Source organism: Burkholderia aenigmatica, assembly GCF_048627025.1.
In the GTDB taxonomy this organism is placed as follows: Bacteria; Pseudomonadota; Gammaproteobacteria; order Burkholderiales; family Burkholderiaceae; genus Burkholderia; species Burkholderia aenigmatica.
The window spans coordinates 1766712-1882054 of sequence record NZ_CP184469.1 but is presented as its reverse complement, the minus strand read 5'-3'; the positions used below and the strand labels follow the sequence as shown (position 1 = coordinate 1882054).

The following is a 115343-nucleotide window of genomic DNA, read 5'->3' as shown; positions in this document are numbered from 1 at the left end:
GTCGAGCTGACCGCCGGCACCGGCGACGGCTATGCGCGCTACGCGGGGCGCGGGATGGACGGCGCGCATTTCCGCCGCGAGACGTTCGGGCTGTCGTTCGACAAGAAGCATCTCGGCGACGTGCTCGACCGGATCGAGGCGCGCGTGTATTACAACGAAGCCGATCACGTGATGGACAACTACACGTTGCGGCAACCGGACCCGACCAGCAGCATGCCGATGCGGATGGCGTCGGAAGTGCGGCGTCGCACGTTCGGCGCGCGCGCGGCCGCGACGTTCCGTTTCGCCGACGACTTCAAGCTCGTGACGGGCGTCGATGCGCAATCGAACCGGCTCGACTCGCGCTCGGCGATGGGGCGGCAGAACTACGGCGACAAGCCGTGGGATGCGCAGGCGACGATGTGGAACGCGGGCGTGTTCGGCGAACTGACGTGGTACGCGAGCGACGTGTCGCGCGTGATCGGCGGCGCGCGCGTCGACTATGCGAGCGCACGCGACAAGCGCGCGACGACGAGCGGCATGATGATGAGCAAGCCGAACCCGACCTTCGACGACGATCGCTCGCGCGTGCTGCCGAGCGGCTTCGTGCGCTACGAGCGCGATCTCGCGTCGCTGCCCGTCACGTGGTACGCCGGGATCGGCCATACGGAGCGCTATCCCGACTACTGGGAGTTGTTCTCCGCGAAGCGCGGGCCGGCCGGTTCGATCAACGCGTTTTCGGCGGTGCAGCCGGAAAAGACCACGCAGCTCGACATCGGGGCGCAATACAAGAGTGACCGGCTCGATGCATGGGTGTCGGCCTACGCCGGCTACGTGCAGGACTTCATCCTGTTCAACTACGCGGCCGGCATGATGGGCCCGACCACGCAGGCGACCAACGTCAATGCGCAGATCATGGGCGGCGAAGCAGGCGTGTCGTGGAAACCGGTTGCGCCGTTGCGCGTCGACACGTCGCTCGCGTATGCGTGGGGGCGTAACGTGGCAACGGGCGATCCGCTGCCGCAGATGCCGCCGCTCGAGGCGCGCATCGGGCTCGAATACACGCGTGGCGCGTGGTCGGCGGGTGGCTTGTGGCGCATCGTTGCGCCGCAGCATCGCTATGCACTGAATGAGGGCAACGTGGTCGGCAAGGACTTCGGCCCGAGCGCCGGATTCGGTGTGCTCTCGCTGCATACGCAGTACAACGTCAGCAAGACCGTGCAGATCTCGGTCGGCGTCGACAACGTGCTGAACAAGGCCTACACCGAGCATCTGAACCTCGCCGGCAACGCGGGCTTCGGCTATCCGGCGAACGCGCCGGTGATGGAGCCGGGCCGGACCGCATGGCTGCGTGTGAGCGCGAAGCTGTGACGCATTGCGCGTGTGCGCCGCAGCATGCGCGCGCAGGAACGCGGCCCCGCCTGAACGGGCGGGGCGCGTCAACCGATTAGAGAACCGTATCTAGTCGGGGCGCAAACGTTCGCGACTCGTGATTCACTCCCGCATTCGACGCACACGGTACGCGCGACGTTCGCGACGCATCGTGCGCGTCGATCCGGCTTCATTCGCACCGGCAGCACAATAATCAGGAGAACATGCATGGCCAGAACGATGCGTTCCAGGGTGGTGGCAGGGGCAGTGGCATGCGCGATGAGCATCGCGCCGTTCGCGGGGACGACGGCAGTGATGACGCTCGCGACGACGCACGCGGCGATGGCGGCGACCGCGCCCGCCGACGGCTACGCGGCGACGCGTTATCCGATCGTCCTCGTGCACGGGCTCTCGGGTACCGACAAGTACGCCGGCGTGCTCGAGTATTGGTACGGCATTCAGGAAGACCTGCAACAGAACGGTGCGACCGTCTACGTCGCGAACCTGTCGGGTTTCCAGAGCGACGACGGCCCGAACGGGCGCGGCGAACAGTTGCTCGCTTACGTGAAGACGGTGCTCGCCGCGACGGGTGCGACCAAGGTCAATCTCGTCGGCCACAGCCAGGGCGGCCTTACGTCGCGCTATGTCGCGGCCGTCGCCCCCGATCTCGTCGCGTCGGTGACGACGATCGGCACGCCGCATCGCGGCTCCGAGTTCGCGGACTTCGTGCAGAACGTGCTCGCATACGATCCGACCGGGCTGTCGTCATCGGTGATCGCGGCATTCGTCAATGTATTCGGGATCCTGACGAGCAGCAGCCACAACACGAACCAGGACGCGCTCGCCGCCCTGCAGACGCTGACGACCGCACGCGCGGCCACGTACAACCAGAACTATCCGAGTGCGGGCCTGGGGGCGCCGGGCAGTTGCCAGACCGGCGCATCGACGGAAACCGTCGGCGGCAACACGCACCTGCTGTATTCGTGGGCCGGCACGGCGATCCAGCCGACGCTCTCCGTGTTCGGCGTCACGGGTGCCGCGGACACGAGCACCGTCCCGCTCGTCGATCCGGCGAACGCGCTCGATCCGTCGACGCTCGCACTGTTCGGCACGGGCACGGTGATGATCAACCGCGGTTCCGGGCAGAACGACGGGCTCGTGTCGAAGTGCAGTGCGCTGTACGGCAAGGTGCTGAGCACGAGCTACAAGTGGAACCACCTCGACGAGATCAACCAGCTGCTCGGCGTGCGCGGCGCGTATGCGGAAGATCCGGTCGCGGTGATCCGCACGCATGCGAACCGGCTGAAGCTGGCGGGCGTGTAATCGATGACGGTACGTGAAGGACGCGCGCCGCTGGCGCGGCGCGCCATGATCTATGGTGTCGTGGGGCTGGCGGCGATCGCCGGCGTCGCGATGTGGAGCGGCGCGGGCTGGCACCGCGGAGCGGGCACGGCTGGCGAATCGCCGGATGCGCAGGCGGCAGGCGGATTGACTGCCGCACCGCCGCAGGCCGCCGTGCCGACAAGCGCGGGCCTGCCGCCGTCACTCGCCGGCTCCAGCGCGCCCCGGTTGCCGCTCGATGCCGGCGGCCATCTCGCGAAGTCGCGTGCGGTGCGCGATTTCTTCGACTACTGCCTGACCGCGCAGAGCGACCTGAGCGCGGCCGCGCTCGATGCGTTCGTCGCGCGCGAGATTGCCGCGCAGCTCGACGGCACCGCTGCGCAGGCCGAGGCGCTCGACGTGTGGCACCGGTATCGCGCGTATCTCGACGCACTCGCGAAACTGCGCGATGCCGGCGCGGTCGAGAAGTCCGACCTGGGGGCGCTGCAGCTCGCGCTCGACCAGCGTGCGTCCATTGCGTATCGCACGCTCGGCGACTGGAGCCAGCCGTTCTTCGGTGCGGAGCAGTGGCGGCAGCGCTACGACCTCGCGCGGCTGAAGATCGCACAGGATCCCACGCTGACGGAGGCGCAGAAGGCCGAACGACTTGCTGCGCTCGAACAGCAGATGCCGGCCGACGAACGCGCTGCGCAACACCGCATCGACCAGCAGCGCGCGGCGATCGACCAGATCGCGCAATTGCAGAAGAGCGGGGCGACACCCGATGCGATGCGCGCGCAACTGACGCAGACGCTCGGCCCCGAGGCGGCCGCGCGCGTCGCGCAGATGCAGCAGGACGACGCATCGTGGCAGAGCCGCTACGCGGACTATGCGGCGCAGCGTGCGCAGATCGAGTCGGCGGGCCTGTCGCCGCAGGATCGCGACGCGCAGATCGCTGCACTGCGGCAGCGCGTGTTCACGAAGCCCGGCGAAGCGGTGCGTGCGGCCTCGCTCGATCGCGGGGCGGGCAGCGCGCGGTAATGTGGGTAACGCGGGCGGCGCGGCGCAGGGTCGCCGCTATGCCGCGCGCGTGAGGTCCCGCGGCAGGTGTTGCTCGAGGGTATTCGCGAGCGTGTCGAATGCGGGCCCGATGCCTTCGTGCGCAACGCACGCATAGCCGAGCAGCAGGCCGCGCCGCGCGGTGTCGAGGCTGCTGTAGTAGCTGGTGAGCGGGCGCACGATCACGCCCGCATCGAACGCGCTCTGCGTGACCGCGCGATCGTCGCAGGCGTCGGGCAGGCCGAGCACGAGATGCAGGCCGGCCTCGTCGCCCATCACGGGCAGCGCGTCGCCGAAGCGCGCGCGGATCGCGTCGATCATCAGTTGCCGGCGTTCGCCGTACAGCGTGCGCATCCGCCTGACGTGCGAAGTCAGGTGGCCGTCCATGATGAATTCGGCGAGCACGGCCTGCTGCATCAGCTGGCCTTCGCGATACAGCTCCGACAACCCCGTGCGGAACGTGTCGACCAGATGCTCGGGGACGACCATGTAGCCCATCCGCAGCCCCGGGAACAGCATCTTGCCGAGGCTGCCGACGTAGATCACGCGGCCGCCGTCGTCGAGCCCCTGCAGCGACGCGAGCGGGCGGCTGCCATAGCGGAATTCGCTGTCGTAGTCGTCCTCGATGATCCAGCAGCGGTGCTGGCGCGCGTACTCGAGCAGCATCCGGCGCCGCGCGAGGCTCATCACCATCCCGAGCGGGTACTGATGCGACGGCGTGACCAGCACGAGTCGTGGCGGATGCTGCATGTCGCGCGCGCGCGGGTCGAGCCCTTCCTGGTCGACCGGCACCGGCGTCAGGGTGAGGCCGGCTGCCTGCAGGACGCTGCGCACGCCCCAGTAGCACGGCTCCTCGACCCATGCGCGATCGCCGATGTCGGACAGCAGCCGCACCGCGAGATCGATCGACTGGTGGATGCCCGTCGTGATGATCACCTGGTCCGGCGAGCATTTGACCGAGCGCGCGACGCGCAGGTAATCGGCGAGCGCGCGCCGCAACGGCCGGTAGCCGCCGCCCGGCGCATAGGTCAGCAGCTCGGGGTTCGCTTCCTTCCACAGCCGCGCCTGCAGGCGGCTCCATGTCCGGCTCGGGAATTCCGACACGTCCGGCACGCCCGGCATGAACGCGCCCCATTGGCGTCGCGACACCCCCGCGTGCTCGATCAGTTGCCGGCCGCGCGCCGACAGGCTGCCCTGCGCGTCGGGCTGCGGCGGTTCGTCGGCGGCTGACGGCGGCGGTGCGGCGCCCGGCACGTGGATCGCGGCGGCGTCCGGTCGCGTGTCGGCCACATAGGTGCCGCTGCCGGTCGTCGTCAGCACGTAGCCTTCGGCCGTCAGCTGGTCGTACACGTGCAGCACGGTATTGCGCGCGATCGACAGGTCGGCCGCGAGCGTGCGCGAACTCGGCAGTTTGGTGCCTGGCCCCAATTCACCGGTCAGGATGGCCTGCTGCATCAACTGCAGCAACTGGCGGTACATCGGCTCGGGCGAACTACGGTCGAGGCGGGCGGAGAGCCAGTCGGCGACGATCACTGTGTCCAAAGTGGTCCCACGCGGAATATTGAAATGGTTCCCTATTGTAGAACCGTGCGCGCCGTATAGTGGTTCGCATCTCAAAATCAATTGTCGCGAAGCAAGGGGACAGCCACGATGAAGTCCGATGATGTGATCGTCAGCTTTCGCGGCGTGCGGAAGACCTACGACGGCGAGACGCTGGTCGTCAAATCGCTCGACCTCGATATCCACCGCGGGGAATTCCTGACGCTGCTCGGGCCGTCGGGCTCGGGCAAGACGACCTGCCTGATGATGCTCGCCGGCTTCGAATTTCCGACCGGCGGCGAGATCCGTCTCGACGGCGAGCTGCTGAACAACGTGCCGCCGCACAAGCGCAACATCGGCATGGTGTTCCAGAACTACGCGCTGTTTCCACACCTGACGGTCGAGCAGAACGTCGCGTATCCGCTGACCGTGCGCAAGCTGCCGGCGGCCGAGCGCGCGGAACGCGTCGCGCATGCGCTGAAGATGGTGCAGATGGAGCGCTTCGCGAAACGCTACCCGGCGCAGCTGTCGGGCGGCCAGCAGCAGCGCATCGCGCTGGCGCGTGCGCTCGTGTTCGAACCGAAGCTGGTGCTGATGGACGAGCCGCTCGGCGCGCTCGACAAGCAGCTGCGCGAACACATGCAGTACGAACTGAAGGCGCTGCACGAAAAGCTCGGCGTGACCTTCGTGTACGTGACGCATGACCAGGGCGAGGCGCTGACGATGTCCGATCGGGTCGCCGTGTTCGACAAGGGCATCGTGCAGCAGCTCGACACCGTCGACCGCCTGTACGAATCGCCGTGCAACGAGTTCGTCGCGAACTTCATCGGCGACAGCAACCGGCTGCGCGGCACCATCGCGCGCGTCGACGGCGAATTCTGCGAATTCCGGCTCGACGACGGCACGAAGCTCGTCGGCCGCCGCATCGGCGACGCGGCCGAGGGCGCGCCGGCCGTCGCGTGCATTCGCCCCGAACGCATGAGCCTCGCCGCGCACGGCGCGAACGGGCAGGCGAACGGTTCGGCCGCCAACCGGCTGAGCGGCGAGGCGCGCAGCCTCATCTATTTCGGCGATCACGTGCGCATGCGCTGCGCGCTGCCGGGCCAGGACGAATGCTTCGTGAAGGTACCGCTCGGCACCGGCGCGCTCGACGCGTTCTCGCCCGGCGTACCGGTCGCGCTCGCGTTCGCACCCGAACACCTGCGCGTGTTCGCGTGAGCAGGGTTTCCCCGATTTTCCGTAGCACGTCGTCAACAACAACTGCCCACTTCCACCACGAGAGGAGAGGAACCACCATGAACCGAGCAAGCTTTACCGCGCGTCGTACCGCGCTGGCACTGGCGCTCGCCGTCGTCGGCGCATCGGCAACGGCCGCCGAACTCACGGTCGTCAACTTCGGCGGCGCGAACGGCGACGCGCAGAAGGCCGCGTTCAACCAGCCGTTCGAGAAGGCGACCGGCAACAAGGTCACGGCCGTCGAATACAACGGCGAGCAGGCGAAAGTGAAGGCGATGGTCGAGGCGAAGCACGTCAACTGGGACGTGGTCGAAGTCGAATCGGGCGACCTGAATCGCGGCTGCGACGAAGGGCTGTACGAGAAGCTCGACTGGTCGAAGATCGCGAAGAAGTCCGACCTGATTCCGGAATCGCCGCAGGTATGCGGCGTCGGCTTCTTCGTGTGGTCGACGGCGCTGTCGTACAACGCGGACAAGCTGAAGTCGGCGCCGACCGGCTGGGCCGATTTCTGGAACGTGAAGAAATTCCCCGGCAAGCGCGGCATGCGCAAGGGCGCACGCTATAACCTCGAATTCGCGCTGATGGCCGACGGCGTCGCGCCGAAGGACGTCTACAAGGTGCTGGGCACGAAGGCCGGCCAGGACCGCGCGTTCAAGAAGCTCGACGAGCTGAAGCCGAACATCCAGTGGTGGGAAGCGGGCGCGCAGCCGCCGCAGTTCCTCGTCGCCGGCGACGTCGTGATGTCGACCGCGTACAACGGCCGCATCGACGCCGCGCAGAAGGAAGGCAAGAACCTGAAGGTCGTGTGGAACGGCAGCATCTACGACCTCGACTACTGGGCGATTCCGAAGGGCTCGCCGAACAAGGCGCTGGCCGAGCAGTACATCGCGTACACGCTGACGCCGAAGCCGCAGCAGGGCTATGCGCAGCACATCGCGTACGGCCCGGCGAACATCGCGGCGATCAAGTCGCTCGACGCGAAGACGCTCGCGAACCTGCCGAACTCGCCGGCCAACGGCAAGAGCGCGGTGCTGGAAGACATCGGCTTCTGGACCGATCACAGCGACGAGCTCGAGCAGCGTTTCGCCGCATGGGCGACCAAGTAACCGGTCAGGTGTCCTGATGCAACCGGCCGCGCGGCACGTCGATCGTGTCGCGCGGCCTTCCGCTGGATCATGCCCGGCCGGAGAGAACCGTTGAATACGATGACGATCGCGCCTTCCTCGCCGTCGGCGGCCGCGCTCAAGCGCGAGCTGAAGGCCGCCGAAGCCCGCAAGCGCACGATGGCGCTGCTGCTGGTCGCGCCGCTCGCGATTTTCCTGCTGCTGATTTTCGTCGTGCCGATCGGCACGCTGCTCACGCGCGCGGTGCAGAACCCGGAGATCGCGACCGCGTTGCCGAACACGGTCGCCGCGCTGTCGGGCTGGGACCGCAAGGCGCCGCCGGCCGACGCCGCGTATGTCGCGCTTGCGGCCGACATGACGAAGGTGGCCGACAGCGAGGCGATGGGTGCGCTCGCACGACGCCTGAACACCGAGATTCCCGGCTATCGCTCGCTCGTCGCGAAGACGGCGCGCGCGATGCCGCTGAAGGGCGACAATGACGCGGCGCTGACGCCCGCACAGACGCGCGAGAAAATCGTCGAGCTCGACGCGCGTTGGGGCGACGTCGCGTACTGGCAGTCGATCGCGAAGAACGGCAGCCAGGTGTCGCCGTTCTACCTGCTCGCCGCGCTCGACCACAAGCAGGACGGCTTCGGCCACGTCGTGCAGGCCGATCCCGATCAGTCGATCTATCTCGCGATCTTCGGCCGCACGTTCGTGATCGGCGTTGCCGTCACGCTGTTCGCGCTGCTGCTCGGCTATCCGCTCGCGTACTGGATCTCGACGCTGTCGGAGCGTCGCGCGAACCTCGTGATGATCCTCGTGCTGATTCCGTTCTGGACGTCGGTGCTCGTGCGGGTCGCCGCGTGGATCGTGCTGCTGCAGAGCGAAGGGCTCATCAACACCGCGCTCATTGGCAGCGGGCTGATCTCGCATCCGCTGACGCTGCTGTTCAACCGCGTCGGCGTGTATATCTCGATGACGCACATCCTGCTGCCGTTCATGATCCTGCCGCTGTACAGCGTGATGAAGTCGATCCCGCCGACCTACCAGCGCGCGGCCGTGTCGCTCGGCAGCCACCCGTTCGCCGCGTTCTGGCGCGTGTACGTGCCGCAGACTTATCCGGGCGTCGGCGCGGGCGCGCTGCTCGTGTTCATCCTCGCGATCGGCTACTACATCACGCCGGCGCTGCTCGGCGGGCCGAACGACCAGATGGTCAGCTACTACGTCGCGTACTTCACGAACGTGACGATCAACTGGGGCATGGCGTGCGCGCTCGGCGGGCTGCTGCTCGCGGCGACGCTCGTGCTGTACGCGGTGTACGGGCGCTTCACGCGCACCAACGTGAGCCTCGGCTGAGCGCCGCGCACAACGAAACGGGAAGGGGAATCCGACCATGAAACTCGCCAGGCCGCTGTTCGCGCCGCACATGTCGTTCGTCGAGCGCGCGTGGTACGTCGCGCTGCGCGTGCTCGTCGTGCTGACGCTGCTGTACCTGATCCTGCCGGTGCTCGCGATCGTGCCGCTGTCGTTCTCGTCGAGCACGTTCCTCGTCTATCCGATCCCGGGATTCTCGATGCGCTGGTACGAGAACCTGATCGCGTCGGACGAGTGGCGGATGGCCGCGAAGAACAGCTTCATCGTTGCGCCGTCGGCGACCGTCGTCGCGACCGTGCTCGGCACGCTCGCCGCGATCGGTCTCACGAAGGCCGACTTCCGCGGCAAGGGGCTGCTGATGGCCGTGCTGCTGTCGCCGATGATCGTGCCGGTCGTCGTGGTCGGCGTGGGCATGTACCTGTTCTTCGCGCCGCTCGGGCTCGCGAACACCTACACGGGGCTGATCGCCGCGCACGCGGCGCTCGGCGTGCCGTTCGTCGTGACGACGGTTGCCGCGACGCTGCAGGGCTTCAACCAGAACCTCGTGCGCGCCAGCCTGTCGCTGGGTGCGAATCCGGTGTCGACGTTCTTCCGCGTGACGCTGCCGGTCATTGCGCCGGGCGTGATGTCGGGCGCATTGTTTGCGTTCGCGACGTCGTTCGACGAAGTCGTCGTCACGCTGTTCCTCGCGGGCGCGGACCAGACGACGTTGCCGCGCCAGATGTTCACGGGGATCCGCGAGAACATCAGCCCGACGATCGCTGCGCTCGCAACGATCCTGATCATCTTCTCGACGAGCCTGTTGCTGGCGCTCGAATGGCTGCGCGGACGCAATGCGCGGCGCGCGGTGAGCTGACCCGGCGCCGTCGGGTCTGCGTGCTGCGCCTGCGTTGCCGCGCGTCCTGCGCGGCAACGTGCTTTCTTTCATTTCGCTGACTGACGAGGCGGTCGCCTGCACGTTCGATGCGGCTCTGCAACAATACGGGGCGCGGCGGCGCGCGTTCCGTGCGGTGCGACCGGAACGCCGCCGCGAGTCCAATCCGCGACGCGGCGCAACGCGTCGCTCGTCAGTCGAGCCTCATCTTGTCCGAATTCGCTTCCCCCGCCGGCGCGCATGAGCCGGCCGTCAACTGGCGTGCGATGTCCGCGGTGCTGCTGGCCGTCGCGCTCGCGACGCTCGACACCGCGATCGCGAACACCGCGCTGCCCGCGATCGCCACCGACCTGCATGCGTCGCCGGCCGCGTCCGTGTGGATCATCAACGCCTACCAGCTCGCGATGGTTGCGACGCTGCTGCCGTTCGCGTCGCTCGGCGACATCGTCGGCCACAAGCGCGTGTATATCGCCGGGCTCGCGGTGTTCACGCTTGCGTCGCTCGGCTGTTCGCTCGCGTCGACGCTGCCGATGCTGACGGCCGCGCGGATCGTGCAAGGCTTCGGCGCGAGCGCGATCATGAGCGTCAACGTCGCGCTGATCCGCGGGCTGTTCCCCGCGCACCGGCTCGGGCGCGGCGTCGGCTTCAACGCGCTCGTGGTCGGCGTGTCGTTCGCGGTGGGGCCGACCATCGCATCGCTGATCCTGTCGGTCGCCGCGTGGCCGTGGCTGTTCGCGGTGAACGTGCCGCTCGGCGTGTTCGCGCTTGCGGTGGCGATTCCGTCGCTGCCGCAGACGGCGCGCGGCAAGCATGCGTTCGATCCGGTCGCTGCGTTGTTCAACGTGATCACGTTCGCGTCGCTGATCTTCGCGCTCGGCGAATTCGCGCAGCGCGGGCCGCTTGCCGTCGTGTTCGGGATGGCCGCGGTCGCGCTCGTATTCGGCTGGCTGCTGATCCGCCGCCAGGCCGGGCATCCGGCGCCGATGCTGCCGGTCGACCTGTTTCGCCGGCCGGTGTTCACGCTGTCCGCGCTGACCGCCGTGTGCGCGTTCGCCGCGCAGGGGCTCGCGTTCGTGTCGCTGCCGTTCTATTTCGAAACCGTCCTGCATCGCAACGCGGTCGAGACAGGGTTCCTGATGACGCCGTGGTCGGTGATCGTCGCGCTCGCCGCGCCGATCGCGGGCCGGTTATCGGATCGCTATCCGCCGGGCCTGCTCGGCGCGATCGGTCTTGCGTTGCTGAGCGCGGGCATGGTGTCGCTCGCCGCGTTGCCGGCGGCGCCGGGCGTCATCGACATCGGCTGGCGGATGATGCTGTGCGGCGCGGGCTTCGGCTTCTTCCAGTCGCCCAACCTGAAGGCGCTGATGTCGAGCGCACCGCCCGAGCGCAGCGGTGGCGCGAGCGGGATCATCGCGACCGCGCGGCTGATCGGGCAGGCGACGGGCGCCGCGCTCGTCGCGCTGTCGTTCGGCATCGCGGGGCGCCACGGGCCGACGCTCGCGCTGATGCTCGGCGCCGGCTTCGCCGGGGCCGCGAGCGTCGCGAGCGGGTTGCGGCTCTTTGCGCCGTCGCATCGGGCCGGCGTGCCGGCCGCGTCGGCGCGCGTGAGCGAGCGTGCGACGGAGTAGCGGGTGGCGCGCGGCAGGCCGGCGTGATTGACCGAACGCACGGCCGGGTGCAACGTAGCATTTCATGTCGAAATCGCGAGCACCCATGAATTTGCGCAGCGTTGATCTGAATCTGTTGGTCGCACTCGATGCGTTGCTGACCGAGAAGCATGTGACGCGTGCCGCGACGAAGGTGGGGTTGAGCCAGTCGGCGATGAGCAGCGCGCTGGGGCGTTTGCGAATCCTGATGCACGACGAGTTGCTGATACGCAATGCAACGGGTATGGAGCCGACGCCGCGTGCGCTGGAACTGGAAGCGCCGCTGCGGCAACTGCTTCGCCAGGCAGAGCGGCTCCTCGTGTCGGATGACGCGTTCGATCCGGCCACGACGACCCGACACTTCCGGCTGAGGATGTCCGACGTGCTCGAATATCTGCTGATGCCGTCGTTGCTCGCGCAGCTCGAACAGGAGGCGCCGGGCGTGACGCTCGATGTGGTGCACCTGTCGCCGGGGCAGACCGTGACCGCGCTCGATGCCGACGATATCGACGTCGCGGTGAGCATGGATCTGGAGCATGCGGGCGCGGTGCAGGCGACGCCGCTGTTCGACGACCGCATGGTCTGCGTGATGGCGCGGGATCATCCGTGTGCCGCTGAAGCGTTGACGCTCGACCGGTTCCTTGCTCTGCCGCATCTCAAGGTGTCCATCAGCGCGACCGACGGGCGCTATGTCGATGCCACGCTCGCCGGGATGGGCCGCGCCCGGAACGTGGTGCTCAATGTCCCGCACTGGCTGGTCGTGCCGCATCTGTTGCGCCATTCGTCGATGGTCGCGGTGATGTCCGCGCGCCTGGCCGAACGTTTTGAGGAAGACGGGCTGGTGCTCAAGGCGTTGCCGTTCGAGTCAGCGGGTTTCCAGTGGTCGATGTACTGGCATCGGCGCCACGACGGCGTCCCCGCACAAATCTGGCTGAGGGAGAAGATTCGCGAGGCGGCGAAGCCGATGCGGTTGCCCGGTGCGCAGCGTGCGGCGGGCTGAACGCAGCCGATGCGTCACGAGCGTGCCCAGCGCGGCAATTGCCGGAGGCAGCTGATGACCGTGCCCGCCAGTGCGAAGGCGCTGCCGGCCCACAACGCGACGATCGGGCCACCTGCCCCGGAGACGTGAAAACACAGGGCGACCAGCGCCGCACCGAGCGTCTGTCCGAGCAGGCGGGCCGTTGCGACGATGCCGCTGGCGCCGCCGCTGCGCTCGGCCGGCGCGCTGCCCATCAGCGCCTTGAGGTTCGGTGCCTGGAAGAAGCCGAATCCGGCGCCGCACATCATCATGCGCCACACGATATCGAGCGTCGACGGCGCGGGCGGCAGCATGGCCAGCGACGCCATGCCGATGCACAGGATGAAGAGGCCGATGGTGCCGAGAATGCCGGCCGGGTATCGGTCGGCCAGGCGTCCGGCAACGGGCGCCATGATGGCCACCACGACGGGCCACGGCGTCATGAGGAAGCCGGTGTCGACCTGACTGTGGCCGAGGCCGGCTTGCAGGAAGAATGGCAGCGACACGAATGCGAGGCCTTGCGTCGCAAACGAGCAAACCGACGTGGCGGCAGATAGGGAGAAGACCGGCCGCCGAAACAGGTCGGCGGCGAGCAGTGGAGCGGGGTGATGTGCCTGGCGCTTCAGCAGCGCGTAGCCGAATACTGCCGCGACGATCCATTCAACGATGACCGTCGGCGACAAGCCATCATGCGCAACCGTCCCTAATCCGAGTATCAGCAGTGCGAAGCAACCGGCGCATAACAGCGCAGCGACGACGTCGAAGTCATGCCGGGCGCGATCGGTGATCGGCAGCGTGCGAACCGCCAATGCGACGGAAAGCAGGCCGATGGGGACGTTGATCAGAAACAGCCAGTGCCACGACGTGACCGACAGGATGGCCGACGCCACGGTCGGCCCTACGGTGAACGACACGGCGACGACGAGCGCATTCAACCCGACGCCGCGGCCGAGCAGCCTGGCCGGGTACGCAAAACGAATCAGCGCGGTGTTGACGCTCATGATCGCGGCCGCGCCGATGCCCTGCAACGCACGCGCGGCGGCGAGCGCGGGAAGCGACCCTGCGATGCCGCATGCAAGCGAGCTTGCGGTGAACAGGATCAGCCCGGCGATGTAAATGCGCCGATGGCCGAGTATCTCGCCGAGCGATGCAAACGGCAGCAAGGTCGCGACCATCGCAAGCTGATACGCATTGACGACCCAGATCACCGAGGCCGGATCGGCGCCGATGCTGCTGCCGATGGTCGGCAGCGCGGTATTGGTAATCGCCGTATCGAGGTTTGCCATCGCGACCGCGAGCGAGAGGGCGATCAATGCCGCGATTCGCTGTCGCGTCGGCAGGCCATCGTGACGGGGCGGGCTGAGGGGAGGCAGGTGGGTTGTCGACATCGCGGGCAGCGCAGGTTGGGTAAATGCCCACTGTCGCATCGGCCTGGCAATTGATCCAACGGATGTTTGTGATGTCGATATTGATGCGGTGGATAGTGGTGTCGCCGTGAATCGATCCGTGTTCACGCGGTCTTCCGCCGGCCGGCGCGCGACCCACCATCGCCGCGCGCCGGCCTTCACGCTTCGCTCAGAACCCGCCCGACTTGATCAACTGGTTGAGGTTCGCGATGTTCAGGCTGCCGAAGCCGGTCGTGTAATCCCAGCCGGTGCCTGCGTTATAGCCATACCCCTGATAGCCGTTGTTCCCCGATACCACGTCGTAGCGCACGAGCGACGGGTTCGACGGAATGTCGGCGTAGAACTTGCCGGCCGGGAAACCGAGGCCCGTGCCGTTCGCTGCGAGCAGGCGCGCCCAGAGGCCCGTGAAGATCGGCGCGGCGAGGCTCGTGCCGCCGATCTGCTGCAACTGGCCGTAGTTGTAGATGTACGCGCCGGTGCTTTGCGCGGCGTCGAACGCGACGTCCGGCAACTGGCGGTTGCTGCCCGACTGCCACGACGGCGCGGGCAGGATCGTGCTGACACCGCCGCCCGTCGCCCACAGCTTGCCGTTCGCATCGAGCCCCTCGTTCCACACCGTCTCGCTCGAGAACGCGCCCGCCGACGTCGAATAGAGCGTCGTGCCGCCGATCGCGAGCACGTGCGGCGACGAAGCCGGCCACGACACCGTGTAGTTCGCGCCGTCCGGATAGCCGCGGTTGTTGCACTCGTACACGCCTTCGTCGCCCGACGAAACCGAGAACGTCTGGCCTTGCGCCGCGGCGGTCGTGAAGATCTGTTCCTCGGCGTCGATCGTGCCGTCCGCGTTCGCGTCGGTCTCGCACCAGCCGAGCGACACGTTGATCACCTTCGCGGTGTTGTCCGACACCGCCTGGTTGAACGCCTGCGTGAGCCCCGTGTTGCCGGTGGCGTTGAGGTCCGCCATGTAGAACACGAGCTTGCCGACCTGGCCGCCGGCCGAGCCGACGATCGACTGGCTGTCGAGATCCCATTCGCCCTGGCCGTCCTGGTCGTCGGTGTAGCTGCCGCCCGAGCCGTTGGTCTGGACGGTCTGCGTCGACACCGTGCCGTAGCCGTTGCTCGACGTGAACTGCTTCAGGTCCTGCAGCGTCTGCGACACGCCGCCGATCGTGATGATGCCGACGGTCACGCCGGCCGCGGTCGGCACGCCGGTTGCGTTGTAGAGGCCCGGGAATTCCTTCGGATAGTGGCCGGTTGCGGTGCCGGCCGCGAGCGCCTGCGGCTTCGACACGTTGCCGATGCGCAGCAGCGGCCGCGCGTGTGCGACGCTCTGCAGTCCGAGCACCGAGCCGACGACGTCGCCCAGCGCGCGCGGCACCTGCGCGGTCGACGTGTTGGCGAAGCCCGAGCGGCCCGCGTAGTCGAAGTGTACGAGCGACGTGTTGAAGGCGGTCTTCACCGTGCCGGCCGTCCCGCGTGCGGATACCAGCAACCGGTTCGGTGCGACCTCGACGTTCACGAAGCCGCTCTTGTGCAGATAGTCGACGACCGACTTCACCTGGGCTTCGGTCGGCGCGTAGCTGGCGAGGAACTGCGCATGCGTGAGGTACTGGTGGTAATGCGCGCTGCCCGGCCGGTTCACGTCGCGCGCCAGTTGCTTGAGCTGCGCGGCATTGCGCAGCTTCAGGCTGACGACGACGTTGGTCGTTTCACCGGACGCGAGTTCGAGCGACGGCGCCGCGCTGCGCGCCATCAACTGCGGGCCGGTCGGAAAGGCCTTCGTATGGGTGTCGACCCAGTCCGTCGCCGCATGCGCCGCAGCGGCGGCGAACACGAGCGGTGCCACGCACGCAAGGCGGCGGGGCGACGGCAGGGGCAGGGCAAACCAGGCGTTCCTTTTCATCGGGAGTCCTTTTTAGGAGAGACGACGTTGCTGGAGCCCCCGACCCTTGTGGGGTCGCGAGCGGTGACGAGCGTAGGGCGTCGCTGCGGTTCGGGTAGCTGCCAGTTTCCATAGCTGTCAGTTCTGACATCGGCGCGGATGCGGGCATGCACTGCACCGGATGTGCCAGCGATCGTGGCCGCGGCGAACGGAACCGGTTCGCGACACGAGGGCGCGGCAAGGGGCGACGTTCGCACGCACGAGTCGTTCGTCGTGGCACCGGAACGTGCGCGATCGCGGAGCGGATCGCCCCGTGAACGCATGGCGCGCGACCGGTCGTTGCCGTGTGCCGCGTCGCACTATGTGGTCAAACGAAGCGACACGGCAGGAACGGATTCGCGCGTGCACAAAAAAGGGGCCGGTCCAGCGCAAACGTTTCCCGAATTGTGGAACGGTGCTTCCGGCAGTCTTGCAGGCGACTTTCGGATCGCATGCGGCGATGGCGAATTAGAGGAAATGCTCGAATTCGGAGGCGGGTACGCGCCGGAGCGGCGGACAGCAGACCCGAGCAAGATCGCGCGGCATCGTTCGTGAAATTCCGCCTTGACGCGCGTCGATCAGCGGATATGCTTCGATTCATAACCATCGGGTTATGGATTTGGACATGCAGAACGCACACGACATGCTTTTCCGGACGCTAGCCGATCCCACCCGCCGCGCGCTCTTCGAGCGGCTATGCGCGGACGGCGAGTTGACGGTTGCCGCGCTGACGGCCCATGCGGGCGTCTCGCAGCCCGCCGTCTCGAAGCATCTCGGCGTCCTGAAGCAGGCCGGGCTCGTGATCGACCGTCACGAAGGCCGGCAGACGCACTACAGCGCGCAGCCTCAAGCGCTGGCCCCGTTGATCGACTGGACGAGCCAGATGGCGGGCTTCTGGCAGAGCCGGTTCGATGCCCTCGAAGATCTTCTGAAAAGGATGGATCAGTAATGAACCAGGCCACCACCGAAACGCGCTCCGTCGTCGTCGACCGGGAGCTGCCTCATCCGCCGGAGAAGATCTGGCGCGCGCTCACGCAACCGCACCTGATCGAGGCGTGGCTGATGAAGAGCGACTTCGAGCCCGTCGCGGGCCGGGCCTTCAGCTTCCGCGCAGACTGGGGATCGGTCGATTGCAAGGTCCTGACGATCGAGCCGCCGCACGCGTTGTCCTATACGTGGGCCGCTTACGGTCTCGAAAGCGTCGTCACGTGGACGCTTACGCCGACGCCGGGCGGCACGCACCTGAGGATGGAGCAGGTCGGCTTCCGCACGGACCAGGAGCAGGCGTACCGCGGGGCGCAGCACGGCTGGGTCCGGTTCTTCGACGCGCTCGAACAGGTGCTGGCCCGCCCCGACGAACGCACGGAGGCGCGCGCATGAGCACCACGGACCTCACACCGTCGGCGCGCATCGACGCGCTGATCGCCGGCATCGCCGACTGGCGCGGCAAGACGTTCGCCGATCTCCGCCAGACGATCCTCGCGTCCGAGGCGGGCATCGTCGAGGAATGGAAATGGATGGGCAGCCCCGTGTGGGAGTGCGACGGGATGATCGCGGTCGCGAACGCGCACAAGGGCAAGGTGAAGCTGACCTTCATGCACGGCGCGAAGCTGCCCGATCCCGACCAGCTGTTCAACGACGGTCTCGACGGCAACGCGCGGCGCGCGATCGATTTTTTCGAAGGCGACCGGATCGACAAGCGGGCGTTGAAGAACCTCGTACGCGCGGCGATCGACTACAACCGCACGCATCTGAAGAAAAACGCGCGGGCGGGTGCGGGTGCGGGTGCGGCCGCGAAGCCGCGCAGCAGCAAGGCGGCATGACGCCCGCCTGAACCGCAGGCAAAAAAAAGCCCGACACGAGGTCGGGCTTCCAAATCGGCCGCAACCACCGCGAGGCGGCTGCGGCACCTGCAAAAGCAGGGCGCTTACGCTGCGAGCAGCGAGCGCAGCACGAACGGCAGGATACCGCCGTGCTTGTAGTAGTCGACTTCGATCGGCGTATCGATGCGCAGCAGTACCTGCACGCGCTGCGATTCGCCGTTCTTGCGGTTGATCACGAGCGTAACATCCTGCTGCGGCTTGAAGTCGTCGCCGAGGCCTTCGATGTCGTACGTTTCGTCGCCGGTGATGCCGAGCGACTGGATGCTGTCCGCGCCCTTGAACTGCAGCGGCAGCACGCCCATGCCGACCAGGTTCGAGCGGTGGATGCGCTCGAAGCTGCGTGCGATCACGGCCTTCACGCCGAGCAGTTGCGTGCCCTTCGCTGCCCAGTCGCGCGACGAGCCCGTGCCGTACTCTTCGCCCGCGAACACGACCGTCGGCGTATCCGCACCGACGTACTGCATCGCCGCGTCGTAGATCGACTGCTGTTCGCCGCTCGGCTGGTGGATCGTCAGGCCGCCTTCGACGCGCGTGCCGTCTGCCTTCGCCGGGATCATCAGGTTCTTGATCCGGACGTTCGCGAACGTGCCGCGCATCATCACGTCGTGGTTGCCGCGGCGCGAGCCGTAGCTGTTGAAGTCGGCCTTCTGCACGCCGTTTTCCTTCAGCCACTTGCCTGCCGGCGAGTCTTCCTTGATCGAGCCTGCCGGGCTGATGTGGTCGGTCGTGACCGAGTCACCGAAGATACCCAGTGCGCGCGCGCCCTTGACCGTCGGGATCGATGCAGCCGGTTCCATCGAGAAGTCGTTGCCGAAGAACGGCGGCTCCGCGATGTAGGTCGACTTCGGCCAGTCGTAGACCTGGCCCGTTTCGCCCTCGATCTTGCTCCAGAGGTCGCCCTTCTTGGTCAGGTGCGCGTAGTTCTTCTCGAATTTTTCCGGATCGAGCGCGTACTTGAGCAGCGCATGGATTTCCTCGCTCGACGGCCAGATGTCGCCGAGGTAGATGTCGCGGCCACCCTTGCCCTTGCCGACCGGCTCGGTCATCAGGTCGCGCGTGATGTTGCCGGCGATCGCGTACGCGACGACCAGCGGCGGCGACGCGAGGAAGTTCGCGCGGATGTTCGGGTGGATACGCGCCTCGAAGTTACGGTTGCCCGACAGCACGGCTGCCGCGACGATGTCGTTCTTCGTGATCGCTTCGTTCAGCTCCGGCGTCAGGTCGCCCGCGTTGCCGATACAGGTCGTGCAGCCGTAGGCGGCGAGTTCGAAGCCGAGCTTCGACAGGTAGGGCAGCAGGCCCGTCTTCGTCAGGTACTCGGTGACGATGCGCGATCCCGGTGCGAGCGAGGTCTTGATCTTCGGATCGACCGTGAGGCCGGCCTCGACCGCCTTCTTCGCGAGCAGGCCGGCGGCCAGCAGCACGCTCGGGTTCGACGTGTTCGTGCACGACGTGATCGCGGCGATCAGCACGTCGCCGTTCTTCACGTCGACGCCGTTGCTCGTCGTGTATTGCGTGGCGAGATCGTCCGCCTTCTTCGCGAAGCCGTTGTCCGCCACCGGCTTCGAGAACAGGTCGGTGAACGTCGACTTGACGTTGCCGATCTCGATGCGGTCCTGCGGGCGCTTCGGGCCGGCCAGCGACGGGGCGACCGTTGCGAGATCCAGCGTCACGACCTTCGTGTAGTCGATGTCGCCGGCCTTCGGGATGCCGAACAGCTTCTGCGCCTTGAAGTAGTTCTCGAACGCGGCGATTTCCGCCTTCGTGCGGCCCGTGCCTTCGAAGTAGTCGATCGTCTTTTCGTCGACCGGGAAGAAGCCCATCGTCGCGCCGTATTCCGGCGCCATGTTGCCGATCGTCGCGCGGTCCGGCAGCGACAGCGACTTCGTGCCTTCGCCGAAGAATTCGACGAACTTGCCGACGACCTTCTCCTTGCGCAGCATTTCGGTGATGGTCAGCACCAGGTCGGTGGCCGTCACGCCTTCGATCAGCTTGCCCTTCAGCTCGACGCCGACGACGTCCGGCGTTAGGAAGTACACCGGCTGGCCGAGCATGCCGGCTTCAGCCTCGATGCCGCCCACGCCCCAGCCGACCACGCCGATGCCGTTGATCATCGTCGTGTGGCTGTCCGTGCCGACGAGGGTATCCGGGTAGTACACGGTGTCGCCGCCGTCCGCCTTCTTGTGGACGCCGCGCGCGAGGTATTCGAGGTTCACCTGGTGGACGATGCCGACGCCCGGCGGCACGACCTTGAACGTGTCGAATGCCTGCATGCCCCACTTCATGAACTGGTAGCGCTCGTTGTTGCGCTGGAATTCCAGTTTCATGTTCAGGTCGAGCGCATCCTTCTGGCGGAAGTAGTCGATCTGGACCGAGTGGTCGACGACGAGATCGACCGGGACCAGCGGCTCGATCTTCTTCGGGTTCTTGCCCGTGCGCTCCGCGACGCCGCGCATGGCCGCGATGTCGGCGAGCAGCGGCACGCCCGTGAAGTCCTGCAGCACGACGCGCGACACCACGAACGGGATCTCGTCGACGCGCTTGGCCGTCGGCTTCCAGTTCGCCAGCTGCTCGATGTGCTCTTCGGTGATCTTCTTGCCGTCGTAGTTGCGCAGCACGGACTCGAGCACGATACGGATCGACACCGGCAGGCGTTCGATCTTCGTCTTCAGTTCCTTGCCGAGCTGCGGCAGCGAGTAGAACTTGCCTTTGCCGGAACCGCTGTCGAATTCCTTGAGGGTCTTGTGGAGATTGTGGGCCATGGTGATTTTCCTGGGTTTAAGGCTAGGAAACAACGTGTCCTGTAGATGACGGCTATATCACATACAAGTCGACGTACTGATCGACCGGCATCGCTTCGAGCTTTGCCTGGTCCAGCGACACGTCGAGAATCGCTTGTTGCTGCTTTGCCGGGAAGCGGCGGGCGAGGTTGGTCCGGAATTTCTCGACCAGGAGCGGGATGCCTTCGGTGCGGCGTCGCTGATGACCGAGCGGGTATTCGACCGCCACTTCGGCAAGCTTCGATCCGTCCGCGAACTCGATCGTCAGTGCATTCGCGATCGAGCGCTTGTCCGGGTCGTGGTAATCCTTCGTGAACTGCGGATCCTCGACGCACACCGTCTTCGCGCGCAGCGCGTCGATGCGGGGATCGGCGGCGGCCGAATCTTCATAGTCGGCCGCGGTCAGCCGGCCGAACAGCAGCGGCACGGCGACCATGTACTGGATGCAGTGGTCGCGGTCGGCCGGATTGGCGAGCGGGCCCTGCTTGTCGATGATGCGGATCGCGGCCGCGTGCGTGCGAATCGTGATCCGGCTGATCTCGTCGGTCGTGCGGCCCGCGGCGGCGAGCTGCGCGTGCAGCTGCAGCGCGGCCTCGGCGGCCGTTTGCGCGTGGAATTCGGCGGGGAACGCGATCTTGAACAGCACGTTTTCCATCACGTACGTGCCGTACGGGCGCTGGAAGCGGAACGGCTTGCCGTCGAACAGCACGTCGTAGAAGCCCCAGGTCTTGGCGGTGAGCGCCGACGGGTAGCCCATTTCACCCGTTTTCGCGATCAGGGCGAGGCGCACCGCGCGGGACGTGGCGTCGCCGGCCGCCCATGATTTGCGCGAGCCGGTGTTCGGTGCGTGGCGGTAAGTGCGCAGCGCCTGGCCGTCGACGAACGCGTTGGATACCGCGTTGATCAGCTCGTCGCGCGTGAGCCCGAGCAGCCGGCCGACGACGGCGGTCGACGCGACCTTCACGAGCAGCACGTGGTCGAGCCCGACCGCGTTGAACGAATTCTCGAGGGCGAGGCAGCCCTGGATCTCGTGGGCCTGGATCATCGCGACCAGTACGTCGCGCATCAGGAGCGGCTTCCGGCCGGCCGCGACGGCCGTGCGGGAGAGCCAGTCGGCCGTCGCCAGGATCCCGCCGAGGTTGTCGGACGGATGACCCCATTCGGCGGCGAGCCAGGTGTCGTTGAAGTCCAGCCAGCGGATCATCGCGCCGATGCCGAACGCGGCCTGGACGGGATCGAGCTGGAAGGACGTGCCGGGCACCTTCGCGCCGTTCGGCACGATCGTGCCGGGCACGACGGGGCCGAGCAGCTTGGTGCAGGCAGGGTAGGACAGCGCCTCGAGCCCGCATCCGAGCGTGTCGATCAGGCAATGACGCGCCGTCTCCAGCGCGAGCGCGCTGTCGAGACCGGTGTTCAGCACGTAGTCGACGATATCGACGAGTACCGTATCCGGAGCAGGGCGGACGTTGGAGACCGGGGCGGACATCGAGGGGCCGATGGGAACGCGCTTAGTTCGTTGCCGGCTTCAGCTCGTTCGATTGCGTCGGCGCAGCCGTGCCTTGTGCCATTTCCGGCGTCACGCATTCGTCCGCGAGGCGCTCGCCGCCGTTTGCGTCCGAGAACAGCATTGCCTTGGTCGGGATCACGATCAGCTTGAAGCCTGCTGCCGGATCGTAGAACGTGTCGGCGCCCGTCGTCGTGGCTTGACGCGGCAGCTTGTAGTTCTTCTTCGCCCAGTGAACCGTGACGACCTGGTCGCGCTTCATGTCGCCGGCGAGGTCGAACGACAGGCCTTCCTTACAGGACCACTTGACCGCGCCGTCCGGTACCGGATCGACCTTGGCGGCTGCGCGTGCCTGCGCCTTCTTGCTGCGCGGGATGATGCGCTTGGCCGGCGCCGGGCGCTTGGCCGTAGCCTTCTTCGCGGTCGTCGTGGCCGTACCCTGGGCAAACGCGCTCGGAGCCGACACCAGCATCGTGGCGGACAAGGCGCCGATGGCGGTAGCGATCAGGAGTTTCTTCATGGAGTCAGAACCTTTCGATAATCAGTTGACAAGGGCCGGCAATCGAAGCGGCCGGCCGGTTTGAAACTGCACGCGCCCCGAAAGCGCGCAGCGGCCGCTATTTTCACCTATTTGGCCGCGTATATATCAGGTTTTCGGGCTCCGTTACGTTTTTTGTCGTTTCGCAAAACTCTATCCGGTTCGCGCGTCGTCGAATGTATGAATCTCGTGTCTCGGCTGGCGGCGCGCGCTTACGGCGCGCTGCCAGCGGCGGCCGGCCCGAACAGCGGCGCGGCCTCGGCCGGTACGGGCTGGCCGGTGGCCCGCGCGCGGCGCAGCACCGACCAGTAATACCGGTAGCTCGCGCGATCGTGCAGCGTATCACCGTGACGCGTCGGCCCCCAGTCGGCGGCCTGCGCGGCCAGCAGGATCTCGGCGGCCAGCGCGACTTCGTCGGTGCGCGGCGCGAATGCGTCGACGATCGGGCGGATCTGCGCGGGGTGGATGCTCCACATCCGCGTGAATGCAAATTCGTCGCGCGCGCGGCGTGCATCGCCGGCGACGATGCCCATGTCGCGTACCTCGGTCGTCACGTTGTGCGACGGCGTCTTGCCGTGCGCGTGGCAGGCCGCGGCGATTTCCAGCTTCGCGCGGCGCACGAGCGGACGCTCGAACTGGCCCGGCGAGCGCATCGCGGAATCGGGAATCGCGCCATGGTGCGCGGAGACGAAATCCATCAGCCCGAAGCTCAGCGTGCCGACCGTCGGCAGCGCGGCGAGGGCGGCCGCTTGCGCGAGCGCGCCGTGCGTCTCGACCAGCACGTCGACCGGGATCGGCTGCGCGATGCCGAGCTCGCGGCGCGTGCCTTCGATGAACGCGGTCATTTCGGCTGCGTCGGCGGCACTCGCGATCTTCGGGAGCGTGATGTAGGCGGGGGCGCGCGCCGCACGCAGCACGATGCGCACGTCGTCGCGCCAGTGCGGGTGGGAAAAGTCGTGGATACGGACGCCGACGCGGCCGAAGCGGTTCTCGGCGCTGCCGAGCAGTTCGGCGACGAGTGCCGCGTGCGCGGCTTCCTGGCCGACGGCCGCGCCGTCTTCGCAGTCGAGCGTGATGTCGAAAACGGGGCCCGTTTCGGCCTGCAGCGCGAGCGACTTGCGCATCAGCTTTTCGCTGCCCGCGTAGTGATCGCAGCAGGGCAGGATCGCGGGCGGGGACGCCCCGTCGTACAGCACTTGTGCAGGAGTGAGCGCGGCCATCTCGTCTACGTCAGGGAAGCGGGTCAACGTGGAGAAAATCGGATTCGGGCGCGTTCTGGGCCAGGGCGCGGCGGGCGCGGGCGGCAAAACGTGCGCGGATCGGATCGGTCGGCCCGCGCCGGCGGCATGCCGGCCCGGGCCGAGGCCGGGCTGCCCGAGGGCGGCCCGGCAAGATGCGTGATGCTTAGTTCTTCAGCAGGTGGGCGACGCCATCGCGCTCTTCGAGCAGCTCGGCCAGCGTGCCGTCCATCTTCTCGCGCGAGAACGCGTCGATTTCCAGGCCTTCGATGCGCTTGTACTCGCCGTTTTCGCAAACGACCGGCACGCCGTAGATGATGTCTTCGGGGATGCCGTACGAGCCGTCCGACGGGATGCCCATCGTGACCCACTTGCCGTTCGTGCCGAGGACCCAGTCACGCACGTGGTCGATCGCTGCGTTCGCTGCCGACGCTGCCGACGACAGGCCGCGCGCTTCGATGATCGCCGCGCCGCGCTTGCCGACGGTCGGGATGAACGTGTCGCGGTTCCACACGTCGTCGTTGATCAGCTTCAGCATCGACTCGCCTTCGGCGGTCGCGAAGCGGAAGTCGGGGTACATCGTGGGCGAGTGGTTGCCCCACACGGCGAGCTTCTCGATCGATGCGACCGGCTTGCCCGACTTCGCGGCGAGCTGCGACAGCGCGCGGTTGTGGTCGAGGCGCAGCATGGCCGTGAAGTTCTTCTTCGGCAGATCCGGTGCCGACTTCATCGCGATGTACGCGTTGGTGTTCGCCGGGTTGCCGACGACCAGCACCTTCACGTCGCGGCTCGCGACTTCGTTCAGCGCAGCGCCCTGAACCGTGAAGATTTCGGCGTTTGCCGACAGCAGGTCCTTGCGCTCCATGCCCTTCGAGCGCGGACGTGCGCCGACCAGCAGTGCGACGTCGGCATCCTTGAATGCGACCTTCGGATCATCGGTGATCACGACGCCCGACAGCAGCGGGAACGCGCAATCGTCGAGTTCCATCACGACGCCTTTGACGGCGCCTTGGGCTTGCGGGAGGTCGAGCAGTTGCAGGATGACCGGCTGGTCCTTGCCGAGCAGATCGCCGTTCGCGATGCGGAACAGCAGGGAGTAAGCGATTTGACCTGCGGCGCCGGTGACGGCAACACGCTTTGCGGGCTTAGCCATTGAAAATCTCCAGGACGGGTGAAGCGTTGGACACTCGCGAAAACGCCATTCTATGCGCGTTGTGCTGAGTGTTGCATTGAAGCAGGGCGGAGGACTCGCGATGGCAGACGCGGTGAACCTGGAGACGGCCGTGGCACGTAGCCGGGGACGCGCTTTTGCACCCGCGAACCCTTGCTCGACCCGGAGTGTAGGAGCCGTCCGGCTCAAAGTCAAACGGTATCATATGTCTTATATAAGACAGATGTTTTGCGGAAATTGAGTGGACTTAAAAGTGCGGTTTGTGATGAAATGCGCGCCATGACATCGAACCAGGCGAATACCGCGAATCAGACTGGCGCAGGCGGCCCAGGGCAGCCGGGCGCGAGCGATCCCGCACCTTCGCCTGCGGCGCCGCCGTCGCCGACGTTCAGCCCGTTATACCAGCAGATTAAGTCATTGATCACGCAAAGTCTCGAATCCGGTGAATGGAAGCCGGGCGAGATCATCCCGAGCGAGGTGGAGCTCGCGGCCCGCTACAAGGTCAGCCAGGGCACCGTCCGCAAGGCGATCGACGAGCTGGCCGCCGAAAACCTCGTGGTCCGGCGGCAGGGCAAGGGTACTTTTGTTGCAACGCACAATGAGGATCGCGCGCAGTTCCGCTTCCTCCGCCTGCTGGCCGACGACGGTGCCGAGCATCCGCACGTGAGCCGCCTGCTCGAATGCCGGCGCCTGCGCGCGCCGGCCGAGATCGCGCGGCAGCTCGACCTGAAGCCGGCCGATCCCGTCGTGCAGGTGCGCCGTCTGCTGGAGTTCGAGAAGGAAGTGACGGTGCTCGACGAGATCTGGCTGCCGGGCGCGATGTTCCGCGGCCTGACGTTCGAGCGGCTGAGCGAGTACAAGGGGCCGCTCTACGCGATGTTCGAGACGGAGTTCGGCACGCGGATGATCCGCGCGACGGAAAAGATCCGCGCGGTCGCGGCGGAGCCGGCGGTGGCCGACCTGCTGCACGTGCCGGCGGGTTTTCCTTTGCTGTCGGTCGAGCGCGTGTCCTATACATACGGAGACCGGCCAGTGGAAGTGCGTCGCGGCTGGTATGTCACAACCGGGTACTACTATCAGAATGACTTGAGTTGACGGTGTATCGGCTCAAGCCGAGTGCGTTCGCGTTCCCCACGTTCGCGAAGCACGTTTCGGGCCGCCTTTTGTTCTTGTTCGCGCAACTATCCAGAGCAGACTTTCGCTGCAGCGCGATATAAAAAGGCGCTAAAATCGCGGATTAGTGTGACAACATAGTAGGGGTCTAGCATGACTGATGCAGTAAGAAAGCCGAGGCCGGAATACCGGAACATCGGATTTGGCGATATCACGATGAAATATCGCATGCCGCTGGCAGCGATATTGTCGATTCTCCATCGAGTCAGCGGCGCGCTGCTGTTCTTGTTCCTGCCGTTCCTGCTGTTCCTCTTCGACCAGAGCCTCACGTCCGAGCTCAGCTTCGAAGTCTTCAAGGCTTTCCTCTCCAACATCATCGTCAAGCTGATCGTCCTCGCACTGTCGTGGGCCTTCTTCCACCATTTCTGCGCCGGCATTCGCCACCTGCTGATGGACGTCAATCACGACGCCGTCACGAAGGAAGGCGGCAAGCGGACGGCAGTCGTCGTCTTTGTCGTCTCGATCGCCCTGACGATCGCCATGGCACTCAAACTGTTCGGAGCATTCTAAGAAAATGGCAGCCAATAACCGAATCGGCTCGAAGCGCCTCGTCGTCGGCGCGCACTACGGCCTGCGCGACTGGCTCGCGCAACGCATCACCGCCACGATCATGGCGGTCTACACGGTCATCCTGCTCGTCCTGTTCTTCGGCGCGCACGATTTCTCGTACGAAGGCTGGGCCTCGATCTTCGCCGCGCAATGGATGAAGCTCGCGACCTTCGTGATGCTGCTTTCCCTCTTCTACCACGCATGGGTCGGCGTGCGCGACATCTGGATGGACTACGTGAAGCCCGTCGGTGTGCGCCTGCTGCTGCAATCGCTGACCATCGTCTGGCTGCTCGCATGTGCGGGCTACGCCGCGCAGATTCTCTGGAGAGTGTAAAGAATGGCTGCAATCAAATCTAACCTCCCGCGTCGCAAGTTCGACGTGGTGATCGTCGGCGCGGGCGGCTCCGGCTTGCGCGCAGCGCTGCAACTGTCGCGCGCGGGCCTGTCGGTCGGCGTGCTGTCGAAGGTGTTCCCGACCCGTTCGCACACGGTGGCCGCGCAGGGCGGTATCGGCGCGTCGCTCGGCAACATGAGCGAAGACAACTGGCACTTCCACTTCTACGACACGATCAAGGGCTCCGACTGGCTCGGCGACCAGGACGCGATCGAATTCATGTGCCGTGAAGCGCCGAACGTCGTGTACGAACTCGAGCACTTCGGCATGCCGTTCGACCGTAACGCGGACGGCACGATCTACCAGCGCCCGTTCGGCGGCCACACCGCGAACTACGGCGAGAAGCCGGTCCAGCGCGCATGCGCGGCCGCCGACCGTACCGGTCACGCGCTGCTGCACACGCTGTACCAGCAGAACGTCGAAGCGAAGACGCAGTTCTTCGTCGAATGGATGGCGCTCGACCTGATCCGCGACGCGGAAGGCGACGTGCTCGGCGTGACGGCCCTCGAGATGGAGACGGGTGACGTCTACATCATGGAAGGCAAGACCACGTTGTTCGCGACGGGCGGCGCAGGCCGGATCTTCGCGGCATCGACCAACGCGTTCATCAACACCGGCGACGGCCTCGGCATGGCTGCGCGTTCGGGCATCGCACTGCAGGACATGGAGTTCTGGCAGTTCCACCCGACCGGCGTGGCCGGCGCGGGCGTGCTGATCACCGAAGGCGTGCGCGGCGAAGGCGGTATCCTGCGCAACGCGAACGGCGAGCGTTTCATGGAGCGCTACGCGCCGACGCTGAAGGATCTGGCGCCGCGTGACTTCGTGTCGCGTTCGATGGACCAGGAAATCAAGGAAGGCCGTGGCGTGGGTCCGAACAAGGATCACGTGCTGCTCGACCTGTCGCACATCGGCGCCGAGACGATCATGAAGCGTCTGCCGTCGATCCGCGAAATCGCGCTGAAGTTCGCGAACGTCGACGCGATCAAGGAACCGATCCCGGTCGTCCCGACGATCCACTACCAGATGGGCGGCATCCCGACCAACATCCACGGTCAGGTCGTCGGCACGTCGCGCGGCGGTCACAAGGATCCGGTCAACGGCTTCTACGCAGTGGGCGAATGCTCGTGCGTGTCCGTGCACGGCGCGAACCGCCTCGGCACGAACTCGCTGCTGGACCTCGTGGTGTTCGGCCGTGCGGCCGGCAACCACATCGTCGAGCACGTGAAGAACCAGAAGGAACACAAGCCGCTGCCGGCCGATGCAGGCGAATTCTCGCTGGCGCGTCTGGCGAAGCTCGACAAGTCGACCTCGGGCGAATACACGCAGGACGTCGCGAACGACATCCGCTCGACGATGCAGAAGCACGCAGGCGTGTTCCGCACGTCGAAACTGCTGAAGGAAGGCGTCGACGAGATGGCCGGCCTGAAGGCACGCGTGGAAAACATCCACCTGAAGGACAAGTCGAAGGTGTTCAACACCGCGCGCGTCGAAGCGCTCGAGCTGGAGAACCTGATCGAAGTTGCTCGCGCAACGATGGTGTCGGCGGAAGCACGTAAGGAAAGCCGTGGCGCACACGCCCACAGCGACTACGAACACCGCGACGACGACAACTGGCTGCGCCACACGCTGTGGTACAGCGAAGGCGATCGCCTCGACTACAAGCCGGTTCAAATGAAGCCGCTGACGGTCGAATCCGTGCCGCCGAAGCCGCGCACGTTCTAAGCCGAGTCAAAGGAATCCGAAATGGCAAAACGCATTTTTGAAGTCTACCGCTACGATCCGGACAAGGACGCAGCGCCGCGCATGCAGACGTACGAGCTGGAGCTCGAGCACGAGCGCATGCTGCTCGACGCACTGGTCAAGCTGAAGGCCGTCGACGAGACGCTGTCGTTCCGCCGTTCGTGCCGCGAAGGCGTGTGCGGTTCGGACGCGATGAACATCAACGGCAAGAACGGTCTCGCGTGCCTGACGAACCTGAACGACCTGCCGCAGAAGATCGTGCTGCGTCCGCTGCCGGGCCTGCCCGTCGTGCGCGACCTGATCGTCGACATGACGCACTTCTTCAACCAGTACCACTCGATCAAGCCGTACCTGATCAACGACGCGCCGCCGCCGGAGAAGGAACGCCTCCAGTCGCCGGAAGAGCGCGACGAGCTCGACGGCGTGTACGAGTGCATTCTGTGTGCGAGCTGCTCGACGTCGTGCCCGAGCTTCTGGTGGAACCCGGACAAGTTCGTCGGCCCGGCCGGCCTGCTGCAGGCTTACCGCTTCATCGCGGACAGCCGTGACACGGCCACCGGCGAGCGTCTCGACAACCTGGAAGACCCGTACCGTCTGTTCCGTTGCCACACGATCATGAACTGCGTCGACGTTTGCCCGAAGGGCCTGAACCCGACGAAGGCGATCGGCAAGATCAAGGAACTGATGGTCCGCCGCGCGGTTTAAGGTCGAGATGAGCGACGATTCGCATCAATCCGACCCGCACCGTCGCGCACGCCTCCGCTGGCGTGCGCGGCGGGGTCTGCTGGAAAACGACATCATCTTCGAGCGTTTCTTCAGCAGATACGAGCATGACCTCACCGATGCAGACGTAGGCGCGTTGTCGCGCCTGCTCGATCTGAGCGACAACGACCTGATGGACTTGCTCCTCGCGCGCAAGGAACCAGAAGGCGACCTAGACAGCCCGGACATTCACCGGCTGTTGGAGATGCTGCGCAACGTGTAACGCGTTACGCCCGTTATCGAATCCCGTTTCTATTTTCGATTGAGGATGTGCCATGACTCCGTCTGATGTTAAAGCCACGCTATCGTTCAGCGACAACTCGCCGAGCGTCGAACTGCCGATCTACAAGGGCACGATGGGCCCGGACGTAATCGACATCCGCAAGCTGTACGGCCAGACCGGCAAGTTCACGTACGACCCGGGCTTCATGTCGACGGCAGCTTGTAATTCGGCGATCACGTACATCGACGGCGACAAGGGCGAGCTGCTGTACCGCGGCTACCCGATCGACAACCTCGCGCAAAACGCGGACTTCCTCGAAAGCTGCTACCTGCTGCTGAAGGGCGAGCTGCCGAACGCAGCGCAGAAGAAGGAATTCGTCGACACCGTCACGAAGCACACGATGGTGCACGAGCAGATGCACTTCTTCTTCCGTGGCTTCCGCCGCGACGCGCACCCGATGGCGATCCTGGTCGCCGCAGTCGGCGCGCTGTCCGCGTTCTACCACGACTCGCTCGACATCAACGATCCGCGTCACCGTGAAGTGTCGGCGATCCGCATGATCGCGAAGCTGCCGACGCTCGTCGCGATGGCGTACAAGTACAGCATCGGTCAGCCGTTCGTGTATCCGAAGAACTCGCTGTCGTACAGCGCGAACTTCATGCACATGATGTTCTCGAACCCGTGCGAAGAGTACAAGGTCAACGACGTGCTCGTCCGCGCACTCGACCGTATCCTGATCCTGCACGCCGATCACGAGCAGAACGCATCGACGTCGACCGTCCGCCTGGCCGGTTCGTCGGGCGCGAACCCGTTCGCGTGTATCGCGGCCGGTATCGCATGTCTGTGGGGCCCGGCGCACGGTGGTGCGAACGAAGCCGCGCTGAACATGCTCGAGCAGATCGGTTCGCCGGACAACATCCCCGAATTCATCAAGCAGGTGAAGGACAAGAATTCGGGCGTGAAGCTGATGGGCTTCGGTCACCGCGTGTACAAGAACTACGACCCGCGTGCGAAGCTGATGCGCGAAACGTGCTACGAAGTGCTGAACGAACTGGGCCTGCACGACGACCCGCTGTTCAAGCTCGCGATGCAGCTCGAGAAGATCGCGCTGGAAGACGAATACTTCGTGTCGCGCAAGCTGTACCCGAACGTCGACTTCTACTCGGGCATCGTCCAGCGCGCGCTGGGCATCCCGACGTCGATGTTCACGTGTATCTTCGCGATGGCACGTACGGTCGGCTGGATCGCACAGTGGAACGAAATGATCGGCGATCCGGAGCAGAAGATCGGTCGTCCGCGTCAGCTGTTCATCGGCGATACGCCGCGCGAAGCGAAGCCGCTCAACGCACGTTAAGTCGTGCGCGGCGCGAACGGCCGGCAGGCCGCTCGCGTCGGGCGATCGCAACGCCATGACACCCCGACGGGTCATCCCGTCGGGGTGTTTTCATTTGTGCGGCCGGGGTTCGCCCGGGCCGGCGCGGTGTTCCAGCGACGGCGGGCGCGTGTCGAGCGCGGGGGCATCGTCATCGGGCGCGTGACCGTGCTGCACGAAGAACTGCCGGTATGCGCCGGGCGTCATCCCGCGCGCGGCGAGGAACTGGCGGTTGAAGTTCGCGGCATTCGGAATGCCGCAGCGCGCGGCCACGGTCGCGATCGGCCAGTCGGTGCCGACGAGATGACGGCACGCATGCGCGAGCCGCAGCCGCTGCACGTAGCGGCCGACGCTTTCGCCGAGATGCCGGACGAACAGGCGCTGCAGCGTGCGTTCGGACATGTGCGCGGCGGCGGCGAGCGTGTCGACGCGCAGCGGTTGGTGGAAGTGCCGGTCGATTGCGTCGAGCACGCGATCGAGGCGTTCGGCTTCGGGGGCGGCCGTGTCGGCGTGCGGTGCCGTGCCGTCGGCGCGGTCGTATGCGTGTGCGGTGGCGAGCGGTTCGCCGCCGGCGTCCGCGAGATCGGCGAGCGTGTCGAGCGCGGCCGCGAGCCGCGTGCGCGGCGACGGATCGAGCAGCTGCGGCAGCCGCGCGCGCATCGCGCGGGCCGCGTCCGCATCGAAGCGCAGGCCCGGTGCGGCACGCCGCAGCAGCGAGCGCAGCGGCGCGTATTCGGGACAACAGTCGGCCAGCCGCCGCACCCAGTCGCCGTCGAACCAGATGACGAGCGCGACTTCGGGCGCATCGCGATCGATGCGTGCGTTCGACGACCAGGTATGTGGCAGGTTGGGCGGCACGAGCACCAGGTCGTCGTCCGCGTAGCGCGCGACGTGATCGCCGATGAAGCGCTGGCCGCGGCTGTTGAGCGTCAGCGTCAGTTCGTATTCGGGATGGCGATGCCATTCGAACGGAATGCGGGCGAGCTGGCGGTGATACACGCGGATCGAACAGCCGGGGGCGAACGTCACGTGCTCGTACTGCGGTTTCATCAGCGGCCTCCGGGCGAGGGCGGGCATCGCGCCGTGGCATGATCGTGAGCATTCGTCACGACGGAGCGATGCGATGTTTTCACATGTTTGCGTGGGTGTGACCGACACCGCGCGCGCCTACGATTTCTACGCGCCGCTGTTCGCGGAACTCGGGCTGCGCCTGAAATTCCGCGAACCGGACGGCTGGTCGGGCTGGATGCCGGCCGACGCCGACCGGCCGCTGTTCTTCTTCGGCCAGCCGCTCGACGGCCGTGCGCCCGAACCGGGCAATGGCCACACGATCGCTTTCGTTGCACCGACGCGTGCGCACGTCGATCGCTGCCACGCGCTCGCGCTGCGCCACGGCGGCACCTGCGAAGGGCCGCCGGGCCTGCGGCCGGACTATCACCGCGACTACTACGGCGCCTATTTCCGCGATCCGGACGGCAACAAGCTCTGCGTGGTCTGCCATCGTCCCGAGTGATGCACGATTGTCAGGATTGTATCGATAGTTGGCCGGATAGAGGTGATGGCGGTCGCGCACCGGCCGTACGCTGACAGCACATCACGACACCTGTCAGCGAGGAGACCACGATGCAACTGACGATTGGCGACCTGCCTGCCGCGATTCGCGCGGCGAAAAGGGGGCTGCGCGTCGACCTGCCCGGTTATGCGGCCACGTTCCGCGAACTGGAGGGCGACATTGCGCGGCAGGTCGACGCGATTCGCCGCACGCATGCGCATGGCCATGACGTGATTCCGGTGGTGCCGTTCGCGGACATCGCGGGCGGGACCGTCGATCCGCACGCGGTTGCCGCGATCCGCACGCATGGCGCGGTCGTGATTCGCGGTGTATTCGATGCGCAGCAGGCGCGCGACTGGAACGACGAGATCGGCGCGTACCTGGGCGCGAACCGCTTCGCCGAGCGGCTGCACGCACGTGCCGAAGACCGCTATTTCGGCAATCTCGCGTCGGGCAAGCCGCAGATCTACGGCGTCTACTGGTCGAAGCCGCAAGTGGCTGCGCGCCAGTCTCTGGCGCTGACCCAGGCACGCGTGTTCCTGAACCGCCTGTGGCGGCACGCGGAAGGCGGGCGTACGCACTTCGATCCCGATCAGGTGCCGGCCTATGCGGACCGGATTCGCCGCCGCCCGCCCGGCTCGACGTCGCTCGGGCTGTCGCCGCACGTCGACGGCGGCTCCGTCGAACGCTGGCTCGGCGCGAATTTCCGCCAGGTCTACCGTCACGTGCTGGCCGGTCGCTGGCGCGATTACGACCCGTTCGATGCGGCGTTTCGTCCGGACGTCGAGGAGATCCCGTCGCCAGCCGTGTGCTCGATGTTCCGCACGTTCCAGGGCTGGACCGCGCTGACGCCGCAGGGGCCCGGCGACGGTACGCTGCAGTTGATCCCGGTCGCGAACGCGATGGCCTACGTCGTGCTGCGCGCGCTGCAGGACGATGTCGCCGACGACGACCTGTGCGGCGCGCGTCCCGGCCGCGCGCTGTCGATCCGGCCCGAATGGCACGCGCTGCTGCTCGACGCACTGGTGCCGATCCCGCACATGGAGCCGGGCGACGCGGTGTTCTGGCATGGCAACGTCGTGCATGCGGTCGAGGATGCGCATCGCGGCAATGGCGACAGCAACGTGATGTACATCGCGGCCGCGCCCGGTTGCGCGAAGAACGACGCGTACCTGCAGCGCCAGCGGGCTGCGTTCCTGCGCGGCGAGAGCCCGCCCGATTTTCCGGCCGACCATTTCGAGGTCGAATTCGACGGTCGCGGCGGGGAGGGCGATCTCACGGCACTCGGCCGTTCGCAGATGGGTTTCGGGCCGGGCGTGTAGCCGGCGCACCGCAGGCGAAGGCGGCCGTTCGCCGGACGGTGAACGGCCGTTTGCCGAATCCGCTGCGTGCCGCGTGCAATTCGACGCAATCGGCTGTCGGCACCGCCGAAATCGACGCGAATTGCGCAATTTGGCTTCCGATAATGGTCCGGACACAACGCAGCCGCCCCGTAGAAGCACGGGAGTGGCGCTGACCATGGAGGAGTCGATGCAATTCACGCAAGCGATCGTTCGCCGCCCCGCGCCGTCCTGTGGCGCGGGCCTGACCACCGCCGAGCTCGGCGCGCCTGACTACGACAAGACGCTCACGCAGTTTCACGCTTACTGCGAAGCGCTGCGCACGCTCGGCGTCGAGCTGACCGAACTGCCGCCGCTGGACGCGTTTCCCGATTCGCACTTCGTCGAGGACACCGCGGTCGTGACGCCGGAATTCGCGGTGATCACGCGCCCCGGTGCGCCCGCGCGACGCGGCGAGACGGTGCATATCGAAGCGGCACTGGCCGCGCATCGCGACCTGCTGCCGATGCAGGACGGCCGCCTCGACGGCGGCGACGTGATGCAGGTCGGCAAGCGCTTCTACATCGGCCTGACGGGCCGCACCGACGCCGCAGGCATCGCCGCGTTCGAATCGCTGGTGTCGCGCTACGGCTATTCGGTCGTCGCGGTGCCGGTGGGCGCCGGCCTGCATCTCAAGTCGGTCGTCAACGCGCTCGGCGACGACACGCTGCTCGTGACCGAAGCGCTGGCCGCGCATCCGGCGTTCGCCGACTATCGCCGGATCGCGATCTCGGCCGCCGACGAATACGCGGGCAACACGCTGCGCGTGAACGGCACGCTGATCACCCCGGCCGGCTACCCGCGCGTGCACGATGCGATCGCATCGCTCGGGCTGCCGCTGCACGTGATCGACACGAGCGAGTTCCGCAAGATGGACGGCGGGCTGACCTGCCTGTCGCTGCGGTTCTAGCCGATTGGCGCGCGGCCGCTTCGGCCGGATAATGTGGCCCCCGCGCGGAACCGGAGACGTTCCGCGCACCAGCCACGACCCGACCGGAGCGAACGCGGATGACCGACAAGAAGATGCAGCTCGACAAGATCGATCTCCGGATCCTCGACATCCTGCGCACCGACGGGCGGATTTCCTACCGGAAGCTGTCGGAGCTCGTGAACCTCACGCCGCGGCCGTGCCAGGCGCGCGTGGAGCGGCTCGAGGCGCTCGGCGTGATCGAAGGGTACCGCGCGGTGATCAAGGCGCCGCGCGCAACCAAGCCGATCGTCGTGATCGCGCAGATCACGCTGGCCGACCACGGGCGTTCGCAGGCACCGTTCGAGGACGAAATGCGGGCGAATCCGGCCGTGCTCGATTGCTGGCTCGTCAGCGGCACGTTCGATTTCCTCGTGCGGCTCGCGTGCGAGGATCTCGACGAGTACCGGCGGATCGCGAACGCGTGGCTGGAAAGCCCGCGGTTCCGGATCGAGAAGATCGTGACGACGGCCGAACTGCAGGCGATCAAGCGCAGCGTCGTGTGAGGCAGCCGGCCGGAAAGGGCCGGTTTCAACGCGAATGACCGGGTTGGGCGATTCGCATTCCGAATCAAATCGCCCGCCCCGAATCCAATCAGGGTGAACACTATGGATGCTTTGCAAGCGGCAGCGGAGACGGCCGCGCCGTCCGGAACGACGCTGAAGCGTCGTCTGCAGGGCCGCCACATCGCGATGATCGCGATCGGCGGCTCGATCGGCACGGGGCTGTTCGTCGCGTCGGGGGCGTCGGTCGCGCAGGCGGGGCCGGGCGGTGCGATCGCCGCGTACATCGCGATCGGGCTGATGGTGTACTTCGTCGTCACGGGCCTCGGCGAGATGGCCGCGCTGATGCCGGTATCGGGTTCGTTTGCGATCTACGGCGAGAAGTACGTCGACGAAGGCTTCGGCGTCGCGCTCGGCTGGACCTACTGGTACAGCTGGGCCGTGACGATCGCGATCGAGCTGGTCGCCGCGCAGATCGTGATGCGCTACTGGTTTCCAACCCTACCTGGCATCTGGTGGGGCGCGGGCTTTCTCGTGCTGATCTTCCTGCTGAATACGCTGTCGGTGCGTGGCTTCGGCGAATCGGAATACTGGTTCTCGTTGATCAAGGTCGTCACCGTGGTCGCGTTCATCGCGGCCGGGCTGCTGATCGCCGCCGGCCTGATCGGGAACGGGCATCCGGTCGGCCTGCGCAACTTCACGACCGGCGACGCGCCGTTCGTCGGCGGCGTGCACGCGATGATGAGCGTCGCGCTGATCGCGGGCTTCTCGTTTCTCGGCACCGAACTGGTCGGGATCACGGCCGGCGAATCGGAGAATCCGCGCCAGACGATCCCGCGCGCGGTGAAGCAGATCTTCTGGCGGATCATGCTGTTCTACGTGTTCGCGATCTTCGTGATCGGCCTGCTCGTGCCGTACACGGACCCGAACCTGTTGAAGAGCGACGTGACCGACATCGGCGTGAGTCCGTTCACGCTGGTGTTCAGCCATGCGGGTTTCCGGCTCGCGGCCGGCGCGATGAATCTCGTGATCCTGACGGCCGTGCTGTCGGCCGGCAATTCCGGCACCTACGCGGCGACGCGGATGCTGTACAACCTCGCCGCGGAAGGGCGCGCACCCGCGATGTTCGCGACGCTGTCGCCGGGCGGCGTGCCGCGCAACGCGCTGTACGCGACGATGGCCGTCGGCGGGCTGTGCTTCCTCACGTCGTTGACCAACAACCAGAGCATCTATCTGTGGCTGCTGAATACGGTTGGCATCACGGGCTTCATCGCGTGGCTCGGCATCGCCGTGTGCCATTACCGGTTCCGCAAGGGCTTCCTGAAGCAGGGCTACCGGCTCGATCAACTGCCGTACCGCGCGAAATGGTTCCCGTTCGGGCCGCTGTTCGCGATCGCGATCTGCATCGTGATCTCGCTCGGGCAGGACTATCAGGCGTTCTTCGCGGCCCGCATCGACTGGATGGAAGTGCTGTCGATCTACGTGTGGATTCCGCTGTTCGTCGCGATCTGGTGGGCGTATCGCCGCGCGCGCAAGAGCCGGCTCGTGCGCTACGAAGAGATGGACATCGGGCCGTGGCTGACGCGTTCGGTCGAGGCGGTCGATGCGGGGGCGAGCCGGCCCGGGCGCGGCAACTGAGCGATGGCACGTACGCTGCCGGGCGTTCAATGCGCTCGCCCGGCATCTCGCGTGCCCGGGGTGCCTCGCTTTCTGTCGGTTCCCTTTGGATTGGCGCTCGGTGCGGGTGCGTGACGCTTTCATGTCGCGTTCGTCCATCGTGCGCCACCCGCGCAATCCTTTCGCAGCCCGTTCGGCGGCTGCTTAATCGGCCCTTAAGCAAGCGGTCGGGATAATGGCGTCGCGTTTGCCTCGACCTGTCGCGGACGCGTCCATTCTCACGTTCAACCGCTCAGGAGCGACCGTTGTTCCGCTCTCCGCTTGCTTCGTCGTCGTTCTCCGCTTGCCGTTTGCGTGCCGCGCTTGCCGGTGCCGTGTCGTGTGCCGTCGTGCTCGGCGGCTGCACGGCATACCACCCGCGACCGTTGACCCCGCACGCGACACTGACCACCACCGACGCGCTGAACCGGATTCGCATCGATCCGGCGGCCATGCCGCTGCCGGAACTGGCTGCGCATCGCTTCGATCCATCCGATGGCTTCGACATCGAGGACATCGCGATGCTCGCGGTCGCGAACAATCCCGACCTGAAGCTTGCGCGCGACGATCTCGGGATTGCACAGGCGCAGGCGTTTTCCGCGGGCCTGCTGCCCGATCCGCAACTGTCGGTGTCGAGCGATTTCCCGGGCGCGGCCGGTCTCGAGCGCGCGTTCAACTACGGCCTGAGCATGGACGTGATGGCGATCGTCATGCGCAATGCGAACAAGCGGTCCGCCGACGCGACGGTGCGCAAGACCGATCTCGGTCTGCTGTGGCAGGAGTGGCAGGTCATCGCGCAGGCGAAGCAGCTGTACACGAAGGCGCGCTACGAGGACGCGACGTTGCCGCTGCTCGCGCAGGCACGCGCGCTCAACACGGCGCGCTACGAGCGGATCGCGCATGCGCGGCAGGCGGGCAACGTGACGGATGACGTCGTCAGCGTCGCGTCGACGGCCTGCAGCGATGTGCGCAAGCAATACGACGACATGGTGCGTGCACGCGAGCAGACGCACCACGACCTGAACGCGCTGCTCGGGCTCGCACCGGACGTCGAACTGCGACTGGCCGGCGCCGACCGGGCGGTGCCGCTGACCGATGCGACGCTCGACGCCGCAGTGGCCGCGCTGCCGCAGCGGCGGCCCGACCTGATCGCGCTGCAGGCCGGCTACGACGCGCAGGAGCAGAAATATCGCGCCGCGATCCTGAACCAGTTTCCGAGCCTGAATGTCGGCTTCAATCGGGCACGCGACACGTCGGGCATTTATACGACCGGCTTTCAGATTGCGCTGAGCCTGCCGATCTTCAATCGCAACCGCGGCAACGTCGCGATCGAGCAGGCAACCCGCCAGCGGCTGGGCGACGAATACCAGTCGCGGCTGAACGTCGCCTATGCCGATATCGCGCACCTGCGTGCCGATTCCCGTCTCGCGACGGAGCAGCTTGCGCAGGACGAGGCTGCGCTGCCCGCGCTCGAACGGGCCGCCGAGCATGCCGGGCACGCGTACGCCGCGCACGATATCGCGCTCGGCCAGTACACCGACGCGCAGCTTGTCACGCTGACGAAGCGGATCGACGTGGCGACGCAGCGCGATGCGCTCGCCGAGCAACGCATCGGCCTGCAGGCGTTGCTCGGCAGTGCCGTCCCCGATGCCTTTTCCACCGACTCCCCCCAGCGTTGACTTCATGCCAGCCGTCCTGAATTGCCTTACACGCCGCCGCGCGGCAGCATTCGCCGTCGCGCTTGCCGCGCTTGCGCCGTGCGCCGGGCCTGCGCGTGCCGATGAACCCGTGACCGCCTCGGTTGAAGCCGTGCGCGTGCAGCGTGCGCCGATCTCACAGCAAGTGCGTGCGTACGGCATTGTCGCCGCGTCGTCGGCGAGCGTGATGTCGGTGAACCTGCCGTACACCGCGCGTCTGCGCAAGGTTCTCGTGCTGCCCGGCCAGACGGTCGCGCGCGGCACGCCACTCGTCGTCGTGCAGGCCGATCCCGCCGCGGTGCTGGCCGCATCGCAGGCGGCGAGTGCATTGACGCTGGCGCGCGGCGAACTCGCGCGTACGCGCTCGCTGTACGACGACGGTCTCGCGACGCAGTCGCAGCTGGCCGCCGCGCAGAAAGCGCTCGACGATGCGCAGCAGGGGCTGGCCGCGCAGCGGCAGATGGGCGTGCATGGCGGCGACGTGACGATCGCGGCGCCGTCCGCGGGCGTCGTGTCGCAACTGTCGGCGCTGCCCGGCGACCAGTTGCAGGCCGGCGCGACGATCGCGCAGCTTGCGGCGACCAACGGCGCGTCGAGCCACCAGGCGAATGTCACGCTCGGCGTCGATCCGTCGTCGGCCGCGTCGATTCATGCGGGCGACGCCGTCGTGCTGCACGGGTTGTCGACCGCGCTGGAACACGCGAATCCGGCGGGGCAGGTCGTCGTCGCGGGCGCGTCGATCGATCCGCAGAGCCAGCTCGTGAACGTCGGCGCGAACGTGCCGCTCGGCGGCACCGCGTTCATTCCCGGGACGCGCGTGAGCGCCGATATCGCGACGCAGACCGGCACGTGGTGGGTGGTGCCGCGCTCGGCGGTGCTGCGCGATGCAAAGGGCGCGTACGTGTTCCAGGTGACGCCGAAGCAGGCGGCACGTCGCGTCGATGTCGCGGTGCGCGTCGAAAGCGGCGACCGTTACGGCGTGGACGGCCCGCTGAATGCGGCCGAGCCGCTCGTCGTGACCGGCAACTACGAACTGCAGGACGGGATGGCCGTGCGTCTTGCCGGAGGCGTGCATCGATGAACTTCGGGCAATGGATGCAGCGGCACCGGCGCTCGCTGCTGTTCGTCGTCGCGCTGCTCGCGATTGCCGGTGCGCTGACGGCGTTCCGGCTGCCGATCTCGCTGTTTCCGAACGTGTCGTTCCCGCGCGCCGTCGTGTCGCTCGACGCCGGCGACCGGCCGGCCGAGCAGATGGCCACACTCGTGACCATGCCGGTTGAAGAGGCGCTGCGGCGCGTGCCGAACGTGCGCGACGTCGAATCGAAAACGAGCCGCGGTTCGGCCGAGATCTCGCTGAACTTCGACTGGGGCACCGACATGGCGCAGGCGACGCTGCAGGCGCAGTCGGCGATCGCCGAGATCCTGCCGTCGCTGCCGGCCGGCACGACGATGCAGGTGAAGCGGATGGATCCGACCGTGTTCCCGGTGCTCGCCTACAGCCTCACGTCGTCGCGGCAGTCGCTGTCCGAACTGCGCGATCTCGCGCAGTTCCAGTTGCGGCCGCTGCTGTCGTCGGTCGACGGCGTGGCACGTGTCGAGGTGACGGGCGGCGCGCAGGACGAACTGCAGGTCGCGATCGATCCCGCGCGGCTTGCCGCGTACAAGCTGTCGGTGGAGGACGTGTCGAAGGCGATCGGCGCCGGCAACGTGTTGATGGCAACCGGGCGCATCGAGGATCACTACAAGCTGTATCTCGTCGTTGCCGATACGACGATCACGTCGCTCGATACGCTGCGCAACGCGGTCGTCGCATCGTCGGGCGGCAACCAGGTGCGCGTGGGCGACGTCGCGACGGTGTCGCGCGGCACGGTCCCGCAATGGATCCGCGTGACAGCGGACGGACAGGATGCGGTGCTCGTCAACGTGTTCCAGCAGCCGGGCGCGAACAGTGTGGCGATGGCCGCGGCGATCCGCGCGAAGCTCGCCGATTTCCGCAAGCAGATGCCGTCGGGTGTCCGTCTCGCGAACTGGTACGACCAGAGCCAGCTCGTGATCGCATCCGCATCGAGCGTGCGCGACGCGATCCTGATCGGCGTCGTGCTGGCCGCGTTCACGCTGTTCGTATTCCTGCGCAACTGGAAGGTCACCGCGATCGCGGTCGCCCTGGTGCCGATCGTGATGAGCACGACGATCCTGCTGCTCGACGTGTTCGGGATGGGCTTCAACATCATGACGCTCGGCGGGATGGCGGCGGCCGTCGGGCTCGTGATCGACGACGCGATCGTGATGATCGAGCACATCGCGCGACGCATGCGCGAGGCGGGCGCTCACGCATTTCACGGCCGCGTGATGAGCGCGGCGCTCGAATTCACGCGGCCGCTCGCCGGGTCGTCGGCCGCGACGCTGATCATTTTCGTGCCGCTCGCGTTCCTGTCGGGCGTGACCGGTGCGTTCTTCAAGGCGCTGTCGATCACGATGGCGAGCGCGCTGTTCATTTCGTTCATCGTGAGCTGGCTCGCGATTCCGATCCTGTGCGATCACTGGCTGACGCCGGCCGATGCGGCGGAGCATCGCGAGTCGCGTTTTGCCCACTGGCTGAACACACGTTATGCGACGCTCGTCGAGCGCGTCAGCCGCCAGCCCTGGCTGGCATTCGCGGGCGTGGTGCCGCTGCTGGTCGTGGCCGCGTTCGCGTTCACGCGCGTCGGCAGCGGGTTCATGCCGTCGATGGACGAGGGCGGCTTCGTGCTCGACTACCATACGGCGCCCGGTACCTCGATCACCGAGACCGATCGCCTGATGCGCGAGGTGGAAACGATCATTCGCGAGAACCCGAACGTCGCGACGTATTCGCGCCGGACGGGCGCGGGCCTCGGCGGCGATCTCAACGAACCGAACAAGGGAGACTTCTTCGTGCGCCTGAAATCGGGGTCGCGCGAGCCGATCGATACCGTGATGGAAGAGATCCGTTCGAAGGTCGAGACGAACGTGCCCGGCGTGAATATCGAACTCGCGCAATTGATGGAGGATTTGATCGGCGACCTGACCGCGGTGCCGCAACCCGTGCAGATCAAGATTTATTCGGACGATCCGAATGTGCTCGAAGCAACCGCGCGACGTGTGGCGGCGCGCATCGGGAAGATTCAGGGCATCGTCGACGTCGACGACGGCATCAACCCGGCGGGCGATGCGCTCGACCTGCATATCCGGTCCGACGCGGCGGCCGCCGAAGGGATGGATCCGCAGTCGATCGCGCAGCAGGTGTCGGACTTGCTGGAGGGAAGCGTCGCGACGCAGTATCAGCAAGGTCCGAAGACGGTCGGCGTGCGCGTGCGGGTGGCGGACGCGATGCGGATGAACGGCACGGGGCTGGGCGCGTTGCAGATCCGCGCGCCGGACGGGCACCTGTTTCCGCTCGACCGCGTGACCGACCGTATCACCATCAGCGGTCAGCCGGAGATCAGTCGCGACAACCTGAAGCGGATGGTGTCCGTCACCGCGCGGATCGACGGTCGCGATCTCGGTTCGACGATCGCGGACGTGCAGCGCGCGCTCGGCGATGCGAACCTGTTGCCGCCGGGCGTCTATTACGAGCTGGGCGGTCTGTATCAGCAACAGCAGATCGCCTTCCGCGGGCTCATCGCGGTGTTCGGCGCGGCCGTTGCGCTCGTGTTCGCGCTGCTGCTGTTCCTCTACGAGCGATTCCGCGTGGCGCTCGCCGTGATGGCGATGCCGTTGTGTGCGACCGGTGCCGTGTTCGTCGGGCTGTGGGTGACCGGCATCGAGCTGAACATCTCCGCCATGATGGGGATGACGATGATCGTCGGCATCGTGACGGAGGTGGCGATCTTCTACGTGTCGGAATTCCAGGGGCTCGTGCGCGACGAAGGTATGGCGCCGGATGTGGCGCTGCTGGCGGCCGGCCGCAACCGGTTGCGGCCGATTGCGATGACGACGATCGCAGCGATCCTGGCCTTGCTGCCGCTCGCGTTTGCACTCGGGCAGGGTTCGGCGATGCAGCAGCCGCTTGCGGTCGCGATCATTTCGGGGTTGATCGTGCAGTTGCCGCTCGTGCTGCTCGTGCTGCCGGCGCTGCTGCGCGTGTTGCTGTCGGGGCGGCGCCCGGGGAGGGCGCAAGGGTAGGGCCGCGCGCGCGCACGTTGCGTCAGTCCGCTCGCGCAAGTCGCGCCTTCATGAAATCCACCCACGCGCGCACTTTCTGCGGGACGTGCCGCGTTGCGACGTATAGCGCGTAGACGTTCTGCTGCGGAAACCGGTACGCGGGCAGTGCGTCGACCAGTGTGCCGCTCTCGAGATCGTCGCGTACGAGCCATTCGGGCAGCAGCGCGACGCCGCTGCCCTGGCGTGCCAGTTCGCTCAATACCGATGCGTTGTCGACGACGATGCGAGGCTTCTGGGCCGGTCGAAACGCATGTTCGTTGCCCGCGCGATCGGTGAGCATCCATTCGGCGATCCGCTCGAGCCGGCTGTGGCCGAGCTGCGGCAAGCGGGCCAGGTCGTCGGGCGACGCCGGGAGCGGCAGCCCGGCTTTCGCGGGCAGACCGGGTGCCATCACGGCGAGCACATCGTAGGTGGCGAGGCAGACACCGCGATAGGGCAGGTCGCGAAAGTGCTCGTCGCGTCCGAGCCGGATCGCGACGTCGAAGCGGTCGCGCACGAGATCGGCCTGGGAGGTATGCGTCTCGAGCCGCACGCGCAACGCGGGATGTTGCGCGGTGAACGCATGCAGCATCGGCGCGAGGACGCGCGCCGCATACTCGACCGTCGACGTCACGCGCAGGATGCCGTGCATGCCGCCATGCTCGCCGCGCACCTCGTCGATCGCGCCTTCGGCTTCTTCGAGCACGCGCAGGCAGCGCTGGTAGAAGCGCTCGCCGGCGTCGGTCAGCTCGACACGCCGGGTCGTCCGCGTGAGCAGCGTGACGCCGAGCTCCGCTTCGAGCTGCTTGATGTTGAAACTGACGGCCGCCCGCGCCTGGTTCAGCGCGGTGGCGGCGGCCGTGAACGACCCGGCCTCGACCACGGCACGGAAGACGGCGAAACGATCGAGGCTCACCATGGTTGGGGCGTGGGTCCTGTCTATGCGTTGGATCGCTCGAAGGGTACCCGAATGTGCGGCCGCGTGCGGCGCGCGGTGCGTGGCCGCGACTGCGCGGCGTTGCCGGGACGTGACCTGATTGTCAAAAAAATTCGACGAAACCGGTCGAATCCGGCCGCTTACCGATGGGCCGGCCGGCCTCTACACTGCGGCGTTTCGTGATGTTGCCGCCGCCATGACCGACCGTTCCAGAATCGCCGCCGTCTACCTGCTCGGCTTCGCGATCGATCTCGCGAACATGTTCATGCTGAACGCCGCGTATCCGGCGCTGCAGCGCGAACTGCACGCGTCGGTCGCGCAGCTTGCGTGGGTCGGCAACGCGTACGTGCTCGGCCTGACCGTCGTGATCCCGTTCGGCACGTGGCTCGCGCGCCGCTGCGGCGAGCGGCGCGTGTTCGCTGCATCGCTGCTGCTGTTCGGGTTCGGCAGCGCCGGCGTCGGCGCATCGCCGTCGATCGGGATGCTGCTCGCGTGGCGGCTGGTTCAGGGGCTCGGCGGCGGGCTGCTGATTCCGGTCGGGCAGACGATGGCTTATCGCGCGTATCCGCCGCAGGCGCGGGCGCGGCTCACGTCGGTCGTGATGATGGTCGCGCTGCTCGTGCCCGCGTTGTCGCCTGCGATCGGCGGTGCCATTGTCGATCGCGGGTCGTGGCGCGCGATCTTCTTCGCTATGTTGCCGATCGCGGCCGCGACCGGCGTGCTCGCGTTCGTATGGCTGCCGCGCGACGGCGCGCGCGACCGGCCGCCGCGGCTCGACTGGCCGGGGCTCGGCCTGAGTGCGGCAACGCTTGTCGCGTTGCTGCTCGGGCTGACTGCCGCGGGGCAGCCCGGCGGCGCGGCATTCCCGCTCGCGATGCTGGCCGTCGCGCTCGCGGCAGGCGCCGGCTATGCGGTGCATGCGCGTCGGGCCGTGTCGCCGGTGGTCGACCTGCGCCTGCTCGCGCAGCCGCTGCTGCGGATCGGCGTGGTGGTCTATCTGTGCGTGCCGGGCATCTTTACGGGCGTCAACCTCGTTGCGTCGCTCTATCTGCAGAACGCGCTCGGATTGAGCGCCGCGCATGCCGGCGCGCTGATGCTGCCGTGGGCGATCGCGGCGTGCTTCGCGATCGCGACGACGCGCCGCTGCTTTCCGCGCCACGGCGCGAAGCCGTTGTTCGCGTGCGGCATCGCGATCGACTGTGTCGGCATCGCACTGCTCGCGACGCCGTGGGCCGGCGTCGAAGCCGTTCGCATCGCGGCATTCGTGGCGATGGGGTTCGGCGCGAGCCTGTGCACGAGCACGTCGCAAAGCGCGGCGTTCGTCGACGTGCCGGCCGACCGGATGGGCGACGCGAGCGCGCTGTGGAACATCAACCGCCAGTTGAGCTTTTGCATCGGCGTGGCCGTGCTCGGCAGCGCACTCAATGCGTTGCTGGCGTTCGACGCGGGCGGCCCGTCGCTCGCGCCGTACCGCTGGTGCTTCGGGCTGGCGGTCGCGCTGACCTTGCTGCCGCTCGGTCTGATCGCGCGGCTTCCTGCGCACGCTGCGCCGGCCGCGCAACCCGTTTCATCCCACTCCTGAGAACCTGAGAGCCTTATGACTTTGCCGAATCCATATTTCAAGGAAGTCGTCGATACCGTTGTCGACATCGAGTGCTGGTTGTCCGGCCGTGCTGCACCCGAGCGGCTCGCGGCGCTGATGGCGCGTTTTTCGCCGGGATTTTCGATGATCGCGATGTCGGGTGCGGTGCTCGATTACGCGGGCGTCGATGCGCTGTTTTCAAACGGGCACGGCGCGCGTCCCGGGCTGGCGATCGAGATCGACGAGTTGCGCGGGCTGGCCGTATGGTCCGACGGTGCGACGATCGGCTATCGCGAAACGCAGACCGATGCGGAGGGGCGGCGCACGGTGCGGCGTTCGACGGCCGTATTCCGGCGCGAGGCGGACGGCCTGATCGTGTGGCGCTATCTGCACGAGACGCCGGTCGTCGCGTGAGGAGGGCGTCCGCCGCCGCGCACGAAGCGGCGCGGACGCCGGGCCGGCGTTACTTGTCCAGCTCCGGATAGTGCCGGAAGATGCCCATGTCGTTGAACGGAATACGGCGTTCCGACTCGAGATAGTGTGCGACCGGCGGATGCAGTGCGACGCGGTCGTGCAGTGCGACCAGCGCCGCGATCTTCCGCTCCGCGCGCTTCATCGCCTTCGGAAATGCGTAGCGCAGGCCCTCGATCAACTGGAACATCGACAGGTCCGCATAGCTGAGTGCGTTGCCGGCGAGGTAGCCGCTCTGGTGCGGATTCTGGTCGAGTACGCGCTCGAAGTAACCGAGGAATTTCGGCAGCCGGTTTTCCAGGAAATCGGCTGCGCGCTCGGCGGCTTCCGCCTGCTGATCCTCGTAGTAGAGGCCGCTTGCGATCGGATGATGCGTGTCGTGGATCTCGGTGACGAAATCGGCGACGGTCAGCTGAAGCTGGTGCACCCACAGCCGGCCGGCTTCGTCGTCGGGCGCGAGCCCGAGCCGCGCGCCGAGAAACAGCAGGATGTTCGCGGTCTGCCCGATGACAACGTCGCCAGCTTTCAGGAACGGCGGCGCGAACGGCACGCATTCCGCCTTCGTGCTGTCCATCATGCGCATCATCGCCGGCACGCCCATGCCGCGCCCCGATTCGCGCGCGACGTCGACATAGTCGGCTTCGGCCGCTTCGAGTGCGAGCCGCACATATTCGCCTCGGCCCTGGATCTCGGGCCAGTAATACAGTTCGTATCGCATGCTGTTTTCCCGTTCGTTGAACCGGCTGCCACAGGCATCGTGACGACCGGGCGGCCGCGTGTCGCGCGGCGCCCGCTGCGAATAGACAGTCTAGGCGATCGCCGGAAAAGTGCCGCGCGCATCGCGCGCTACGCGTCGCGCTCGCCGCCCTCGGGGCCGTAGAAGAACACCCAGGTCGAGAAGTCGTCGGAGAAGCCGACGAAGCGGTGCTCGACGTGTGCGGGGACGAACAGCACGTCACCGGCCGCGACCTCGCATGTGCGACCGTCGATGACGAAGCGCGACGTGCCGGTGGCGATCGCGTAAACCTCGTCGCGCGTATGCGGCTTCTGCTTGTCCTCGATGCGCGGCCGGTACAGCTCGACGTCGAGCGTGCCGTGGTGGAACAGTGTCGTGAACAGCGTGCCTGCTTCGTCGAGGCGGGCGAGTGATTCGTTCAGGCCGAGCTTCATCCTGGTGTGCTCCGGGTCTGGATCGTGGGGATCGGGCCATCTGCGTCGTGCCATCGTAGCGCGAAATGCCGGGGGCGTCGTACGGCGCGCGCGGGACGCAAGATCGCCACCGGTGGAACGAATCAAGCGTGAGCTCGCCATCCGTGAAACGCGGGCGTCCATCCGCGAAACGACGACGCGATTGTGCGGATTCGATCGTGAACTTCACCGCAATTTAATAAACGCCGACTACGATCCGGCCTCGTCAATCTACAAAAGCGCAGCGAATCGATTCGCGCTGCAGCACTGCCGTCCGTCGCTCACCTGCGCGACACGCCCGATTGCCATTTCCCGTGACCGTGAATGCGACGCCGAGGAAGCTCGTCGACGTTATTCGCATCATTTCGTATTTCTTATGAAACTGAATCCGCTGGCTTCTTCACGCAGAAAATTCCTGGCCGCCGCGCCGGCCGTCGCGGCGGTGCCGCTGCTGAGCGCGTGCGGCGGCGACGACGTCACGTCGGCGCCCGTTACCGACGCGGCGCTGGCCGCGCAGATGTCCGCGAAGCTGAATACGCAGCTCGGCGACGCGGCGACGGTCAACGCGATCGTGCCGGCACTGACCGACGTCGGATTTACTTGGGACTTGCCGACGTTCCCGGCCGCGCAGATCGGCGCGATCGTCGCGTACAGCTTCGGCAATCGCCCGAACGCGGCGAGCGGCAATACGTCGAGCACCGGCGGCAACCAGTCCGCGTTGCCCGACCCAGGGCCCGTCAACGAAGCGCTCGCGGATGCCGTGTATCGCATCCGCCAGCTGAAACCGGTGAAGGTGTACGCGCAGTGGGAGATCGCGCGCTTTCTCGTATCGAAGTACGGGATGGGCACCGACGTGCTGTCGTCGATCGAGCCGGTGATCGCGAGCGACGGCTCGATCGTATACCTCAGCACGGCCGGCGTGGCCGCCGAGGCCGTGTCGCGTGCAGGCGGCGCAGCCGCGATGGGCAGCGTCGCGGTGGTTGGTCATCGGGATCACGCGAAGCGCTGCATCCAGACGTCGCAGCAGGCGGGCATGAAGGCGGCCGCGGTTGCGGAGGTGTCGTTGCCGACGCTTTACGACCCGCAGTCGGGCCAGCCGTGGACGCGCAACCGCAGCCTGTACCTCGTACACGACATGTATGCGCAGATGCTCGGCCGCGCGATCGGCGCGACGATGCAGGCGTACCCGAAGGGCTGACGTACTTTCTTTCTCCCGATTCCCATGACCATGCAGACCCGCCGCCATTTCCTCGCCTCCGCACTCGCCGCGGCCGGCGCCGCCAGCACGCCCGCCTTCGCGAGCGACGCGCCTGTTTCAGACGCCGAACTGCAACGCCAGATGCTCGGCAAGCTGACGAACGAACTGAACGACCGCGCAGCCGCCACCGACGAGACCGGCTACCTGTTCGATACGTTTTTCTCGTGGACGCCTTCGACTGTCCAGAACACGGCCATCAACACGATTGCCGCATTCAGCTTCGGCGGTCGCGCCGCGGCGTCGTCCGGTGCCGCGCCGGTGCCGGGCCCCGTGAACGAGGCGATTGCCGACGCCGTGTTCCTGCTGCACCAGAAGGTTGCCGTGCGGATCTTCGCGCAGCAGGAGGTCGCGAGCGTGCTCGCGTCGAAATACGGGCTGACGGCCGGCGTGACGTCGATCGCGACCCCGGCCCTGGCCGCCGGCAGCCCGATACCGACGCCCGACGGTGTTGCTGCCGCGATCGTCAAGCAGGCTGGCTCGGCCTCGGCACTCGGCAACGTCGGTGTCGTCACCCATTCGGATCAGGCGTCGATTGCCGTGCGCGTGTCGAATGCCGTGGGGATGCAGGCCGCGGTGCCGGCAGGGCTGACGCTGCCGTCGCTCTACGATGCGTCCGCGCAGATGCCGGCATTGCGGCGCCGTGATCTGTACCTGCTGAACAACGTCGGCGTGCAGCTCGGCATGCTGCGGCTCGACCTGATCAACCGCGAATACCCGAACGGCTGAAGCCGCCGGACGTTCGCTGAACCTTTCCCGTTCATCAACTTCTTCCATTCCGGAATCGTCATGTCCTTTCGTTTTTGGATGCGTGCCACGCTGGTGGCCGCGCTCGGGTCGCTCGTCGCGCTGATCGTCACCGCGTGCGGATCGTCGTCGTCGATGCAGGCGAGCGGCCAGCAGCAGATTCGCCACGTGTTCGTGATCACGCTCGAAAACGAGAACTACGCGACCACGTTCGGCGCGAACACGAAGGCGCCGTATCTCGCGACGACGCTGGCCGCGCAGGGTGCGCTGGTGCAGCAGTACTACGGCACCGGGCACGTGAGCCTCGACAACTACATCGCGATGCTCAGCGGCCAGTCGCCGACCAATGAAACCGACAACGACTGCCCGGTGTTCCAGGACTACAAGCTGACCGGGATGACACCGGACGGGCAGGCGATCGGCTCGGGCTGCGTGTATCCGGCCACCGTGAAGACGCTGCCCGACCAGCTGAAGGCGGCCGGCTATACGTGGAAGGGCTACGAAGAGGACATGGGCAACGACCCGTCGCGCGAGGCGGCGACCTGCGGCCATCCGACGCTGAACACGACCGACCTGACGCAAGTCGCGCAGGCGCCGAGTGCGGCCGTGCCGGCCGGCGACCAGTACGCGACGCGCCACAATCCGTTCGTGTACTTCCATTCGATCATCGACTCGCCGGATTGCGCGAAGAACGTCGTGAATCTCGCGAACCTCGAGAACGACCTGAAGTCGGCCGACACCACGGCGAACTTCAACCTGATCACGCCGAACCTGTGTCACGACGGCCATGACGCGCCGTGTGCGAACGGTGAAGCGGGCGGCCTGACGAGCGCCGACGCGTTCCTGAAGAAGTGGGTGCCGCTGATCACCGCGTCGCCGGCGTTCCAGAAGGACGGGCTGCTGATCGTCAATTTCGACGAGAGCAGCTATGCGAGCGTGTCGCAACCGTCGCCGGGTGTGACCAACCTCACGTTCGCGGGCACCACCTGCTGCAGCCAGCAGCCGGGGCCGAACCTGCCGGTCTTCCCGCAGACGTCGTCGCTCGCCTACAAGGGCGCGACGATCAACCTGACGAAGCAGAGCTTCGGCGGCGACCAGACGGGCGCGGTGATGATCTCGAAGTTCATCAAGCCGGGCACCGTGTCGACGGTCGCGTACAACCACTATTCGATGCTGAAGAGCGTCGAGGACATCTTCGGGCTCGACCATCTCGGCTATGCAGGGCAGGCCGGCCTGCAGGGCTTCGGCGGCGACGTGTTCACGAACCTGTGAGGCCGGCACGCGGGGGCTGGCGCGCGCTGGGCGCGGCGCTGGCGATCGGGTGGTGCGTAACGGCGGCCGGCGCTGCGCCGGGCAGTGCGGCAGCGCCGGCGATATCGCCCGAAGCCACTGCCGGCGACATGGCCGCGCTCGGCAAGCTGATGTTCTTCGATCCGGCGCTGTCGGCGTCGGGCCGGATGTCGTGCGCGACGTGCCATAGCCCCGATCACGCGTACGGGCCGCCGAACGGTCTCGCCGCGCAACTCGGCGGCGCGGACCTGAAGCGGCAGGGCACGCGCGCGGTGCCGAGCCTGCGCTACGTGCTGAACCGCACGCCGGTCTGGTCGCACCCGCAGGCCGCCAGCGTGGCCGAGCGGCTGACGGAAACCGACAACGCGCCGATCGGCGGTTTCGGCTGGGACGGCCGCTTCGACCGGCCGCGCGACCAGGCGAGCTTTCCGCTGCTGAATCCGGACGAAATGGCGAACCCGAGCGCGGAGGCCGTGGTCGGAAAGCTGCGGCGCGCGCCGTACGCGGAGCGCTTTCGCCGCGTGTTCGGCGCGCATGCGCTCGACGACCCGCAGCAGGCGTTCGCGAACGCGATGCGCGCGATCGAGCGTTTCGAGCTCGACGATGCGAGCTTTCATCCGTACACGAGCAAGTTCGACTACTACCTCGACGGCAAGGTCGAACTGAGTGCGCGGGAACTGCGCGGCAAGCGGTTGTTCGACGATCCCGCGCGCGGCAACTGCGCATCGTGTCACATCGACCAGCCGGGCGTGAACGGCGCGCATCCGCTGCTGACCGACTTCACGTTCGAAGCGCTCGGCGTGCCGCGCAACCGCGAATTGCGCGCGAACGCGAATCCCGACTACTACGACCTCGGGCTGTGCGGCCCCGTGCGGAAGGACCAGGCGGCGGACCGCGCGAACTGCGGGTTGTTCAAGACGCCGTCGCTGCGCAACACGTCGCTACGCCGGGTGTTCTTCCACAACGGCCGCTTCCACACGCTGAAGGACGCGCTGCGCTTCTACGTGCAGCGCGATACCGACCCCGCGAAGTGGTATCCGGCCGACCGGCACGGCCGCGTCGTGCCGTACGACGACCTGCCTGCGCGTCTGCGGGTGAACGTCGACACGACGGACGAGCCGCTCACACGCAAGCGCGGCGAGAAACCGGTGTGGAGCGAGCGCGATATCGACGACGTCGCGGCCTTCCTCGCGACGCTCGACGATGGGTATGTGCTGCCGGCGAAAGCGGCCGGCCGGCGCGGGTCGCGCTGACACGCGCCACGCGCGGCGGCGGCAATCGCCGCCGCGTCGTGGCGTTCGTGTTGCCGGGTAATGCTTATCCGGGTATCGCGTGTACTACCCAACCTACTGTTTTTATTCACTTTTTTCGTTATCGTGGTACTCCATGGGCCGATTTTGCGTGGCATAATCGATCACATCCGTAAGGCTTGTAGTCACAACGACCCCGCATACCCATGGCACAGACTCTCTACGACAAACTGTGGAACACCCACGTGGTCCACACCGAGGAAGACGGCACGACGCTGCTCTATATCGACCGTCAGCTGCTGCATGAAGTCACGAGCCCGCAGGCGTTCGAAGGGCTGAAGATGGCGCAGCGTCCGGTGTGGCGCATCAGCGCGAACCTGGCCGTGTCGGACCACAACGTGCCGACCACCGATCGCAGCCACGGCATCGCCGATCCCGTCTCGAAACTGCAGGTCGACACGCTCGACGCGAACTGCGATGCGTTCGGCATCACGCAGTTCAAGATGAACGACGTGCGCCAGGGCATCGTCCACATCATCGGGCCGGAGCAGGGCGCGACGCTGCCGGGCATGACGATCGTGTGCGGCGATTCGCATACGTCGACGCACGGCGCGTTCGGCGCACTCGCGCACGGCATCGGCACGTCGGAAGTCGAGCACGTGCTCGCCACGCAAACGCTGCTGCAGAAGAAGAGCAAGAACATGCTCGTGAAGGTCGAGGGCACGCTGCCGCGCGGTTGTACCGCGAAGGACATCGTGCTCGCGATCATCGGCAAGATCGGCACCGCCGGCGGCACGGGCTACGCGATCGAATTCGGCGGCTCGACGATCCGCGCGTTGACGATGGAAGGCCGCATGACCGTCTGCAACATGGCGATCGAAGCCGGCGCGCGCGCGGGCATGGTCGCGGTGGACGACACGACGATCGATTACCTGAAGGGCCGTCCGTTCGTGCCGACCGGCGCGGAATGGAACCAGGCCGTCGAATACTGGCGCCAGTTCAAGTCGGACGAAGGCGCGCAGTTCGATCGCGTGGTCGAGCTGAACGCAGCCGAGATCGTCCCGCAGGTCACATGGGGCACGTCGCCGGAAATGGTCACGTCGATCGACGGTCGCGTGCCCGATCCCGAGCGCGAGAAGGATCCGGTCAAGCGCGACGCGATGGAGCGTGCGCTGGCCTATATGGCGCTCGAGCCGAACACGCCGATCGAGTCGATCAAGGTCGACAAGATCTTCATCGGTTCGTGCACGAACGCGCGCATCGAGGACATCCGCGCAGCCGCGTACGTCGTGAAGAAGCTGAACCGTCGCATCGCGTCGAACGTGCGGCTCGCGATGGTCGTGCCGGGCTCGGGTCTCGTGAAGGCGCAGGCCGAACGTGAAGGGCTCGACAAGGTGTTCACGGATGCCGGCTTCGAATGGCGCGAGCCGGGTTGCTCGATGTGCCTCGCGATGAACGCCGATCGTCTGGATCCGGGCGAGCGCTGCGCATCGACGTCGAACCGCAACTTCGAAGGCCGGCAGGGCGCGGGCGGTCGTACGCACCTCGTCAGCCCCGCGATGGCGGCAGCCGCGGCGATCGAAGGCCATTTCGTCGACATTCGCCAGCTGGGGTAACGCGTGACGGCATCGAAACTCGTGGCGCGGCTGGTTGCCGCGCTGGCGCTCGCAGGGCTGGGCTTCGGCCTCGCGGGCTGCAATACCGTCCAGGGCTTCGGGCAGGACGTCAACGCCGCCGGCAGCGCGCTGAAGCGCGCCGCGGAGTAACGTCCCCCACCGAGAATTTGTCGATGTGCGCCGGCTGAATGCCGGCCCTTCAACCGGATAGACGGATCATGGAAAAATTCACAGTGCATACCGGCGTCGTGGCGCCGCTCGATCGCGAAAACGTCGACACCGACGCGATCATTCCGAAGCAGTTCCTGAAGTCGATCAAGCGCACGGGTTTCGGCCCGAACGCGTTCGACGAGTGGCGTTATCTCGACCACGGCGAACCGGGGCAGGACAACTCGCAGCGTCCGCTGAATCCCGACTTCGTGCTGAACCAGCCGCGCTACCAGGGCGCATCGGTGCTGCTCGCGCGCAAGAACTTCGGCTGCGGCAGCTCGCGCGAGCACGCGCCGTGGGCGCTGCAGCAGTACGGCTTCCGCGCGATCATCGCGCCGAGCTTCGCGGACATCTTCTTCAACAACTGCTACAAGAACGGGCTGCTGCCGATCGTGCTGACCGAGCAGCAGGTCGATCACCTGTTCAACGAGACGGTCGCGTTCAACGGCTTCGAAGTGACGGTCGACCTCGACGCGCAGGTCGTGCGTACGGGCGATGGCCGCGCGTATCCGTTCGAGATCACCGCGTTCCGCAAGTACTGCCTGCTGAATGGCTTCGACGACATCGGCCTCACGCTGCGCCACGCGGACAAGATCCGCCAGTTCGAGGCCGAGCGCCTCGTGAAGCAGCCGTGGCTCAACACCAAGCTGGTCGGCTGACAGCGCCGTTCGGGCGGGCGCGCCGGCGGCGCGTTCGCCGGCCTGCCTCCATCACACTCTACCCAGTCAGGAATTTCGCATGAAGATTGCAGTGCTGCCCGGCGACGGCATCGGTCCGGAAATCGTCAATGAAGCCGTGAAGGTGCTGAACGCACTCGACGAGAAGTTCGAACTCGAACAGGCGCCGGTCGGCGGCGCGGGCTACGAGGCGAGCGGCCATCCGCTGCCCGACGCGACGCTGAAGCTCGCGAAGGACGCCGACGCGATCCTGTTCGGCGCCGTGGGCGACTGGAAGTACGACTCGCTCGAGCGCGCGCTGCGCCCCGAGCAGGCGATCCTCGGGCTGCGCAAGCATCTCGAGCTGTTCGCGAACTTCCGCCCGGCAATCTGCTATCCGCAGCTCGTCGATGCATCGCCGCTGAAGCCCGAGCTGGTCGCGGGCCTCGACATCCTGATCGTGCGCGAACTGAACGGCGACATCTACTTCGGTCAGCCGCGCGGCGTGCGCGCTGCACCGGACGGCCTGTTCGCCGGCGAGCGCGAAGGTTTCGACACGATGCGCTATTCGGAACCGGAAGTGCGCCGCATCGCGCACGTCGCGTTCCAGGCGGCCCGCAAGCGCGCGAAGAAGCTGCTGTCGGTCGACAAGGCGAACGTGCTCGAAACGTCGCAGTTCTGGCGCGACATCATGATCGACGTGTCGAAGGAATACGCGGACGTCGAGCTGTCGCACATGTACGTCGACAACGCGGCGATGCAGCTCGCGAAGGCGCCGAAGCAGTTCGACGTGATCGTCACCGGCAACATGTTCGGCGACATCCTGTCGGATGAAGCGTCGATGCTGACGGGCTCGATCGGCATGCTGCCGTCGGCGTCGCTCGACAAGAACAACAAGGGCCTGTACGAACCGTCGCACGGTTCGGCACCGGACATCGCGGGCAAGGGCATTGCGAACCCGCTCGCGACGATCCTGTCGGCCGCGATGATGCTGCGCTACTCGCTGAATCGTGCAGAGCAGGCCGATCGCATCGAGCGCGCGGTGAAAGCGGTGCTCGAACAGGGCTACCGCACGGGCGACATCGCGACGCCGGGCTGCAAGCAAGTGGGCACGGCGGCGATGGGCGACGCGGTGGTCGCGGCGCTGTAACGCAAACAGGTAGAAAGGGCGCGAACGGGCCGCGAAATCGGCCGGTTCGCGTGCGGTTGGCCGTTGTGCGGGCCACCGGCTTTGTGTAGACTCGAACGATGGCGCATTTTTCCCTGATCTCCCCGGTCTTGAAACTCCACGGCAACATTGCCCGTGCGGGTGCGCGCGCCATCGTCATCACGAAAACCATTACCACGAAAACGATCATTAAACGCTGATCGTCCGTCGTGCCCGCCTATTTCCCCGCGCGGTCACACCGGGGACGGAAATGGCGGGGAAGCTCCATCAAAGGGTTAGTCATGAACGTAGGTCTCGTAGGTTGGCGCGGCATGGTCGGCAGCGTCCTGATGCAGCGCATGCAGGAAGAGGGCGATTTCGACCTGATCGAACCGGTGTTTTTCAGCACCAGCAACACGGGCGGCAAAGCGCCGTCGTTCGCGAAAAACGAGACTACGCTCAAGGACGCGACCAACGTCGACGAGCTGAAGAAGTGCGACGTGATCATCACGTGCCAGGGCGGCGACTACACGAACGACGTGTTCCCGAAGCTGCGCGCGGCCGGCTGGAACGGCTACTGGATCGATGCGGCATCGTCGCTGCGGATGCAGGACGACGCGGTCATCATCCTCGATCCGGTCAACCTCGACGTGATCAAGGATGCGCTCGTCAAGGGCACGAAGAACTTCGTCGGCGGTAACTGCACGGTCAGCCTGATGCTGATGGCGCTCGGCGGCCTGTTCCGCGAGAACCTCGTCGACTGGATGACGGCGATGACCTACCAGGCCGCATCGGGCGCGGGCGCGCAGAACATGCGTGAACTGCTGTCGCAGATGGGCACGCTGAACGGCGCCGTGAAGGAGCAACTCGCCGATCCGGCTTCCGCGATCCTCGACATCGACCGCCGCGTGCTGGCCGCGATGAACAGCGATGCGATGCCGACGAGCCACTTCGGCGTGCCGCTCGCCGGTTCGCTGATCCCGTGGATCGACAAGGATCTCGGCAATGGGATGTCGAAGGAAGAATGGAAGGGCGGCGCGGAAACCAACAAGATCCTCGGCAAGCCGGCCATGGGCCAGCCGGGTTCGATCCCGGTCGACGGCCTGTGCGTGCGGATCGGCGCAATGCGCTGCCACTCGCAGGCGCTGACGATCAAGCTGAACAAGGACGTGCCGCTCGACGAAATCAACGACATCCTCGCATCGGCGAACGACTGGGTGAAGGTCGTGCCGAACGAGCGTGAAGCGTCGATGCGCGACCTGTCGCCGGCGAACGTCACGGGCACGCTGACGGTGCCGGTCGGCCGCCTGCGCAAGCTCGCGATGGGCGGCGAATACCTGTCGGCGTTCACGGTCGGCGACCAGCTGCTGTGGGGCGCGGCCGAGCCGCTGCGCCGCATGCTGCGTATCCTGCTCGACAAGTAAGCCTGCATGTCCGGCCCGCGACACGCGGGCCGCATTGCACGAGATTGCGCGCCGCGTCGGCCTTGAACCTGTCAAGGCTGGCGCGGCGCGTTTTTCATGCGCGGGTCAGCGCATGTTCAGGAGCGTCTGGTCGACGGTCTGCTGGGTCTTGATCGTCTGCGCGTTGGCCTGGTAGTCACGCTGCGCCTTGATCAGGTTCACGAGCTCGGTCGTCAGGTCGACGTTCGAGTTTTCCAGCGCGCTCCCCTGCAGCGTGCCGTGGTTCGTGCTGCCCGGCGCGGAGATCTGCGGCACGCCCGACGCGGCGGTTTCCACATACTGATTGCCGCCGATGTTCTCGAGCCCGTTCGGGTTGTTGAAGTTCGCGAGCGCGATCAGGCCGAGCACCGCGCTCTGGCCGTTCGAGTAATTGCCGGTGAGCTTGCCGTCGGCGCCGATCGAGAACGTCGTCAGCGTGCCGCTCGCGAAGCCGTCCTGGGCGAGATTGTTCACGCCGCTTTTTCCGCCGAACTGCGTCGTGCCGCCCAGGTCGAGCGTCAGGTTCTGCGGATTGGCGCCGCCCGACGCGTTGGGGATCGAGAACGCGAACTGGCCGAGGCTCGCCGTCGGCTGGCCGGTTGCGGCCGACGTCGTCGAGCTGATCCGGCCCGATGCGTCGAACGTGACGGTACCGAGATTCGTCGGTTTTTGACCCTGCACGCCGGCGTAGGCCTGCCAGGTGCCGGTCGTGTTCTTCGTGAAATACATCGACACCTGTTGCGCGCCGCCGAGCGTGTCGTACACCTGGATCGACGAATTGTAGTTGTACGTGGCGTTGTCGCCCGCGTCGAACGGCGTCTTGGCCGGCACCTTGTCCTGCGAGTTCAGGTTGAACTGGCCGGCGATCTTCGTCGACGCCTGCGGTGCGATGTTGGTGGTCGGCGCTTGCAGCGGCACGGTCGCCGCGGTGTTGATCGCGCCGCCCGGGCCTGCTGCATAGCCCATCAGGTTGCGGTTTTGCGCGTCGACGATGGCGCCGCTCTTGTCGCGGTGGAATACGCCGTCACGCGAGTACGTCGTCACGCCGTTGTTCGACATCTGGAAGAAGCCGTTGCCGTTGATCGCGATGTCGAGCGACGACTTCGTCGTGTTGATCGTCCCCTGGCCGAATTGTTGCTGCACCGACGTGAGCCGCGTGCCGATGCCGATCTGCGTGTTGGTCGACGTCGCGACCGAATTCGCGTACATGTCGGCGAAGTTCGCGCGACCCTGCTTGAAGCCGACCGTGTTTGCGTTCGCGATGTTGTTGCCGATCACGTCGAGATGGTTCGCCGCGCCGGCCAACCCGCTCAAGCCCTGTTGATAGCCCATGTTCGATCCCCGTAACGAGCTGGTGAGTAAATGCAGTCGTGCGACTGCGCGATGCCTCCCTGGCACCTCACGGCGTCAGCCCGGCCGACCGCGTGCCCGCCGTTTCGGCAGAGGCGGGCGCGAGGGTCGAATTGCGCCGATTTTTGTTTGAAGACGATCGTAGCGACGGCAATTATTCGATCTGTGTAATTTTGTGTAATGTAATTGAATTATTGCTGAAATGATCGATTTCGTATGAGCAATGGGATGGGGGTGAGACCTGGAAGCCTTGATGGGCGGGGGATTGGCGGCGGAAATTCCCAATTCGACGATAAGAGAGGGGAATTGGCCTCTTATCGATCAAATGAAATTGATTGGAATGGATTTGATGGCTGGCGGGATTTATTTTTATTGTCTGTTGTTAATCCATTAACGGCCGGCCGTGAGAATTATTGAGCAAACGTACCCGATTTCCCGGTCGTGGCGCGGCATCGAGCCCGAGGTATGTCAGCCGCCCGGTGCGCGAGCAAAGGCGGCGACGTTGGTTCGGGACGCGATGCGGTCGGACGGTTTTTCAGCTGCGAGCGGCGTGCTTTCGATCGATCGTGGGCGCAGGCATGCGGCATGTACCCCCGGCATCGGTGTGACCCGGTCGCCGGGTGCGCCGGCGTGTGAAGGCGACCGGTTGCACCTGCCGGCGACGAATTCGGCCCGAACCCGATCGCGTGAAGTAAACTACGCGGTTACGACGCACAGACCCGCCGAAAGCGTCGCGTTCCACGCGACGCTTTTGCATTTCTGCGGCAACTTTATTGACGCTTTCAACCGCGAATCCGAGCCGCGCCCGCGCGCGGCGATAGAGCCAACGATGTCCCGAATTTCCTTGTTTCCGCGCCTGTCCCGTCTGTCGCGCGCCGTGCGTGGCGCGCTGGCGATCCTGGCGCTCGGCGCAACCGCATCGGCCTGGGCGGTCGGCACCGGCGAACTGCCGGCGTCCGCTGCCGGCGGCGCAGTGCCGCTTACCGTGACGGTCCAGCCCGGCCAGTCGCTGAACGACATCGCGAAAGCGGCCACGCAGTCGCGCGATCCCGTCGTGCTCGCGCGCGCCGGCCGCGCGCTGTTCGATGCCAATCCGCAGGCGTTCATGAAGCATGACGCGAGCCGCCTGAAAGTCGGCGCGACGCTGGCCGTGCCGGCGCTCGACGCGACCGGCGCGGCACTCGTGCCGGCCGCCGCATCCGGTGCCTCGGGTGCGCCGGCCGCGTCCGCGCCTGCGGCGGCATCGGGCGGCACGGCGGTCGCGCAGCATGGTGCGTCCGCACCGCATCCGGGGTCGATTGCGCAAGCCGCGCCGGTGGCGCCGGCCATGCATGCGGCGCCGGTGAGCGGCGCGAGTGTGGCAGCGGCCACCGGCGCGTCGGCATCGGTCGGCGCCTCGGCGGCGCACGGCGCATCGGCTGTCGAAAGCATGCAGCCGGCGGCGCCCGTTGCCGGTGCGAGCGGTCCGCATGTGTGGAGCGGCACGATCCAGTCGGTGCCGTCGTCCGCGAGCGGTGTCGCGATCCCGCCTGCGACGGGCAGCCAGGTGTCGGGCACGAACGAACCGGCCGGTGCGGCGCCTGTCGCGGGTGCGTCGCAGCCGCGGCCGTCGAGCCTGCAGCAACTGCTGGCGCTGAAGAACCGCGTGCTGATGGAATTGCAGAAGCACGGCATCGGCAAGCCGGCCACGACGAACGGCGCCGCGCCGGCTCCGTCCCCGGCACGCGTGCGCGCCGCGCCTCCGGCCGCGAACGAGGCAGGTGCATCCGCTGCCGCGCCGACGGCAGGCGAAGCTGCGTCCGGCGTCGCCGCCAGCGCGGTGCAGCCGGCATCGGTATCGGCGCCCGCGCAACCGGTTGCACCGGAGGCGGCGCCTGCACGCAGTAGCGAGATGGACTGGCGTCCGGCCGCGGTAGCCGGTGCGGCCGTGATCGTCCTCGCGGCCGGTTTCGCGTGGCGCAAGCGCCGGAAAGGCCGGGGCACGGAAGAGGCGGGCACGGGTGCGACGGCTGCCGCGGCCGTAGCGGGCGGTGCCGCGGCTGCGGAAGCCGCGGTCGCGCCGACCGTCGAACCTGAACTGCCGATCCGGCCTGAAATGCCGGTCGCGCGTGACGCGGCTTCCGACTTGAACCTTGCTGCGGCGACCGCTGCGGCGGCGGAGACGGTCGAGCCACCCGACACGGATGTGTCGCCGGTGCAAGAAGCGGCGAAGCCGCATGACGAGCCGCCTGCGCACGCCGCAGTGCTGCCCGCAAGCGAGGCGGCGCCGGCTCCGCGCGATGCCGAGCCGGTAGAGCAGATCGCTGCCGAAAAGCCGGCGGAAAAGGCTGCCGAGACGCCGCTTGCACCCGTGGCAGCCGAAGCGCAGCACGCGGCGTTGATGCAGAACGCAATCAGCGCGCTCAGCAGCCTCGACATGCCGCTGCCGCCGCGCACATCCGACGAGTCGGCGACGGACGAGCCCGCTGCACGGGCAGGGCAGTCCGACACCGATAAAATTGCAACTAACGGTCAAGCCGCGCGGCACCTGCCGATGGGCTCGACCGCGCCGGCCCCGGAACATTCGGCCGACCAGGAAGACGAGTTCGATTGGGATCCGGACGCGGCGACGCCTGCTGGCCACACGGGCAGCCCGTTCGCGACGTCGTCGCTGCCGCCGCTCGGCGGCGCGCAGTTCGGTGCGCTGAAGCTCGATTTCGATCTCGACCTGCCGTCCGCGCCGGGCGCCGCATTGCCGGCGCTGACGCCGGACGAGCTCGCCCGCATCGCGCGCAACAAGCTCGATCTCGCGTCCGAGTACGTCGAGCTGGGCGACCTGTCCGGCGCGCGGACGCTGCTGCAGGAAGTGGTCGACGCGAACGACGCCGCGACGCGCGACGATGCGCGCGCGCTGCTCGCGAAACTGGCGGACGAGGCGTGATGCGGATCGCGCTCGGCATTCAGTACGACGGCGCCGCGTTCTGCGGCTGGCAGGCGCAGCCGCACGGCAAGACCGTACAGGATCGGCTCGAGCACGCGCTGGCCGAGTTCGCGCGCGTGCCGCTGCATACGACGGTGGCCGGGCGGACCGACACGGGCGTGCACGGGCTCGGCCAGGTCGTGCACTTCGATACCGACCTCGATCGCGAGGTGTTCTCGTGGGTGCGCGGCACCAACGCGTTCCTGCCGTCGACCGTGGCGGTGCAGTGGGCGAAGCCGATGCCGGAGACGTTCCATGCGCGCTTCTCGGCGTTCGAACGCACGTATTACTACACGCTGTACGTCCATCCCGTGCGCTCGCCGATGCTGGCAGGGCGCGCGGGTTGGATCCACACGCCGCTCGACGACGATGAGATGCGTACCGCCGCTGCGCACCTGATCGGCGAGCACGACTTCTCGTCGTTCCGGTCGTCGGAATGCCAGTCGAAGACGCCGGTCAAACACCTGTACCAGATCGACGTGCGGCGCGTGGGCCACTTCATTCATTTCCGCTTCCGCGCCAACGCGTTCCTGCACCACATGGTGCGCAACCTGATGGGCTGCCTCGTCGCGGTCGGTCGTGGCCGCTATCCGGCCGACTGGCTGGCCGACGTGCTGGCCGGGCGCGACCGCAAGCTTGCGGCGCCCACGTTCATGGCCGACGGGCTGTACCTTGCCCATGTCGGCTACCCGGCGGAATTCGCCGTCCCGCCCGCGCAGCTCGGCAGCGTGCCGTGGAGCAGCGTCTGGGCCGATCTGGACCCTCAATCATGACGGATCACGCCGTGTCTCCCTCGACTTCCGCCGCGGCCGGCCTGCCGCCGCGCACGCGCATCAAGCTGTGCGGGCTGTCGAAGCCCGAGGACGTGCTGCATGCGGCCGCGCTCGGCGCCGACGCGATCGGCCTCGTGTTCTACCCGAAGAGCCCGCGCGCGGTGTCGATCGCGCAGGCGGCCGAGCTGGCGCGCCTCGCGCCGCCGTTCGTGTCGGTGGTCGGGTTGTTCGTGAACGCGACCGAAGCCGAGATCGAGGCCGTCGTGCGCGACGTGCCGCTCACGCTGCTGCAACTCCATGGCGACGAGACGCCCGAGCAGTGCGACGCGCTTGGCCGCGCGGCACGCCTGCCGTGGCTGCGCGCGGTGCGCGTGGGCCCCTCGACGCAATCGGCCGATTTGGTAGAATCGGGTCTTCATTATTCGAAAGCGCGCGGCCTCCTGTTCGACACCCTGGTGCCGGATTACGGTGGTAGCGGCAAGGTCTTCGATTGGTCTCTTATTCCCGCAGAGCTCGCGCATCGGGCCGTTTTGAGTGGTGGCTTGAGCGCGCAAAACGTCGGTGATGCGATTCGCCAGTTGCGCCCGTTTGCTGTCGATGTCTCGAGTGGCATCGAAGTGGAGGGCGCGAAGGGCGTGAAGGATCACGCCCGGATGGCGGCGTTCGTACGCGCGGTGCGCGAAGCGGACGCCGGGTGATGCAAGCCGGCGCAGCCCCGAAAGCGGGGTGCACCGACCGATCGAGAGAGACACCATGTACAACCTTCCTGATGACCGCGGCCACTTCGGCCCGTATGGCGGCACGTTCGTCGCCGAGACGCTGATTCACGCGCTGGACGAGCTGCGTGCCGCGTATGAAAAATTCCAGAACGATCCCGATTTCGTCGCCGAATTCGAGCGCGAGCTGAAGCATTTCGTCGGCCGTCCGTCGCCGATCTATCACGCGCAGCGCTGGAGCGAAACGCTCGGCGGCGCGCAGATCTACCTGAAGCGCGAAGACCTGAACCACACGGGCGCGCACAAGATCAACAACGTGATCGGCCAGGCGCTGCTCGCGAAGCGCATGGGCAAGAAGCGCGTGATCGCCGAGACGGGCGCCGGCCAGCACGGTGTCGCGACCGCGACGATCTGCGCGCGCTTCGGGATGGAGTGCGTCGTCTACATGGGTTCGGAAGACGTGCGCCGCCAGGCCGCGAACGTCTACCGGATGAAGCTGCTCGGCGCGACGGTGGTGCCGGTCGAATCGGGTTCGCGCACGCTGAAGGATGCGCTGAACGAAGCGATGCGCGACTGGGTCACGAACATCGAGAACACGTTCTACATCATCGGCACGGTCGCGGGCCCGCACCCGTACCCGATGATGGTGCGCGACTTCCAGCGCGTGATCGGCGACGAGTGCAAGGTGCAGATGCCCGAGCTCGCGGGCCGGCAGCCCGACGCGGTGATCGCCTGCGTCGGTGGCGGTTCGAACGCGATGGGCATCTTCTATCCGTACATCGACGACACCTCGGTGCAGCTGATCGGCGTCGAAGCGGCCGGCGACGGCCTCGACACGGGCCATCACGCGGCGTCGCTGATCGCGGGCAGCCCGGGCGTGCTGCACGGCAATCGTACCTACCTGCTGCAGGACGACGACGGCCAGATCATCGAGACGCATTCGGTGTCGGCGGGCCTCGACTATCCGGGCGTCGGTCCCGAGCATGCGTGGCTGAAGGACAGCGGCCGTGCGCAGTACGTCGGCATCACCGACGAGGAAGCGCTGAAGGCGTTCCATGACTGCTGCCGGATCGAGGGGATCATTCCCGCGCTCGAGTCGAGCCACGCGATCGCGTATGGCGTGAAGCTCGCACCGACGTTGCCGAAGGACAAGATCCTGCTCGTCAACCTGTCGGGCCGCGGCGACAAGGACATGCACACGGTCGCCGAGCGATCGGGCATCGAGCTCTGACCCCGACCGATGCGTGACCTGATCGAAGAACCGGGCGGCGGTGCCGCGAGCGAGGCGGGGGCGGTTCAGCCTGCCGCTGCCGTGCCGCGCGCGCTGCCGTCCGGTATCGAACTGCATAACCGCGATTTCCTGACCCATGCCGCGCACCTGCCGGACGCGTCGATCGACCTGATCGTCGCCGATCCGCCGTACGGGCTCGGCAAGGACTACGGCAACGACTCGGACAAGCGTTCGGGCGACGATTTCCTCGCGTGGACGCGCGAGTGGCTCGAGCTCGCGATTCCGAAGCTGAAGCCGAGCGGGTCGATGTATATCTTCTGCACGTGGCAGTACGCGCCGGAAATCTTCAGTTTCCTGAAGACGCAACTCACGATGGTCAACGAGATCATCTGGGACCGACGCGTGCCGAGCATGGGCGGCACGACGCGCCGTTTCACGTCGGTGCACGACAACATCGGCTTTTTCGCGGTTTCCAAGGCGTATTACTTCGATCTCGATCCGGTCCGCATCCCGTACGACGCCGACACGAAGAAGGCCCGCTCGCGCAAGCTGTTCGAAGGCAGCAAGTGGCTGGAGATGGGCTACAACCCGAAGGACGTCTGGTCGGTCTCGCGCCTGCACCGGCAGCACGCGGAGCGCGTCGATCATCCGACCCAGAAGCCGCTGGAAATCATCGAGCGGATGGTGCTCGCAAGCTGCCCGCCGGGCGGCCGCGTGCTCGATCCGTTCATGGGCAGCGGCACGACCGCGGTGGCCTGCGCACGGCAGGGGCGCGACTTCGTCGGCTACGAGATCAACGAAAGCTATTGTGCGATCGCGCACGAGCGCGTGAACGCGCTCGCTGCGCCGGCGTGCGCGTGAATCGCGCCGCCGCATCGCCGAACGCATCAAGGAAAATTGCCATGTCCCGTATTCAGCAGACCTTCGCCGCGCTCGCCGAACAAGGCCGTAAGGGCCTGATCCCGTTCATCACGGCCGGCGACCCCGATCCCGCCAAGACCGTCGAATTCATGCACGCGCTCGCCGAAGGCGGCGCGGACGTGATCGAGCTCGGCGTGCCGTTCTCGGACCCGATGGCCGACGGCCCCGTGATCCAGCGCTCGTCGGAACGCGCGCTCGCGCGCGGCGTCACGCTGAAGAGCGTGCTCGCCGACGTGAAGCGCTTTCGCGAAACCGACCCCAAAACCCCCGTCGTGCTGATGGGCTATGCGAACCCGATCGAGCGGATGGGCGTCGACGTGTTCGCGGCCGAAGCACAGGCGGCCGGGGTCGACGGCGTGCTCGTCGTCGACTATCCGCCGGAAGAGGCGGGCGTGTTCGCCGAGAAAATGCGCGCCGCGCAGATCGATCCGATCTTCCTGCTTGCGCCCACGTCGACCGACGAACGCATCGCCGACGTCGGCAAGATCGCGAGCGGCTACGTGTATTACGTGTCGCTCAAGGGCGTGACCGGCGCGGGAAATCTGGATGTTTCGAGCATTGCGGGTAAAATCCCGGCCATCAAGTCGCGCGTGCCGGTTCCGGTCGGCGTCGGCTTCGGTATCCGCGACGCCGAAACGGCGCGCGCGGTGGCCGAGGTATCGGACGCTGTCGTGATCGGCAGCCGCCTCGTGCAGCTGCTCGAAAGCGCTGCGCCGGAGGGGGCTGCCGCCGCGCTGAAGACTTTCATCGCCGAGCTGCGCGCCGCCCTGGACGGCGCGGGCAAGACGGCGCGATAAACACAACACAGGAAGCGGGAGCGGGCCATGCGGCCCGGCCCGCCACGGAACAGGAAACCATACGATGAGCTGGCTCGACAAACTGTTGCCGCCGAAGATCAAGCAGACCGACCCGAAAAGCCGCAAGGGCATTCCGGAAGGCCTGTGGGTCAAGTGCCCGTCCTGCGAGGCCGTGCTGTACCGCAACGACGTGGACGCGAACCTGCACGTATGCCCGAAGTGCGATCACCACATGCGCATCGGCGCGCGTGAGCGCCTCGACGGGCTGCTCGATGCGGAAGGCCGCTACGAGATCGGCCAGGAAATCGTGCCGGTCGACACGCTGAAGTTCAAGGACAGCCGCAAGTACCCGGATCGTCTGAAGGAAGCGATGGACGACACCGGCGAAACCGACGCGATGGTCGTGATGGGCGGTGCGATCCATACGCTGCCGGTGGTCGCGGCCTGCTTCGAGTTCTCGTTCATGGGCGGCTCGATGGGCTCGGTGGTCGGCGAGCGCTTTGCACGCGGCGCGCAGAACGCGCTCGAACAGCAAGTGCCGTTCATCTGCTTCACCGCTTCGGGCGGTGCACGGATGCAGGAAAGCCTGCTGTCGCTGATGCAGATGGCGAAAACCACCGCGATGCTGACCAAGCTGGCCGAAGCCAAGCTGCCGTTCATCTCGGTGCTGACCGACCCGACGATGGGTGGCGTGTCGGCGAGCTTTGCATTCCTCGGCGACGTCGTGATCGCCGAACCGAAGGCGCTGATCGGCTTCGCCGGCCCGCGCGTGATCGAGCAGACGGTTCGCGAGAAGCTGCCGGAAGGCTTCCAGCGTGCCGAATTCCTGCTGAAGACGGGCGCGATCGACATGATCGTCGACCGCCGCAAGATGCGCGACGAGATCGCGCAGCTGCTCGCGCTGCTGCAGCGTCAGCCGGCCGACGCGCTGGCTTGACCGGCGCAAGGTTGTGAATACTGCGCGTCGCCTGGCTTCAGCGCCAGGCGGCGCGCTTCGTTTTTTGGCGTAGTGGCGGTCCCGATCCAGATTTGATCCGATGAGCACTTTTCCCACTCTCGACGCGTGGCTTTCGCATCTCGAACGCGCGCACCCGGTCGGCATCGACATGGGCCTGACCCGCATCGGGCAGGTCAAGGCGGCGCTGCAGCTCGAATTCGCGTGTCCCGTCATCACTGTCGGCGGCACGAACGGCAAGGGCTCGACCTGCGCGTTCCTCGAGACGATCCTCGTGCGTGCCGGCTACAAGGTCGGCTGCCACACGTCGCCGCACCTGCTCGAATTCAACGAGCGCGCGCGTGTGAACGGGCAGAACGTCACCGATGACGAACTGCTGCCGCACTTCGAGGCCGTCGAAGCCGCGCGCACGTCGCTGCCCGAGCCGGTGTCGCTCACGTATTTCGAATTCACGACGCTCGCGATCCTGCACCTGTTCGCATCGCGCGGGCTCGATGCGGTGATCCTCGAAGTCGGCCTCGGCGGCCGGCTCGACGCGGTCAACATCATCGACACCGACTGCGCGATCATCACGAGCATCGACATCGACCACACCGAGTATCTCGGCGACACGCGCGAGAAGATCGCGTTCGAGAAGGCCGGGATCTTCCGTCCGGGCAAGCCGGCGGTCTGCGGCGATCCGGCCGCGCCGCAGACGCTGATCGACCATGCGGAAGCGATCGGCGCGGATCTGTGGCTGGTCGGCCGCGATTTCCGCTACGAGGCGCAGGCAGGCGCCGAGCGCCAGCAGTGGAGCTACCTTGGCCGCGAGAAGCGCTATCCGGCGCTCGCGTATCCGGCGCTGCGCGGGGCGAATCAGCTGATCAATGCGTCGGCCGCGCTCGCCGCGCTCGAAGCGCTGCGCCCGGTGCTGCCGGTGTCCGCGCAGGACATCCGGCTCGGCCTCGCGAACGTCGAATTGCCGGGGCGCTTCCAGGTGCTGCCCGGCAAGCCGGCGATCGTGCTCGACGTCGCGCACAACCCGCATGCATCGGCCGTGCTCGAGCAGAACCTCGGCAACATGGGGTTCTTCCCGTACACCTACGCGGTGTTCGGCGCGATGCACGACAAGGACATCGATGGCGTGCTGCAGCACCTGAAGGGCGAGATCGACCACTGGTGCGTGACCGACCTGCCGCTGCCGCGCGCGGCCTCCGCGGAGCAGCTCGAAGCCGCGCTGCGCAAGGCCGGCGTGGAGGAGGGGCCCGATTCGAGCGTGACGCGTTACACGTCGCCCGCAGAAGCGTTTCGCGATGCACTAAAAAGAGCATCCGAGAATGATAGAATCGTGGTTTTCGGCAGTTTCCATACGGTTGCCGGCGTGCTGGCCTACCGTAAATCGCAGCAACACTGACTGACGGGCAGTTTCGGACTCAGCCATTCATGGGAATTTTCTCGTTCGGCAAAAAAGACGACGACGCGCCCCCGCGGCGCGGCGGTCGCACCGGGACCTCCCGGAACGTGCGCACGGAGCGCACTGAACGCGTCGAGCGACGCTCGCGCCGCACGGAGCGTCCGGAATCGGATGCCCTGCTCCTCGATCCGACCCTTCCAGAAAAGCAACGCGCGCGCCGTCGCCTCGTCGGCGCGATCGCGCTCGTCGTCGCTGCCGTGATCGTGCTGCCGATGGTGCTCGATTCGCACCCGAAGCCGGTCACGGACGACATCGCAATCGACATTCCGAACCGGCCCGCGCATCAGGCGGTCGCGCCGCGCGACGATGACGCCTCCGACGTGCAGGCAGGCGTCGCGCACGACGAACCGCCGGCATCCGAGGTCGACGTTGCGGCTGCACCGGCTCCGGTGCCGAAGAGCGCCGACAAGCCGGCCGCGAAACCCGATACCACGACCACGACCACGGCGAGCGTGACGCCGCCGAAGCCCGCGCCGAAACCGGCTGCCCCCGTGGCGAAGCCGGCTGCGCCGAAGCCTGTACCCGCGCCCGCGGCCGTCGCGAATGTCGACGCCGCGAGCCCGGACAGCGGCGATGCATCGTCGCCGTCGTCGCCGGCCGGTGCGCGCTTCGCGGTGCAGCTCGGGTCGTTCAAGGACGACGCGACGGCCCGTTCGTGGGCCACCAAGTTGAAATCGGCGGGCGTGCCCGCATATGTCGAGCATCGCAAGCAGGCAGACGGCAGCACGGCTACACTGTTGCGTGCGGGCCCGTTCGCGGATCGAGCGGCGGCTTCCGCCGCGATCGCGAAGGTGCGCGAAGCCGGTCTGACGCAGTAACGCACGATGCTGACGGCTTTCGACTACGCTGTATTGGCGGTGATCGTGTTGTCGGCGCTGCGCGGTGCGTGGCGCGGCTTCGTGTCCGAGATTTTCGGGCTGATCGGCTGGATCGCGGCGATCGTGATCGCGGGCCGCTACGTCGGACTCGTCGTGCCGTATATTCCGGCGAACTGGCCGGGCGGCGCGCTGACGCAGTGGGTGATCGCCTTCGCGTTGCTCGTGATCGGCGTGGTGCTGGTCGCCGGTGTCGCAAACGCGCTGCTGTCGCGGATCGCGCAGGCGAGTGGCCTGGGCGGCGTCGACCGCTCGCTGGGCATGATGTTCGGGCTCGTCCGCGGCTGCGTGCTGGTGGTGCTGCTGGTCGCGGCGGCCGGGCTGACCGAGCTGCCCAAACAGGATTTCTGGCGCAATGCGCTATTGCGTCCTTTCGCCGAACAGGGCGTGCACGAGCTGAAGCAGCTCCTGCCCGACGGCATGGCCCAGTACGTACGCGTGTGACGACGCGGCCGGGCAGGACGGAACCGATTTTGTCATTCTGAAGGACATGCCATGTGCGGCATCGTAGGCGTTATCTCCCAATCCCCGGTCAACCAGCTGATCTATGACAGCCTGCTGCTGCTGCAGCATCGCGGTCAGGACGCGGCGGGCATTGCGACGGCGGACGGCAGCAATTTCCACATGTACAAGGCGAACGGCATGGTGCGCGACGTGTTCCGCACGCGCAACATGCGCAGCCTGCCCGGCACCTACGGCATCGGCCAGGTGCGTTACCCGACCGCCGGCTCGGCGTCGAGCGAAGCCGAGGCGCAGCCGTTCTACGTGAACGCGCCGTTCGGGATCATCCTCGCGCACAACGGCAACCTGACGAACTGGCAGCAACTGAAGGACGAGATGTTCCGGATCGACCGCCGGCATCTCAACACCAATTCCGACAGCGAAGTGCTGCTCAACGTGTTCGCGCACGAGCTGCAACTGTCGACCACCGGCCTCGAGCTCGATCCGGCGTCGGTGTTCAAGGCCGTCGCGGGCGTGCATCGCCGCCTGCAGGGCTCGTACGCGATCGTGTCGCTGATCGCTGGCTACGGCCTGCTCGCGTTCCGCGATCCGTTCGGCATCCGCCCGCTGTGCATCGGCAAGCTCGAAACCGAGCACGGCACCGAGTGGATGGTCGCATCGGAGTCGGTGGCGGTTGAAGGCATCGGTTTCGAATTCGTCCGCGACGTGCAGCCGGGCGAAGCGATCTTCATCGATCCGGCCGGCAACTTCCACAGCCAGCAGTGCGCGGAGCAGCCGACGCTGAATCCGTGCATGTTCGAATACGTGTACCTCGCGCGTCCGGATTCGTGCCTCGACGGCGTGCCGGTCTACAACGTGCGCCTGCGCATGGGCGACTATCTCGCCGAGAAGATCAAGCGCGAACTGCCGAACGTGCCGATCGACGTCGTGATGCCGATTCCCGATTCGTCGCGCCCGGCCGCGATGCAGGTCGCCGCGAAGCTCGGCGTCGAGTATCGCGAAGGCTTCTTCAAGAACCGCTACGTCGGCCGTACCTTCATCATGCCGGGGCAGGCCGTGCGCAAGAAGTCGGTGCGCCAGAAGCTCAACGCGATGAGCATCGAGTTCAAGGACAAGAACGTGCTGATCGTCGACGATTCGATCGTGCGCGGCACGACCTCGCATGAAATCGTGCAGATGGCACGCGATGCAGGCGCGAAGTCGGTGATCTTCGCGTCGGCGGCGCCGCCCGTGAAGTTCCCGAACGTGTACGGCATCGACATGCCGACGCGCGGCGAGCTCGTTGCGCATGGCCGCACCGATGAAGACGTCGCGAAGATCATCGGCGCGGACCACCTGATCTACCAGGACGTCGACGATCTGCGCCGCGCGGTGCGCGACATCAACCCGAAGCTCGAAGGCTTCGAGGCGTCGTGCTTCGACGGCAACTACATCACCGGCGACGTGACGCCCGAGTATCTCGATGCAATCGAGCGCGCGCGCCTCACGCCGGCATCGCAGGCCGATCGCGATACGGCTGGCGATACCGAACGCTCGCAGATGAACCTGCAGCTGTCGGTCGAGTGACACCGGCGCACGCTTCTGACGAGGCGTGATAGGATGTGGCCTTGCGTCGATTTGATATCAGCTTGCGGACGCGGGGCGACTTCCCAAAACAGCTAAAGCGAAGGCCGGTGGCAACCGGCCCGAGTCGATCGCTGTCGTACCGCACCGAAGCCCGCTGATGCCGACGCATAGCGGGCTTTTTGTTTTGGCCTGGTTTTGACTGGGTTCGCGCCACTCGCGCGGCCATCGAATACGGAAAACGGAACATGGACGACTCCCTCAACTTCGACACGCTTGCCGTGCGCGCGGGCACGCTGCGCAGCGACTTCAACGAGCATTCGGAAGCGCTGTTCCTCACGTCGAGCTTCTGCTTCCAGAGCGCGGCCGACGCGGCCGAGCGCTTCGCGAACTCGGAAGACTACTTCACCTATTCGCGCTTCACGAACCCGACCGTCACCATGTTCCAGGAGCGTCTCGCGGCGCTCGAGGGCGGCGAGGCGTGCATCGCGACGGCGTCGGGCATGGCCGCGATCATGTCGGTCGTGATGGCCGCGCTGCAGGCGGGCGATCACCTCGTCAGCTCGCGCAGCCTGTTCGGCTCGACGCTCGGGATGTTCTCGCAGATCTTCAGCAAGTTCGGGATCACGACGACCTTCGTCGACCCGACCGACCTGAACGCATGGCAGGAAGCCGTGCGCCCGGAAACGAAGATGTTCTTCCTCGAGACGCCGTCGAACCCGCTGACCGAACTTGCCGACATCGAGGCGATCGGCAAGATCGCGAAGGCATCGAACGCGCTGTTCGTCGTCGACAACTGTTTCTGCAGCCCGGTGCTGCAGCAGCCGCTGAAGCTCGGCGCGGATGTCGTGATGCACTCGGCCACCAAGTTCCTCGACGGCCAGGGCCGCGTGCTCGGCGGCGCGCTGGTCGGCTCGAAGGAATTCATCGTGGGCAAGGTGTTTCCGTTCGTGCGCAGCGCGGGCCCGACGCTGTCGGCGTTCAACGCGTGGGTGCTGCTGAAGGGGATGGAGACGCTGTCGCTGCGCGTCGAGAAGCAATCGGCGAACGCGCTGGAGATCGCGCGCTGGCTCGATTCGCATCCGGCCGTCGCGCGCGTGTTTCATCCGGGCCTCGAATCGCACCCGCAGCACGAACTCGCGAAGCGTCAGCAGAAGGCGGGCGGGGCGATCGTGTCGTTCGAGCTGAAGGGCGACACGCCCGAACAGCAGCGCGCGAACGCGTGGCGGGTGATCGACAACACGAAGCTGATCTCGATCACCGGCAACCTCGGCGATACGCGCACGACGATCACCCATCCGGCGACGACCACGCACGGCCGCATCACGCCGGAAGCGCGTGCGGCAGCGGGGATCAGCGAAGGGTTGATCCGCTTGTCGGTCGGCCTGGAGGATGCGGGCGACCTGCGCCGCGATCTCGCGCGCGGCCTCGAAGGCTGAACGCGGCACATCACGCCTGTCGTGACGTGATTTGACGTGACGATGGACGAAGGGCCGTTCGCTTGCGCGAACGGCCCTTCGTTTTGGTGTTGACGCCAATCGCCCGGCCTACCCGGCGGGATGCCCGCCCGCATGCGCGTCGCTGCGCATCGCGTCTACCATCCATCGCAGCGTTTCGTCGAGCGGCGTGACGGGCAACTCGCCCACCGCGCGCCGCAGCTTGTCGCGCGACCCGCTCAGGCTCTTCACCTCGTTGTGCCGCACGAAACGCGGATCGATCGTCACGTCGATCACGTAGCCGGCGATGCGAGACAGCATCGCCAGCACTTCCTTCAGCGAATACGCGCGCTCCGAGCAGACGTTGAACGTCTCGCCGGCCGGCGCGGCTTCGACCAGCTTCAGGTACGCGGCCGTCACGTCGCGCACGTCGGAGAAATCGCGGCTCACGTCGAGATTGCCGAGCGAGATCCGCGGTGCGTTGCGCGCGTAGTGCGCGACGAGCTTCGGCAGCAGGAACGCATCGCTCTGGCCGACACCCGTGTAGTTGAACGGCCGCGCGATCACGATCGGCAGCCGGTCGGCCCACAGCTTCGCCGCGTATTCCATCGCGAGCTTGCTGACCGCGTAGTCGTTCGCCGGGGCGGGCGCGACGGTTTCGTCGAGCACGCCCGCCGTCGAATTGCCGTAGATGTTCGCGCTGCTGGCGAGTAGCACGGCCGACGGGCGGCGGTCGAGGCCCGCAAGCGCGGCCAGCAGGTTGCGCGTGCCGACGATGTTGACCGCGTAAGTCTGCGACGGCTCGTCCTGTGCGACATGCGCGCGGGCGGCGAGATGCACGACCGCATCGGGCCGGGCGTCGGCGGCCGCCGCGCGCATGGCCTCCGCGTCGAGCAGGTCGACCGGCAGCAGCGTGCAGTGCGCGAAGGCCGGATCGTCGGGCTGCGCCACGCCAGGCGCGACCGTGCCCCAGACGTCATAGCCGGCCGCCTGCAGGCGCTCGGCCATGTAGCGGCCCGTGAAGCCCGTCAGGCCCGTGACGAACGCACGGCGCGACGGGCGTCCGACTTCAGAACGTGTCATGGTGTTGATTCCGCGTCAAATCCGCTTCGACCATCATCTGGCAAAGTTGTTCGAGCGTCGTCTTCGGTTCCCAGCCGAGTTTGCTTTTCGCCTTGTCGGCGCAGCCGATCAGCAGGTCGACCTCGGCAGGGCGGTAGAACTTCGGGTTCACTTCCACGAGCACGTTGCCGTTCGACGCGTCGAGGCCGCGCTCCTGCTCGCCCTTGCCGGTCCATTCGATCTGGTAGCCCGCGGCCGCGAACGCCATCCGCACGAAATCGCGCACGGTCTCGGTGCGGTTGGTCGCGAGCACGTAGGTGTCGGGTTCGTCGGCCTGCAGCATGCGCCACATGCCTTCGACGTACTCGAGCGCGAAGCCCCAGTCGCGCTTCGCGTCGAGGTTGCCGAGCTCGAGACGGGTCGCCTTGCCGAGCTTGATCTTCGCGATGGTGTCGGTGATCTTGCGCGTGACGAACTCGCGGCCGCGCAGCGGCGATTCGTGGTTGAACAGGATGCCGCTGCTGCCGAACAGGCCGTACGACTCGCGGTAGTTCACCGTCATCCAGTGCGCATACAGCTTCGCGACACCGTACGGGCTGCGCGGATAGAACGAGGTCGCTTCCGTCTGCGGAATCGACTGCACCTTGCCGAACATCTCGGAGGTCGAGGCCTGGTAGAAGCGCGTCTTCGGGCTCACGACGCGGATCGCCTCGAGCAGGTTCAACGGGCCGATGCCGGTCACTTCGGCAGTCGTCGCCGGCTGGTCGAACGACACGCCGACGAAGCTCTGCGCGGCCAGGTTGTACAGCTCGTCCGCCTGCACGCGTTCGAGCAGGCGCAGGCTCGAGCCGGCGTCGGTCAGGTCGTGCTCGACGAGCGAGAGATTCGGGTGCGTGTCGACGCCGAGCTCGGCGATGCGCCAGAAATTCACCGAGCTGGTGCGGCGGTAGGTGCCGGTGACCTCGTAGCCCTTGTCGAGCAGCAGCTTGGTCAGGTAGGCGCCGTCCTGCCCCGAAATCCCGGTAATGATGGCCTTCTTGCGAGTTTGGCTCATGACGTTGTCCTGGTAGAAACGATGGATGATGAAATTCAGGCGGTCGTGCTGGCGGCGGCCGGCAGCGCGCGGCGCGCGGGGCCGCGCGTCAGGCGCCGTTCGAAGCCGTACCAGCTCACGGTTGCGTACGCGAGCGTGATCGCAAGCGCCAGCGCGGCCGTGACGAAGCGGTTCAGGTGCAGCGGCCACAGCGCATACAGCACGCTGAGGTGGATCAGGTACACGGTGTAGCTGACGGTGCCCACGTAGACGAGCATCGGGTTCGTCAGCACGCGCTGCACGATGCCGCGGCCGCGCAGGGCGATCACGACGATCGACGTGCACAGCAGCAGCGAGATGCTGTAGAGCGCGGCATTCGACAGCGGTGTGTTCGCGGCGCGAAAGCGCGGGAACGACAGGTGCAGCCAGCCGAGGATCGCGAGCGACACGAGCGCGCCGACGATCGCGAGCGGGTAGAACGGCTCCAGCGCGCGCCGGTCGCGGCGCAGCACGATCGCGAGCAGCGCGCCCGCGGCGAGCAGGTCCATCCGGAACGGCGTCAGATAGTAGATCGGCCAGAACGAGTCGAACCACGGCGTCGCGATCGCGCGCAGCACGGGCGCGGCGACGATCAGCGCGGCGGCGACCCACAGCAGCGCGCGCTCCGAACACCACAGCACGACGAACGGCCAGAAGATATAGAACTGCTCCTCGACCGCGAGTGACCACAGCACGTTCAGGCTGTCATGGCCGATGCTGCCGAGCGACAGCCCGATATTGGTCGAGAAGAACGCGAACCACGGCCAGTGCGGCAGCCAGCTCGCGCCGAACAGGATCGTCGACACCACCAGCAGCAGCACGTACGGCGGCAGGATGCGGCGCACGCGGCGTGCGTAGAAGTGGCTGAAGTACGACTGCCCGCGCGCTTTGCGATCGAGCAGGATGCCGGTGATCAGCAGGCCGCTCAGCACGAAGAACAGGTCGACACCCATCCAGAGCGGCGCCTTCAGCGCGTGCTGCAGGAACACGGCGCCCACCGCGATCGCGCGCAGCCCGTCGAGCTGCACGATCCGGCCGTGTTGCGGCGGGGTGAGGTCCGCGGGTCGCGAGATGCCCGTCATCGCGCCGCTCCTTCGCGACGCGCGGCGTGAGCCGGGGCGTGTCGCACATCCGATGCGTAAACGTGAACGTAATGCATGCCATTAAATGAAATATCGAATCGAAATCGATTCTAGGGAAAAGAAATCGGTAAAAAAACGCGCGTCATTTATCTGATGGAAAACATTCAAATGCCGATTATTCCGGTCGCGGAATGAAAGGTTGCCGCCCGGACAGCCCCGACAGGCGGCGCAAAGCGGCATTTTCTACGGACTGGAAAGCGAAAGGCGGTCGTTATTGCCGCTTTTGAGTGTTTTTTCGACCCTGTTCCGGTTCGATATTTCAGGCGGAAACATCCCCAAATATTTCCAAATTTCTTGTGATTATTTTTGCTTGTAACCTGCATCGCGACGTTTGAAACCTATTTAGCGACAGGACGGTCGGGCGGCCATGCGCCGCGGTCCCGGTCGCTTATGCATCGAGTCTGGAGAAGCGCATTGCGACGTCTGATTCTGGTAGGCATGACGGTAGGTGCGGCGCTGCTGGCGAGCGCCGCATCGGCCGAAACGGTGTTGCCCGCGACGACGTCGTGGATCGGCAACACGTTCGGCTATGGCGACGGCAGCTGGACGCAGATCGACATCCGCGCGATCGCGGTGACGCCTGAAGGCAAGGTGTATACGAATGCGCCGTGGGACGAGAGCGGGGCCGAGGCGAGTGTCTACCAGGACGGGAAGATGCTCGGCTTCGCCGGCGGCACGCACGGCTGGGGCAACCTCGGCGGCAGCGCGATCGCCGTGAACAGCAAGTACGTGTACGTCGCGATCGGTGTCGGCAACGAGCGCGGCCACCTGCAGTCGCCCGGCATCTGGCCGGACAAGGGCAAGCAGTGGTTCGGCATCTCGCGCCGCACGATCGGCGACATGAAGCAGCCCGCGCCGTTCCGCGCGGCGCCGCAGGTGGCGCCCGGCGGACGTGCCGATGCCGGCCGCGCGCGGATGGCCGCGAGCTTCATGATGATGAACGAGGTGCCGGCGCCCGCGCGTTCGGAAGTGGGCGAGCAGAAGGCGGAAGTCGGCGGCCTCGCGGCCGACGACAAGACGCTGTTCGCGACGAATCCGTCGCGCGACGCGGTGGACGTGTACGACGCGGAGACGATGCAGCAGAAGGGCACGTGGAGCGTCCATGAGCCGGGCCGCATCGCGCTCGCGGGCGACGGCACGCTGTGGCTGCTCACGGACACGATCAACGGGCCCGCGCACCTGGTGCACGTGCGCGCCGACGGCCGCAAGCTCGACGACGCGCCCGCGCTGCCGGAAGGCACCGATGCGGTGGACGTGGCCGTCGACGCGAAAGGGCGCGTACTGATCGCGGACAACGGGCCGCGCCAGCAGATCCTGATCTTCTCGAAAGGCGGCAAGGGCTATGCGCAGTCGGGCACGCTCGGCGAGCGCGGCGGCATTTTCGCGGGCCCGGTGCCGGGCCGGCCGGGGCCGCAGCGTTTCAACGGGCTGACGGGCGTCGGCGTCGACCGTGCGGGCAACATTTATGTGTCGATGAACGGCATCGGGCCGCGTCACGCCACGATCGGCGCAGGGCTCGGCGCGGTGCTCGACAGCTACACGCCCGACGGCAAGCAGCGCTGGCAGGTGCAGGGGCTGCTGTTCGTCGATGGCGCATGGCTCGACCCGGCGCGGCCGAACAGCGTGTACACGGGCAACAAGCGCTTCGAGCTCGACCTGTCGAAGCCGCCGGGCCAGGACTGGAAATACGTCGGCTTCCTGTCGAACCGCTTCAAGTATCCGGACGACCCGGTGTTCCATACGGACCAGTGGCCCGGCATGCCGATCGCGCGTCGCCTCGACGGCCGCACGTTCCTGTACCTGACCGACATGTACGCCGATCACCTGAAGATCTACCGCTTCGACGCGAAGCGCGACGGCGAAGTCGCGATTCCGTCCGGGCTGATCGCGGGCCGTGCGCGGCCGGTCGACAACGTGCCGAACAAGCCGCCGGGCGGCGACTGGCTGTGGCGCGATGCGAACGGCAACGGCCGGCTGGATGCCGACGAATTCACGATCAACACGACCGGCAAGGCGAAGGCGGGCGGCTGGGGCTGGTGGGTCGACATGAAGGGCGACATCTGGCGCACCAGCGACGTGCGCGGGATCCACCGCTTCCAGTACGGCGGCGTCGACAAGGCCGGCAACCCGATCTACTCGTACGACAAGGTCACGACCTACCCGATGCCGCAGCCGTTCACGCAGCTGCGCCGCTCGATCTACGACGCACAGACGGACACGCTGTACGTGACCGGTTACACGGCCGACGCACCGCCGCAGCCGGGTATCAACAAGGAAGTGGGGCGCGTGCTGGTGCGCTTCGACAAGTGGTCGACGGGCTCGCCGGTCGTGCGCTACCAGGTCGCGCTGCCGTGGCAGCTCGACGCGAAGCCGATCTTCGACCTGATCGGGCTCACGGCCGAGGGCCGCTACCTGTTCGGGGTCGAGCCGGTCGGCAAGATCCACGTGTACGACAAGGAAACCGGCAAGGAAGTGGGCGTGATGAGCCCGGGTACCGAGGTCGGCAAGGCATCCGGCTGGGTCGACGTGCCATTCGGCATCAGCGCATTCCGTCGCGAGAACGGCGAGTACCTCGTGTTCGTCGAGGAAGACGCGCGCGGCAAGGTGCTGATGTATCGCTGGAAACCGTGACGAGCGGTGTCACACAAGGCAGAAGCATGGACAAAGGCATACTCAAGAACGTTTCGATCAACTTCATCGGGCTGATCCTGCCGACCTTCGTGTCGCTGGTGACGGTGCCCGCCTATATCCACGCGCTCGGCGTCGAACGCTACGGCGTCGTCAGCCTCGTGTGGACGCTGATCGGCTATTTCGGGATCCTCGATCTCGGGATGAGCATGGCGGCGCAGAACCACATCTCGAAGGCGCTCGCGAGCGGCAACGCCGACGAAAGCGCACGCGTGTTCTGGAGCGCGTTCTGGCTGAACCTCGGCACCGGCATCGTGGGCGGGCTGCTGATCTATTTCGGCGCGTTCATCTATACCGCGTACTTCACGAAGGTGTCGGCGGCGATGCAGCACGAGGTGTATCTCGCGCTGCCGTGGCTTGCGCTCGCGATTCCGCTCGCGAACGTGTCGTGGGTGTTCGCCGGCGCGATCAACGGCGCCGAACGTTTCGGCGTGTTCAACACGAACCAGACGATCGGCACGTTTCTGTTCCAGCTGCTGCCGCTCGGCGCCGCGTGGTGGATCGCGCCGAACCTGCAGACGGTGCTCGCCGCGGCGGTCGTCGCGCGCCTGGTCGCGGCGGTGATGCTCGGCCACGCCAGCATCAAGGTGCTCGGGATCCGGCGCATCGATCCGCCGCAGTGGGGCACCGCGAAAGGGCTGTTCAACTTCGGCGGCTGGATGCTGATCGCGAGCACGACGAGCATGATCGCCGACACGCTCGACCGCGTGATGCTCGGCGCCGGCATGGGCGCGAAGTTCGTCACTTACTACACGGTGCCGCAGAACCTCGTCACGCGCCTGAACATGCTGCCGAACGCGCTCGTGCGCACGCTGTTCCCGCGCTTGTCGGCCGTCGGTCGAGACCACGCGGACGCGCTCGCGCGCCAGTCGCTCGAATTCCTGAACGGCGTGTTCACGCCGGTCGGCATCGTCGCGATCTTCGCGCTCGCGCCGTTCCTCACGTTGTGGGTCGGCTCGGATCTCGCCGCCCATTCGGCGCCGGTCGGCCGCGTGCTGGTGATCAGCGTGTGGCTGGTCGGCCAGGCGAGCGTCACGCGGATCCTGATCCAGTCGCAGGTCAACCCGGCCCGCGCGGCGTTCGCCGGGCTCGTCGAGATGCCGTTCTTCGTCGGCGGCCTGTGGTACGGCATCCATCACTTCGGGCTGATCGGCGCGGCGGTGGTCGTCGCGGCGCGCGCGCTCGTCGACTACGGCGTGCTGCTGTACCTGTCGGCGATCCGGATGCGCGCGATCGTGCTCGACATGCTCGCGCACCTCGCGTTCCTGCTGGCGAGCCTGTTTCTGGCGCAAGCGTGGCCGGGGCTCGTCGAGTCGATCGGCATGTGCGCGGTCGTGCTGCTGTTGAATGTTGCGTGGTCGCTCACGATGACACCGGGGTTGCGTGCGCTGGTGCGCGACCTGTTCGTCCGTCTCAATGCGAGGAAAACTGCTTGACGTCCTCCCCCAACTAACGGCGGGAGATTCCCACACCTGGCGATGCACGTCCGCATCGGAGAATGTTCAAAGCAGCGTTGGTATCACGATCATGTACGACACCACAGTCACCGCATGCCCACTCTCTTATTCGCAGTCCCGCGATACCTTTCGGCCGCGTTGTGCTGTCTTTCGACCCGCACGCCGAACAGGACTGGGTAGAACCGCTTTCGTCGACTTCCTCGAACGTGGCTCCGTGCGCGATCGCCTTGTAGCGGAGCTTGTTTCGGAAGGACGACCAGGCTGCGTCGTAGACGCTCTTCGCCATCCTGGTTCTGGCGAGCGTGGCAGCCGACACGTTGCCGACCGCGATGTAGTCGAAGCGTCTAATCAGATCGAGCGCGAGCTTGTGCTGGAAATCAGCCCGGGCATTCACAACTTTGGCGTGCAGCTTCGCGATATGCCGCTTGTGCTTTCGCGCGCGTTGGGCTTTCGCCAGCTTTTCGGCCGCACGGTGACCAAACCGGTCGTTGGGCAGCTTTTCGCCGGTCGAAAGTGTGGCGAAATCTTTCAGGCCGAGATCGATACCCACGCCGGCACCGATCGGGCGCGCCCGGACATCGGGCATTTCGATCGCGATATTCAGGAACCAGTTGCCGCGCGCGTCCTGTGCGAAATTGGTTCCGTCCTTGATCTTGCCGTCGGGAAGCGGGCGACTGTTGAACACGCGAAAGGTATTGCCGGCAAAGCGAAACGCGTCACCCTCACGCTTCAGGTCGCGGCCCTTCAGAGGCACCCAGCCAAGCGATTTCTTGCCGCGATAACGCAGGTAAGGCCGACGGTATTGGTTGCGCGACTTCGCGAATTGCTCGCACGTTGCGTTGACGGTGCCCGAGTGGATACCGAGCTCCTTGCTGCTACCGGTCGTCAGCACGTTCAGGTCGAAACCCGTCGGCCACTTCTTGCGCCACTTGAGCGCGTGCTTTTGCGTGTCATTGCAGAAGTTCCAGACGTAGTTCACCGCACGGCTCTGCTTGTTAAGCAGTCCGTTAAGCGATTTCACCCGGTAGCGGTAGACAAGAATCATACCGGTCACTCTAACGTTGGATTGCCGCCTGTCAACGGCACTCCGTTCCTTCCCGCCATCAATGGCAGGGTTTCATGGAGCGACTGATGAATCGCGATCTGGCGGAACACGCCGTATTGAATCTCGCCACCGCCGATGCGGCCGTGGCCGAAGCGGGCGACGCCGCCGCGCTGCGCCGGTCCGTGCCGGCCGAACGCGCCAGCGCGCGCCATGCGTCGCGCACGCTGCGCGTGGCGATCGTCCACGACTGGCTCGTCACCTATGCGGGCGCCGAGCGCGTGCTCGAACAGATCGTCGCGTGCTTTCCCGACGCCGACCTGTTCAGCCTCGTCGATTTCCTCGACGATCGCGCGTTCGTGCGCGGCAAGCCGGTGACGACATCGTTCATCCAGAAGCTGCCGTTCGCGCGCACCAAGTACCGCAGCTACCTGCCGCTGATGCCGCTCGCAATCGAGCAGCTCGACGTATCGGAGTACGACCTGGTGATCTCGAGCAGTCACGCGGTCGCGAAGGGCGTGCTGACGGGGCCGGATCAGGTGCATATCAGCTACGTGCATTCGCCGATCCGCTATGCGTGGGACCTGCAGCACCAGTACCTGGAACAGTCGAACCTCACGCACGGGCCGAAATCGCTGCTCGCGCGGATGATCCTGCATTACATCCGCAACTGGGACACGCGTACCGCGAACGCGGTGGACGGCTTCGTCGCGAACTCCGCGTTCATCGCGCGGCGCATCAAGAAGGTCTACCACCGCGACGCGGCGGTGATTTTCCCGCCGGTCGACGTCGACGCGTTTTCGCTGAATGCGGAGAAGGAGGACTTCTACCTGACCGCGTCGCGGATGGTGCCGTACAAGAAGATCGACCTGATCGTCGAGGCCTTTTCGCGTACGCCCGAGCGCAAGCTCGTCGTGATCGGCGACGGCCCCGAGATGCAGAAGATCCGCGCGAAGGCCGGCCCGAACGTCGAGATCATGGGCTACCAGCCGTTCGCGGTGCTGCACGACCGGATGCGGCGCGCGAAGGCGTTCGTGTTCGCGGCCGAGGAGGATTTCGGGATCTCGGTCGTCGAGGCACAGGCGTGCGGCACGCCCGTGATCGCGTACGGCAAGGGCGGCGCGCTCGAAACCGTGCTCGATCCGCAATCGAACCTGAACCCGACCGGGCTCTTTTTCGAAGAACAGACGCCGCACGCGATCGTCGCGGCCGTCGACGACTTCGAGCGCGCGCCGCAGCGCTTCACGCCGAACGCATGCCGCACGAATGCGGAGCGATTTTCTGCCGATAAATTCCGCCGGCGCTTTCTTGATTATGTGGAAGCGGCGCTGCCCGGCTCGACCGCGCAGCGCGGCACGGCCATCGCGCCGATGCCGGCCGCGCGCGGCCCGGCGACGCTCGTGCTCGACCAGAGCGGTGTGCTCGGCGGCGCCGAGCTGTCGCTGCTCGAGATCATGAAGCACATGCGCGCGAACGCCGACGTGCTGCTGTTCGACGACGGCCCGTTCCGCGCGGCGCTCGACGAGATCGGCGCGCGCGTCGACGTGGTCGACCAGGGCGCGCTCGCGGGCGTGCGCAAGCAGGGCGGCGTGTCGGTCGGCGCGGTGAAACAGCTCGTGCGGCTGGTGCGCGACGTCGCGCGGCGCGCGCGCCGCGCCGAGGTGATCTACGCGAACACGCAGCGTGCGATGGTGGTCGCCGCACTGGCCGGGCGGCTCGCCCGCAAGCCGGTGGTGTGGCACCTGCGCGACATCGTCAGCACCGACCATTTCGGCAGCAAGCAGTTGCTGGCGATCAAGTACTGCGCGCGGCTCGGCGTCACGCGCGTGATCGCGAATTCCGACGCGTCCGCGCAGGCGTTCCGCACGCTGACGGGCTTCACGCCGCAGCACGTCGACGTCGTGTTCAACGGCATTTCGGCCGAACCGTTCGATGCGCTGGAAGGCGTCAGCCAGGCGGCGCTACGTGCGCGGCTGGGGTTGCCCGAGCACGCGTGGCTCGTCGGCTCGTTCAGCCGTCTCGCGCACTGGAAGGGGCAGCACGTGCTGCTGGAGGCCGCTGCGCGGCATCCCGACATGCACGTGGTGCTGGTGGGCGCGCCGCTGTTCGGCGAGGACGAATACGCCGCGCAGTTGCGCGAATACGTCGCGCGGCACGGGATGGGCGGGCGCGTGCATTTCCTCGGGTTCCAGCGCGACGTGGCCGCGTGCATGACGGCGGTCGACGTCGTCGCACACACGTCGATCACGCCGGAGCCGTTCGGGCGCGTGATCGTCGAGGGGATGCTCGCGCGCCGGCCGGTCGTCGCAGCCCGTGCGGGCGGCGTCGTCGAGATCATCGAGGACGGCGACAACGGGCTGCTCTGCGCGCCGGGCGATGCGACCGCGCTGGCCGATGCGCTGGATACGCTGAAGCGCGACGGCGCGCTGCGCGAGCGGCTCGTCGCGAGCGGGCGCGCGACGGCGGTACGCCGGTTCGGCACCGAAACCTACGTGGAGCGGGTCGAGAAGATCCTCGCGGATACGGCGAAGGCCGCGAAGGCGAAGAAACAGTAGCCGGCGCGAGCCGGCGGGAAATGGGCCCTCATGCGGCGGTGCGCTGCTTGGGGGCTTTGTTTTTTGGCGCCGGGGGCCTTTGTCGGGCGGGTGGTGGGCAGGTTGTCGCGTGCGGTGTAGGGCCGCGTGCTTGACCGGTCATCTGTTGGAGGGGAGCGGTTGGTGACGCGAGAAGGTGATGCCAAGAGGTGACGCCAGAGGGTGATGCCAGAGGGTGATGCCAGAGGGTGATGCCAGAAGGCGATGCCAGAGGGTGATGCCAGAGGGTGATGCCAGAGGGTGATGCCAGAAGGCGATGCCAGAGGGTGATGCCAGAGGGTGATGCCAGAAGGTGATGCCAGAAGGTGATGCCAGAAGGTGATGCCAGAAGGTGATGCCAGAAGGCGATGCCAGAAGGCGATGCCAGAAGGCGATGCCAGAAGGCGATGCCAGAAGGCGATGCCAGAAGGCGATGCCAGAAGGCCGCGCCCAGGCAGTCCCGGTGGTGAAAGTCGGTCGAGGACGGCTCATGCGGGCCGTGGCGCGGCCCGATGCCGGAAGGCTATCCCATCACGCCAACCCGGCATACCAACCCGCTCAGGCCATGAAAAAGCCCCCGCGCAGCGGGACGCCGCGCGGGGGCTCGGGAAAGCGGACCTGTCGGGTCAGATGGCCCGTTCGGGCGCCGGCGTGACGACGTGGGCGGGTCGGGTCGGCTTGAAGCTGGCTGACCACGTCATCGCGGGCCGTTCGAACATCCGGTAGAACAGGTACGCGACCGGGATCGCGGCGGCCATGAACGCGAACGACGGCCAGATCGACAGCTGCAGCTCGGAATGGAACAGCACCGAGCCGAGGCAGACGAACAGCGGCAGGTGGATCAGGTACAGCGAGTAGCTGAAGTCGCCGAACCAGCTCAGCACGCGCAGCGGCGGCGTCGGCCGCGGCGGGCGGGCAAGCGCGCGGTACAGGAAGCACGCGAAGCCGGCCGACCAAAGCTGGAACGCGCCGTACTGGCCGAAATGGAACGCGCCGCAGCCGGCGGCGAGCAGCACGGCGGCCGCGCCGTACCACGCGCGCGACGGCACGGTGGCCGCGCCGCGCGCCTGCTGCGCACGCACGTCGGCGATCCACGCGCCGATCGTCCAGGACAGCCAGTACGACGTGAAGAACTGCAGGTCGTGCCGTTCGAGCAGCCACGCCGACGCGACGTTGACGAGCGCGACCGCGGCCACGACCGCCGGCATGCCGATGCGCCGGCGGATCGCGAACAGCAGCGGATAGATCGCGTAGAACTGCACTTCGAGCGACAGCGTCCACAGCGCGCCGTTCGACCCGTACGTGTAGCCGGCGACGCCTTGCAGCGAGAACAGGTTCACGAGGAACGCGATCAGGCCGACGTCGCGGATCTTGTGGCTGACCGGCTCGATTTGCAGGCTGACCGAGTCGAGCGCGAGCGTAAACAGCAGCGCGGCGAGCAGCACCGGGTAGATGCGCGCGAACCGGCGCACCCAGAAGTTCGGTGCGTCGAGCCGGTACGCGGGATTGGCCGAGAGCTTGAGCGCCGCGTTGCGGTGGATGCAGTAGCCGCTGATCACGAAGAAGATCGGCACGCCGGCGGAGCCCCACGCGAACGGGAAGGTCAGGTAGCCGGCGATCGCGCTCGGGGTGAGTGCATGACCGTAAGCGTGATGGAAGCTCTGCATGCCGACCCAGACGACCTGGCGGCAGTGGAAATAGGCGACGAGCAACGCCGCGAAGCCGCGCATCGCGTCGATCACGTGTTCCTTGTGATCGGCGACGGGCGGCGCGGTCAGAGACGATCCGCTGAAAGCTTGCATGCGATTCGATTCCTTGCGACGGATGGACGGGAAGTTTCATCCAATCGTAATGCGCAAGAATTCGATCAATGAATAAAAAAATCTCGCCGGGAAATATCGGAATTCCACATCATGGTTTTATCGCGTTCCGAAAGCGGTTCCGCGAGGCGGGTCAATTATTTGCCGATTTTTTTCTGATAGTTTGAAGCTCCAGTTGATTGATGCAAGGAGCGGCAAGATGGACATGCATTGGATCGCGAGCGCTGCAGTACTGCTGGTCATGGCCGTGCTGTCGGCGTACCGCGAGGCGCTGAAGAACGAACCGATTCGCCCGGGTCTCGAACGGGGCGGCGTGCCCTATATCGAGGAATTCGAATCGTAAGAATTTGTATCTGGAAAATCGGTAATTTGTTTCTGTTTCGATACTCGGTTCGGCAATATCGACCGGGTTGAAGAGATTATATTTTTTCCGGAATCATTGGGCAATCAGTCCATATCGAAAATGAGCGGATTCGAATTGGCAGTACCGTCGATTCTCGATATGCCGTTCGGAACACAATCGCGCCGGGTCGCTGGTCGACGCGGCGTAGTCAACGCAATCAGGATGCGAACATGTTGAAAGTCACCAAGGCCGTGTTCCCCGTTGCCGGTCTCGGCACGCGGTTCCTCCCGGCAACGAAGGCGAGCCCGAAGGAAATGTTGCCCGTCGTCGACAAGCCGCTGATTCAGTACGCGGTCGAGGAAGCGATCAACGCCGGTATCACCGAGATGATCTTCGTCACCGGGCGCAGCAAGCGCGCGATCGAAGATCACTTCGACAAGTCGTACGAGATCGAAGCCGAGCTCGAGGCGCGCGGCAAGGAAAAGCTGCTCGAGCTCGTGCGCGGCATCAAGCCGAGCAACGTCAACTGCTTCTATGTGCGCCAGCCGGAAGCGCTCGGCCTCGGCCACGCGGTGCTGTGCGCGGAGAAGCTGGTGCACGGCGAGCCGTTCGCGGTGATCCTCGCCGACGACCTGCTGCACGGCGAGCAGCCGGTGCTGAAGCAGCTCGTCGACGTGTTCGACCACTATCACAGCTCGGTGATCGGGGTCGAGACGATCGCGCGCGAGGACAGCCGTTCGTACGGCGTCGTCGAAGGCCGCGAATGGGAAGAGGACGTCATCAAGCTGTCGGGCATCATCGAGAAGCCCGCGCCCGAGGATGCACCGTCGAATCTCGGCGTGGTCGGCCGCTACGTGTTCATGCCGACGATCTTCGATCACCTGCGCAAGCTCAAGCCGGGCGCCGGCGGCGAGCTGCAGCTGACCGATGCGGTCCAGTCGCTGCTCGCGAACGAGCAGGTGCTCGCGTATCGCTACTTCGGCACGCGCTTCGACTGCGGCAGCAAGATCGGCTATCTCAAGGCCACCGTCGAGCTCGCGCTCCAGCATCCGGAAGTGAGCCGCGAATTCGAGGCCTACCTGCGTACCTGCTTGCCCGCGCTGGCTGCTGTCGCCTAAGCAGCCGCGCACTCCGTTGTTTCAGGTGGTGGTTGTTCCGTTGGCCCCGGCCGCTCGCGCGCCGGGGCTTTTTTGCGTGTGCCGGTGCCGGGTGCGTGATCGTGGTTGCGCGCCGTCGACGAGTTTGCGGTGGCGGGTTGGATGCGCGGGCGGAGCGGGGCGCTCCGACAAGAACGGGCGCAACGTCTGAAACCGGTGCCGCGGCGATCGACCGGATCGGCGGTTCGGTTGCGCGATGCGCATCGACAGTCGTGACCGCACGGATTCTGTCGGCGCCGATCGACGGCGCGACGCCACGTCTCATTGGCCGAGTGTCAGCCTCCGCGCGTGGCCAGAACCGCGTTTTTTCCGTTCGATTGTTGCCGCGTCCGTGCAGCGTTCAACGCGCCGACGTGCTTGGTCGCTCGACGAAATGCCGGGCCAGTGTCGCGGCAACCGGTTTCTTGAAGTCGAGCAGCCGCTTTATGACGCGACGCCGCGTCTCGTTCGCCGAGTGTCAGCTCCCGGTTGTGGCCTGAATCACGGCTTCCCCGTTCGATCGTTGCCACATCCGTGCAGCGTTCAACGCGCCGACGTGCTCGGTCGCGCGACGAAATGCCGGGCCAGCCTCGCGGCGACCGGCTTCTTGAAGTCGAGCAGCCGCTTTTCAAGATAGCGCCAGGACAGGTGCGCGAGCAGCACGGCGAGCGCGAACTGCAGTACTTCGGATAGCGCTTCGCGGGCGATTTCCGGTATGGCCATGTGCGCGACGTGCGCGGGCAGCAGGCCGAAGCGCGCCGGAATCAGGTTGTGGAACAGGTAGAAGCCGTAGCTGATCGTGCCGAGATAGACGAGCGGCGCCCAGTCGAGCAGCGCCACGACGGGGTGCTCGGGTTCGCTGACGATCCACAGCAGCAGTGCGCCGAGCGATGCGGACAGGCCGAGATCCGCGAGCCCCGCGATCGCGTCGGGCAATGCCGTGCAAGCGGGCAGCACGAGGAAGAACACGACGCCTGCCGCGCCGAGCCAGCCGGGCGGAATCCGCCGCAGGGCGGCCGCGCCGCGATCGGCGAGCGTCATCGCGCCGACGCCGCCGAGCGCGATCAGCGCGAAATTCCACGGCGAAAACGCATAGATCAGCACCGGCGACGCGTCGGACAGGTAGAGCGCGAGATGCGCGACCGCGCACAGCGTGACGGCCGCGATGCCGAGCGCGACATGTCGCGCGGCGGGCACCGCGAGCAGCGCGAGCGGTGCGATCAGATAGAACTGCTGTTCAACCGCGAGGCTCCAGAAGTGCGACGTGGAGCCCGGCCAGCCGTCCTTGACGACGCCGATCCAGTAATTCGACAGGAACACCGCGTGCCACGCGAGCCCGAGGTTGACGCCGCGCTGGTAGAACAGCGCGTGCGCGATCGCGAGCGCGGCGAGCAGCAGGTAATACACGGGAAAGATCCGCAGCGCGCGCTTCGCGAGGAACAGCGCGAGCGCATGGCGGCGCGTCATGGTGCCGCACTCGACCGCCTGACGGTTGCGATGCAACTCGCCGACGATCAGGAATCCGCTGATGAGGAAAAACGTCCACACGCCAAGCTTGCCGACGTCGACGGCAAGGACATGGCCCTTGTGGGACAGGAAAACGAGGATGACGGCGAGGGCTCGCAGGCCGTCGAGTCCTTTGACGTATCTGGCTTCGCGCATGGCGGCATCCGGGCATTGAGCGAGCCCAGTATAGGTGCGCAAATATCGAACGTAATTCGCATTTGGGTGCCTACGTGAAGGCGTTTTTTGATGCTGGAGCGTCGATGAAATCGGTCGCATGCAAAAAAACCTGCGGGAAACCCCGCGAAAACGCACAAAAGTACTCCACGAAGCGTCAAGGCGCTTGTAGAATCCGGCGTTGAAGCGCGCGCGTTGCACGCTTCGTGTATCCAACGACCACACCTGGTAGGAGAAACATGGCGACTTCCGCAAAAAAGGTGGCCAAGAAGGCTGCCGCACCGGCCACCAAGAAAGTGGCTGCCAAAAAGGCTGCGCCCGCGAAGAAAGTAGTGGCCAAGAAGGTTGTCGCGAAGGCGGCACCGGCCGCTCCGACGCCGCTGAAGGACAAGTTCACGAAGGCATCGCTCGCAACGCACATCGCTGAGCGCGCAGCTGTCGAAGTGAAGGCGGTCAAGGCAGTGCTCGTCGCACTCGAGAACGTCGTGCTGGGCTCGGTCCACAAGAAGGGCGCGGGCGAGTTCACGCTGCCGGGTCTGCTGAAGATCACGGCACAAGTCGTGCCGGCGAAGAAGAAGCGCTTCGGCAAGGATCCGTTCACGGGCGAAGAGCGTTGGTTCCCGGCGAAGCCGGCCAGCGTGCGCGTGAAGGCACGTGCGCTGAAGAAGCTGAAGGACGCAGCAGCGTAATGCTGCGCAACGGCGCCGAATGCATGTCGGCAGCCGTTGCGATGTCCGACGATCCCCGTACGCGAAAGCGTGCGGGGATTTTTATTGCGCTGCGCCAATCGCGCGGTAGCGACCGTGAGCAGCGCATGGGCGCATGCCCGTCGACGTGTGACGCACGCAGGATGACGTGCCGCGCACGCGCGATGACGAACGGCAATCCTCGTCCGTGCTCGCGGTCGATCCGTCGCGGCCCGTCACGGTCGCTGCACGTGTTGCGCGACCATCGCGAGACACTCGCATCGTGACTGACTCCATTCCTGACGAAATCGCGGTGCAGGTTGCCGCCGCATGCGACACGATCGAGCGGCATCTCGGCACGACGCTGAAGGCGATCCACCTGTTCGGATCGGCGCTCGATGGTGGGCTGAAGCCGCGCAGCGACATCGACCTGCTGGTGACGGTGTCGGCCCGGCCCGACGACTCGACGCGGCGCGCGCTGATGCTCGACCTGCTCGCGGTATCGGCGCCGCCCGGTCGCGTCGGCGGCCTGCGCGCACTGGAAGTGACCGTCGTCGCGCACGATGAAGTCGTGCCGTGGCGTCATCCGGCGCGGCGCGAACTGCAGTTCGGCGAGTGGCTGCGTCTCGATCTCGAAGCCGGTATCGTCGAACCGGCGCTCGTCGATCACGATCTGGCGATCCTGTTGACGAAGGTGCGACAGCACAGTGTCGTGCTGGCCGGCCCGTCGGCCGCCGCGCTGCTCGAGCCGGTGCCCGCGCACGATTTTGTCGCCGCGCTGCTGGCGACCGTTGCGCAGTGGAATGCCGAACCCGACTGGCGCGGCGACGAGTGCAACGTGGTGCTCGCGCTCGCGCGCATCTGGTACAGCGCCGCGACCGGCAGGATCGCGCCCAAGGACGTCGCCGCGGCATGGGTGCTGGCGCGCCTGCCGGACACGTACCGGCCGGTCGTAGCGGCGGCGCGCGCCGCCTATCTCGGCGGCGAGGAACACGCGGCGATCCTGTCGGGCGAACCGCTCGCCGCATTCATCGGCTATGCGCGGCGGACCGTCGAATCGATGCTGTCGACGTCGCCACAGATGCCGCGAACGTGATCGGCTTGCGGGCGACACCGATGAGGATCACGAGCCCTTACCCGGCAGCCGCACACGCACACGCATGCCGTCGAGCCGGACGTTTGTCGGCGGCCCGGTGTGTCATCGCGCAGGCGCTGTTGCCGTGCGGCGTGCTTCGTCAGCCCGCCGTACCGGCATAGGCGGCTTTCAGCGCGGCGTCGTCGAGCTTGATCATCTGCATCATCGCGGCGGCCACGCGCGCAGCCTTGACCGTGTCCCGGTCGGACACCATCGGGATCAGCGCTTCCGGAACGATCTGCCACGAGACGCCATAGCGGTCTCGCAGCCAGCCGCAGGCGTCGGCTGTGCCGCCGTTGTCGAGCAGGGCGTTCCAGTAGCGGTCGAGTTCCGCCTGGTCGGCGCAGCTGACCAGCAGCGAGATCGTGTGATTGAACGTCTCGGTGCGCGGGTGGCTCATCGCGAAGAACGGCTGCCCGAACAGCTCGAACTCGACCATCCGCGTGCCGTCGGTGCCGGGCACCGCCGTGACGCGCACGACGCGCGAATCCGGAAAGATGCCCGCATAGAAGGCGGCCGCTTCTTCGGCTTCCGCCGCGTACCAGAGGAAAGGCGTGATCTTCTGAATCGTCATGGCGAATCTCCTGTCTGTATGGGCCGGGGCGCACATCGCGTGCCGACCTCGATACGACGGATGAAGGCCGTCGAAATCGACACGCCGGGGCGAACGGCCGTCGCACCGGATTCGTGGCACCGACAGTGCGGATGGTAGTCGTCCGGCGCGCAAACAGCGAGAGAGGCCGGCATCGGGAAAGCGCGTTTCCGGCGCATGGCAGCCGTCAGGCGCCGCTGCCGGCCGATGGACATGCATCGCAATCGGCGATCGACCGGCGGCCGCTGCAGGCCGTGCCGGCCCGCGGGCGACGGACGAAAAAAAAGCCAGCCACGGCCGAAACCGATGACTGGCTTTCCAGTTCGGCGACAAGGCGTCGGAGACGCCATGCACGCCGGGTACGTCGTTTTTAGAACTTGTGGCGCAGGCCGAGTGCGACCAGCTCTTGCGAGCTCTTGCCGGCGATACCGTACGAGCCGATCGACGCTTGCGCATCGCTGCCGTCCGCGTTCTTGCCGCTTGCGTGCTGGTACGCGCCAACCAGGTAGATGTCCGTGCGCTTCGACAGCGAGTAATCCGCGCCGAGCGAAACCTGGTGGTACTTGCCGTTGTTGTCGCCGTTACCCTTCGTGTAGATGTAGCCGAGGCCCAGCAGCAGCGGTGCCGATGCCTGGTACGTCACGAATGCGCGACCGGTGTTGTACTTCTGGTTCGTGCCGAACGTCGAGTTGCCGTCCGCCTTGTACTGCGCGTTGCTGTAGCCGAGGCCGAACGTCACCGGGCCGAACGCGTACTGGCCGGCCACTTGCGCGATGCCGATCGACGTCGACGACGTGAACGCGTTGTTGATGAACGTCGTGCCCGTATCGCCGTCGAAGATTGCGTCCGACGAGCCGGCCCAGCCGCTACGCGTGCCGCTGGAGGTGAGCGCCGATGCGTTGTTTGCGTGGAAGTAGCCAGCAGCCACGCCGAGCGGGCCGTTGTTGTAGGCCGCAGCAGCTGCCCACGTCTGGCCCTTGCCCGTCGAACCGGCAACGCCGCCGAATGCGTACATTGCTTCGACTTGCAGGCCTGCCCAGACCGGCGACGTGTACTTCACTGCGTTGCTGACGCGCAGGCTGTTGTCGTTGTTGTCGACGTCGCCCGGCGTGGCGAACACGCTGCCGAAGTAGTTGTCAGCCGTGACTGCCTGAACCATGTCGACCAGCGGGTCATATTGACGACCCAGCGTGACCGTACCGTACTGGTTGCTTTGCAGGCCGACGAATGCCTGGCGACCGAACATGCGACCACCCTGGCCCAGTGCGCCCGATGCCGAGTTGAAGCCGTTTTCCAACTGGAAGATCGCCTTCAGGCCGCCACCGAGGTCCTCGGAACCCTTCAGGCCGAAACGGCTGCCTTGCAGGTTGCCGCTACCCATCGACCACGAATTGTTGCCTTGACCTGCGTTACCGTGAACATAGGTGATCGACGTGTCGATCACGCCGTACAGCGTCACGCTCGACTGGGCCTGAGCAGCGCCGGCGGCGCCCAGCAGGGCGAGCGAGAGGGTCGAGAGAGCAAGTTTCTTCATCGTTGAGTTTCTCCACGCAAGTGATTCATCGTTATTTGTTGCGGATTGGAGAATAGCTCAGTGCCATAGACGCAAGAAAGCTTAAAAAATAAAGTGTCTCGAAAAGGTAACAGCGTGAAAAAGTCCATATATATCAAGCACATCAACGACTGTTCCTGTTTTTGAAATAGTTGACAATTGCTGCGACGCGATTGTTTCAATAGTTGATGCACATGGCAGCATCTCGCCGGTTTCGGCCCGTTGGCGCACGAAAACAATGGCTGGCAAACGTTTGCGATTGCGGCGACGAATGCGCGGTCATGCAAAGAGCGCATCAACGCCACGCGAATGCGTGGCGGGCAGCGTGGTTGCAACGCCGCGGGCAGGTGTGCGGGGGTGTGCGGCGGTGCGGCGAAGGGGCGAGTCAGTCGTCGCGCAGGCGATCGGTGGGGCGATCGGCTTGCGCGGAAGCGGCCGGTGCGGTGGTGCCGGCGAGCCGATGCGCGTTGCCGCGCGCCGCCGCGAATTCCGCGCCGAGCAGCAGCACGATCGCGGAGAAGTACAGCCACATCAGCAGGACCGCGAACGATCCGGCCGCGCCGAATGCGCTGGCCGTGCCCGCATGCGCGAGGTACAGCGCGAACAGCTTCTTGCCGCCGGAGAACAGGATCGCGGACACGATGCCGCCGATCGCGGCGTCGCGCCACGCGACGCGCGCATCGGGCAGGAACTTCATCAACGACGCGAACGCAGCCGCGAGCACCGCGATGCCGACGAAGAACTGCACGAGGTTCGTGACGATCACGTACGGCGAATTGCCCAGCAGCCAGGTGCCGACGAACGTGATCGCGGTGTCGAGCACCAGCGACACGATCAGCAGGAACGCGACGCCGAGCACGAGCCCGAACGAGATCAGCCGCACGCGCACGAGCCCGAGCATGCTCGACCAGCGGCTTTCGGTGGCCGGCCAGATCACGCTGAGCGCGGCGCTGAGCGACGCGAAGGTGGCCGACGCGCCGATCGCGAGCGCGGCGAACGAGATCAACGTGGCGAGGCCGCCGCGTTCGCCCGCGCGGTGCGCGTTCTGCACGATCGTCTGGATGCTGGCGGCCGCGTCGTCGCCGATCAGTTGATGCGCCTGCTCGAACACCTGGCCGCGCGCGGCATCGTCGCCGTAGAACCAGCCCGCCACCGCGATCACCATCACGAGCATCGGCGCGAGCGAGAACGCGGAGAAAAATGCGATGCCCGCGGCCATCGCGGAGCAGCGGTCGGACGAGAAGCGCTTGAACGCGGTGAGGGCCCAGTTGGCCTGTTGTTGCGCAAGGCGGGTGGCTTCGGAGGTGATCTGTCGTTTCATGACGGTTCGGTTGTGCGCGGAACGCGGATCATCGTGGGTAATCAGACAATTCAGTATTGATCCGAGGATTCGAACATAGTTGCGCGAACTGTCTATAATTCCTTTCAGTTTCCCCACCCCCACAATAACGCCGAGACCGCCATGCTACAAATGTCCCGGCGCCAGTTCCTGAAGGTGACGGCTACGTCGCTTGCCGGATCGAGTCTAGCCCTGCTGGGCTTCTCTCCATCCGAAGCGCTCGCCGAAGTCCGACAGTACAAGCTGGCGCGCACAGTCGAAACGCGCAACACCTGTCCTTACTGTTCAGTGGGTTGCGGCATCCTGATGTACAGCCTCGGAGACGGCGCGAAGAATGCGCAGCCGAGCATCATTCACATCGAAGGCGATCCCGACCATCCCGTCAATCGCGGCACGCTGTGCCCGAAGGGCGCGAGCCTGATCGACTTCATCCACAGCCCGAGCCGCCTGACACACCCCGAGTATCGTGCGCCCGGTTCGGACAAGTGGGAACCGATTTCGTGGAATGACGCGCTCGACCGCATCGCGAAGCTGATGAAGGCCGACCGCGACGCGAACTTCGTCGAGACGGCGGAAGACGGTGCGAAGGTCAACCGCTGGCTCACCACCGGCATGCTGGCCGCGTCGGCGGGCAGCAACGAGGTCGGCTACCTGACGCACAAGACTGTCCGCAGTCTCGGGATGCTCGCATTCGACAATCAGGCGCGTGTCTGACATGGCCCGACGGTGGCAGGTCTTGCCCCGACGTTTGGCCGTGGAGCGATGACGAACCATTGGGTCGACATCAAGAACGCGGACGTGATTCTCGTGATGGGCGGCAATGCAGCCGAGGCCCATCCGTGCGGTTTCAAGTGGGTGACGGAGGCGAAGGCGCACCGCAAGGCGCGGCTGATCGTCGTCGACCCGCGCTTTACGCGTACGGCCTCGGTGGCCGATTACTACGCGCCGATCCGCACCGGCACCGACATCGTCTTCCTGGGCGGCGTCATCAACTATCTGCTGACGAACGACAAGATCCAGCATGAGTACGTGAAGAACTACACGGACTTCTCGTTCATCGTGCGCGAGGATTTCGCGTTCAACGACGGCATCTATTCCGGCTACGACGCGGAGAAGCACGCGTACCCGGACAAATCGAGCTGGGACTACGAGCGCGGCGACGACGGCTTCGTGAAGGTCGACCCGACGCTGCAGCATCCGCGCTGCGTGTACAACCTGCTGAAGCAGCACTACGCGCGCTATACGCCGGACATGGTCCAGCAGACGTGCGGTACGCCGAAGGAGAAATTCCTGAAGGTGTGCGAGATGCTCGCGACCACTGCCGTTCCCGGCCGCGCCGGCACGGTGCTGTACGCGCTCGGCTGGACGCACCACTCGATCGGCGCGCAGATCATCCGCACCGGCGCGATGGTGCAATTGCTGCTCGGCAACATCGGCATCGCCGGCGGCGGGATGAACGCGCTGCGCGGCCACTCGAACATCCAGGGGTTGACCGACCTCGGGCTGATGTCGAACCTGCTGCCGGGCTACATGACGCTGCCGATGCAGTCCGAGCAGGATTTCGACGGCTACATCAAGAAGCGCGTGCAGCTGCCGCTGCGGCCGAACCAGTTGAGCTACTGGAAGAACTACAAGGCCTTCCACGTCAGCTTCATGAAGTCCTGGTGGGGCGACGCGGCGACCGCCGAGAACAACTGGGGCTACGACTACCTGCCGAAGCTGGACAAGCAGTACGACCTGCTGCAGGTGATCGAGCTGATGAATGCCGGCAAGATGAACGGCTACATCTGCCAGGGCTTCAACCCGCTGGCGGCGTCGCCGTCGAAGGTGAAGACGGCAGCCGGTCTCGCGAAGCTGAAGTGGCTCGTGATCATGGATCCGCTCGCGACCGAAACTTCCGAGTTCTGGAAGCATCACGGCGACTACAACGACGTCGATGCGTCGAAGATCCAGACCGAGGTGTTCCGTCTGCCCACCACGTGCTTTGCGGAGGAAAACGGTTCGCTCGTGAGTTCGAGCCGCGTGCTGCAATGGCACTGGAAGGGCGCGGAGCCGCCGGGCGAGGCGCGTAGCGACCTCGAGATCATGTCGGGGCTGTTCCTGCGCATGCGCACGATGTACCAGAAGGACGGCGGCAAGTATCCGGATCCGATCGTCAACCTGACGTGGCCGTATGCGAATCCGGAAAGCCCGACACCCGAAGAGCTCGCGATGGAGTTCAACGGGAAGGCGCTCGCCGATCTGCCCGATCCGAAGGATCCGGCCAAGACGCTCGTGAAGAAGGGCGAGCAGCTGGCCGCGTTCGCGCAGTTGAAGGACGACGGCACGACCGCGAGTGGCTGCTGGATCTTCTGCGGTGCATGGACGCAGGCCGGCAACCAGATGGGGCGGCGCGACAACTCCGACCCGACCGGCATCGGCCAGACGCTGAACTGGGCGTGGGCGTGGCCGGCGAACCGGCGGATCCTGTACAACCGCGCATCGTGCGACGTCGCCGGCAAGCCGTTCGACCCGACCCGCAAGCTGATCGGCTGGAACGGCAGCGCGTGGAAGGGGGTCGACGTTCCCGACTTCAAGGTGGACGAATCGCCCGAAAACGGGATGGGGCCGTTCATCATGAACCCGGAGGGCGTGGCGCGCTTCTTCGCCCGCGCGGGGATGAACGAAGGTCCGTTCCCCGAGCACTACGAGCCGTTCGAGACGCCGCTCGACGCGAACCCGCTGCACCCGAACAACCCGCAGGCGCTGAATAACCCGGCTGCCCGCGTGTTCCCGGACGACCGCGCGTCGTTCGGCAAGGTGGCGGACTTCCCGCACGTGGCGACGACGTACCGGCTGACCGAGCATTTCCACTACTGGACCAAGCATGCGCGGCTGAACTCGATCATCCAGCCCGAGCAATTCGTCGAGATCGGCGAAGACCTCGCGAAGGAAGTCGGCGTCGCGCATGGCGAGCGCGTGAAGGTGTCGTCCAAGCGCGGCTACATCATCGCGGTTGCCCTCGTCACGAAGCGGATCAAGCCGCTGACGGTCGACGGCAAGAAGGTCCAGACGGTCGGCGTCCCGTTGCACTGGGGCTTCAAGGGTCTGACGAAGCCCGGCTATCTCGCCAATACCCTGACTCCGTCCGTGGGTGACGGCAACTCCTATACACCGGAATTCAAGTCGTTCCTGGTGAAGGTCGAAAAGGCGTAAGGGGGAAGAGATGGCATTGCAATCGCTGGATATCAAGCGCGTCTCGGCCACCACGACGCCACCGCCCACGGTGCGCGAACCGGTGACCGGGAGCGTCGCGAAGCTGATCGACGTATCGAAGTGCATCGGCTGCAAGGCATGCCAGACGGCATGCATGGAGTGGAACGACCTGCGCGACGAGGTCGGCACCAACGTCGGCGTGTACGACAACCCGGCCGACCTGACCGAGCATTCGTGGACGGTCATGCGGTTCTCCGAATACGAGAATCCGGCGGGCGACCTCGAGTGGCTGATCCGCAAGGACGGCTGCATGCATTGCGAGGATCCGGGCTGCCTGAAGGCGTGTCCGTCGCCGGGCGCGATCGTGCAGTACAACAACGGGATCGTCGATTTCCACGAGGAGAACTGCATCGGTTGCGGCTATTGCGTGACCGGCTGCCCGTTCAACGTTCCGCGGATCTCGAAGAAGGATCATCGCGCGTACAAGTGCACGCTCTGTTCCGACCGCGTCGCGGTCGGCCAGGAACCGGCCTGCGTGAAGACCTGCCCGACGGGCGCGATCGTGTTCGGCACCAAGGAGGACATGAAGCAGCACGCGGCCGAGCGGATCGAGGACCTCAAGGAGCGCGGCTTCGAGCATGCGGGGCTGTACGACCCGCAGGGCGTCGGCGGCACGCACGTGATGTACGTGCTGCACCACGCGGACAAGCCGTCGCTGTACCACGGGCTGCCCGACAACCCGTCGATCAGCCCGATGGTGAAGCTGTGGAAGGGCATCGCGAAGCCGCTCGCGGTCGCCGGTATTGCGCTGACGGCGCTCGCCGGGTTCTTCCACTACGTCCGGGTCGGCCCGAACGAGGTGAGCGACGAAGAGGAATCGGCCGCGCGCGACGAGGCGCGACGCATCAAGGAGGACGCGAAATGAAACACGACGACCCCAACCTGATCGTCCGCTACTCGGCGAACGAGCGCACGAACCACTGGATCACCGCGATCACGTTCGTGCTGCTCGCGCTGTCCGGGCTCGCGCTGTTTCATCCGTCGATGTTCTGGCTGACCGCGCTGTTCGGCGGCGGCCAGTGGACGCGGATCCTGCATCCGTTCGTCGGCCTCGTGATGTTCGTGTCGTTCGCGATCCTGGTGGTGCGCTTCTGGCACCACAACGCGCTCGACGCGGACGACCGGCAGTGGCTCAAGCAGATCGGCGACGTGCTGACCAACCAGGAAGACAAGCTGCCGCCTGTCGGGCGCTATAACGCCGGGCAGAAGCTGCTATTCTTTACGCTGGTGGCGTGCCTGCTGCTGCTCCTGCTGTCCGGAGTCGTGATCTGGCGGCGCTACTTCTCGTTCTACTTCCCGATCGGGGTGATCCGCGCGGCCGCTGTCGTGCATGCCGTGGCGGCCTTCGTGCTGATCGCGAGCATCATCGTGCACATTTACGCGGCGTTGTGGGTGAAGGGCTCGATCGGCGCGATGGTGCGCGGCACCGTCACGCTGGGCTGGGCTCGCAAGCATCACCCGAAGTGGTTCCGTGAAAGCGTGAAGTAACGCACCGGAGCGGGGCGGCTCGCCGATCACGGCGGGCTGCGCCGATCCTTCGCCGGAACCGCCCGAAAGCGCCGATGCGTCGGCGCTTGTTTTTTTGGAAGACATTTTTGTGACACAACGCATCCTCGAACCGACCGAGATCTCGACCCTCGATCATTCGGCCATCCCGCGCTTTCGCTTGCCGGAGCGCGCCACCGCGTTCTCGGCGCGCGCCGCGCGGCTGCGCAAGCTGGCCGACCTGAACCCGATCAGCGGCTACCTGCGGCTGATGGCCACCGTCGCCGATGCGCAGCACGCGACGCTGCAGACGCTCGAATTGCCGCTGCCGTCGAAGGAAGCGATCGCGCGTGCGCAGCAGCATTCGATGCCGCTCGTGCCGGCGCTCGACGGCGAGCGCGATCCGCGCTGGCGTGCCGTGCTGTACGAACTGCTCGACCGTGTCGACGGCGCCGGGCTCGTCAACCCGTCGCTCGCGAAGCTGCTCGACCGGCTGCGCCTGATGGCGCCCGCCGAACTCGACGCGCAGGCCGACGCGATCCTCGCGCTGCGCTTCGCGGAAGTCGACCCGGCCACCGCGCCGTTCCTGATGGCCGCGCTGCAGGTCGTGTGGACCGATCTCGCCAGCCGCGTTGCGCCGGCCGACGTCCCGTATCTCGACCAGCCGGGGCTGTGCCCCGTGTGCGGCACGCATCCGGTCGCGAGCGTCGTGCGGGTGGGCGGCCAGTACCAGGGCTACCGTTTCCTGCAATGCGGGCTGTGCACGACCGAGTGGCACATGGTGCGCACGAAGTGCTCGCACTGCGATTCGACGAAGGGCATCGCGTATCACGGGATCGAAGGCGGCAGCGAAGCCGTCAAGGCCGAGTCGTGCGACGAGTGCAAGACTTATCGCAAGATCGGCTATCAGGAGAAGGACTACGAGTTCGAACCGCTGGCGGACGATCTCGCGAGTCTCACGCTCGACCTGCTGATGAACGAGGCCGGCTACCAGCGCAGTTCGCCGAACCCGCTGCTGTGGCCGGATGTTTCGCGGGAAGCGGAGTGACGACACGGGGCCGGAGGCGGTGCGTGAGCGCCGGCTTCGGCCGACTGCGAAGCATGAGACTGGAGCCACCACGACGTGACCGAACCGGGTTTGAATGAACTGAATGCCGTGCTGGCACGCGTACCGTCGGTCGAGCGTGTGCTGTCGTCGGTGCCGCTGCAACCGCTGCTCGCCGACTACGGCCGCACGCGCGTGCTGAACGCGGTGCGCGCCGAGCTCGAACGCTGGCGTGCCGCCGCGCAGCATGATCCGGCGGCGGCCGAGCCGCTCGACGAGCCGCGCATCGCCGCGGCCGTCGCGCGCACGCTGGCCGCGCAGAGCGCCGGTGCGGTGCGCGTCCTGTTCAACCTGACCGGCACCGTGCTGCACACGAACCTCGGGCGCGCGCTGTTGCCCGACGACGCGGTGCGCGCGGTGGTCGACGCGCTCACGTGCCCCGTCAACCTCGAATTCGACCTCGCCACGGGCCGCCGCGGCGATCGCGACAGCCTGATCGACGATCTGCTGTGCGAACTGACAGGCGCCGAGGCGGCGACCGTCGTCAACAACAACGCGGCGGCCGTGCTGCTGACGCTGTCGGCGCTGGCGACGAAGCAGGAAGTCGTCGTGTCGCGCGGCGAGCTGGTCGAGATCGGCGGCGCATTCCGCATTCCCGACATCATGAGCCGCGCTGGCGCAAAGCTGCGCGAAGTCGGTACGACCAACCGCACCCATCTGTACGACTATGCGGACGCGATCGGCCCGCGCACCGCGATGCTGATGAAGGTGCACTGCAGCAATTACGCGATCAGCGGCTTCACGAAGGAAACGACGCTCGCCGAACTCGCGCCGCTCGCGCGCGAGCACGGGCTGCCGGTTGCCGTCGACCTCGGCAGCGGCATGCTTGCCGACCTGTCGCAATGGGGCCTGCCGCACGAGACGACCGTGCAGGAAACCGTCGCCGCCGGCGCAAACGTTGTCACGTTCAGCGGCGACAAGCTGCTCGGCGGGCCGCAGGCCGGCCTGATCGTCGGCGATCGCGCGCTGATCGCGAAGATCAAGAAACATCCGCTCAAGCGCGCGCTGCGCGTCGGCAAGCTGACGCTCGCGGCGCTCGAGCCCGTGCTTCGCCTCTACCAGTCACCCGAGTTCCTGCGCGACCGGCTCACGACGCTGCGCCTGCTGACGCGCCCGCAGCGCGAGATCGCCGAGGCCGCCGAACGCGTGCGTCCGGCGCTGCAGGCCGCGCTCGGCAGCGGTTTCGACGTGACGGTCGAGCCGATGTTCAGCCAGATCGGCAGCGGCGCGCTGCCGGTCGACCACTTGCCGAGCGCCGGCCTCGTCGTACGCACGGCGGACGGCAAGCGCGGCGGCCGTGCGCTGGCGCAACTCGAGAAACGGCTGCGCGAATGGCCGCGCCCGGTGATCGGCCGCGTGGCCGACAACGCGCTGCGGCTCGATCTGCGCTGCCTCGAAGCCGCCGACGAGGCGGTGTTCGTCGCGCAATGCGTGCCGCTGGCGGGGGCCGCTGCATGATCGTCGGTACCGCCGGACACATCGACCACGGCAAGACGACGCTGGCGCGCGCGCTGACGGGCGTCGATACCGATCGCCTGAAGGAAGAGAAGGCGCGCGGTATCTCGATCGAACTCGGTTACGCGTATACGCCGCTCGACAACGGCGACGTGCTCGGCCTGATCGACGTGCCGGGCCACGAGAAGCTGATTCATACGATGGCGGCCGGCGCGTGCGGGATCGACTTCGCGCTGCTCGTGATTGCCGCCGATGACGGCGTGATGCCGCAGACGCGCGAGCATCTCGCGATCCTGCAGCTGCTCGGCGTCACGCATGGCGCCGTTGCGCTGACGAAGTGCGATCGCGTCGACGCCGCGCGCGTGGCCGAGGTGCGCGACGAAATCGCCGCGTGGCTGAACGACTCGACGCTCGCCGGCGTGCCGATCTTCGAAACGCGCGCGACCGCCGCGGACGACCCGGGCGTCGCCGCGTTGAAGCGTTACCTGGCCGATGCGGCGATCGCGTGGCGTGCCCGCCGCGACGACGGGCTGTTCCGGCTCGCGGTCGATCGCGTGTTTACGCTCGCGGGGCAGGGCACCGTCGTGACGGGCACCGCGTTCGCGGGCCGCGTCGCGACCGGCGACACGCTCGCGATCGTGCGTAGCGGCGGTGCGGCCCGCGTGCGCAGCATCCATGCGCAGAACCGGCCGGTTGAGGCCGGCCGCGCGGGCGAGCGTTGCGCACTGAATCTCGCCGGCGTCGACAAGGCCGATGTCGAGCGCGGCGACACCGTCGCCGATGCGCGGCTCGTCGCGACGTCACCGCGTCTCGACGTCGAACTGACGCTGCTCGCGGATGCGGGGCTCACGCTGACGCACTGGGCGCCGCTGCACGTGCATCTCGGCACGCTGCATCGCGTCGCGCATGTCGCGCTGCTCGACGGCGACACGCTCGTGGCCGGCCAGCGGATGCGCGTGCAACTGGTATTCGACGAGCCGGTGTTTGCGCTGCCGGGCGACCGGTTCATCGTCCGCAATCCGCAGGCGACGCGCACGGTCGGCGGCGGCCGCGTGCTCGACCCGTTCGGGCCGGCGCGCAAGCGTCGTACGCCCCAGCGCCGCGCGTGGCTCGACGCGCTGGCCGAATGGCTCGACGAAGGACGTCTCGATGCGCTGCTCGCGCAGGCGCCGCTCGGCATCCCGCGCGCGATGCTCACGCATCTGACGGGGTTTGCGCCGAACGCGCTGGCGTTGCCGGACGACGCGCTGGCGATCGGGCAGCGCGACGCCGCGTCGAACGACGGTGCGGTGATTGCGCATGCGCACTGGCGAGCATTGCAGACCCGGGCGATCGATACGCTGCGCGCGTATCACGAGCGCATGCCCGACGAGCAGGGGCTCGACGCCGCACGGCTGCGGCGGATGGCCGCGCCGCTCGCCGGCGATACGCTGTGGCGCGCATGTGTCGATGCGCTGGTGGCTGGCGGCGAAGTCGCGCGAAGCGGGCCATGGCTGCATCTGCCGTCGCATTCGGTGAGCCTCGAACCGCGCGAGGAAGCGCTGGCGCAGCAACTGCTGCCGCGGCTGGAGGCGGGGCGCTTCGATCCGCCGTGGGTGCGGGACCTGGCCCGCGACACGGGCGCGGCCGAGGATGCGGTGCGGACCTTGCTGCGCAAGCTCGCGCGGCGCGGTGACGTGCACCAGGTCGTGCGCGACCTGTTCTATCACGCGGACGTCGTGCGGGAGCTTGCGCAACTGGTCGAGCATCTCGCGCCGTCGCGCGGCGGCGGGCTCGATGCCGCGACGTTCCGTGACGCGACGGGGCTCGGCCGCAAGCGCGCGATCCAGATTCTCGAGTTCTTCGATCGGGTTGGGTATACTCGCTTCCACCGCGATCTTCACTTCCTGCGGCCTGACAGCGGTTGGGCGGGTAATCAGGCGTAGGCGCTCGTTGTTTCTTTGGTTCTTTTCCCCACGGAAGGCATTCGTATCCGGTGGTACGGCCGGGCTTCAAACCCGGTTGGGGGTGTCAGACACTCCCGGGTCGGTTCGACTCCGGCTGCCTTCCGCCAGTCAAGGCTCCCAGACATTCTCGTTTACTCCCGCAAACCTCCTGTTCGGCCTTATCCGGCAGCCGTTTTGAGGGTGTCGTGACTCTTGCTCGCACCCGGGCCCTACCGCAGAATCTAACGATTATTTGTGGGCAGGATTGTGGGTAGAGATGGCATCACGGCAGATGAATCGGTTGACCGCGCCTGGCTACGGAATGCCATTCGACCCAGGGTATTACGCGCCCGGCGGCGCGCAGCGTGTGCGCGATGGGGCCGGTCTCCCAGAACATCATGCCGAAGGCTTGCGCCTCTGCAGATCCGACCAGAAGTCGGTCCCGCGTTCGGTGGTGGTGGGATGCAGCATGGTGGCCTTGGTGTCAGAGGCGATGGTGAAGCCAAGTTCAAAACGTTGTTCCGTGAAAGCAAAGAAAACTAGACGGTGAGGCAAAAAAAAATCCCGCCGAAGCGGGACGGTCCGGAGAGGCGCCGGTTATCGGTTGATGGAGGCGATCGCCTCTTCGTCGCATACGACTTGCGGCACGGCGAAGTCCGTAGCGGAAATGCCAAGGGGCGCGACCTTCTGGTCGTCCTGCTGGCCGGCGTAATTCTTCAGGAACATGCGCATTGCATGCGAGACGCCGAGACTATTCACCTCGCGCGCGTCATCCTCGTAATACATGCCGAAGTTGTACGATCCCGTAATGATTTCGAAGGACGGGAAGTAGTCGACAAAATCGTAGGTCCGAAGCATCGTCTCGGCTGCCACGCGCAAGACCGATTTGCTGTAGGTCGTGGACACGAGCACGTTGCGGGGCTCGAATGTCGCGATCAGCGGCACCGGCGAGACGGTGAAGAGGATGCGCACCTTCTCGTTGATCTTCCGCAACTCGGTGATGAAATAATGCAGGTCAGCTTCGACCTCGGCGACCGAGAAGTTCACGAACTGGTACCGCTCGGGGTCGTACGTGCCGCCAGCGACGCCCGGGGCCAGCGGATAGACTGCGCCGTCGGCCTTGTTCATCCAGCTTTCGGTAAGGCCGAGCGTGAATACGAAGACGTCGGCGTCCGTCAGCATGTTGCGCACTGCGCAAAGGTGCTCGAAGCGCGCGGCGCGCACGTCAAGCGCGCTCCCGAAGCCATCGGGTTCGATCTGCGGGCGGTACGGATCCACGAAACGCCCGTCAGGGCGCGTCCAGGCGTCGTCGCTCAATCGCTTGCCGTGGAACGCCTCGTCGAACAATTGCACGAGCTGGCGCGCGGTATAGATGTTGCCGAAGCGTGCCGAGAAGACGCCGAAGTTGCGTCGCACACGCTCGGCCGGCTCGAATGCAAAACCCTGCTCGGAAACGAAGTAGTTGAAGCCGATGGCACTCAGTCGACGCGAAATGTGCTGGGCAAAACAGCTTCCTGCCGTCGCCACCTTGTCCGTCTGCTCGATCTTGAAGCGGACCGACGTTACCGGGTCGAATTCCTGTCGGCAGAAATCGGTGACGCCCTTGCGCCAGAAATTATGTGCCGGCAGATCGCGATATGGATTTGTCATGGTTGCCTCTCAGGCTAGATCGCGTTGTAGACGAGTTCGTATCGGGACGAGAAAACGTGATTGATCTGGATCGCGTCCCGGTCGACTTGCTGGTAGGAGGCGTAGCTTTCAGTCACGAATTCCTCAAGCGAAAGAAGGCCATAGCGGTTCGGGCGCTTGAACCAGTAGGAACCTGTGACACCCAAGGCTTCAGCGATCTCGGGGTAGATCGGATAGATCGCGCCGTGCTTCAGGTTGTCGTGCGGCCGCAGGCTGCCGGTCCCGAGGATCGGGTCGTAGCCGGCCTTCTTCGTGGCAATTGCAGCGACGTCGTAGAGGCAGTCGATATGCGGGTGGTTGCTGCTGTACATGAACGCTTCGCGCATCGTCCATTGACGGAAGCACGCTGTCAGGTCGTAGCCCATATTTTTCCAGTAGGGCAGTACGAAATCTTTTTCGGTATTCCAGGTGTTGTAATATCCAGCAGCTTTATAAATATCGCCGTTGAATTTCGTCAACGCCTCTGAAACGCTGAGGCCCTTTTTGTAGGCTGCGACCGCGATAATCGAGTTGTAGTCGTCGAGCGGTGTTTTGATCGGGGCGTCGTTTGCTGTGATGATGCAGACGTCTGGATGGTAGCCTCCAAACCAGAGCGACGGGACGATCGTGACGCGTTTCGTGGCCGAAAAATCGTGCTCGCTCTGTAGATCTACATTCAGGAAGAGGTGATCGCATTCCGCGATTTTCTGAATCCAGATATCGCGGTTGCGCTTGAATTCCCAGATATCGCACGCCTCAACCTCGATTCCTGGATTTTGCTGCGCGAGACAGTTTGCAAGGCCAAGCGTTTGGCAATTCGACATCACGATCCATCGCTCTCCGCGCGTCGGATGGTTGCCGGCCGCTGATGAAATATGCCCCATTTATTCCTCAATAAGCTTTTGTTTTACCGCTTTCGATAGCGTCGGTGCTCAACCATGACTCCGATAATGTGCACCGGCTCGTGTTCGCTGCTGATGGTCGGATAGTCTGAGTTCAGGGGCACGAGTTCGAACGCATCGCTGCCATCTGCACCCACTCCACGCGCCCGGTATTTTTTGAATGTTGCTTCCTCGCGGCCGTTCTTTGCTACGATGAAATCGCCGGGCCGCGGGCGAATCGCAGGATCTACGATCACTCGGTCGCCCGGATGAAAATCCGGCGTCATCGAATAGCCGCCGATCTCCAGCGCGAAGGTATGAGCGGATAGCTCTAGATCCGTCAGGAGGTATTCGAATGCTGCGTCGGTCGGGAAGGGGTCAACAGTCTCGATCATGCGTCCGGCCTGCACGCTGCTGATGAGGGGAACGCGACGTGTGCCTACCTCCGCAGGCGCCACGTTGGTGAAGCCGGCAGTCCGGATCTTCTTATCACCTTCGCCCATGACCAGCCAGACCGGGTTATAGCCCCAGCGCTTCTGGATGCCCACAGCATATTCAAGCTTGATGGACTTGATCTTCCCATCTAGCCATTGGCTTACGGTCCCCTTCGTAACGCCGGCCGCATCCGCGAGTTCAACTTGTCCGGCTTTTGTCTCGGACAGCACGGCGCGGATTCGATCTTCAAGCGTGTTCATGGGACAGAAATCTAAACGAAGCATTGTTTAGAATGCTCTCCAAATTTGGTTTAGTGTTCTATGTTGTCGACAAGGCCTATTGGAGCCGACGGTGTGAACCTCACGAAAAGTCGGCTGCGGCCATTTTTGGTAGCGGTGTCGCGCTTGTGGGTATCCGTTTTTCGGCTGAGCAGAATCCTTATTTATCAACGAGCGGCGGCCGACAGATAAAGTCGGCTGCCTTCCACCACAACAGTTTTCCGCGATATGTGTGCTCCGGATGGTGTGCCGCGTATCACGCGGTTGACGTGGTCGACTCGTGCGCGAGCACTCGACCTGCCATGGCGAAGCCAATTCCTCCGTCGATCCCTTTCGACGTGGCGCGATGCCGCCGGTCGTGCCAGGGACATCCTTCCCTCCCGAGTAGCAGGTGCGAAATTTTTCAAATTCGTATTCCGACGTAAAAGGACGGCGTGAATTGCCGTGGGTCTGGCTTGGACTGCGGGATTTCAGCGGTTGCATAATAAATCGGCTTGATTGTGCATTGCGGAAATTTTCAGGTTTACATCAACTTGATCGATGATCCACGCGCCGAATCCGAATGTCTAGATAAATGAATAAGTGAATTAACGTGGCGATTAAAACGCTGACACGATTGTGTGATTTCAAGAAATTATCAATCCGATTGCTGAGCGTATTTCGATTGGGAATGTTTTGTGACATCGGCTTTACAAATCCGATGCATCATCCGGCTGGACGGCAGTCTGGCGGCGTGTGAGCCCCGATGCGCCGCGTGCAACGAGATTTTCGACCTCCTGGATTTTTCCCTCGAAATCTGTCGAAAATGTAAGGGGATTACAAACCGAAATCGTGGACTGATTATTCCAGTTGCTGTGCGTGACTTTATTTGGCAGGATTTTCATCTGGTTGCTTGGTTCAAAAACAACAAAGCGGTCGACAATTCAATTAGCCGAAATGACACGCTTCCGGAAGAGCAACGGTTTGACAGACGGATGACAAAAACAGGTGGCGAGGCGGCGAACAGGCGACATTGTTCGCAATTGGTGAATCAATCGCTTGCCCGGCAGTGTCGATGCGTCACTGCATCGATCCGGGCGAATCCGACGCGGGGCGGTCATGGCGATACTCAAGAACGGTTCTTCCGGAGAAGCGTGCCTGCTTCGCGTTTATCACGTGTTCGGTCGCGATGCCGCGCGCTGCGACACGGTCATCCGGGATGCGTCGGTGTCCCGCGTCCACGCCCATATCCGCTGGAGCGGCGGGCAGTGGGAACTCCACGATCACAGCAGCAACGGCACGTTGGTTTCGGGCGTTCCGTTGCGCGACGGCGAGCATGCGGTGTTGCAACCCGGCGACGTGATCCGGTTCGGCCGGGCCGGTCTCGCACCCTGGCACGTCGATGCGCTCGACGATCCGGCCGATACGCTGTGGCCGATACGAGGCGCGGCGCCGCCGATCGTGCTCGCGCCGAGCCAGATCCTGCCGGCTCGCGCCGCACGGCCGGTCACGATCGTCCGGTCGGCGGCCGGCGAATGGCTGTGCGACGACGCGCTTCCGCCTCGCACGCTCCACGACGGCGACGAAGTGTCGACCGGCGACTTCACGTGGCGCGTGGCGCTCGTGAGCAGAGGCTCGACGATGATGCTTGCCGTGCCGGCCGATCCGGTCGCGCCGGCGCAACTGCTCGAATTCTTCGTCAGCCGTAACGAAGAGCACGTGCGCATGCTGCTGCACGTTCGCGGCGGCGTGGTCGACCTCGGCGAGCGGGCCCATCACTACAGCCTCGTCACGCTCGCGCGCGCACGCTCGGCCGACATGCAGGCCGGTTACGATGCCGCCTCGCAGGGCTGGATCGACCTCGAGCGGCTGGCGCACATGCTCGGCATCGATCCATCCCATGTCAACGTGCAGATCCACCGCGCCCGGAGCCAGTTCGCGGCGCTGCCGGGGCTCGACGCGAGCCTGCTCGTCGAGCGCCGGCGCGGCAGCGTCCGCTTCGGCGATTGGCCGTTCCGCGTGATGCGCGGCGAGCATCTCGAATGCCAGTCGGTGCCGGGCGTCGAGCTGCGGATCGGCGCGCATCGTCCGGCGCCGGGCCAGGTCGTCCATTACTCGTGAACGCGGACGAGCCGGCCGTGATGCCGACCGTGTCCCGCGCCCCCGTCGTGCCGGGAATGCCTGAATCGTGGCAGCCCGCCGCGCCTTTCGCGGCGCTTGCCGGCAAGTGGCATTACCGGCTCGGCGCGCTGCTCGGCGAAGGCGGCAACGGCGTGGTGTTTCGCGCGACCTGCGGCGAAACGGGGCAAGCGGTCGCGATCAAGCTGATGCGCGACGACGCCGGGCGGACCGCGGCGGAGCGCGCGCGCCAGCGTGCGCGCTTTCGGCGCGAGACGAGCCTGTGCGAAGCGCTGCGGCACCCGAACATCGTGGCGCTGCTGGACCAGGGGGAAGCGCCGGACGGGCGGCTGTTCGCGGTATTCGAGCTGGTGCAGGGCCGGACCCTGCGCGACCGGCTCGCGGCGGAAGGGCCGCTGTCGGCGGTCGATACGGGGCGGCTGATGACGGAGGTGCTCGACGCGCTCGCGGCCGCGCATCGGTGCGGCATCGTGCATCGGGATCTGAAGCCGCAGAACATCGTGATCGCAATGGCCGATGACGGCCCGCACGCGAAGCTCCTCGATTTCGGCATCGGCGCGCTGTTGCCCGGCACGCAAGACATCGCGCGCCAGACCGCGACGCTGGAGACCGAGGTGCTCGGCTCCCCGTCGTATTGCGCGCCGGAGCAATTGCGCAACGAGTCGCCCACGCCGCGCAGCGACCTGTATGCGTGGGGCCTGGTCGTGATCGAATGCCTGACGGGCGACGTCGTGATGCACGGCGCAAGCGTGGCCGACATTCTCTATCAGCAGCTCAGTCCGGTGGATGTCGCGCTCCCGCCTTCGATCGCGTCGCATCCGCTCGGTTCGGTATTGCGGCGCGCGCTGAACAAGAATCCGGAGCAACGCGCCGCGTCGGCCGACGAACTCGCGGCGCAGTTCCGCGCGCTCAACTTCGCGGCGCTCGTCGGCCGGTTCGAGGCCAGCCGGGCAAGCGCGCGGGTGCATCAGCACCCGTTCGCACCGCGCAGCGAGACGATCGAAGCGGCCGACGAGTACCGGCAGGTCACCACGCTGTGCTGCTGCGTGACGATCGCCGGGGAGGGCAGGCAACGCCATGCCGGGCCCGATCACGGCGATTTGCTCGACGGTTACGAGGAGCAATGGCTGACGAAGTGCGCCGACATCGCCGTCGGCTATGGCGCGCACGCCGGCGGACGGCTCGGCGACACGCTGTTGTTCCACTTCGGCTTGCAGGGCGACATCGACCGGCCCGAGCGCCGCGCGGCGCGCGCGGCGCTCGACATGGTACGGGTGGCCGAGCGCGCGCGGCTGCCGGTGCCGATGACTGCCGGCGGCATCGGCGGCGGCGAAGGCTGGCGCGTCGAAGTGGCCGCCGCGATTCACGTCGGGCAGGTGCTCGCGCACGCGTCGCACATGTCGGGCGTCTCGACGCCCGCCGCGGCGTCGCGATTGCTGAGGCTGGCCGGCCCCGGACAGATCCTGATCAGCGACGATGCGCGGCTCGCGCTCGAACGGCATGCGGACCATCGGCCGACCTCGATGCGGTTGACGCGCGCCGGCCTCGTGCCGCAGCCGGTTCACGAATTGCTCGGCGAACGGCGCGCCGATACGCCGTTCGATGCGCTCGACAGCGGCATGCGGGCGCCGATGGTCGGCCGCGCGCGCGAACTCGACGCGCTGTTGCGCGCATGGCAAGAGACGCTCGCACGGTATCGCCGCGCGATGCGAGGCGAGCCGGCACAGCACGGCGTGCCGCGGCTGGTCGTCGGCGACGCCGGCATCGGCAAGTCGCGCCTCGTGCACGAGCTGTGCGAGGCCGTGCGGGGCCAGGGCCACGCGTTCGCCCATTGCGGGTGCCTGCCCGAGCGCGAGAATCATGCGCTGTTTCCGATCCTGAGGTTTATCGGCGCGCACTGGCAATTCGATGCCGACAGCCAGGCCGGCGGCGCGCTCGCGGCGATCGACGCGATGATCGCGCCGCTCGAATGCGATCATGCGGCGGCCCGCGCCGCGCTCGCGACCTGGCTGGGGGTGCCCTGCGATGTTCAGGGGTTCCTGTGGTCGAGCGCGCGCGAACAGCACGCGCTGTTCGACGTCCTCGAGCAGCTGATCGTGTCGCTCGGCAACGGCGCGCCGGTGTTGCTCGTCATCGAGGACGTCCAGTGGCTCGACCGCTCGACCGAGGATTTTCTCGCGCACCTGCAGCGTTCGCCGCGCGCCGCGGCGCTCGCCGTCGTGTTCACGTCGCGCCCCGCCAGGCTGGAGCGCTGGCGCGGCGCGACCGAACGCCTGGTGCTGCGCCGCCTGCCGCGCGACGACGCGCAGCGCCTGATGTCCGCGCATCTCGGGCGAGGCGCGTTCGATCCGGCCTGGCTCGACCAGCTGGCCCACCGCACGGCGGGTATCCCGCTGTTCATCGAGGCCGTCGCCCGCGAGCTGACGGCGAGCGGCGCCGACGGCTCGCTCGCAGGGCTGCGGGCAGCGGATCCTTATCCGCTTCCGCTCAGCCTGGGCGGCATGCTCGGGCTCGCGTTCGACCGGATCGACGACGCGCGCGACACCGCGCAGCTCGCCGCGACCATCGGTCTCGAGGTGGATGCGCAACTGCTGGCCGACGCATCGCCACATGATCGGGCCACGCTCGACGCGCACCTGCGGCTGCTGCTCGAAGAGCGGATCGTGTATGCGCAGCACCGGCGCGATCGGGTGTTCTATGCATTCCGCCACGCGTTGATTCGCGATGCGGCCTATGAATCGATGCCGCCCGCGGTGCGGCGGGGCAACCATGCGCGGGTCGGCCGCGCGCTGATCGCGGAAGCCGATCGCGGCGCCGGTGCGCACACGTTCGGTGTCGCCGGGCACTTCTCGCGTGCGGGGGCCCTGACCGACGCAATCGCCCACGGCATCGACGCGTCGCGTCGCGCGCTCGCATGCTCGCGGTACGACGATGCGATCCGCTATGGGCAGTGCGTGTTCGACTGGCTCGGCAATGCCGACTACGCGCAACGCGAACATGACAGCGCGCGCATCCGTGCGACGTTGACGCACGCGACGATGGCGCGGTTCGGCTGGGCGGATCCGCAGGTGCGCGAGCATGCGGAGCAGCTGTTGCGGCAAATGCAGACGCTAGACGACCCGGAGCTCGAGATCAGCGCGCTATGGACCTTGTCGACCTACTACCACGTCGCGGGCGATCGTCCCACCGTGCGCGGGATCGGCGTGCGGCTCGATGCGCTCGCGAGCGAGCGCGGCGATGCCGGGGTTCAGGTCGCGGCGGACGCGATGCGCGGCATGAGCCTGTGGGTCGACGGCCACTACGCGCGTGCCCGCGCCGCGTTCGACGCGGTGCTGGCAGGTTACGACGTGCGGCGCGACGCGGACCACCGGCGCATCCTCGGGCTCGATACGCGCGCGTGGACGATGGCGGCGCTGGCCAGCGTGCGCTGGTGCATGGACGACGATCCACAGGCCGCGCTCGCGTTGGCGCGCGACGCGGTGTATAGCGCGACCTGCCTCGACCATTTGCCGACGCTCGGCGTCACGATGATGTACCTCGCGCGCACATACCAGCTCGCGGGCGATCGCGATGCGGCGCTCGCACTGTCGGAAGCGATCCTGCGCCTGTCGGAGGTCCACCGGTTGCGCGCGGTCGGGCACTACGCGGCGATCATTCGCGCGTGGGCGCAAGGGGATCGTGCGGGTGTCGTCGCGCATCTCGATGCGCAGCGGCAGTCGGGCGGATTGCTCGGGCTGACCTATTACGCGTCGCTGCTTGCCGAGCTGGATGCCGCGCACGGCGATTACGGCGCCGCGCTCGCCCGGATCGAACAATGCCTCGCATCGTGCGAGTCGACCGGGGAGCGCTATTACGAAGCGCAACTGCTGCTGAAGAAGTGCGAGTACTTGCGCCTGGCCGATCCGCGATGCGGCGGCGTGGCCGCGCTGGACGCGTGCCGGCGCGCAGTCGAAATTGCAACAACGGCGGGCATGGGCCGCATCGCCCGGTTCGCCGGAGCGCTGTTGCAGTCGTTGCCGTAAGTGGTTCCATTCGTCAATCAGGAGAACAGAGAGATGAGCAAGGATCTTCGATTACCGACGTACGAACAGTTTCTCGAATACCGCGCCACCGTCATCCGGGCGATCGCGCTGGCGTGGCATTCGCCGGCGTTTCTCGATGAACTCGAGGCCGATCCGATCAAGGCGCTGCGCGAGCATTTCGACTATCACTTCCCGTTCCGGCTCGACCTGAAGGTGCAGCCCAAATCGTCGGTGTGGACGCCGACCGTCAACGGCGACTGGACGGCCGGCCGCAGAAACAAGCTCACGCTGTACCTGCCGCCCGCGCCGGCGGACGAAGCGCAATTCGCGCAGGCGCTGGCCGCCTACAACGCGAACCACATCACCATCATGGAATGACCTCGGGGAAACCGACATGGCAAACAACAACGCCAATCCGACGCTCGAATCGATGCTGGAGTTCCAGAAGGTCTACCTGCGCGCCATCGCGCTCTCATGGCGGGACCCGGCATTCAAGGGCGAGCTGCTGGAGAAGCCGCTGGAGACGCTCGCGAAATACTTCGGTTACCAGTGTCCGTGGATCGTCGACATCGAGGTCGTCAAGACGCCCGGCGGTCATGGCTGGACGAACCACGGCAACGGCAGCGGGAGCTGGAACCTGCCGCGCAACGTGATGACGGTCGGCATACCGGAGCAGCCCGCGATCCTGGACGAGGAGGCCGTTGCACTCGCGGCCTACTGCGACGCCGGGCCGAGCTACCTGTTCACCTGCTGCTGACGCGGCGCGGCTGCGCCGTGTGCCGTCGCGCGGCCCCGAGGCAGGCGCCCCGGGGTCGCGCGACGTTCGTTTACCCGTCGCATGGAACCCCACGATGCTCGATGACTTTTCGCGCGTGTTGCGCTTCAAACCGCATTTGCTCGTGCTCGATGCGGGGCCCGAGACCCTGTTCGTCGTCGACGAATTCAAGCGCGTGATGCTGTCCGGCGCGATCTTCGTGCAAATCGCGGCCTGCTTGCGGGCGCGGATGACGATCGCCGAGATCGTGACGTCGCTCGCCGGTGCGTTCGGCGAATGGGACGTGCTCGCGCGTCTCGATCAACTGGTGCGTCGCGGGTACGTGCGCGCCGATGCGCCGCACGACGACGATGCGGCACGCGGCTTCTTCGAGCGCGCCGGGCTCGACGGCGACGCGGCCTGCACGCACGTCGCGCAATTGCGCGTCGCGGTCGAGCGGTTTGGCGCCGACGATACGGCGCTCAGGCGCGCGCTCGACATGGCCGGCATCGACGTCGTGACGGATGCCGGGCTGACCGTCGCGATTGCCGATACGCACGACCGCGACGATCTCGCCGCGTGTGCCGCCCGCGTTGCGGCGCGCGGCGGGGCGTTGCTCATCGTGGCGGCCGGCGGCGTGCAGACGCTGATCGGGCCGTTGCTGGCGGGGAGCGGCGCGCTTGCCGATGCGCCGTGCATCGAATGCGTGCGCTACTGGATTCGCATCAACCGGCCGGTCGAAGCGCTGCTCGCGCGCCGTCATGGCAACGACGCGACGCGTCTGCCCCAGGCCGCGTCGCGTGCCGCGGCGGCTGCCGCGGCGGCGCTCGTGGCGGCGACGGTCGAGCAGATTGCCGTCAATCCCGCGGCATTGGAACGGGCGCAGACCCATCTCGTGGCGCAGCGCATCGACACGCTGGCCGCCGAGCGGCACCGCGTGCTGCGGCGCCCGCAATGCCCGTGCTGCGGCAATCCCGCGTGGATGCGCGAACAGGCGGCGCGGGCGCCGCGCCTGACCGATGATGCGCCGCTGGCGCGCGCCGACGGCGGCTACCGCACCGCCGATCCGCAACAGGTGTTCGCGCGCCATGCCCACCTGATATCGCCGGTCAGCGGCGCGATCGCGTATCTGCATCCGATGCCGAAGCGGCACGCGGGCCTGCGCAAGGTCTACGCATCGGGCTTTCTCGTGTGCCCGGCTGCGGTGCCGGGCAGTAACCGGTTCGACCGGATCTGCTCCGGCAAGGGCCGTACCGACGAGCAGGCCCGTGCGAGCGCGCTATGCGAGGCGCTCGAGCGATTCAGCAGCGTGTATCAAGGCGACGAGGCGACGCTGACGGGAAGCATGGAAAGCCTGCTCGCCGATTCGGCGTGCGACGCCGCCCCGATCCACGTGAACGACCTTCAGCAGTTCAGCGACCGGCAATTCGACACGCGCGAGGCGATCAACGCGCTGACCCGCGATGTGCGCAAGCAGGTGCCGCCGCGCTTTACGGCGCGCGACGTCATCGACTGGACGCCGGCCTGGTCGCTCGTGACCGGCCGGCGCCATCTCGTGCCGCTGAGCTACTGCTATGCGGAAACGCCCGACAGTGCGCAGGCGCCGGCCGCCTGCGTGCACAACCCCAACGGCTGCGCGGCGGGATCGAGCGTCGATGAGGCGATCCTGCAGGGCATGCTCGAATTGATCGAGCGCGATGCGGTCGCGATCTGGTGGTACAACCGGATTCCGCGCCCGGGCATCGAACTCGCGAGTTTCGAGGATCCGTATTTCGATGCGCTCGTGCGTGAGTACGCGACGTTCGGATGGCGTTTGTGGGCACTCGACATCACCGCCGATCTCGGCGTGCCGACCGTGGCCGCGCTGGCGGAAAACCCGCAGGACGGGCGCTTCTCGATCGGCTTCGGCTGCCATCCGGACGGCCATATCGCGGTGCAGCGGGCGCTGACCGAAGTGAACCAGTTGCTCGATGTCGCGGCGGATGCCCCGCACCCGTGGGATCGCGACAAGCTTTCGGATACCGGATTCCTGTATCCGGCGACGGATGGGCGTTGCACGGCGCGCTCGACGTGGCAGCCGATCGACGCCGCGTCGTTGCCGGCGGCGATCGCGGATGGCGTCCGACGCATCGCGGCGGCCGGCATGGATGTGCTCGTCGTCGACAAGACGCGGCCCGACATCGGTTTGTCCGTGGTGCAGGTGATCGCGCCGGGGCTGTGCCATTTCTGGCCGCGTTTCGGCGCGCCACGGCTCTATTCGGTTCCCGTTC

95 protein-coding genes and 1 tRNA gene (2 of these 96 cut by a window edge) are annotated in these 115343 nt (G+C 66.3%); 70 read left to right on the top strand and 26 right to left on the bottom strand.

Going from position 1 to position 115343, the window contains the following annotated elements; genetic code table 11:
* From ACN8ZM_RS25385 to ACN8ZM_RS25375, 3 genes are all read left to right on the top strand, one after another.
* Positions 1 to 1350: the 3' portion of a TonB-dependent copper receptor gene (locus tag ACN8ZM_RS25385; RefSeq protein ID WP_420211086.1), read on the top strand. 783 nt of this gene lie to the left of the window's left edge; the window shows 1350 of its 2133 coding nt (coding positions 784-2133); the start codon falls outside the window, past its left edge; it ends in the stop codon at positions 1348 to 1350.
* A 228-nt stretch (positions 1351 to 1578) separates the two neighbouring features.
* A complete protein-coding gene (locus ACN8ZM_RS25380; protein WP_420211085.1) occupies positions 1579 to 2673 on the top strand; it encodes an esterase/lipase family protein in 1095 nt (364 codons plus the stop codon).
* 3 nt (positions 2674 to 2676) lie between these two features.
* Positions 2677 to 3711 carry a lipase secretion chaperone gene (locus ACN8ZM_RS25375; RefSeq protein ID WP_205822962.1) on the top strand — a complete coding sequence of 345 codons (1035 nt, stop codon included), beginning with the start codon at positions 2677 to 2679 and terminating at the stop codon, positions 3709 to 3711.
* Between the two features lie 36 nt (positions 3712 to 3747).
* Here the strand turns inward: ACN8ZM_RS25375 and ACN8ZM_RS25370 are convergent, their stop codons facing one another.
* Positions 3748 to 5271: a PLP-dependent aminotransferase family protein gene (locus ACN8ZM_RS25370; protein WP_205822960.1), complete on the bottom strand. Its 1524-nt coding sequence runs from the start codon at positions 5269 to 5271 to the stop codon at positions 3748 to 3750.
* Between the two features lie 108 nt (positions 5272 to 5379).
* On the opposite strand from ACN8ZM_RS25370, the gene ACN8ZM_RS25365 reads away from it, so the two are divergent.
* From ACN8ZM_RS25365 to ACN8ZM_RS25340, 6 genes are all read left to right on the top strand, one after another.
* Complete coding sequence (locus ACN8ZM_RS25365; RefSeq protein ID WP_043177706.1) at positions 5380 to 6486, top strand: ABC transporter ATP-binding protein; 1107 nt, start codon at positions 5380 to 5382, stop codon at positions 6484 to 6486.
* A 77-nt stretch (positions 6487 to 6563) separates the two neighbouring features.
* Positions 6564 to 7610 carry an ABC transporter substrate-binding protein gene (locus ACN8ZM_RS25360; RefSeq protein ID WP_043177703.1) on the top strand — a complete coding sequence of 349 codons (1047 nt, stop codon included), beginning with the start codon at positions 6564 to 6566 and terminating at the stop codon, positions 7608 to 7610.
* Positions 7611 to 7709: 99 nt separating this feature from the next.
* The gene (locus tag ACN8ZM_RS25355) at positions 7710 to 8966 is read left to right on the top strand and encodes an ABC transporter permease (protein WP_205822970.1); all 1257 of its coding nucleotides are present in this window, start codon (positions 7710 to 7712) and stop codon (positions 8964 to 8966) included.
* A gap of 37 nt (positions 8967 to 9003) precedes the next feature.
* Complete coding sequence (locus tag ACN8ZM_RS25350; RefSeq protein ID WP_027791109.1) at positions 9004 to 9840, top strand: ABC transporter permease; 837 nt, start codon at positions 9004 to 9006, stop codon at positions 9838 to 9840.
* Between the two features lie 227 nt (positions 9841 to 10067).
* A complete protein-coding gene (locus tag ACN8ZM_RS25345; protein ID WP_420211084.1) occupies positions 10068 to 11486 on the top strand; it encodes an MFS transporter in 1419 nt (472 codons plus the stop codon).
* 85 nt (positions 11487 to 11571) lie between these two features.
* Positions 11572 to 12504 carry a LysR family transcriptional regulator gene (locus ACN8ZM_RS25340; protein ID WP_301806374.1) on the top strand — a complete coding sequence of 311 codons (933 nt, stop codon included), beginning with the start codon at positions 11572 to 11574 and terminating at the stop codon, positions 12502 to 12504.
* Between the two features lie 14 nt (positions 12505 to 12518).
* Here the strand turns inward: ACN8ZM_RS25340 and ACN8ZM_RS25335 are convergent, their stop codons facing one another.
* Positions 12519 to 13910, bottom strand: coding sequence for an MFS transporter (locus ACN8ZM_RS25335; RefSeq protein ID WP_420212673.1), 1392 nt, complete (start codon positions 13908 to 13910; stop codon positions 12519 to 12521).
* A 187-nt stretch (positions 13911 to 14097) separates the two neighbouring features.
* Positions 14098 to 15831 carry a S53 family peptidase gene (locus ACN8ZM_RS25330; protein WP_420211083.1) on the bottom strand — a complete coding sequence of 578 codons (1734 nt, stop codon included), beginning with the start codon at positions 15829 to 15831 and terminating at the stop codon, positions 14098 to 14100.
* Positions 15832 to 16474: 643 nt separating this feature from the next.
* On the opposite strand from ACN8ZM_RS25330, the gene ACN8ZM_RS25325 reads away from it, so the two are divergent.
* Genes ACN8ZM_RS25325 through ACN8ZM_RS25315 form a run of 3 tightly spaced genes read left to right on the top strand, consistent with a single transcriptional unit; the run spans position 16475 to position 17672 of the window.
* Positions 16475 to 16798: an ArsR/SmtB family transcription factor gene (locus ACN8ZM_RS25325; protein WP_089453385.1), complete on the top strand. Its 324-nt coding sequence runs from the start codon at positions 16475 to 16477 to the stop codon at positions 16796 to 16798.
* Complete coding sequence (locus tag ACN8ZM_RS25320; protein WP_420211082.1) at positions 16798 to 17229, top strand: SRPBCC family protein; 432 nt, start codon at positions 16798 to 16800, stop codon at positions 17227 to 17229. The genes ACN8ZM_RS25325 and ACN8ZM_RS25320 overlap by 1 nt, the downstream gene beginning before the upstream one ends.
* On the top strand, positions 17226 to 17672 hold the full coding sequence (locus ACN8ZM_RS25315; protein WP_420211081.1) for a DUF1801 domain-containing protein: 447 nt from the start codon (positions 17226 to 17228) through the stop codon (positions 17670 to 17672). The genes ACN8ZM_RS25320 and ACN8ZM_RS25315 overlap by 4 nt, the downstream gene beginning before the upstream one ends.
* A gap of 104 nt (positions 17673 to 17776) precedes the next feature.
* On the opposite strand, the gene acnA is transcribed toward ACN8ZM_RS25315, so the two are convergent.
* The 5 genes from acnA to ACN8ZM_RS25290 all read right to left on the bottom strand — a co-directional run bounded on the left by acnA (position 17777) and on the right by ACN8ZM_RS25290 (position 24945).
* Positions 17777 to 20494 carry an aconitate hydratase AcnA gene (gene acnA, locus ACN8ZM_RS25310; protein WP_175023055.1) on the bottom strand — a complete coding sequence of 906 codons (2718 nt, stop codon included), beginning with the start codon at positions 20492 to 20494 and terminating at the stop codon, positions 17777 to 17779.
* 52 nt (positions 20495 to 20546) lie between these two features.
* The gene (locus ACN8ZM_RS25305; RefSeq protein ID WP_420211080.1) at positions 20547 to 21998 is read right to left on the bottom strand and encodes a bifunctional 2-methylcitrate dehydratase/aconitate hydratase; all 1452 of its coding nucleotides are present in this window, start codon (positions 21996 to 21998) and stop codon (positions 20547 to 20549) included.
* A 22-nt stretch (positions 21999 to 22020) separates the two neighbouring features.
* Entirely contained in the window at positions 22021 to 22536 is a 516-nt protein-coding gene (locus ACN8ZM_RS25300; protein WP_043177672.1) for a hypothetical protein, read from the bottom strand.
* A 230-nt stretch (positions 22537 to 22766) separates the two neighbouring features.
* Entirely contained in the window at positions 22767 to 23774 is a 1008-nt protein-coding gene (locus tag ACN8ZM_RS25295) for an HpcH/HpaI aldolase/citrate lyase family protein (RefSeq protein ID WP_420212672.1), read from the bottom strand.
* Between the two features lie 184 nt (positions 23775 to 23958).
* On the bottom strand, positions 23959 to 24945 hold the full coding sequence (locus ACN8ZM_RS25290; RefSeq protein WP_043177668.1) for a malate dehydrogenase: 987 nt from the start codon (positions 24943 to 24945) through the stop codon (positions 23959 to 23961).
* A 288-nt stretch (positions 24946 to 25233) separates the two neighbouring features.
* Here ACN8ZM_RS25290 and ACN8ZM_RS25285 point away from each other — a divergent pair, with 288 nt between their 5' ends.
* From ACN8ZM_RS25285 to gltA, 7 genes are all read left to right on the top strand, one after another.
* Complete coding sequence (locus ACN8ZM_RS25285; protein ID WP_043177665.1) at positions 25234 to 26058, top strand: GntR family transcriptional regulator; 825 nt, start codon at positions 25234 to 25236, stop codon at positions 26056 to 26058.
* Positions 26059 to 26229: 171 nt separating this feature from the next.
* Positions 26230 to 26646, top strand: a complete 417-nt coding sequence (gene sdhC, locus ACN8ZM_RS25280; RefSeq protein WP_034185792.1) for a succinate dehydrogenase, cytochrome b556 subunit — start codon at positions 26230 to 26232, stop codon at positions 26644 to 26646.
* Between the two features lie 4 nt (positions 26647 to 26650).
* Entirely contained in the window at positions 26651 to 27019 is a 369-nt protein-coding gene (gene sdhD / locus ACN8ZM_RS25275; protein ID WP_011355745.1) for a succinate dehydrogenase, hydrophobic membrane anchor protein, read from the top strand.
* A gap of 3 nt (positions 27020 to 27022) precedes the next feature.
* Complete coding sequence (gene sdhA / locus ACN8ZM_RS25270) at positions 27023 to 28801, top strand: succinate dehydrogenase flavoprotein subunit (RefSeq protein WP_043177662.1); 1779 nt, start codon at positions 27023 to 27025, stop codon at positions 28799 to 28801.
* Positions 28802 to 28822: 21 nt separating this feature from the next.
* Positions 28823 to 29524, top strand: coding sequence for a succinate dehydrogenase iron-sulfur subunit (locus ACN8ZM_RS25265; RefSeq protein WP_011355743.1), 702 nt, complete (start codon positions 28823 to 28825; stop codon positions 29522 to 29524).
* A gap of 7 nt (positions 29525 to 29531) precedes the next feature.
* Positions 29532 to 29804, top strand: coding sequence for a succinate dehydrogenase assembly factor 2 (locus ACN8ZM_RS25260; RefSeq protein WP_011355742.1), 273 nt, complete (start codon positions 29532 to 29534; stop codon positions 29802 to 29804).
* Between the two features lie 52 nt (positions 29805 to 29856).
* Positions 29857 to 31158, top strand: coding sequence for a citrate synthase (gltA, locus tag ACN8ZM_RS25255; RefSeq protein WP_011355741.1), 1302 nt, complete (start codon positions 29857 to 29859; stop codon positions 31156 to 31158).
* 90 nt (positions 31159 to 31248) lie between these two features.
* On the opposite strand, the gene ACN8ZM_RS25250 is transcribed toward gltA, so the two are convergent.
* Positions 31249 to 32226 carry a helix-turn-helix domain-containing protein gene (locus tag ACN8ZM_RS25250; protein WP_420211079.1) on the bottom strand — a complete coding sequence of 326 codons (978 nt, stop codon included), beginning with the start codon at positions 32224 to 32226 and terminating at the stop codon, positions 31249 to 31251.
* Between the two features lie 73 nt (positions 32227 to 32299).
* Between ACN8ZM_RS25250 and ACN8ZM_RS25245 the strand changes: the two genes are divergently transcribed.
* From ACN8ZM_RS25245 to ACN8ZM_RS25210, 8 genes are all read left to right on the top strand, one after another.
* Positions 32300 to 32689: a VOC family protein gene (locus tag ACN8ZM_RS25245; protein WP_174971955.1), complete on the top strand. Its 390-nt coding sequence runs from the start codon at positions 32300 to 32302 to the stop codon at positions 32687 to 32689.
* A gap of 110 nt (positions 32690 to 32799) precedes the next feature.
* Complete coding sequence (locus ACN8ZM_RS25240) at positions 32800 to 34050, top strand: DUF1479 domain-containing protein (RefSeq protein ID WP_420211078.1); 1251 nt, start codon at positions 32800 to 32802, stop codon at positions 34048 to 34050.
* Between the two features lie 208 nt (positions 34051 to 34258).
* Positions 34259 to 35017, top strand: a complete 759-nt coding sequence (locus ACN8ZM_RS25235; RefSeq protein ID WP_043177652.1) for a dimethylarginine dimethylaminohydrolase family protein — start codon at positions 34259 to 34261, stop codon at positions 35015 to 35017.
* Positions 35018 to 35115: 98 nt separating this feature from the next.
* On the top strand, positions 35116 to 35580 hold the full coding sequence (locus tag ACN8ZM_RS25230) for an Lrp/AsnC family transcriptional regulator (RefSeq protein WP_043177650.1): 465 nt from the start codon (positions 35116 to 35118) through the stop codon (positions 35578 to 35580).
* A gap of 102 nt (positions 35581 to 35682) precedes the next feature.
* The gene (locus ACN8ZM_RS25225) at positions 35683 to 37215 is read left to right on the top strand and encodes an amino acid permease (protein ID WP_043177647.1); all 1533 of its coding nucleotides are present in this window, start codon (positions 35683 to 35685) and stop codon (positions 37213 to 37215) included.
* Positions 37216 to 37499: 284 nt separating this feature from the next.
* Positions 37500 to 38912: a TolC family protein gene (locus tag ACN8ZM_RS25220; protein ID WP_420211077.1), complete on the top strand. Its 1413-nt coding sequence runs from the start codon at positions 37500 to 37502 to the stop codon at positions 38910 to 38912.
* Positions 38913 to 39021: 109 nt separating this feature from the next.
* Positions 39022 to 40011 (top strand): efflux RND transporter periplasmic adaptor subunit, encoded by a 990-nt coding sequence (locus ACN8ZM_RS25215; RefSeq protein ID WP_420211076.1) that lies wholly within the window; start codon positions 39022 to 39024, stop codon positions 40009 to 40011.
* Positions 40008 to 43073, top strand: coding sequence for an efflux RND transporter permease subunit (locus tag ACN8ZM_RS25210; RefSeq protein WP_420211075.1), 3066 nt, complete (start codon positions 40008 to 40010; stop codon positions 43071 to 43073). The genes ACN8ZM_RS25215 and ACN8ZM_RS25210 overlap by 4 nt, the downstream gene beginning before the upstream one ends.
* A 22-nt stretch (positions 43074 to 43095) precedes the next feature.
* Here the strand turns inward: ACN8ZM_RS25210 and ACN8ZM_RS25205 are convergent, their stop codons facing one another.
* Positions 43096 to 44010 carry a LysR family transcriptional regulator gene (locus ACN8ZM_RS25205; RefSeq protein ID WP_420211074.1) on the bottom strand — a complete coding sequence of 305 codons (915 nt, stop codon included), beginning with the start codon at positions 44008 to 44010 and terminating at the stop codon, positions 43096 to 43098.
* 214 nt (positions 44011 to 44224) lie between these two features.
* On the opposite strand from ACN8ZM_RS25205, the gene ACN8ZM_RS25200 reads away from it, so the two are divergent.
* Together ACN8ZM_RS25200 and ACN8ZM_RS25195 are read left to right on the top strand one after the other, a co-directional pair.
* Positions 44225 to 45610, top strand: coding sequence for an MFS transporter (locus ACN8ZM_RS25200; RefSeq protein WP_043177634.1), 1386 nt, complete (start codon positions 44225 to 44227; stop codon positions 45608 to 45610).
* A gap of 15 nt (positions 45611 to 45625) precedes the next feature.
* Entirely contained in the window at positions 45626 to 46024 is a 399-nt protein-coding gene (locus ACN8ZM_RS25195; RefSeq protein WP_420211073.1) for a DUF4440 domain-containing protein, read from the top strand.
* A gap of 49 nt (positions 46025 to 46073) precedes the next feature.
* Here ACN8ZM_RS25195 and ACN8ZM_RS25190 read toward each other — a convergent pair whose 3' ends face one another.
* Positions 46074 to 46799 (bottom strand): glutathione S-transferase, encoded by a 726-nt coding sequence (locus tag ACN8ZM_RS25190; RefSeq protein WP_043177631.1) that lies wholly within the window; start codon positions 46797 to 46799, stop codon positions 46074 to 46076.
* A 128-nt stretch (positions 46800 to 46927) separates the two neighbouring features.
* Positions 46928 to 47251: a cupin domain-containing protein gene (locus ACN8ZM_RS25185; RefSeq protein WP_420211072.1), complete on the bottom strand. Its 324-nt coding sequence runs from the start codon at positions 47249 to 47251 to the stop codon at positions 46928 to 46930.
* 394 nt (positions 47252 to 47645) lie between these two features.
* On the opposite strand from ACN8ZM_RS25185, the gene ACN8ZM_RS25180 reads away from it, so the two are divergent.
* The 9 genes from ACN8ZM_RS25180 to asd all read left to right on the top strand — a co-directional run bounded on the left by ACN8ZM_RS25180 (position 47646) and on the right by asd (position 56864).
* A complete protein-coding gene (locus ACN8ZM_RS25180; RefSeq protein WP_420211071.1) occupies positions 47646 to 48467 on the top strand; it encodes a hypothetical protein in 822 nt (273 codons plus the stop codon).
* A 30-nt stretch (positions 48468 to 48497) separates the two neighbouring features.
* A complete protein-coding gene (locus tag ACN8ZM_RS25175) occupies positions 48498 to 49253 on the top strand; it encodes a Tat pathway signal protein (protein ID WP_420212671.1) in 756 nt (251 codons plus the stop codon).
* 60 nt (positions 49254 to 49313) lie between these two features.
* The gene (locus ACN8ZM_RS25170; protein WP_051889655.1) at positions 49314 to 50543 is read left to right on the top strand and encodes an alkaline phosphatase family protein; all 1230 of its coding nucleotides are present in this window, start codon (positions 49314 to 49316) and stop codon (positions 50541 to 50543) included.
* A complete protein-coding gene (locus ACN8ZM_RS25165; protein ID WP_420211070.1) occupies positions 50540 to 51814 on the top strand; it encodes a cytochrome-c peroxidase in 1275 nt (424 codons plus the stop codon). The genes ACN8ZM_RS25170 and ACN8ZM_RS25165 overlap by 4 nt, the downstream gene beginning before the upstream one ends.
* A 203-nt stretch (positions 51815 to 52017) precedes the next feature.
* Entirely contained in the window at positions 52018 to 53427 is a 1410-nt protein-coding gene (gene leuC / locus ACN8ZM_RS25160; RefSeq protein WP_089453366.1) for a 3-isopropylmalate dehydratase large subunit, read from the top strand.
* Between the two features lie 3 nt (positions 53428 to 53430).
* Positions 53431 to 53577 carry an entericidin A/B family lipoprotein gene (locus ACN8ZM_RS25155; protein WP_043177617.1) on the top strand — a complete coding sequence of 49 codons (147 nt, stop codon included), beginning with the start codon at positions 53431 to 53433 and terminating at the stop codon, positions 53575 to 53577.
* 68 nt (positions 53578 to 53645) lie between these two features.
* Complete coding sequence (gene leuD / locus ACN8ZM_RS25150; RefSeq protein WP_420211069.1) at positions 53646 to 54296, top strand: 3-isopropylmalate dehydratase small subunit; 651 nt, start codon at positions 53646 to 53648, stop codon at positions 54294 to 54296.
* Between the two features lie 79 nt (positions 54297 to 54375).
* Positions 54376 to 55443, top strand: a complete 1068-nt coding sequence (gene leuB / locus ACN8ZM_RS25145; RefSeq protein ID WP_301768100.1) for a 3-isopropylmalate dehydrogenase — start codon at positions 54376 to 54378, stop codon at positions 55441 to 55443.
* A 299-nt stretch (positions 55444 to 55742) separates the two neighbouring features.
* A complete protein-coding gene (gene asd / locus ACN8ZM_RS25140) occupies positions 55743 to 56864 on the top strand; it encodes an aspartate-semialdehyde dehydrogenase (protein WP_043177609.1) in 1122 nt (373 codons plus the stop codon).
* Between the two features lie 105 nt (positions 56865 to 56969).
* Here the strand turns inward: asd and flgE are convergent, their stop codons facing one another.
* Complete coding sequence (gene flgE, locus ACN8ZM_RS25135; RefSeq protein WP_420211068.1) at positions 56970 to 58214, bottom strand: flagellar hook protein FlgE; 1245 nt, start codon at positions 58212 to 58214, stop codon at positions 56970 to 56972.
* A 234-nt stretch (positions 58215 to 58448) separates the two neighbouring features.
* Here flgE and ACN8ZM_RS25130 point away from each other — a divergent pair, with 234 nt between their 5' ends.
* The 13 genes from ACN8ZM_RS25130 (at position 58449) to ACN8ZM_RS25070 (ending at position 72376) form a co-directional block, all read left to right on the top strand.
* Positions 58449 to 58649 (top strand): hypothetical protein, encoded by a 201-nt coding sequence (locus ACN8ZM_RS25130; protein ID WP_420211067.1) that lies wholly within the window; start codon positions 58449 to 58451, stop codon positions 58647 to 58649.
* Positions 58650 to 59061: 412 nt separating this feature from the next.
* Positions 59062 to 61152, top strand: a complete 2091-nt coding sequence (locus ACN8ZM_RS25125; RefSeq protein ID WP_420211066.1) for a FimV/HubP family polar landmark protein — start codon at positions 59062 to 59064, stop codon at positions 61150 to 61152.
* The gene (gene truA / locus ACN8ZM_RS25120; protein WP_420211065.1) at positions 61152 to 61964 is read left to right on the top strand and encodes a tRNA pseudouridine(38-40) synthase TruA; all 813 of its coding nucleotides are present in this window, start codon (positions 61152 to 61154) and stop codon (positions 61962 to 61964) included. Before ACN8ZM_RS25125 ends, truA begins: the two co-directional genes overlap by 1 nt.
* Positions 61961 to 62662, top strand: coding sequence for a phosphoribosylanthranilate isomerase (locus ACN8ZM_RS25115; RefSeq protein ID WP_301768151.1), 702 nt, complete (start codon positions 61961 to 61963; stop codon positions 62660 to 62662). The genes truA and ACN8ZM_RS25115 overlap by 4 nt, the downstream gene beginning before the upstream one ends.
* A gap of 55 nt (positions 62663 to 62717) precedes the next feature.
* Positions 62718 to 63911: a tryptophan synthase subunit beta gene (gene trpB / locus ACN8ZM_RS25110; protein ID WP_043177597.1), complete on the top strand. Its 1194-nt coding sequence runs from the start codon at positions 62718 to 62720 to the stop codon at positions 63909 to 63911.
* A 9-nt stretch (positions 63912 to 63920) separates the two neighbouring features.
* On the top strand, positions 63921 to 64772 hold the full coding sequence (locus ACN8ZM_RS25105) for a DNA-methyltransferase (protein ID WP_011355718.1): 852 nt from the start codon (positions 63921 to 63923) through the stop codon (positions 64770 to 64772).
* A gap of 41 nt (positions 64773 to 64813) precedes the next feature.
* On the top strand, positions 64814 to 65629 hold the full coding sequence (gene trpA / locus ACN8ZM_RS25100) for a tryptophan synthase subunit alpha (RefSeq protein ID WP_175025307.1): 816 nt from the start codon (positions 64814 to 64816) through the stop codon (positions 65627 to 65629).
* A 64-nt stretch (positions 65630 to 65693) separates the two neighbouring features.
* The gene (gene accD / locus ACN8ZM_RS25095; RefSeq protein WP_043177592.1) at positions 65694 to 66566 is read left to right on the top strand and encodes an acetyl-CoA carboxylase, carboxyltransferase subunit beta; all 873 of its coding nucleotides are present in this window, start codon (positions 65694 to 65696) and stop codon (positions 66564 to 66566) included.
* A 100-nt stretch (positions 66567 to 66666) separates the two neighbouring features.
* On the top strand, positions 66667 to 67977 hold the full coding sequence (gene folC, locus ACN8ZM_RS25090) for a bifunctional tetrahydrofolate synthase/dihydrofolate synthase (RefSeq protein WP_043177589.1): 1311 nt from the start codon (positions 66667 to 66669) through the stop codon (positions 67975 to 67977).
* A gap of 29 nt (positions 67978 to 68006) precedes the next feature.
* Positions 68007 to 68855 carry an SPOR domain-containing protein gene (locus ACN8ZM_RS25085; RefSeq protein ID WP_420211064.1) on the top strand — a complete coding sequence of 283 codons (849 nt, stop codon included), beginning with the start codon at positions 68007 to 68009 and terminating at the stop codon, positions 68853 to 68855.
* Between the two features lie 6 nt (positions 68856 to 68861).
* Entirely contained in the window at positions 68862 to 69356 is a 495-nt protein-coding gene (locus ACN8ZM_RS25080; RefSeq protein ID WP_027782633.1) for a CvpA family protein, read from the top strand.
* A gap of 51 nt (positions 69357 to 69407) precedes the next feature.
* Complete coding sequence (gene purF, locus ACN8ZM_RS25075; protein ID WP_043177580.1) at positions 69408 to 70940, top strand: amidophosphoribosyltransferase; 1533 nt, start codon at positions 69408 to 69410, stop codon at positions 70938 to 70940.
* A 245-nt stretch (positions 70941 to 71185) separates the two neighbouring features.
* On the top strand, positions 71186 to 72376 hold the full coding sequence (locus ACN8ZM_RS25070) for an O-succinylhomoserine sulfhydrylase (RefSeq protein ID WP_420211063.1): 1191 nt from the start codon (positions 71186 to 71188) through the stop codon (positions 72374 to 72376).
* 108 nt (positions 72377 to 72484) lie between these two features.
* On the opposite strand, the gene ACN8ZM_RS25065 is transcribed toward ACN8ZM_RS25070, so the two are convergent.
* From ACN8ZM_RS25065 to ACN8ZM_RS25055, 3 genes are read right to left on the bottom strand one after another with little or no spacing between them, the layout of a single operon-like run.
* Entirely contained in the window at positions 72485 to 73456 is a 972-nt protein-coding gene (locus ACN8ZM_RS25065; protein ID WP_420211062.1) for an NAD-dependent epimerase/dehydratase family protein, read from the bottom strand.
* Positions 73443 to 74489 carry a GDP-mannose 4,6-dehydratase gene (gene gmd / locus ACN8ZM_RS25060; protein WP_043177574.1) on the bottom strand — a complete coding sequence of 349 codons (1047 nt, stop codon included), beginning with the start codon at positions 74487 to 74489 and terminating at the stop codon, positions 73443 to 73445. Before gmd ends, ACN8ZM_RS25065 begins: the two co-directional genes overlap by 14 nt.
* Positions 74490 to 74524: 35 nt before the next feature.
* The gene (locus tag ACN8ZM_RS25055) at positions 74525 to 75589 is read right to left on the bottom strand and encodes an acyltransferase family protein (RefSeq protein ID WP_043177572.1); all 1065 of its coding nucleotides are present in this window, start codon (positions 75587 to 75589) and stop codon (positions 74525 to 74527) included.
* A gap of 498 nt (positions 75590 to 76087) precedes the next feature.
* On the opposite strand from ACN8ZM_RS25055, the gene ACN8ZM_RS25050 reads away from it, so the two are divergent.
* Both ACN8ZM_RS25050 and ACN8ZM_RS25045 read left to right on the top strand, forming a co-directional pair.
* Positions 76088 to 78280: a hypothetical protein gene (locus ACN8ZM_RS25050; protein WP_420212670.1), complete on the top strand. Its 2193-nt coding sequence runs from the start codon at positions 76088 to 76090 to the stop codon at positions 78278 to 78280.
* Positions 78281 to 78306: 26 nt separating this feature from the next.
* Positions 78307 to 79773: an oligosaccharide flippase family protein gene (locus ACN8ZM_RS25045; RefSeq protein WP_420211061.1), complete on the top strand. Its 1467-nt coding sequence runs from the start codon at positions 78307 to 78309 to the stop codon at positions 79771 to 79773.
* Between the two features lie 13 nt (positions 79774 to 79786).
* Here ACN8ZM_RS25045 and ACN8ZM_RS25040 read toward each other — a convergent pair whose 3' ends face one another.
* Positions 79787 to 80839 carry an RNA-guided endonuclease InsQ/TnpB family protein gene (locus ACN8ZM_RS25040; RefSeq protein ID WP_043177564.1) on the bottom strand — a complete coding sequence of 351 codons (1053 nt, stop codon included), beginning with the start codon at positions 80837 to 80839 and terminating at the stop codon, positions 79787 to 79789.
* Between the two features lie 86 nt (positions 80840 to 80925).
* Between ACN8ZM_RS25040 and ACN8ZM_RS25035 the strand changes: the two genes are divergently transcribed.
* Entirely contained in the window at positions 80926 to 83391 is a 2466-nt protein-coding gene (locus tag ACN8ZM_RS25035; RefSeq protein ID WP_420211060.1) for a glycosyltransferase family 4 protein, read from the top strand.
* A 644-nt stretch (positions 83392 to 84035) separates the two neighbouring features.
* On the opposite strand, the gene ACN8ZM_RS25030 is transcribed toward ACN8ZM_RS25035, so the two are convergent.
* Positions 84036 to 85211 carry an acyltransferase family protein gene (locus tag ACN8ZM_RS25030; RefSeq protein ID WP_205823425.1) on the bottom strand — a complete coding sequence of 392 codons (1176 nt, stop codon included), beginning with the start codon at positions 85209 to 85211 and terminating at the stop codon, positions 84036 to 84038.
* Positions 85212 to 85428: 217 nt separating this feature from the next.
* On the opposite strand from ACN8ZM_RS25030, the gene ACN8ZM_RS25025 reads away from it, so the two are divergent.
* Together ACN8ZM_RS25025 and galU are read left to right on the top strand one after the other, a co-directional pair.
* Positions 85429 to 85572 carry a hypothetical protein gene (locus tag ACN8ZM_RS25025; RefSeq protein ID WP_006479318.1) on the top strand — a complete coding sequence of 48 codons (144 nt, stop codon included), beginning with the start codon at positions 85429 to 85431 and terminating at the stop codon, positions 85570 to 85572.
* 230 nt (positions 85573 to 85802) lie between these two features.
* Entirely contained in the window at positions 85803 to 86690 is an 888-nt protein-coding gene (gene galU / locus ACN8ZM_RS25020) for a UTP--glucose-1-phosphate uridylyltransferase GalU (protein ID WP_034185830.1), read from the top strand.
* Positions 86691 to 87251: 561 nt separating this feature from the next.
* Here the strand turns inward: galU and ACN8ZM_RS25015 are convergent.
* Entirely contained in the window at positions 87252 to 88370 is a 1119-nt protein-coding gene (locus tag ACN8ZM_RS25015; protein WP_420211058.1) for an acyltransferase family protein, read from the bottom strand.
* Between the two features lie 257 nt (positions 88371 to 88627).
* Here ACN8ZM_RS25015 and ACN8ZM_RS25010 point away from each other — a divergent pair, with 257 nt between their 5' ends.
* Both ACN8ZM_RS25010 and ACN8ZM_RS25005 read left to right on the top strand, forming a co-directional pair.
* Complete coding sequence (locus tag ACN8ZM_RS25010) at positions 88628 to 89077, top strand: HU family DNA-binding protein (RefSeq protein ID WP_011355701.1); 450 nt, start codon at positions 88628 to 88630, stop codon at positions 89075 to 89077.
* Positions 89078 to 89357: 280 nt separating this feature from the next.
* Entirely contained in the window at positions 89358 to 90170 is an 813-nt protein-coding gene (locus tag ACN8ZM_RS25005; RefSeq protein WP_420211056.1) for an AadA family aminoglycoside 3''-O-nucleotidyltransferase, read from the top strand.
* 139 nt (positions 90171 to 90309) lie between these two features.
* Here ACN8ZM_RS25005 and ACN8ZM_RS25000 read toward each other — a convergent pair whose 3' ends face one another.
* The 3 genes from ACN8ZM_RS25000 to ACN8ZM_RS24990 all read right to left on the bottom strand — a co-directional run bounded on the left by ACN8ZM_RS25000 (position 90310) and on the right by ACN8ZM_RS24990 (position 93674).
* Positions 90310 to 90783, bottom strand: coding sequence for a VOC family protein (locus ACN8ZM_RS25000; RefSeq protein ID WP_301768113.1), 474 nt, complete (start codon positions 90781 to 90783; stop codon positions 90310 to 90312).
* 388 nt (positions 90784 to 91171) lie between these two features.
* Positions 91172 to 92335: a porin gene (locus ACN8ZM_RS24995; protein ID WP_043177552.1), complete on the bottom strand. Its 1164-nt coding sequence runs from the start codon at positions 92333 to 92335 to the stop codon at positions 91172 to 91174.
* A gap of 403 nt (positions 92336 to 92738) precedes the next feature.
* The gene (locus ACN8ZM_RS24990; protein ID WP_043177550.1) at positions 92739 to 93674 is read right to left on the bottom strand and encodes a YihY/virulence factor BrkB family protein; all 936 of its coding nucleotides are present in this window, start codon (positions 93672 to 93674) and stop codon (positions 92739 to 92741) included.
* A gap of 141 nt (positions 93675 to 93815) precedes the next feature.
* Here ACN8ZM_RS24990 and fdnG point away from each other — a divergent pair, with 141 nt between their 5' ends.
* From fdnG to ACN8ZM_RS24955, 7 genes are all read left to right on the top strand, one after another.
* Complete coding sequence (fdnG, locus tag ACN8ZM_RS24985) at positions 93816 to 96887, top strand: formate dehydrogenase-N subunit alpha (protein ID WP_420211055.1); 3072 nt, start codon at positions 93816 to 93818, stop codon at positions 96885 to 96887.
* A gap of 10 nt (positions 96888 to 96897) precedes the next feature.
* A complete protein-coding gene (gene fdxH / locus ACN8ZM_RS24980; protein ID WP_043177545.1) occupies positions 96898 to 97812 on the top strand; it encodes a formate dehydrogenase subunit beta in 915 nt (304 codons plus the stop codon).
* Positions 97809 to 98435 (top strand): formate dehydrogenase subunit gamma, encoded by a 627-nt coding sequence (locus ACN8ZM_RS24975; RefSeq protein WP_039370262.1) that lies wholly within the window; start codon positions 97809 to 97811, stop codon positions 98433 to 98435. The genes fdxH and ACN8ZM_RS24975 overlap by 4 nt, the downstream gene beginning before the upstream one ends.
* Positions 98436 to 98544: 109 nt before the next feature.
* Entirely contained in the window at positions 98545 to 99480 is a 936-nt protein-coding gene (gene fdhE, locus ACN8ZM_RS24970; protein ID WP_179258823.1) for a formate dehydrogenase accessory protein FdhE, read from the top strand.
* Between the two features lie 75 nt (positions 99481 to 99555).
* Positions 99556 to 100995: an L-seryl-tRNA(Sec) selenium transferase gene (gene selA / locus ACN8ZM_RS24965; protein WP_420211054.1), complete on the top strand. Its 1440-nt coding sequence runs from the start codon at positions 99556 to 99558 to the stop codon at positions 100993 to 100995.
* Positions 100992 to 102917 carry a selenocysteine-specific translation elongation factor gene (gene selB, locus ACN8ZM_RS24960; protein WP_420211053.1) on the top strand — a complete coding sequence of 642 codons (1926 nt, stop codon included), beginning with the start codon at positions 100992 to 100994 and terminating at the stop codon, positions 102915 to 102917. Before selA ends, selB begins: the two co-directional genes overlap by 4 nt.
* A 32-nt stretch (positions 102918 to 102949) precedes the next feature.
* Positions 102950 to 103045: transfer RNA gene (locus ACN8ZM_RS24955), tRNA-Sec, on the top strand.
* Between the two features lie 469 nt (positions 103046 to 103514).
* Here the strand turns inward: ACN8ZM_RS24955 and ACN8ZM_RS24950 are convergent.
* From ACN8ZM_RS24950 to ACN8ZM_RS24935, 4 genes are all read right to left on the bottom strand, one after another.
* A complete protein-coding gene (locus ACN8ZM_RS24950; RefSeq protein WP_420211052.1) occupies positions 103515 to 104567 on the bottom strand; it encodes a GSCFA domain-containing protein in 1053 nt (350 codons plus the stop codon).
* A 14-nt stretch (positions 104568 to 104581) separates the two neighbouring features.
* Positions 104582 to 105469 (bottom strand): WcbI family polysaccharide biosynthesis putative acetyltransferase, encoded by an 888-nt coding sequence (locus tag ACN8ZM_RS24945; RefSeq protein ID WP_420211050.1) that lies wholly within the window; start codon positions 105467 to 105469, stop codon positions 104582 to 104584.
* 23 nt (positions 105470 to 105492) lie between these two features.
* Positions 105493 to 106161, bottom strand: a complete 669-nt coding sequence (locus ACN8ZM_RS24940; RefSeq protein ID WP_420211049.1) for a LexA family protein — start codon at positions 106159 to 106161, stop codon at positions 105493 to 105495.
* Between the two features lie 707 nt (positions 106162 to 106868).
* Positions 106869 to 107063, bottom strand: a complete 195-nt coding sequence (locus tag ACN8ZM_RS24935) for a hypothetical protein (protein ID WP_420211047.1) — start codon at positions 107061 to 107063, stop codon at positions 106869 to 106871.
* Between the two features lie 214 nt (positions 107064 to 107277).
* Here ACN8ZM_RS24935 and ACN8ZM_RS24930 point away from each other — a divergent pair, with 214 nt between their 5' ends.
* The 5 genes from ACN8ZM_RS24930 to ACN8ZM_RS24910 form a co-directional block, all read left to right on the top strand.
* Positions 107278 to 108279 (top strand): FHA domain-containing protein, encoded by a 1002-nt coding sequence (locus ACN8ZM_RS24930; protein ID WP_420211046.1) that lies wholly within the window; start codon positions 107278 to 107280, stop codon positions 108277 to 108279.
* Positions 108276 to 112319: a TOMM system kinase/cyclase fusion protein gene (locus tag ACN8ZM_RS24925; RefSeq protein WP_420211045.1), complete on the top strand. Its 4044-nt coding sequence runs from the start codon at positions 108276 to 108278 to the stop codon at positions 112317 to 112319. The genes ACN8ZM_RS24930 and ACN8ZM_RS24925 overlap by 4 nt, the downstream gene beginning before the upstream one ends.
* A 33-nt stretch (positions 112320 to 112352) precedes the next feature.
* Positions 112353 to 112697 carry a BMA_0021/BMA_0022 family TOMM bacteriocin gene (locus ACN8ZM_RS24920; protein ID WP_043179516.1) on the top strand — a complete coding sequence of 115 codons (345 nt, stop codon included), beginning with the start codon at positions 112353 to 112355 and terminating at the stop codon, positions 112695 to 112697.
* Between the two features lie 16 nt (positions 112698 to 112713).
* Entirely contained in the window at positions 112714 to 113076 is a 363-nt protein-coding gene (locus tag ACN8ZM_RS24915; RefSeq protein ID WP_301768122.1) for a BMA_0021/BMA_0022 family TOMM bacteriocin, read from the top strand.
* Between the two features lie 94 nt (positions 113077 to 113170).
* Positions 113171 to 115343, top strand: partial view of a TOMM precursor leader peptide-binding protein gene (locus ACN8ZM_RS24910; protein ID WP_420211044.1) — the 5' portion only. 65 nt of this gene lie beyond the right edge of the window; 2173 of the gene's 2238 nt are visible here — the first part of the coding sequence; the start codon lies at positions 113171 to 113173; its stop codon lies off the right edge, out of view.

Bases quoted from the DNA above. Each gene is read 5' to 3' on its own strand.
- ACN8ZM_RS25380 (WP_420211085.1), top strand. From the start codon at position 1,579: ATGGCCAGAACGATGCGTTCCAGGGTGGTGGCAGGGGCAGTGGCATGC.
- ACN8ZM_RS25375 (WP_205822962.1), top strand. From the start codon at position 2,677: ATGACGGTACGTGAAGGACGCGCGCCGCTGGCGCGGCGCGCCATGATC.
- ACN8ZM_RS25365 (WP_043177706.1), top strand. From the start codon at position 5,380: ATGAAGTCCGATGATGTGATCGTCAGCTTTCGCGGCGTGCGGAAGACC.
- ACN8ZM_RS25360 (WP_043177703.1), top strand. From the start codon at position 6,564: ATGAACCGAGCAAGCTTTACCGCGCGTCGTACCGCGCTGGCACTGGCG.
- ACN8ZM_RS25355 (WP_205822970.1), top strand. From the start codon at position 7,710: ATGACGATCGCGCCTTCCTCGCCGTCGGCGGCCGCGCTCAAGCGCGAG.
- ACN8ZM_RS25350 (WP_027791109.1), top strand. From the start codon at position 9,004: ATGAAACTCGCCAGGCCGCTGTTCGCGCCGCACATGTCGTTCGTCGAG.
- ACN8ZM_RS25340 (WP_301806374.1), top strand. From the start codon at position 11,572: ATGAATTTGCGCAGCGTTGATCTGAATCTGTTGGTCGCACTCGATGCG.
- ACN8ZM_RS25335 (WP_420212673.1), bottom strand. From the start codon at position 13,910: ATGTCGACAACCCACCTGCCTCCCCTCAGCCCGCCCCGTCACGATGGC.
- ACN8ZM_RS25330 (WP_420211083.1), bottom strand. From the start codon at position 15,831: ATGAAAAGGAACGCCTGGTTTGCCCTGCCCCTGCCGTCGCCCCGCCGC.
- ACN8ZM_RS25325 (WP_089453385.1), top strand. From the start codon at position 16,475: ATGCAGAACGCACACGACATGCTTTTCCGGACGCTAGCCGATCCCACC.
- ACN8ZM_RS25320 (WP_420211082.1), top strand. From the start codon at position 16,798: ATGAACCAGGCCACCACCGAAACGCGCTCCGTCGTCGTCGACCGGGAG.
- ACN8ZM_RS25315 (WP_420211081.1), top strand. From the start codon at position 17,226: ATGAGCACCACGGACCTCACACCGTCGGCGCGCATCGACGCGCTGATC.
- acnA (WP_175023055.1), bottom strand. From the start codon at position 20,494: ATGGCCCACAATCTCCACAAGACCCTCAAGGAATTCGACAGCGGTTCC.
- ACN8ZM_RS25305 (WP_420211080.1), bottom strand. From the start codon at position 21,998: ATGTCCGCCCCGGTCTCCAACGTCCGCCCTGCTCCGGATACGGTACTC.
- ACN8ZM_RS25300 (WP_043177672.1), bottom strand. From the start codon at position 22,536: ATGAAGAAACTCCTGATCGCTACCGCCATCGGCGCCTTGTCCGCCACG.
- ACN8ZM_RS25295 (WP_420212672.1), bottom strand. From the start codon at position 23,774: ATGGCCGCGCTCACTCCTGCACAAGTGCTGTACGACGGGGCGTCCCCG.
- ACN8ZM_RS25290 (WP_043177668.1), bottom strand. From the start codon at position 24,945: ATGGCTAAGCCCGCAAAGCGTGTTGCCGTCACCGGCGCCGCAGGTCAA.
- ACN8ZM_RS25285 (WP_043177665.1), top strand. From the start codon at position 25,234: ATGCGCGCCATGACATCGAACCAGGCGAATACCGCGAATCAGACTGGC.
- sdhC (WP_034185792.1), top strand. From the start codon at position 26,230: ATGACTGATGCAGTAAGAAAGCCGAGGCCGGAATACCGGAACATCGGA.
- sdhD (WP_011355745.1), top strand. From the start codon at position 26,651: ATGGCAGCCAATAACCGAATCGGCTCGAAGCGCCTCGTCGTCGGCGCG.
- sdhA (WP_043177662.1), top strand. From the start codon at position 27,023: ATGGCTGCAATCAAATCTAACCTCCCGCGTCGCAAGTTCGACGTGGTG.
- ACN8ZM_RS25265 (WP_011355743.1), top strand. From the start codon at position 28,823: ATGGCAAAACGCATTTTTGAAGTCTACCGCTACGATCCGGACAAGGAC.
- ACN8ZM_RS25260 (WP_011355742.1), top strand. From the start codon at position 29,532: ATGAGCGACGATTCGCATCAATCCGACCCGCACCGTCGCGCACGCCTC.
- gltA (WP_011355741.1), top strand. From the start codon at position 29,857: ATGACTCCGTCTGATGTTAAAGCCACGCTATCGTTCAGCGACAACTCG.
- ACN8ZM_RS25250 (WP_420211079.1), bottom strand. From the start codon at position 32,226: ATGAAACCGCAGTACGAGCACGTGACGTTCGCCCCCGGCTGTTCGATC.
- ACN8ZM_RS25245 (WP_174971955.1), top strand. From the start codon at position 32,300: ATGTTTTCACATGTTTGCGTGGGTGTGACCGACACCGCGCGCGCCTAC.
- ACN8ZM_RS25240 (WP_420211078.1), top strand. From the start codon at position 32,800: ATGCAACTGACGATTGGCGACCTGCCTGCCGCGATTCGCGCGGCGAAA.
- ACN8ZM_RS25235 (WP_043177652.1), top strand. From the start codon at position 34,259: ATGCAATTCACGCAAGCGATCGTTCGCCGCCCCGCGCCGTCCTGTGGC.
- ACN8ZM_RS25230 (WP_043177650.1), top strand. From the start codon at position 35,116: ATGACCGACAAGAAGATGCAGCTCGACAAGATCGATCTCCGGATCCTC.
- ACN8ZM_RS25225 (WP_043177647.1), top strand. From the start codon at position 35,683: ATGGATGCTTTGCAAGCGGCAGCGGAGACGGCCGCGCCGTCCGGAACG.
- ACN8ZM_RS25210 (WP_420211075.1), top strand. From the start codon at position 40,008: ATGAACTTCGGGCAATGGATGCAGCGGCACCGGCGCTCGCTGCTGTTC.
- ACN8ZM_RS25205 (WP_420211074.1), bottom strand. From the start codon at position 44,010: ATGGTGAGCCTCGATCGTTTCGCCGTCTTCCGTGCCGTGGTCGAGGCC.
- ACN8ZM_RS25200 (WP_043177634.1), top strand. From the start codon at position 44,225: ATGACCGACCGTTCCAGAATCGCCGCCGTCTACCTGCTCGGCTTCGCG.
- ACN8ZM_RS25195 (WP_420211073.1), top strand. From the start codon at position 45,626: ATGACTTTGCCGAATCCATATTTCAAGGAAGTCGTCGATACCGTTGTC.
- ACN8ZM_RS25190 (WP_043177631.1), bottom strand. From the start codon at position 46,799: ATGCGATACGAACTGTATTACTGGCCCGAGATCCAGGGCCGAGGCGAA.
- ACN8ZM_RS25185 (WP_420211072.1), bottom strand. From the start codon at position 47,251: ATGAAGCTCGGCCTGAACGAATCACTCGCCCGCCTCGACGAAGCAGGC.
- ACN8ZM_RS25180 (WP_420211071.1), top strand. From the start codon at position 47,646: ATGAAACTGAATCCGCTGGCTTCTTCACGCAGAAAATTCCTGGCCGCC.
- ACN8ZM_RS25175 (WP_420212671.1), top strand. From the start codon at position 48,498: ATGCAGACCCGCCGCCATTTCCTCGCCTCCGCACTCGCCGCGGCCGGC.
- ACN8ZM_RS25170 (WP_051889655.1), top strand. From the start codon at position 49,314: ATGTCCTTTCGTTTTTGGATGCGTGCCACGCTGGTGGCCGCGCTCGGG.
- leuC (WP_089453366.1), top strand. From the start codon at position 52,018: ATGGCACAGACTCTCTACGACAAACTGTGGAACACCCACGTGGTCCAC.
- leuD (WP_420211069.1), top strand. From the start codon at position 53,646: ATGGAAAAATTCACAGTGCATACCGGCGTCGTGGCGCCGCTCGATCGC.
- leuB (WP_301768100.1), top strand. From the start codon at position 54,376: ATGAAGATTGCAGTGCTGCCCGGCGACGGCATCGGTCCGGAAATCGTC.
- asd (WP_043177609.1), top strand. From the start codon at position 55,743: ATGAACGTAGGTCTCGTAGGTTGGCGCGGCATGGTCGGCAGCGTCCTG.
- flgE (WP_420211068.1), bottom strand. From the start codon at position 58,214: ATGGGCTATCAACAGGGCTTGAGCGGGTTGGCCGGCGCGGCGAACCAT.
- ACN8ZM_RS25130 (WP_420211067.1), top strand. From the start codon at position 58,449: ATGAGCAATGGGATGGGGGTGAGACCTGGAAGCCTTGATGGGCGGGGG.
- ACN8ZM_RS25125 (WP_420211066.1), top strand. From the start codon at position 59,062: ATGTCCCGAATTTCCTTGTTTCCGCGCCTGTCCCGTCTGTCGCGCGCC.
- truA (WP_420211065.1), top strand. From the start codon at position 61,152: ATGCGGATCGCGCTCGGCATTCAGTACGACGGCGCCGCGTTCTGCGGC.
- ACN8ZM_RS25115 (WP_301768151.1), top strand. From the start codon at position 61,961: ATGACGGATCACGCCGTGTCTCCCTCGACTTCCGCCGCGGCCGGCCTG.
- trpB (WP_043177597.1), top strand. From the start codon at position 62,718: ATGTACAACCTTCCTGATGACCGCGGCCACTTCGGCCCGTATGGCGGC.
- ACN8ZM_RS25105 (WP_011355718.1), top strand. From the start codon at position 63,921: ATGCGTGACCTGATCGAAGAACCGGGCGGCGGTGCCGCGAGCGAGGCG.
- trpA (WP_175025307.1), top strand. From the start codon at position 64,814: ATGTCCCGTATTCAGCAGACCTTCGCCGCGCTCGCCGAACAAGGCCGT.
- accD (WP_043177592.1), top strand. From the start codon at position 65,694: ATGAGCTGGCTCGACAAACTGTTGCCGCCGAAGATCAAGCAGACCGAC.
- folC (WP_043177589.1), top strand. From the start codon at position 66,667: ATGAGCACTTTTCCCACTCTCGACGCGTGGCTTTCGCATCTCGAACGC.
- ACN8ZM_RS25085 (WP_420211064.1), top strand. From the start codon at position 68,007: ATGGGAATTTTCTCGTTCGGCAAAAAAGACGACGACGCGCCCCCGCGG.
- ACN8ZM_RS25080 (WP_027782633.1), top strand. From the start codon at position 68,862: ATGCTGACGGCTTTCGACTACGCTGTATTGGCGGTGATCGTGTTGTCG.
- purF (WP_043177580.1), top strand. From the start codon at position 69,408: ATGTGCGGCATCGTAGGCGTTATCTCCCAATCCCCGGTCAACCAGCTG.
- ACN8ZM_RS25070 (WP_420211063.1), top strand. From the start codon at position 71,186: ATGGACGACTCCCTCAACTTCGACACGCTTGCCGTGCGCGCGGGCACG.
- ACN8ZM_RS25065 (WP_420211062.1), bottom strand. From the start codon at position 73,456: ATGACACGTTCTGAAGTCGGACGCCCGTCGCGCCGTGCGTTCGTCACG.
- gmd (WP_043177574.1), bottom strand. From the start codon at position 74,489: ATGAGCCAAACTCGCAAGAAGGCCATCATTACCGGGATTTCGGGGCAG.
- ACN8ZM_RS25055 (WP_043177572.1), bottom strand. From the start codon at position 75,589: ATGACGGGCATCTCGCGACCCGCGGACCTCACCCCGCCGCAACACGGC.
- ACN8ZM_RS25050 (WP_420212670.1), top strand. From the start codon at position 76,088: ATGACGGTAGGTGCGGCGCTGCTGGCGAGCGCCGCATCGGCCGAAACG.
- ACN8ZM_RS25045 (WP_420211061.1), top strand. From the start codon at position 78,307: ATGGACAAAGGCATACTCAAGAACGTTTCGATCAACTTCATCGGGCTG.
- ACN8ZM_RS25040 (WP_043177564.1), bottom strand. From the start codon at position 80,839: ATGATTCTTGTCTACCGCTACCGGGTGAAATCGCTTAACGGACTGCTT.
- ACN8ZM_RS25035 (WP_420211060.1), top strand. From the start codon at position 80,926: ATGAATCGCGATCTGGCGGAACACGCCGTATTGAATCTCGCCACCGCC.
- ACN8ZM_RS25030 (WP_205823425.1), bottom strand. From the start codon at position 85,211: ATGCAAGCTTTCAGCGGATCGTCTCTGACCGCGCCGCCCGTCGCCGAT.
- ACN8ZM_RS25025 (WP_006479318.1), top strand. From the start codon at position 85,429: ATGGACATGCATTGGATCGCGAGCGCTGCAGTACTGCTGGTCATGGCC.
- galU (WP_034185830.1), top strand. From the start codon at position 85,803: ATGTTGAAAGTCACCAAGGCCGTGTTCCCCGTTGCCGGTCTCGGCACG.
- ACN8ZM_RS25015 (WP_420211058.1), bottom strand. From the start codon at position 88,370: ATGCGCGAAGCCAGATACGTCAAAGGACTCGACGGCCTGCGAGCCCTC.
- ACN8ZM_RS25010 (WP_011355701.1), top strand. From the start codon at position 88,628: ATGGCGACTTCCGCAAAAAAGGTGGCCAAGAAGGCTGCCGCACCGGCC.
- ACN8ZM_RS25000 (WP_301768113.1), bottom strand. From the start codon at position 90,783: ATGACGATTCAGAAGATCACGCCTTTCCTCTGGTACGCGGCGGAAGCC.
- ACN8ZM_RS24995 (WP_043177552.1), bottom strand. From the start codon at position 92,335: ATGAAGAAACTTGCTCTCTCGACCCTCTCGCTCGCCCTGCTGGGCGCC.
- ACN8ZM_RS24990 (WP_043177550.1), bottom strand. From the start codon at position 93,674: ATGAAACGACAGATCACCTCCGAAGCCACCCGCCTTGCGCAACAACAG.
- fdxH (WP_043177545.1), top strand. From the start codon at position 96,898: ATGGCATTGCAATCGCTGGATATCAAGCGCGTCTCGGCCACCACGACG.
- ACN8ZM_RS24975 (WP_039370262.1), top strand. From the start codon at position 97,809: ATGAAACACGACGACCCCAACCTGATCGTCCGCTACTCGGCGAACGAG.
- selB (WP_420211053.1), top strand. From the start codon at position 100,992: ATGATCGTCGGTACCGCCGGACACATCGACCACGGCAAGACGACGCTG.
- ACN8ZM_RS24950 (WP_420211052.1), bottom strand. From the start codon at position 104,567: ATGACAAATCCATATCGCGATCTGCCGGCACATAATTTCTGGCGCAAG.
- ACN8ZM_RS24945 (WP_420211050.1), bottom strand. From the start codon at position 105,469: ATGGGGCATATTTCATCAGCGGCCGGCAACCATCCGACGCGCGGAGAG.
- ACN8ZM_RS24940 (WP_420211049.1), bottom strand. From the start codon at position 106,161: ATGAACACGCTTGAAGATCGAATCCGCGCCGTGCTGTCCGAGACAAAA.
- ACN8ZM_RS24935 (WP_420211047.1), bottom strand. From the start codon at position 107,063: ATGAAAATCCTGCCAAATAAAGTCACGCACAGCAACTGGAATAATCAG.
- ACN8ZM_RS24930 (WP_420211046.1), top strand. From the start codon at position 107,278: ATGGCGATACTCAAGAACGGTTCTTCCGGAGAAGCGTGCCTGCTTCGC.
- ACN8ZM_RS24920 (WP_043179516.1), top strand. From the start codon at position 112,353: ATGAGCAAGGATCTTCGATTACCGACGTACGAACAGTTTCTCGAATAC.
- ACN8ZM_RS24915 (WP_301768122.1), top strand. From the start codon at position 112,714: ATGGCAAACAACAACGCCAATCCGACGCTCGAATCGATGCTGGAGTTC.